Origin of the sequence: Cohnella cellulosilytica (assembly GCF_042431195.1) — a bacterium.
Taxonomy (GTDB): Bacteria; Bacillota; Bacilli; order Paenibacillales; family Paenibacillaceae; genus Cohnella; species Cohnella cellulosilytica.
Genome location: NZ_JBHMDN010000055.1, coordinates 171640 through 286982 on the forward strand (window position 1 = coordinate 171640; position 115343 = coordinate 286982).

General features: G+C 59.4%; 87 protein-coding genes (2 of these 87 only partly in view). 73 read left to right on the forward strand and 14 right to left on the reverse strand.

Annotated features, from left to right (window positions below; genetic code table 11):
- From ACFFT4_RS28940 to ACFFT4_RS28970, 7 genes are all read left to right on the forward strand, one after another.
- A protein-coding gene (locus tag ACFFT4_RS28940; RefSeq protein ID WP_378052596.1) for an extracellular solute-binding protein crosses the window boundary here: on the forward strand, nt 1–824 show its end. Its footprint begins 862 nt before the window's first position; only the last 824 of its 1686 coding nucleotides appear in the window; the start codon falls outside the window, past its left edge; it ends in the stop codon at nt 822–824.
- Between the two features lie 36 nt (nt 825–860).
- A complete protein-coding gene (locus tag ACFFT4_RS28945; protein ID WP_378052597.1) occupies nt 861–2903 on the forward strand; it encodes an endo-alpha-N-acetylgalactosaminidase family protein in 2043 nt (680 codons plus the stop codon).
- 240 nt (nt 2904–3143) lie between these two features.
- Nucleotides 3144–4610, forward strand: coding sequence for a sulfatase family protein (locus tag ACFFT4_RS28950; protein ID WP_378052598.1), 1467 nt, complete (start codon nt 3144–3146; stop codon nt 4608–4610).
- A 116-nt stretch (nt 4611–4726) separates the two neighbouring features.
- Nucleotides 4727–7051, forward strand: coding sequence for a helix-turn-helix domain-containing protein (locus tag ACFFT4_RS28955; RefSeq protein ID WP_378052599.1), 2325 nt, complete (start codon nt 4727–4729; stop codon nt 7049–7051).
- Nucleotides 7052–7283: 232 nt separating this feature from the next.
- Nucleotides 7284–8237 (forward strand): ABC transporter permease, encoded by a 954-nt coding sequence (locus ACFFT4_RS28960; RefSeq protein ID WP_378052600.1) that lies wholly within the window; start codon nt 7284–7286, stop codon nt 8235–8237.
- A 13-nt stretch (nt 8238–8250) separates the two neighbouring features.
- Nucleotides 8251–9144 (forward strand): carbohydrate ABC transporter permease, encoded by an 894-nt coding sequence (locus ACFFT4_RS28965; protein WP_378052602.1) that lies wholly within the window; start codon nt 8251–8253, stop codon nt 9142–9144.
- Nucleotides 9145–9247: 103 nt separating this feature from the next.
- Nucleotides 9248–10858: an extracellular solute-binding protein gene (locus tag ACFFT4_RS28970; RefSeq protein WP_378052603.1), complete on the forward strand. Its 1611-nt coding sequence runs from the start codon at nt 9248–9250 to the stop codon at nt 10856–10858.
- 58 nt (nt 10859–10916) lie between these two features.
- On the opposite strand, the gene ACFFT4_RS28975 is transcribed toward ACFFT4_RS28970, so the two are convergent.
- The gene (locus ACFFT4_RS28975) at nt 10917–11600 is read right to left on the reverse strand and encodes a hypothetical protein (RefSeq protein WP_378052604.1); all 684 of its coding nucleotides are present in this window, start codon (nt 11598–11600) and stop codon (nt 10917–10919) included.
- A 156-nt stretch (nt 11601–11756) separates the two neighbouring features.
- On the opposite strand from ACFFT4_RS28975, the gene iolD reads away from it, so the two are divergent.
- The 19 genes from iolD to ACFFT4_RS29070 all read left to right on the forward strand — a co-directional run bounded on the left by iolD (nt 11757) and on the right by ACFFT4_RS29070 (nt 36820).
- Nucleotides 11757–13622 (forward strand): 3D-(3,5/4)-trihydroxycyclohexane-1,2-dione acylhydrolase (decyclizing), encoded by a 1866-nt coding sequence (gene iolD, locus ACFFT4_RS28980; protein WP_378052605.1) that lies wholly within the window; start codon nt 11757–11759, stop codon nt 13620–13622.
- Between the two features lie 13 nt (nt 13623–13635).
- Nucleotides 13636–14547, forward strand: a complete 912-nt coding sequence (gene iolE / locus ACFFT4_RS28985; protein ID WP_378052607.1) for a myo-inosose-2 dehydratase — start codon at nt 13636–13638, stop codon at nt 14545–14547.
- A gap of 1 nt (nt 14548) precedes the next feature.
- A complete protein-coding gene (gene iolC, locus ACFFT4_RS28990) occupies nt 14549–15559 on the forward strand; it encodes a 5-dehydro-2-deoxygluconokinase (RefSeq protein WP_378052608.1) in 1011 nt (336 codons plus the stop codon).
- A gap of 30 nt (nt 15560–15589) precedes the next feature.
- Nucleotides 15590–17035 carry a CoA-acylating methylmalonate-semialdehyde dehydrogenase gene (locus tag ACFFT4_RS28995; protein WP_378052609.1) on the forward strand — a complete coding sequence of 482 codons (1446 nt, stop codon included), beginning with the start codon at nt 15590–15592 and terminating at the stop codon, nt 17033–17035.
- Between the two features lie 43 nt (nt 17036–17078).
- A complete protein-coding gene (iolG, locus tag ACFFT4_RS29000; RefSeq protein ID WP_378052610.1) occupies nt 17079–18092 on the forward strand; it encodes an inositol 2-dehydrogenase in 1014 nt (337 codons plus the stop codon).
- Between the two features lie 21 nt (nt 18093–18113).
- The gene (gene iolB / locus ACFFT4_RS29005) at nt 18114–18926 is read left to right on the forward strand and encodes a 5-deoxy-glucuronate isomerase (RefSeq protein ID WP_378052611.1); all 813 of its coding nucleotides are present in this window, start codon (nt 18114–18116) and stop codon (nt 18924–18926) included.
- Between the two features lie 157 nt (nt 18927–19083).
- Entirely contained in the window at nt 19084–20106 is a 1023-nt protein-coding gene (locus ACFFT4_RS29010) for a LacI family DNA-binding transcriptional regulator (protein ID WP_378052612.1), read from the forward strand.
- Nucleotides 20107–20605: 499 nt separating this feature from the next.
- Nucleotides 20606–22576 (forward strand): ABC transporter substrate-binding protein, encoded by a 1971-nt coding sequence (locus tag ACFFT4_RS29015; RefSeq protein WP_378052614.1) that lies wholly within the window; start codon nt 20606–20608, stop codon nt 22574–22576.
- Between the two features lie 99 nt (nt 22577–22675).
- On the forward strand, nt 22676–23674 hold the full coding sequence (locus ACFFT4_RS29020) for an ABC transporter permease (protein ID WP_378052616.1): 999 nt from the start codon (nt 22676–22678) through the stop codon (nt 23672–23674).
- Nucleotides 23675–23677: 3 nt separating this feature from the next.
- On the forward strand, nt 23678–24823 hold the full coding sequence (locus ACFFT4_RS29025; RefSeq protein ID WP_378052618.1) for an ABC transporter permease: 1146 nt from the start codon (nt 23678–23680) through the stop codon (nt 24821–24823).
- A gap of 28 nt (nt 24824–24851) precedes the next feature.
- Nucleotides 24852–25910, forward strand: coding sequence for an ABC transporter ATP-binding protein (locus ACFFT4_RS29030; RefSeq protein ID WP_378052620.1), 1059 nt, complete (start codon nt 24852–24854; stop codon nt 25908–25910).
- Nucleotides 25907–26938 carry an ABC transporter ATP-binding protein gene (locus ACFFT4_RS29035; protein WP_378052621.1) on the forward strand — a complete coding sequence of 344 codons (1032 nt, stop codon included), beginning with the start codon at nt 25907–25909 and terminating at the stop codon, nt 26936–26938. The genes ACFFT4_RS29030 and ACFFT4_RS29035 overlap by 4 nt, the downstream gene beginning before the upstream one ends.
- Nucleotides 26916–27479: an HAD family hydrolase gene (locus tag ACFFT4_RS29040; protein WP_378052623.1), complete on the forward strand. Its 564-nt coding sequence runs from the start codon at nt 26916–26918 to the stop codon at nt 27477–27479. Before ACFFT4_RS29035 ends, ACFFT4_RS29040 begins: the two co-directional genes overlap by 23 nt.
- A gap of 18 nt (nt 27480–27497) precedes the next feature.
- Nucleotides 27498–28523: a LacI family DNA-binding transcriptional regulator gene (locus tag ACFFT4_RS29045; RefSeq protein ID WP_378052624.1), complete on the forward strand. Its 1026-nt coding sequence runs from the start codon at nt 27498–27500 to the stop codon at nt 28521–28523.
- A gap of 28 nt (nt 28524–28551) precedes the next feature.
- Nucleotides 28552–29091, forward strand: a complete 540-nt coding sequence (locus ACFFT4_RS29050; RefSeq protein ID WP_378052626.1) for an MgtC/SapB family protein — start codon at nt 28552–28554, stop codon at nt 29089–29091.
- A gap of 258 nt (nt 29092–29349) precedes the next feature.
- Entirely contained in the window at nt 29350–30771 is a 1422-nt protein-coding gene (locus tag ACFFT4_RS29055; protein ID WP_378052628.1) for a SulP family inorganic anion transporter, read from the forward strand.
- A gap of 53 nt (nt 30772–30824) precedes the next feature.
- Nucleotides 30825–32861, forward strand: a complete 2037-nt coding sequence (locus ACFFT4_RS29060; RefSeq protein WP_378052629.1) for a sensor histidine kinase — start codon at nt 30825–30827, stop codon at nt 32859–32861.
- 85 nt (nt 32862–32946) lie between these two features.
- The gene (locus ACFFT4_RS29065) at nt 32947–33672 is read left to right on the forward strand and encodes a response regulator transcription factor (protein ID WP_378052630.1); all 726 of its coding nucleotides are present in this window, start codon (nt 32947–32949) and stop codon (nt 33670–33672) included.
- A 19-nt stretch (nt 33673–33691) separates the two neighbouring features.
- A complete protein-coding gene (locus tag ACFFT4_RS29070) occupies nt 33692–36820 on the forward strand; it encodes an RCC1 domain-containing protein (RefSeq protein ID WP_378052632.1) in 3129 nt (1042 codons plus the stop codon).
- Nucleotides 36821–36871: 51 nt separating this feature from the next.
- Here ACFFT4_RS29070 and ACFFT4_RS29075 read toward each other — a convergent pair whose 3' ends face one another.
- A complete protein-coding gene (locus ACFFT4_RS29075) occupies nt 36872–37705 on the reverse strand; it encodes a helix-turn-helix domain-containing protein (RefSeq protein WP_378052634.1) in 834 nt (277 codons plus the stop codon).
- Nucleotides 37706–38030: 325 nt separating this feature from the next.
- Here ACFFT4_RS29075 and ACFFT4_RS29080 point away from each other — a divergent pair, with 325 nt between their 5' ends.
- The 15 genes from ACFFT4_RS29080 to ACFFT4_RS29150 all read left to right on the forward strand — a co-directional run bounded on the left by ACFFT4_RS29080 (nt 38031) and on the right by ACFFT4_RS29150 (nt 52921).
- A complete protein-coding gene (locus ACFFT4_RS29080; protein WP_378052635.1) occupies nt 38031–39353 on the forward strand; it encodes an alpha-L-fucosidase in 1323 nt (440 codons plus the stop codon).
- Between the two features lie 95 nt (nt 39354–39448).
- The gene (locus ACFFT4_RS29085; RefSeq protein ID WP_378052636.1) at nt 39449–40225 is read left to right on the forward strand and encodes a lipase family protein; all 777 of its coding nucleotides are present in this window, start codon (nt 39449–39451) and stop codon (nt 40223–40225) included.
- Between the two features lie 257 nt (nt 40226–40482).
- Nucleotides 40483–41364, forward strand: a complete 882-nt coding sequence (locus ACFFT4_RS29090) for a LysR family transcriptional regulator (RefSeq protein WP_378052637.1) — start codon at nt 40483–40485, stop codon at nt 41362–41364.
- A 12-nt stretch (nt 41365–41376) separates the two neighbouring features.
- On the forward strand, nt 41377–41928 hold the full coding sequence (ssuE, locus tag ACFFT4_RS29095; RefSeq protein WP_378052638.1) for an NADPH-dependent FMN reductase: 552 nt from the start codon (nt 41377–41379) through the stop codon (nt 41926–41928).
- A gap of 438 nt (nt 41929–42366) precedes the next feature.
- On the forward strand, nt 42367–43245 hold the full coding sequence (locus ACFFT4_RS29100; protein WP_378052639.1) for a transporter substrate-binding domain-containing protein: 879 nt from the start codon (nt 42367–42369) through the stop codon (nt 43243–43245).
- A 42-nt stretch (nt 43246–43287) separates the two neighbouring features.
- Nucleotides 43288–44070, forward strand: a complete 783-nt coding sequence (locus tag ACFFT4_RS29105; protein WP_378052640.1) for an amino acid ABC transporter permease — start codon at nt 43288–43290, stop codon at nt 44068–44070.
- The gene (locus ACFFT4_RS29110) at nt 44067–44777 is read left to right on the forward strand and encodes an amino acid ABC transporter permease (protein ID WP_378052641.1); all 711 of its coding nucleotides are present in this window, start codon (nt 44067–44069) and stop codon (nt 44775–44777) included. The genes ACFFT4_RS29105 and ACFFT4_RS29110 overlap by 4 nt, the downstream gene beginning before the upstream one ends.
- Nucleotides 44774–45526, forward strand: coding sequence for an amino acid ABC transporter ATP-binding protein (locus ACFFT4_RS29115; protein WP_378052642.1), 753 nt, complete (start codon nt 44774–44776; stop codon nt 45524–45526). Before ACFFT4_RS29110 ends, ACFFT4_RS29115 begins: the two co-directional genes overlap by 4 nt.
- Nucleotides 45527–45544: 18 nt before the next feature.
- Complete coding sequence (locus tag ACFFT4_RS29120) at nt 45545–46555, forward strand: LLM class flavin-dependent oxidoreductase (RefSeq protein ID WP_378052643.1); 1011 nt, start codon at nt 45545–45547, stop codon at nt 46553–46555.
- Nucleotides 46556–46767: 212 nt separating this feature from the next.
- Nucleotides 46768–47937 (forward strand): amidohydrolase, encoded by a 1170-nt coding sequence (locus tag ACFFT4_RS29125; RefSeq protein ID WP_378052644.1) that lies wholly within the window; start codon nt 46768–46770, stop codon nt 47935–47937.
- Nucleotides 47938–47951: 14 nt separating this feature from the next.
- Entirely contained in the window at nt 47952–49082 is a 1131-nt protein-coding gene (gene solA, locus ACFFT4_RS29130; protein WP_446681807.1) for an N-methyl-L-tryptophan oxidase, read from the forward strand.
- Nucleotides 49083–49127: 45 nt separating this feature from the next.
- Nucleotides 49128–49622, forward strand: a complete 495-nt coding sequence (locus ACFFT4_RS29135; RefSeq protein ID WP_378052645.1) for a DinB family protein — start codon at nt 49128–49130, stop codon at nt 49620–49622.
- Between the two features lie 79 nt (nt 49623–49701).
- Complete coding sequence (locus ACFFT4_RS29140; RefSeq protein ID WP_378052646.1) at nt 49702–50235, forward strand: GNAT family N-acetyltransferase; 534 nt, start codon at nt 49702–49704, stop codon at nt 50233–50235.
- A 27-nt stretch (nt 50236–50262) separates the two neighbouring features.
- Nucleotides 50263–51591 carry an LLM class flavin-dependent oxidoreductase gene (locus tag ACFFT4_RS29145; protein ID WP_378052647.1) on the forward strand — a complete coding sequence of 443 codons (1329 nt, stop codon included), beginning with the start codon at nt 50263–50265 and terminating at the stop codon, nt 51589–51591.
- A gap of 268 nt (nt 51592–51859) precedes the next feature.
- Nucleotides 51860–52921, forward strand: a complete 1062-nt coding sequence (locus ACFFT4_RS29150; RefSeq protein WP_378052648.1) for an Rpn/YhgA-type helix-turn-helix domain-containing protein — start codon at nt 51860–51862, stop codon at nt 52919–52921.
- Between the two features lie 68 nt (nt 52922–52989).
- On the opposite strand, the gene ACFFT4_RS29155 is transcribed toward ACFFT4_RS29150, so the two are convergent.
- Nucleotides 52990–53361, reverse strand: coding sequence for an iron chaperone (locus ACFFT4_RS29155; protein WP_378052649.1), 372 nt, complete (start codon nt 53359–53361; stop codon nt 52990–52992).
- A 175-nt stretch (nt 53362–53536) separates the two neighbouring features.
- On the opposite strand from ACFFT4_RS29155, the gene ACFFT4_RS29160 reads away from it, so the two are divergent.
- The gene (locus tag ACFFT4_RS29160; protein ID WP_378052826.1) at nt 53537–54487 is read left to right on the forward strand and encodes a DMT family transporter; all 951 of its coding nucleotides are present in this window, start codon (nt 53537–53539) and stop codon (nt 54485–54487) included.
- 158 nt (nt 54488–54645) lie between these two features.
- Here the strand turns inward: ACFFT4_RS29160 and ACFFT4_RS29165 are convergent, their stop codons facing one another.
- Genes ACFFT4_RS29165 through ACFFT4_RS29180 form a run of 4 tightly spaced genes read right to left on the reverse strand, consistent with a single transcriptional unit; the run spans nt 54646 to nt 59450 of the window.
- On the reverse strand, nt 54646–56280 hold the full coding sequence (locus ACFFT4_RS29165) for an extracellular solute-binding protein (RefSeq protein ID WP_378052650.1): 1635 nt from the start codon (nt 56278–56280) through the stop codon (nt 54646–54648).
- A 44-nt stretch (nt 56281–56324) separates the two neighbouring features.
- A complete protein-coding gene (locus ACFFT4_RS29170) occupies nt 56325–57620 on the reverse strand; it encodes an alpha-glucosidase/alpha-galactosidase (protein ID WP_378052651.1) in 1296 nt (431 codons plus the stop codon).
- A 20-nt stretch (nt 57621–57640) separates the two neighbouring features.
- The gene (locus tag ACFFT4_RS29175) at nt 57641–58534 is read right to left on the reverse strand and encodes a carbohydrate ABC transporter permease (RefSeq protein WP_378052652.1); all 894 of its coding nucleotides are present in this window, start codon (nt 58532–58534) and stop codon (nt 57641–57643) included.
- Nucleotides 58535–58547: 13 nt separating this feature from the next.
- Nucleotides 58548–59450, reverse strand: a complete 903-nt coding sequence (locus ACFFT4_RS29180; RefSeq protein WP_378052827.1) for an ABC transporter permease — start codon at nt 59448–59450, stop codon at nt 58548–58550.
- A 237-nt stretch (nt 59451–59687) separates the two neighbouring features.
- On the opposite strand from ACFFT4_RS29180, the gene ACFFT4_RS29185 reads away from it, so the two are divergent.
- A complete protein-coding gene (locus ACFFT4_RS29185; RefSeq protein WP_378052653.1) occupies nt 59688–61274 on the forward strand; it encodes a response regulator transcription factor in 1587 nt (528 codons plus the stop codon).
- Between the two features lie 4 nt (nt 61275–61278).
- The gene (locus tag ACFFT4_RS29190; protein ID WP_378052654.1) at nt 61279–63018 is read left to right on the forward strand and encodes a histidine kinase; all 1740 of its coding nucleotides are present in this window, start codon (nt 61279–61281) and stop codon (nt 63016–63018) included.
- Between the two features lie 64 nt (nt 63019–63082).
- Here ACFFT4_RS29190 and ACFFT4_RS29195 read toward each other — a convergent pair whose 3' ends face one another.
- A complete protein-coding gene (locus ACFFT4_RS29195) occupies nt 63083–63931 on the reverse strand; it encodes an AraC family transcriptional regulator (RefSeq protein ID WP_378052655.1) in 849 nt (282 codons plus the stop codon).
- 177 nt (nt 63932–64108) lie between these two features.
- On the opposite strand from ACFFT4_RS29195, the gene ACFFT4_RS29200 reads away from it, so the two are divergent.
- The 10 genes from ACFFT4_RS29200 (at nt 64109) to ACFFT4_RS29245 (ending at nt 81395) form a co-directional block, all read left to right on the forward strand.
- Nucleotides 64109–65305, forward strand: a complete 1197-nt coding sequence (locus tag ACFFT4_RS29200) for a hypothetical protein (RefSeq protein ID WP_378052656.1) — start codon at nt 64109–64111, stop codon at nt 65303–65305.
- Nucleotides 65306–65352: 47 nt separating this feature from the next.
- The gene (locus ACFFT4_RS29205; RefSeq protein WP_378052657.1) at nt 65353–66297 is read left to right on the forward strand and encodes a sugar phosphate isomerase/epimerase family protein; all 945 of its coding nucleotides are present in this window, start codon (nt 65353–65355) and stop codon (nt 66295–66297) included.
- 41 nt (nt 66298–66338) lie between these two features.
- Entirely contained in the window at nt 66339–68240 is a 1902-nt protein-coding gene (locus ACFFT4_RS29210; protein WP_378052658.1) for a hypothetical protein, read from the forward strand.
- 1422 nt (nt 68241–69662) lie between these two features.
- Nucleotides 69663–73148, forward strand: coding sequence for a hypothetical protein (locus tag ACFFT4_RS29215; RefSeq protein WP_378052659.1), 3486 nt, complete (start codon nt 69663–69665; stop codon nt 73146–73148).
- A gap of 18 nt (nt 73149–73166) precedes the next feature.
- Nucleotides 73167–74774: a response regulator transcription factor gene (locus tag ACFFT4_RS29220; RefSeq protein ID WP_378052660.1), complete on the forward strand. Its 1608-nt coding sequence runs from the start codon at nt 73167–73169 to the stop codon at nt 74772–74774.
- A gap of 28 nt (nt 74775–74802) precedes the next feature.
- Nucleotides 74803–76578, forward strand: a complete 1776-nt coding sequence (locus ACFFT4_RS29225) for a sensor histidine kinase (protein ID WP_378052661.1) — start codon at nt 74803–74805, stop codon at nt 76576–76578.
- A 72-nt stretch (nt 76579–76650) separates the two neighbouring features.
- Entirely contained in the window at nt 76651–78336 is a 1686-nt protein-coding gene (locus tag ACFFT4_RS29230) for an extracellular solute-binding protein (RefSeq protein WP_378052662.1), read from the forward strand.
- A gap of 106 nt (nt 78337–78442) precedes the next feature.
- On the forward strand, nt 78443–79300 hold the full coding sequence (locus ACFFT4_RS29235) for an ABC transporter permease (protein WP_378052828.1): 858 nt from the start codon (nt 78443–78445) through the stop codon (nt 79298–79300).
- A 17-nt stretch (nt 79301–79317) separates the two neighbouring features.
- Nucleotides 79318–80205, forward strand: coding sequence for a carbohydrate ABC transporter permease (locus ACFFT4_RS29240; protein WP_378052663.1), 888 nt, complete (start codon nt 79318–79320; stop codon nt 80203–80205).
- A 56-nt stretch (nt 80206–80261) separates the two neighbouring features.
- Nucleotides 80262–81395 carry a glycosyltransferase WbsX family protein gene (locus ACFFT4_RS29245; RefSeq protein WP_378052664.1) on the forward strand — a complete coding sequence of 378 codons (1134 nt, stop codon included), beginning with the start codon at nt 80262–80264 and terminating at the stop codon, nt 81393–81395.
- 124 nt (nt 81396–81519) lie between these two features.
- On the opposite strand, the gene yyaC is transcribed toward ACFFT4_RS29245, so the two are convergent.
- Nucleotides 81520–82101, reverse strand: a complete 582-nt coding sequence (gene yyaC / locus ACFFT4_RS29250) for a spore protease YyaC (RefSeq protein ID WP_378052665.1) — start codon at nt 82099–82101, stop codon at nt 81520–81522.
- Between the two features lie 221 nt (nt 82102–82322).
- On the opposite strand from yyaC, the gene ACFFT4_RS29255 reads away from it, so the two are divergent.
- From ACFFT4_RS29255 to ACFFT4_RS29280, 6 genes are all read left to right on the forward strand, one after another.
- The gene (locus tag ACFFT4_RS29255) at nt 82323–83222 is read left to right on the forward strand and encodes an SDR family oxidoreductase (protein WP_378052666.1); all 900 of its coding nucleotides are present in this window, start codon (nt 82323–82325) and stop codon (nt 83220–83222) included.
- 199 nt (nt 83223–83421) lie between these two features.
- Nucleotides 83422–85524, forward strand: coding sequence for a sensor histidine kinase (locus ACFFT4_RS29260; RefSeq protein ID WP_378052667.1), 2103 nt, complete (start codon nt 83422–83424; stop codon nt 85522–85524).
- A gap of 5 nt (nt 85525–85529) precedes the next feature.
- Nucleotides 85530–86237 (forward strand): response regulator transcription factor, encoded by a 708-nt coding sequence (locus tag ACFFT4_RS29265; RefSeq protein WP_378052668.1) that lies wholly within the window; start codon nt 85530–85532, stop codon nt 86235–86237.
- Between the two features lie 155 nt (nt 86238–86392).
- Complete coding sequence (locus tag ACFFT4_RS29270) at nt 86393–89059, forward strand: S-layer homology domain-containing protein (protein ID WP_378052669.1); 2667 nt, start codon at nt 86393–86395, stop codon at nt 89057–89059.
- Between the two features lie 382 nt (nt 89060–89441).
- Nucleotides 89442–89966 carry an RNA polymerase sigma factor gene (locus ACFFT4_RS29275; protein WP_378052670.1) on the forward strand — a complete coding sequence of 175 codons (525 nt, stop codon included), beginning with the start codon at nt 89442–89444 and terminating at the stop codon, nt 89964–89966.
- Nucleotides 89950–90720: an anti-sigma factor gene (locus ACFFT4_RS29280; RefSeq protein ID WP_378052671.1), complete on the forward strand. Its 771-nt coding sequence runs from the start codon at nt 89950–89952 to the stop codon at nt 90718–90720. The genes ACFFT4_RS29275 and ACFFT4_RS29280 overlap by 17 nt, the downstream gene beginning before the upstream one ends.
- Nucleotides 90721–90839: 119 nt before the next feature.
- On the opposite strand, the gene ACFFT4_RS29285 is transcribed toward ACFFT4_RS29280, so the two are convergent.
- From ACFFT4_RS29285 to ACFFT4_RS29295, 3 genes are all read right to left on the reverse strand, one after another.
- On the reverse strand, nt 90840–94184 hold the full coding sequence (locus ACFFT4_RS29285) for a collagen binding domain-containing protein (protein ID WP_378052672.1): 3345 nt from the start codon (nt 94182–94184) through the stop codon (nt 90840–90842).
- Between the two features lie 301 nt (nt 94185–94485).
- Nucleotides 94486–95511, reverse strand: coding sequence for a C40 family peptidase (locus ACFFT4_RS29290; RefSeq protein ID WP_378052673.1), 1026 nt, complete (start codon nt 95509–95511; stop codon nt 94486–94488).
- A gap of 172 nt (nt 95512–95683) precedes the next feature.
- On the reverse strand, nt 95684–96187 hold the full coding sequence (locus ACFFT4_RS29295; RefSeq protein WP_378052674.1) for a hypothetical protein: 504 nt from the start codon (nt 96185–96187) through the stop codon (nt 95684–95686).
- 278 nt (nt 96188–96465) lie between these two features.
- Between ACFFT4_RS29295 and ACFFT4_RS29300 the strand changes: the two genes are divergently transcribed.
- From ACFFT4_RS29300 to ACFFT4_RS29310, 3 genes are read left to right on the forward strand one after another with little or no spacing between them, the layout of a single operon-like run.
- Nucleotides 96466–97707, forward strand: coding sequence for an anhydro-N-acetylmuramic acid kinase (locus tag ACFFT4_RS29300; protein WP_378052675.1), 1242 nt, complete (start codon nt 96466–96468; stop codon nt 97705–97707).
- A gap of 12 nt (nt 97708–97719) precedes the next feature.
- Nucleotides 97720–98856, forward strand: coding sequence for an exo-beta-N-acetylmuramidase NamZ family protein (locus tag ACFFT4_RS29305; RefSeq protein ID WP_378052676.1), 1137 nt, complete (start codon nt 97720–97722; stop codon nt 98854–98856).
- A gap of 24 nt (nt 98857–98880) precedes the next feature.
- Nucleotides 98881–99774 carry a BadF/BadG/BcrA/BcrD ATPase family protein gene (locus ACFFT4_RS29310; RefSeq protein WP_378052829.1) on the forward strand — a complete coding sequence of 298 codons (894 nt, stop codon included), beginning with the start codon at nt 98881–98883 and terminating at the stop codon, nt 99772–99774.
- A 58-nt stretch (nt 99775–99832) separates the two neighbouring features.
- On the opposite strand, the gene ACFFT4_RS29315 is transcribed toward ACFFT4_RS29310, so the two are convergent.
- Nucleotides 99833–100561, reverse strand: coding sequence for a FadR/GntR family transcriptional regulator (locus tag ACFFT4_RS29315; protein WP_378052677.1), 729 nt, complete (start codon nt 100559–100561; stop codon nt 99833–99835).
- Between the two features lie 267 nt (nt 100562–100828).
- Between ACFFT4_RS29315 and ACFFT4_RS29320 the strand changes: the two genes are divergently transcribed.
- From ACFFT4_RS29320 to ACFFT4_RS29335, 4 genes are all read left to right on the forward strand, one after another.
- Nucleotides 100829–102244, forward strand: coding sequence for an FAD-binding oxidoreductase (locus ACFFT4_RS29320; protein ID WP_378052678.1), 1416 nt, complete (start codon nt 100829–100831; stop codon nt 102242–102244).
- Between the two features lie 55 nt (nt 102245–102299).
- Nucleotides 102300–103622, forward strand: coding sequence for a (Fe-S)-binding protein (locus ACFFT4_RS29325; protein WP_378052830.1), 1323 nt, complete (start codon nt 102300–102302; stop codon nt 103620–103622).
- A 300-nt stretch (nt 103623–103922) separates the two neighbouring features.
- Nucleotides 103923–104795: an MBL fold metallo-hydrolase gene (locus ACFFT4_RS29330; RefSeq protein WP_378052679.1), complete on the forward strand. Its 873-nt coding sequence runs from the start codon at nt 103923–103925 to the stop codon at nt 104793–104795.
- Between the two features lie 109 nt (nt 104796–104904).
- Nucleotides 104905–105597: a copper homeostasis protein CutC gene (locus ACFFT4_RS29335; RefSeq protein ID WP_378052680.1), complete on the forward strand. Its 693-nt coding sequence runs from the start codon at nt 104905–104907 to the stop codon at nt 105595–105597.
- Between the two features lie 258 nt (nt 105598–105855).
- Here ACFFT4_RS29335 and yhbH read toward each other — a convergent pair whose 3' ends face one another.
- Nucleotides 105856–107001 (reverse strand): sporulation protein YhbH, encoded by a 1146-nt coding sequence (yhbH, locus tag ACFFT4_RS29340; RefSeq protein ID WP_378052681.1) that lies wholly within the window; start codon nt 106999–107001, stop codon nt 105856–105858.
- Between the two features lie 211 nt (nt 107002–107212).
- On the opposite strand from yhbH, the gene ACFFT4_RS29345 reads away from it, so the two are divergent.
- From ACFFT4_RS29345 to ACFFT4_RS29370, 6 genes are all read left to right on the forward strand, one after another.
- Nucleotides 107213–108379: an exonuclease SbcCD subunit D gene (locus ACFFT4_RS29345; protein ID WP_378052682.1), complete on the forward strand. Its 1167-nt coding sequence runs from the start codon at nt 107213–107215 to the stop codon at nt 108377–108379.
- Nucleotides 108376–111468: an AAA family ATPase gene (locus tag ACFFT4_RS29350; protein WP_378052683.1), complete on the forward strand. Its 3093-nt coding sequence runs from the start codon at nt 108376–108378 to the stop codon at nt 111466–111468. Before ACFFT4_RS29345 ends, ACFFT4_RS29350 begins: the two co-directional genes overlap by 4 nt.
- 61 nt (nt 111469–111529) lie before the next feature.
- Complete coding sequence (locus ACFFT4_RS29355; RefSeq protein WP_378052684.1) at nt 111530–111796, forward strand: hypothetical protein; 267 nt, start codon at nt 111530–111532, stop codon at nt 111794–111796.
- Between the two features lie 64 nt (nt 111797–111860).
- Nucleotides 111861–112793, forward strand: a complete 933-nt coding sequence (locus ACFFT4_RS29360; protein WP_378052685.1) for an ABC transporter permease — start codon at nt 111861–111863, stop codon at nt 112791–112793.
- An 18-nt stretch (nt 112794–112811) separates the two neighbouring features.
- Nucleotides 112812–113687, forward strand: coding sequence for a carbohydrate ABC transporter permease (locus ACFFT4_RS29365; protein ID WP_378052686.1), 876 nt, complete (start codon nt 112812–112814; stop codon nt 113685–113687).
- A 46-nt stretch (nt 113688–113733) separates the two neighbouring features.
- On the forward strand, nt 113734–115343 hold the 5' portion of the coding sequence (locus ACFFT4_RS29370; RefSeq protein WP_378052687.1) for an extracellular solute-binding protein. 28 nt of this gene lie beyond the right edge of the window; only the first 1610 of its 1638 coding nucleotides appear in the window; the start codon lies at nt 113734–113736; its stop codon lies beyond the right edge, outside the window.

Consider the following 115343-nt stretch of genomic DNA (forward strand, 5'->3'; position numbering starts at 1 on the left):
TTCAGCTTGCCGGCAAAGGTTTGCTGACCAAGGAATCCTTCGTGAATACGAACGAGGTGACGGGACAAAAGGTCGCGGCCGGCGATTCGATCGTCTGGGCGTACAACTCGACGGCGGTGAACTCCGCGCCTCCGAAGGACAATCCGGACACGCAGTTCGAGGTGCTGACTCCGTTCGCCGATTATATGTATCCGACGATTCCCCGGGGCTGGATGGCGCTCGTCATTCCGAAGAGCAACAAAAATCCGGAGCGCACGATCAAGCTGCTGGAGTACGCGGCATCCAAGGAAGGACAGGCGGATTTCTCGTTCGGCGTGGAAGGAACGGGCGCGGGCGACTTCAAGGATTTGGCCGGCGGCGCGCATTTCTACTATGACGCTTCCGTCCCGAACGACTATTTCCCGCAAGGCAAGCCGACGCTGACGACGGGCTTTAACGACGCGCTGAACAACGATTGGGGCGGCACGTGGAAGCAGGCCGGACTCGGCGAGCCGATCATGCTGGTGACGAACTGGGCGGTGTCCAACACCGTGTTCTGGAATCCTGCGGACGAGGCCAAGGTCGCGTACGACCAGATGATGGCGCCGAAAATGAAGTTTTTCCCCGAGTTCGACTTCAAGATCGACAGCGCCAGCGATTTCGGCATTATCGAAGCCAAGATCAAGACGCTTCGCGCCGATTATATGCCTAAGCTCGTATTCGCGCAGTCCGAGAACGAATTCGAAACGCTGTTCGCCGACATGCTGAAGAAGGCCGAAGGGCTGAGCGTCGACAAGCTGGAAGCGGAATATACGCGGCAATACGCGATGTTGAAAGCGAAATAAAGCAATTCGCAATAGGAACGGAGCGGAGGAAACGGAATGCATACGCTGGAAAACGAATGGCTGGCCGTCGCGCTGTACGGCTGGCCGGGCGTTCGGGAATATGTGTACAAGCCGACGGGAACGCGGATGGCCGGCAGCGGTCCGGACGGCAGGCTCGCCGTTAACGGGATGGAGCTGGAATGGGACGAGTGGGACATCGACGCTCGTCCGTCCCCGGACGGAACGGCGGTCAGCTATCGCATGGGACTGCGGCGTCTGGCGCTGCGGATCGCGGTCGAATATCGGCTGGAGCAGCAGACGCTCGCCGTCAAGGTGACGGTAGAGGACGATCCGCAGGCGGCGCTGAAGAAGCTCGATTGGAGGCGCCTGCCGCTGTTGTCGTGCGACGATCCTTCGTTCTCGTTCGACCGGACCGAGGTGCGGCAGAAAAGCTGGAGGCTGATCCCGGGTGGCGGCAGAGGCTTGTACGATCGGGAGCGGGTTCGGGACCGGATCGGGGACGCCGTTCCCGATCCATCCGAGGTGCCGACGATGCATGCGTGCGCGTTCGACGGAAATCTGTGCGGCTTCGTGCGGACGAATTACCCGGTGCTTCCGCTGCAAACCCGCGTGTCGGAGGATGAACGTTATCCCGGCCGCGGGGGCCGTTTCTCCATCGCGCCCAACACGTATCAATACCGGGTTCGGGAGCGGACGATGGCGCCGCTGGAGCTTGCGGTCGTGTTTCTGGAGGACATCAACGGCGACGGCATAGCGGACGATTGCGACTATCATCTGTGGCTGAACCGGCAGTTCCCGGATGCGGACCCGCTGTACAAGAAGGCGATCTGGTACCAGGTGTTCAACGCGGAAAAGGATCGCGGCGTGCTGACGACGTTTAAGGAGACGCTGGAGATCATCCGGCAAATTCATCACGTGACGGGCGGCGTTCCGCAGATTGCTTATTTGATCGGCTGGCAGTTCGACGGACACGATACGGGTTATCCTTCGCTCAACCGCGTCAATCCGAAGCTTGCCGAAAACCCGGAACGGGCGGAGGAGGAGCTGCGGGAGCTGGTGCGGCGCGCCAAGGAAGAATACGACTGCATCGTCAGCTACCATATTAATCTCGATGACGCGTACGTCGACGCGCCGGACTGGGACCCGGCCATTCTGAGCCGCGACCCGGACGGAGCGGATCGGCTGTGGCTGGATACACCCAAGCAGCGGGCTTATCATATTTGTCACACGAAGGATGTCGAGAGCGGGCAGGTGTTTCGCCGGATCGACGATTTTCTGAAGGCGGTGCCCGTCGAGCGTACCGTTCAGGTCGACGCATTCCGCAACACGAACGCCAGCTGGGAGGCGGACGGCAGCTATATCGGTCCACTGGAGGAGTTCGTCTGCGGGATGCAGCCGATCCTCGCCTATTTCCGCGACAAGGGGATCGACGTGTCGACGGAAGGGCTGAACGGCATGTCGATCGAGGACAGCGGCGTGTTCAGCGCTTATTGGCACTATTCGCCGTCGCTGCTGTACCACGGCAAAATCGTCGGCGGCGGCAGCGTCGACATGAACGCGATCGCCTGGGGCAAGGGCGCGTCGTTCGACTCGGACGTGCTGTACCGCGGCGAGCCGACGAGGCTTCTCGGGGAGCAGTTTCTGGCGAACGATTTCGAATCGAAGTGGGACCAGGTCGTCGATATTATTTACTTGGGCTCGATGCTCTACCAGTTCTACCTGGAGCGGGAAATGGCGGAATGGCGCGAGGACGGGCGGCGCATCTACATTCGCTACTCCGACGGCGTGACGGTGGACATCGACAAGGCGGAGGAACGGCTTGCCGTGCGCTGGGGCCAGGTGACGATCGCCTCGGACGGGGAGCGCTTCGTTCCGCTCGGCGATCGGATCTACGCCTACAGCCAAGGCGGATCGGACCGCGAATGGACGCTGCCCGAGGACTGGCGCGTCGGCGGGTTCGCCGCCTACCGAATGTCCGGCGAGGGCCGGGAGCGGATTGGCGAGTATCCGGCAGGCTTGTCGTCGGTTCGGCTGCGGTTGGAGCCTCGCGTTCCGGTTATTTTGGAGCGGATGGGATAGACAAGGACGATAGGTCGGGACAGGACCAGGACAGGGCATGCTTGGCATGCTGTCCTGGTCCTGTTTTTGTGTTGGACGATAGGGGGAGTTATGCTGAGGGTGGTGTTGCGAGAATATTCCCGTTTCCGGGTACCAATCGCATCTATCGCCCATTCAGAACGAAAATGGCATATCGCCTTCGGCGCGGTTTCGTGCTACGGTAGGCACTAAACAGTCTAACCGAAGAAAGGACGACGCCGATTGAACAAAACCAGCCAGCCGCATCTCCTTTTCATCACAACCGACGAACTGCGCAAGGACGCTCTGTCCTGCTACGGCGGACAGGCGGTGAGTACGCCGCATATCGATTCTATCGCGGACGGGGGCATCCGCTTCGACCGGGCTTACACGAACAGCCCTTGGTGCCTGCCGTCGCGATGCGCCATGCTGACCGGACGGTATCCGCACCGCAGCGGAGCGTACAGCAACTTCCGCAAATGCGAGCTTTCAACCGGCGTGCCCAATCTGCTGCAGGGGCTGCGCGAATCCGGCTACCGAACGAGCCTGTTCGGCAAATGCCACTTCAGTCCGGTTCCTTACGGCGAGACCCGCGCGGACCGCACGCTGCCGTACGAGGCGTTCCGCGATTATTACCTGTCTCTCGGACTCGACCATCTCGACTTGCAGGACGACAAGCAGGTGTCGGTCTGGTTCTACGACGATTACGCGAAGGAGCTGGACGCGGCCGGTTATCTCGAAGCCTATCGCCGCGATACGTGGGACGTCGAAGGCAAACGAAGGAAGGTGTTTCCGTTCCCCGGACCGGCCGAATGGCATCCGGACAGTTGGGTCGGACGCAAGGCGGAGGAATATATCGAGTCGTACGACGACGATCGGCCGCTGTTCGCCTGGGTATCGTTCAGCGGCCCGCATTATCCGTTCGACGCTCCGGCCGAATATTTCGATCGGGTCGATATGTCCAAGGATCGGCGATTTCCCGCGCTGGATGGAGAGTTCGACGATCCGCGCCGCATTCACTACCGCAGCTTCCACGGCCCCGGCAATATCGACGGAGCGAACTCGGCGCCGGAGGGGGCGACCAAGCATTACTCGGAGCCGTATTGGCACGATCTGCGCCGCAGCTACTACGCCAATATGGCGCAAATCGACGATTGGGTCGGACGCATTCTCGATACGGCCCGGCGCAAGCTCGGCGACAATGTGATGGTCGTCTTTACCGCCGACCACGGCGAGATGCTCGGCAATCACAATCTCTGGGGCAAGCACGACTGCGGCTACGAGGACGTGCTGAACGTTCCGCTGCTCGTCCGTTACCCGGCTGCGAATCCGCACTCGAATCCGAATCCGTTCGCCGGCGATTCGATCGTTTCCCGTTCGGTCGTCCAGCTCATCGATCTGGCTCCTACCTTCTTAAGCGCAGCCGGCCAAGCCGAATGGGAGAGCGACGGCCGCGATCTGCGTCTGTCGCTCGAGGATGGCGGCTATCGCTATACGTTCGCGGAAGGGGAAGGCTTCATCGCCGTCAGCGACGGGGCGTACAAGCTCGTCCAGACCCGCAAGCAGGGGAGGGAGTACGACGAGCTGTTCGATCTGGCCGCCGATCCGCGCGAGACGGATAACCGGATCAAGCTTCCCGAATATGTCGGCGAGCTCGCCCGGCTCAGGAACGAAATCGTGAATCATTTTATGGCGAAGGTGCTTGCGTAACGCGCGAAGCCCGAATAGAATTGCCGCCAGCGAGCAATGGCCGCTGGCGGCTTCTTCATCCGGCGGGAGCGGCTGGCCATTCGAGACGGAGCAAAGGGGGGGGGAGTCCGGTGCGCATGCAGATTAAGAGAAGCTTGTTTTATCGGTATTTGCTGTCTTATTTGCTCATTACGGCGGTCCCGCTGCTCATTCTGGGCACGGTGTTCTACCAGAAGTCGATTGCGAGCTTAAGGCATGAGGTGGAGAACGCCAACATCGGCAAGCTGACGCAGGTGAAAAACATCGTGGACCAGCGGATGCAGGAGCTCAGCCATCTCGCGTTCCGCATCAGCCAGGACAATCGGCTCAGCCGCTTCTATCTCGGCAAGGGCGAATACGAAGCGATCGAAGCGGTCGAGGAACTGCGCAAATACAAGGCGAACAGCATGCTGATCGACCATCTCTTCCTGACGTTCCAGGGCGACGACTCGATCTATTCCTCGGCCGGCAAATTTTCGCGCTCGTCCTTCCATTCTTATTTTTATACGAACGAGGAATGGAACCGCGAGCGTTTTTTCGAGGAGGTCAATCGGCTGACCCGCCCTACCGTCAAGGTGCTCATCGACAGTCAGTCCGACGCCTTGGAGCCGCCTCGCGTGCTTGGCTACATGTATCCTTTATCGACGAGTCCGCAGAAAACGTATGGGGCGGTCATTTTCACGATTGAGCAGAAAATGCTGTACGGCCTCATGGGAGACGTGCTTGGCGATTTTCACGGAGAAGCGTACATGCTGGACGAGGAAGGTCGAATGCTGGCGGGCATGCGGCGCGGCGACAAGACGATCTCCGTGCGGGAAGAGGCGCTGTCCGCCGATTATGGCGAACCGAGCGTGTATCGACTGAACTCGGCCGGAGAAAGCTTCTCCGTCGTTACCGTCCGCTCGGAGACGAGCGATTGGCAGTTTATGACGATCATTCCGACCCGCGAATTTCTCGGACGCGTCAGCGAAACCCGCACGCTGATTTTGATCATTATTTGCATCGTCGCTTTGCTGGGAGCGGGGACGGCGGTGTTCTTCGCCTCGAACCATTACCGGCCCTTCAAGAAGTGGATTCGGCTGCTGCAAAGCGAGAGCATCGAACCGCCCGCGCCGCCGGACAACCGCACGGGACGGGAGAACGAGCTTGAGCTGATCGGCCATACGGCCTACAGCGCGCTTGAGAGCTATCGCGCGCTGCGCGAGAAGGTGCTGTCGCAGCGGGACTGGCTGCGGGAGCAGCTGTTTGTCCGGCTGCTGTCAGGCAAAGTGCGCGACGAAACGGAGCACGAGGAGCTGACGCGAGCGGCCGAGCTGCAGTTCGTCGGCCATGCCTACCGGGTGCTGGCTGTCGCCATTGAGCCGCAGGCGGACGGATGGAGCCGACTGGGACGCATCTACTCTGCGTTGAAACCGCTTGCGGTCCCCGGATATAAGCTGTACGTTGTGGAGGCGCCGGATGAGGACGCGCTGGCCGTCATCGTGGAAGAGGAGGAGGGAGACCCTGCCGACGGCAGGGAAAAGCTGCTGCGTATCGGCGAAACCATCCGCGAGACGGCGCGGAAAGCGGCCGAGACGGAGCCTTATGTCGGCATAGGCGAGCCGTGCGCAACGATTGACCGCCTTCATCGCTCCTATGCGGAGGCGTCGGCCGCTCTGGCGTATGTCCGGCTCAAAAAGGAGCTGCGGCTGTGCCGCTTCGAAGAAATCGTAGAAGGGGAGACGAAGGAGTTCTGGTATCCGGTCGACGAGCAGATTTTGTTTACGCAAAGCCTGAAGCAGGGGAACCAGACGCTGGCGCTTGAAAATGCGGAGGCCATCGTCGGACGGATCGCTTCCCAGGCAACCTCCCTGCTGATGCTCCGCTATATTTGCTTCGATATTATCAACAGCACGGCCAAGACGGCGCAGGAAATTCATCGCACGGCGTTCGCCGAGCAGATCAACAGTCTGATGAGCTTCGCTACGATCGATCAGCTCAAGACTCGGCTTGCGGATTTGACGGTGAAGGTGTGCGGCTACGTCGACGGGCTCAAGGCGAGCCGCAACTCGGAGCTGCTGGGCAAAATGCTGAAAATCGTGCACGAGCGAAGCATGGACCCGATGTTTTCCCTAGAAGGGGTAGCCGATCAGGTGCGCGTCACTCCGTCGTACTTGAGCAAATTTTTTAAGGAGCAGATCGGGACGACATTCAGCGAATACGTGACGAACCTGCGCATGACCGAAATCAAGCGCCAGCTGGTGGAGTCGGACAAGCCGATCAAGGAAATCGTCGAGAGCTCCGGCTACGCGGATCTGTCCAGCTTCGTCCGCAAGTTCAAGGCGATCGAGGGCGTCACTCCGGGACAATACCGCAAGCTTTATGCAGAGGCGGAGCAGACGGAGCAGACGAGGCGGGCGGACATGGACGGCAAGCCGCAGTAGTACGATTAAGGGACGACAGTCGACGATGCGCCGGCTGCCGTCCCTTTTATTATGCGGCCTCAAGGGGATAGACCACCTTAACGGCACAGCGCGAAGGCAATGGCATATCGTTGTTTGTAAGCGTTATCACCTAAATCGCACACTCCGTCAAGAACCGCTTCTATACACTGCCCGGGAGCCTGGCGTATAGTCGGACTCACCGAACGAATCCCTCACCGAAAGGAGTCTGCGAATGAACGTTCCGTTAACCGGCGCGAGCAAGTCCCGGCGGATCGGGGCGCAGGGCAGCCGATGGAAGCCGTATACGCGCAACTATCAATTATATTTGCTGCTGCTGCCGCCGCTGGTTTATTACATCGCGTTTCATTACGTCCCGATGTACGGCGTGCAAATCGCCTTTAAGCAGTTTAACGCCACGCTTGGCATTTCCGGGAGTCCGTGGATCGGCTTTACCCATTTTGAGAGGTTTTTCTCGTATTACAATTTCACGACCATTTTGACCAATACGGTCGTCATCAGTCTGTACGCGCTGGCCGTCGGCTTCTTCACGCCGATTCTGCTGGCGATCATGATCAACGAAGTTCGTCACCGGTGGTTCCGCAAGCTCGTTCAGAACGCAACCTATATGCCCCATTTTCTGTCCGTCGTCGTCGTGGTCGGCATGATGGTTTCGTTCACGTCGCTCAACTCCGGCGTCGTCAACCGGCTGATCGAGCTGCTCGGCGGGACGCCGATCGCCTTCATGATGGAGTCGAGCTGGTTCAAAACGCTGTTCGTCATGAGCAACGTCTGGGAGCACATGGGCTGGAACGCGATCATTTATTTGGCGGCGCTGGCCGGTATTAGCCCGGAGCTGTACGAGGCGGCGATCGTCGACGGCGCGGGCAAATGGAAGCGCATTATTCACGTATCCATTCCCGGCATTATGTCTACGGTAATCGTGCTGCTCATTCTTCGCGTCGGCCAACTGCTGAACGTCGGCTTCGAGAAAATATTGCTGATGCAAAACGACGCCAACCTGTCCGCCTCCGACGTGATTTCGACTTATTTATACCGGAGCGGCTTGCTGGAAGGCCAATTCAGCTATGCGGCGGCGGTCGGGCTGTTCAATTCCGTCTGCAATTTTGCCATCCTCATTCTCGCCAATTATTTGGCGCGCAGAATGAGCGAAAACAGTCTGTGGTAAGGAGGGGCTGCGCTTGTCAACGGCCAATCTGCCTCGATCGAGATCCGATCTGGGCTTCGACATCATCAACTACAGCTTGCTGACCGTCATCCTCGTCATCGTCAGCTATCCGCTGCTCTTTGCCGTCAGCGCTTCGTTCAGCGATCCGATGAAGGTGCTCGCCGGGAAAATCACGCTGCTTCCCCAAGGCTTTCGCCTTGACGCCTATGCGAAGGTGCTGGAGCACGGGCAGCTCTGGCGCGGCTACCTGAACTCCATTGTGTACACGGTCATCGGCGTAACCGTCAACCTGATCATGACGACGCTGGCCGCTTATCCGCTGGCTCGCCGCGATCTGAAGGGACGCGGCCCGCTCATGCTGATCTTTGTGTTCACGATGTTCTTCAGCGGCGGGCTCGTGCCGACGTATCTCGTCGTCAAATCGCTGGCGCTCGACAACACGATGTGGGCGCTCATCCTGCCGACGGCGATCAATACGTACAACCTGATCGTGATGCGCACCTTTTTTCAATCGACGATTCCCGGCGAGCTGTACGAGGCGGCCCATGTGGACGGCTGCACCAACATCGGCATGCTCTATCGCATCGTATTGCCCTTGTCGATGCCGATTCTGGCCGTGATGTTTCTGTTTTATACGGTCGAGCACTGGAATTCGTACTTTAACGCCATGATTTACTTGTCCGACCGCGACAAGTTTACGCTGCAGCTTGTGCTGCGCGAAATTTTGATCCAATCGCAGACGGCCGGCATGATGTCCGCCGACGCCGGCGCGACGGAGCGGCTGCTGCAGTCCGAGACGATCAAATACGCGGTCATTATCGCGGCGAGTCTGCCGGTGTTCGTGCTGTACCCGTTCGTGCAGCGGTTTTTCGTCCAGGGCGTGATGATCGGCGCCGTCAAGGGCTAGGCCGAATAAGCCGAGAGGTCCGGCGGACTGCGGGCGAATGGAAGACGGGGATATCCGGAACGATTTCGTTCCTGATATGATAAATTGAAGGAGGTCATGCAAGATGAGTACATGGAAAAGGGCGCGCGACGCGTCGCTTGCGCTTGCGGTGGCAGCCGCGGCGTTAGCCGGCTGCAGCGGCGGCAAGTCGAACGAAGAAGGGGGAGCGGCGAACGCTTCGGGCAGCGCAAGCAAAGCCCCGGTTTCATCCGGGTTCCCGATTGTGGAGGAGCCGATTGCGTTAAAAGTATTTTCCCGGCTGGATCCGCAGCTTAAGCCTTACGAGGAAATGTACTTGTTCAAAGAAATGGAAGCGAAGACAAACATTCGCATACAGTGGGACTCGCCCGCCATTACGGCGGCCGGAGAGCGTCTGAACCTGCTCATGTCCTCGAACGATATGCCCGATGTCATTTTGAAGTCGAATGCCTCCAAGCAGCAAATCTCCAGCTTCGCGGCGCAGGGCCAGCTGCTGCCGCTGGACGAATATTTGGATTACGCGCCCAACGTCACAGCGATTCTGGACGCCAACCCGGAGGTGCGCCAAGCGATCACATCTCCGGATGGGCATATTTACTTCCTGCCGACGGTATACGATTACGACGCCCGCAACGTCGGCCGCTATCCGCTGATCAACGTCAAATGGCTGGACAAGCTGAAGCTGTCGGCTCCGACGACTTCGGACGAGCTGCTCGACGTGCTGCGCGCCTTCAAGAGCGGAGACCCGAACGGCAACGGCCAGCCGGACGAAATTCCGTACAATGCGCATACGATCGATATGGCGATGATCGGCATTCAGGGCATGTTCGGACTCGATCAGGACATTGTCGGCGGGGTCGGCTTCGGGGCGAACGTCGAGGACGGCAAGGTGAACCTGTGGGCCGACGACGACCGATTCCGCGACGCGCTGCACTATTTCAAGCAGCTCTACGACGAAGGTCTCGTAGATCCGGAAATTTTCACGCAGGATGACAAGCTGTACTTCGGCAAGCTGGCCGACGGCCGCATCGGCTACACCCCGCTCTACCAGCCGCGCAATGCGGGCGAATATGCGCAGGATTACGATGCGATTACGCCGATCAAAGGGCCTTCCGGCGACCAGCTGTGGCCGTTTCTGAACTTTAAGGCGTCGACCATCGCGTTCGTGATGACGAAAAACAACAAGTATCCGGAAGCGAGCATGCGGTGGGCGGACTATTTCTATACGGACGAAGGCGCAACGCTGATGTACTTGGGCAAGGAAGGGGAGACGTACGACAAGCAGGCGGACGGCACGATGGCGTACCGCAAAGAGATTCTCGAATCCTCGAACGGCTTCGAGAACGAGATGGGCAAGTGGACGATGTTCCCGGGCGGAGGCGAGCTGGGCTATTATCAGGAGAAGCATATCCGGCCGACGATGGAGGGTACGCCGATGTCGGGCTATATCGAGAAGGTGCGCGACTATCTGCCCGCGAATCGCTACAGCGAGCCGATGATGGACCCGGCCTTATCGGAACGGTACACGCAGATCATGAAGGACCTGGGCACCTATGTGAAAGAGATGCGCGCCAAGTTCGTGCTCGGCAACGAATCGTTCGACAAGTGGGACGAGTACGTGCGCCAGCTCGATCGGATCGGAATCAAGGAAGCGGAGCAGATCCTTACCGAGCAATTGGGGCTGGCGGGTCAATAAGATTGGGGAAAAAAACAAGGAACCGGCGCTGCCGCGTTCCTTGTTTTTCTATCGAGGGCTAGAGATTAGAGTCTAGAGAAGCCAAAAGAGCCCTCATACGCTCCGGAATTTCTCGGCGAAGCGCGCTCCAGGGGACGAAAATGTCGGGCGTCGTCCATTCGTGCGGCACGTAGTCGAAGCTTGGGCGGAAGGCAAAGGTGCGCAGATGGCGTTCGGACAGTTCGTCGTCGCGCTGGCCTCTCTTGAATTCTCCGCGGAACATGTCGGGCTCGAGCAGCCCTTCCTTGCCCGCCTCTTCCATGCAGCACGTTTCCACGTTCGGCAGCAGGCGGAATACTTCCTCCAACGGAGACATGGCGTGTTTGCCCGGCTGGGAGTACAGCTTGACGCGTCCGTCTTCCGTCACGTTGCTGCGGTCCCGCAGCAGGCCGACCAAATATCGGCCGTGGAAGCTGCCTTCGCAGCCGACGATCCGGTCGTCATGGCCGACGTAAATCCACACATGCTCCAGCTCGTACAGGTGCTGAATGTCGTAGTCCCAGTAAATGGCGTACTCGATGGCGAGGCGGACGCGCTGCGGATCGACCCCGACTGTGCGGTCGAACGACGGGGAAGGGGCGGTCGCTTCGAATACGGTGACGCCGACGCGAATCGGCTTGAACGGTTCCAGACGGTCCATGTACAAAATCGGCGCGACGCGCTGCACCGTGTCCCAGTGCGGGAAAAGCTCGGTTTGGCTCATTTTCCGAAACCTCCAGGCAAAATTCAGGATTGATTTGATTCGCACTTCTATGTATCATTACATTAAGCGCTTTACTTAATATTATACAGTACTAAACGAATTTATTAAAGCGTAGCCATTATAAGCGCTTAACTCGACAGATGGGGAGAGAATGCCATGAGTACGATCCGCTTGACGATGGCCCAGGCGCTCGTCAAATTTCTGGATCAGCAGTACGTCTCCGTGGACGGAGCAGAGACGAAGTTCGTTACCGGCATTATGGGCATATTCGGTCACGGCAACGTGACGGGCATCGGCGAGGCGCTGGAACGCAGCCCGGGCAGTCTGACGTACGTGCAGGGCAAGAACGAGCAGGGAATGGCGCATGCGGCCGCTGCATACGCGAGGCAGTCGCTGCGCAGGAAAATTTACGCCTGCACCTCTTCAATCGGGCCGGGCGCATTGAACATGGTGACCGCGGCGGGGACGGCGACGGTTAATCGTATTCCGCTGCTCTTGCTGCCCGGGGACAATTTCGCTTCCCGGCAGCCGGACCCTGTGCTGCAGCAATTGGAGGCGAGCCACGATTATACGGTCTCGGCGACGGACTGCTTTAAGCCGGTCAGCAAATACTGGGACCGGATCGTTCGTCCCGAGCAGTTGATGACCGCAGCGCTGAACGCCATGCGGGTGCTGACCGATCCGGCCGAGACCGGCACGGTGACGCTCGCACTGCCCCAGGACGTGCAGACGGAGGCGTACGATTACCCGCTCTCTTTCTTCGAGAAGCGCGTATACGAGCTGGAGCGGCAGCAGCCGGCCGCGAGCGCGCTGGCCAAAGCCGCCGAGCTCGTTCGTTCGAAGCGCCGGCCGCTGATCGTCGCCGGCGGGGGCGTGCAATATTCCGGCGCGACGGAGCAGCTGGCCGCGTTCGCCGAGAAATTCGGCATCCCGGTCGCGGAGACGCAGGCGGGCAAAGGCTCGCTGCCGTGGAGCCATCCGCTGTCCGTCGGCGGGATCGGCGTAACGGGCGGACTTGCCGCCAACAAGCTGGCCAAGGAAGCGGACCTGATCATCGGTATCGGAACCCGTTATTCCGATTTCACGACCGCGTCCAAGTCGGCCTTCGCCAATCCTGAGGCGAGCTTCCTGAACGTGAACGTCAATCGGATGGACGCCGTCAAGCTGGACGGCGCGGCGCTGATCGGGGACGCGAAGCTGGCGATCCGGCTGCTCGGCGAGGCGCTGGAGGAAACGGGCTACGCGGCCCAATATGCCGACGGAGAGCTGGCGCGGATCAGGGACGAGTGGAACGGCGAAATCGACCGGCTGTACGCGATCGAGCGGGAGGACGGTCTCGCCCAGACGAGGGCGCTCGGCGTCGTCAACGAGACGATCGGCGGCGAGGCCGTCATCGTCTGCGCGGCGGGCAGCTTGCCGGGAGATTTGCAGCGCCTGTGGCGCCCGGGCAGTTCGCGCGGCTACCATATGGAATACGGATTTTCGTGCATGGGGTACGAGGTGAGCGGCGCGTTCGGCGTCGCGCTGGCCGAGCCCAACCGCGACGTATACGCGCTCGTCGGCGACGGCAGCTATCTGATGCTGCATTCCGAGCTGGTGACTAGCCTGCAGGAAGGCCGCAAGCTGACGGTGCTGCTGTTCGACAACCACGGCTTCCAGTGCATTCACAATTTGCAGCGGGGCCACGGCAGCGACGGCTTCGGCAATGAATTCCGCTATCGCGAGCCGTCGACCGGCCGCTATACCGGCGCGCCGATGCCGATCGACTTCGCGGCCCACGCCCGCAGTCTGGGCGCCGCCGCTTACAAAGCCGGCTCCGCCGAGGAGCTTCGCGAGGCGCTGCGGCAGGCAAAGCAGGAGACGAGAACGACGCTGATCGAAATTTCCGTCCTGCCGGGCACGAATACGGACGGCTACGAATCCTGGTGGAACGTCGGCGTTCCGGAGGTGTCCGCAAGCCCGAAGGTCGTGCATGCGCACGAGGAAATGAACAAGCAAAAATCGCGGGCGAGAGCTTACTAGGAGGGTTTGGCGGATGGCTTCATTTCCTTTTCGCTTGGGCATTCATCCGATCAACTGGGTCGGAGAAGACGTAAAAGAGCACGGCGATGCGACGACTTACGAGCAAATTTTAGACGACATTCAGGCGCTCGGCTTGACCGGGACCGAGATGGGCCGCAAGTTCCCGACCGATATCGAATTGTTGAAAAAGGAACTGGCGCAGCGGAACATTCAGCTGGTCTCGCAGTGGAAATCGGTGCTGTTCTCCGATCCGGCTTACCGGGAGAGCGAGCTGGCGGCGTTCCGCGAGCATGCGAAGTTTCTGCAGGAGATGGGCAGCCGGGTGATCAGCACGTGCGAGGTCGGAGGCTCCTTGCATTTCGATCCGCGGCGCACGCCGAATGAGAGCGAGGTCATCCCGCTCGACGATGCCGGCTGGGCTTCGCTCGCCGAAGGGCTGAACGCCGCCGGACGCATCGCCCGGGAATACGGGCTTAAGCTGACGTATCACCATCACGGGGGCACGGCGATCGAGGGGCCGGAGGAGATCGACCGGCTGATGGCGGAGACGGACCCGGAGGCGGTGTTCCTGCTGTACGATACCGGCCATGCGCTGTACGGCGGGTCGGACCCGCTGGCGCTGCTGCGCAAGCATTACGACCGGATCGCTTACGTTCATTTGAAGGACGTGCGCGTATCAAGGCTGGAGCAGGCCAGGGCGGACAAAGTTGACTTTGTCACCTGCATCCGGCGCGGCGTGTTCACCGTTCCCGGAGACGGGAATATCGATTTTCGTCCGATTATCGGCGAACTGGTCGCCCGAGGCTATGACGGCTGGGCGCTGCTCGAGGGCGAGCAGGACCCGGCGGAGCACCCGGCGCGCGAGTATGCGGCCCGGGCAATTGCCTACTTGACCTCTTTGCTTCCGGCGAAGGAGGGCGAATGAGATGACGAGCGTTGTTTTTACCGAAGGCAGGAAGTTCGATTTGACGGCGATCGGCCGGCTGTGCATCGACTTGAACGCCAATGAGATCAACCGTCCGATGGAGCAGACGATGACGTTCACGAAATACGTGGGCGGCTCTCCCGCCAACATCGCGATCGGCGTCAGCCGCTTGGGGCGCAAGACGGCGTTTATCGGCAAAATTGCCGACGACCAGATGGGACGTTTCATTCGCGGCTACCTGGACAAGGAAGGCATCGAGACGCGAAACGTCGTGACCGATACGACGGGCGCGGTGACCGGGCTTGCTTTTACGGAGATCAAGAGCCCGACGGAATGCAGCATCCTGATGTACCGGGATAACGTCGCGGATTTGAAGCTCAGCCCTTCCGAGGTCGACGCGTCGCTGATCGCGGACAGCAAGGCGCTGCTTGTCTCGGGGACGGCGCTGGCGGCCAGCCCGTCGCGCGAGGCGGTGCTGCTCGCCGTCGATTATGCTCGCAGGCACGGCACGAAGGTTGTTTTCGATCTCGATTATCGTCCGTACACGTGGCAGTCGGAGGAAGAAACGGCGGCGTACTACAATCTGGTCGCGGAGAAGAGCGACATTATTGTAGGCACGCGCGAAGAGTTCGACTGCATGGAGAAGTTCGAGGCCAACCCGGGGCATGACGACCGGATTACCGCCTCCAAGTGGTTCGGCTATGCCGCCGGCATCGTCATTATCAAGCACGGCAAGGAAGGCTCGATCGCGTACAGCGTGGACGGGCAGGAGCATCGGGCGCGGTCGTTCCCGGCCAAGGTCATCAAGACGTTCGGCGCGGGCGACTCTTACGCCGCCGGATTCATTCACGGACTTATGTCGGGCTGGACGATCGGCAAAAGCATGGAATTCGGCAGCGCCGCGGCCAGCATTGTCATTTCGAGCCACAGCTGCTCGGACGCGATGCCGACCGCCGCGCAGGTGACGGACTATATCGAACGCTGCGGCCGCGGCGAGATTACGGCGGGCTGAGCGCGCAACTAACGGAAAAGAGGGAACACGATGACCGCAACGCTTAAAAATTGGATCGCAGGACAATGGGTGGAATCGGGTGCCACGAATTACGAAGAAGTATTCAATCCGGCAACGGAGGAGGTGCTGGCCCGCGTTCCGCTGTCCGGAGAAACGGATGTCGACGCGGCGGTGAGCGCCGCCAGGCAGGCATTCGCTACGTGGAGCCGGACGCCGGTGCCGCGCCGGGCGCGGATTTTGTTCAAGTACCAGCAGCTGCTCGTCGCGCATTGGGAGGAGCTGGCACGGCTCATTACGCAGGAGAACGGCAAAAGCTACGCCGAAGCGTACGGGGAAGTGCAGCGCGGCATCGAATGCGTCGAATTCGCCGCGGGCGCCCCGTCGCTGATGATGGGCAAGCAGCTTCCCGACATCGCGTCGAATCTGGAATCCGGCATGTACCGGTATCCGATCGGCGTCGTCGGCGGGATTACGCCGTTTAATTTTCCGATGATGGTCCCTTGCTGGATGTTCCCGCTGGCGATCGCCTGCGGCAACGCGTTCGTGCTGAAGCCGTCGGAGCGCACCCCGCTGCTGGCCAACCGGCTGGCAGAGCTGTTCCATGAAGCCGGCTTGCCGGCGGGCGTGCTGAACGTCGTTCACGGCGGACGCGACGTCGTTAATGGGCTGCTGGCGCATCCGGGCATTCAGGCGATTTCGTTCGTGGGCTCGCAGCCGGTCGCCGAATACGTCTACAAGACCGGCACGGCTCACGGCAAACGCGTCCAGGCGCTGGCCGGCGCTAAAAACCACTCGATCGTCCTGCCCGACGCCAACCTCGACCTGACGGTCAAGGAAATCATCAGCGCGGCGTTCGGCTCGGCGGGCGAGCGGTGCATGGCCTGCGCTGTCGTCATCGCCGTCGGCGGCATCGGCGACGAATTGGTGAAGCGGCTGACCGCGGCCGCCGACGCCCTTAAGATCGGCAACGGCTTGCAGGAAGGCACGTTCCTCGGTCCCGTCATACGCGCCTCCCACAAGGAGCGCACGCTCGGCTACATCGCTTCCGGCGAAGCGGAGGGCGGCGTGCTCGTGCGGGACGGACGCGGCGACGCCGCGGCGCAGGGCGACGGCTATTTTGTCGGACCGACGATTTTCGATCAGGTCGGCAGCGAGATGAAAATTTGGAAGGACGAAATTTTCGCTCCGGTACTGTCGGTGATGCGCGCGGATACGCTGGAGGAAGCGATCGGGATCGCCAACCGTTCGGAATTCGCCAACGGCGCTTGCCTGTTCACGGACAGCGGCAGCAGCGTGCGGCAGTTCCGCGAGACGATCGATGCGGGCATGCTCGGCATCAATCTGGGCGTTCCGGCGCCGATGGCGTTTTTCCCGTTCTCCGGCTGGAAGAAATCGTTTTACGGCGATCTCCACGCCAACGGCACGGACGGAGTCGAATTTTACACCCGCAAAAAAATGGTGACCGCCCGTTGGTAGGTCAGACGAGCCGCGACGCGGACAAGAAGGATGGCAGACGAACATGAAGAAGATCAGAATCGGCATCATCGGAGCGGGCAGAATCGGCAAAATCCATGCCGACAATCTCCTGAGACATCCGCAGGCGGAAATCGCGGCGATCGGCGACCTGTTCGCCGGCGACGAATTGAACGAATGGGCGAAGCAGCGAGGCATTCCCGTCGTTACGCGCAACAGCGACGACATTATCGGCGATCCGAGCATCGACGCCGTCTTCATCTGCTCCTCGACGGATACGCACGTACCGCTGATCAAGCAGGCCGCGGGTCAGGGCAAGCATATTTTCTGCGAGAAGCCGATCAGCATGGACATCCGGCAGACGGAGGAAGCGCTCGAAGCGGTCAAGCTGGCCGGAGTGAAGCTGCAGGTCGGCTTTAACCGCAGATTCGATCATAACTATCGGCGCGTTCGCGAGCATGTGAACGCGGGGGCGATCGGGGACGTGCAGCTCGTCAAAATCACCTCCCGCGATCCCGCGCCGCCGTCGGAGGAGTACATTGGCAGCTCGGGCGGCATGTTCATGGATATGATGATCCACGATTTCGACATGGCCCGCTATTTGTCCGGCCTTGAGGTGGAGGAAGTGTACGCCCAAGGCGGCGTGCTGATTGATCCGGTATTCGGCAAGCACGGCGACGTGGATACGGCGATCGTGACGCTGCGTTTTGCCGGAGGCGCCTTCGGGGTCATCGATTGCAGCCGCAAGGCGTCCTACGGGTACGACCAACGAGCCGAGGTGTTCGGCTCCAAAGGTTCCGCGGCGACGGCGAACGATCACCCGAATACGGCCGTGCTCAGCACGGAGCAGGGGGTTTGGAGCGACAAGCCGCTGTATTTCTTCCTGGAGCGCTACGAAGCGGCGTATCGCGACGAGATCGAACGGTTCGTCGATTGTCTCGTTCGGGGCGACGAGTTGCCGGTAGATGGCCGGGACGGAGCCGCTGCGGAAAAGATCGCGCTGGCCGCGAAGCTGTCCCTGCAGAGAAATCGGCCGGTGAAGCTGTCGGAGATCGAATAGGAGAAAGGTGGAGACGACGCGATGAGTCATCTGATCGTTAGCCCGGCCGTCCCGAGCGCGGGAGACCGGCCGGCGCTGTCCATTACGCCGGAATCGGCCGGCTGGGATTACGTGGGGTTCGAGACGCACCGGCTGCGGGCGGGAGAGAAGCTGGCCCGGCCTACCGGGGACAGCGAAGTCTGCCTTGTGCTGGTGGAAGGCAAAGCGCATGTGGCGACTTCCGCGCAGAGCTGGCGGGACGTCGGTCAGCGCATGAGCGTGTTCGAGCAAATCCCTCCCTATGCGGTCTATGTCCCGAACGACGACCGTTACGAGGTGGAGGCGATCACCGATCTGGAGCTGGCGGTCTGCCTGGCTCCGGGGCGGGGCAATCACGCCGCCCGCCTCATTACGCCCGAGGAGATCGGCGCAGAGGTGCGGGGCGAGGGCGCGACACAGCGGTTTATTCACAATATTTTGCCCGAGGGGCAGCCGGCCGACAGCCTGCTTGTCGTGGAAGTATTCACGCCGCAGGGGCACTGGTCCAGCTTCCCTCCGCACAAGCACGACCGCGACGCGCTGCCGGAGGAATCGCTCCTGGAGGAAACCTACTATTATCGGGTCCAGCCGGAGCAAGGCTTCGCGGTCCAGAGGGTGTACACGGACGACCGGTCGCTCGACGAGACGCTGGCGGTGAAGAACGGGGAAGCGGTGCTGGTGCCTAAAGGCTACCACCCCGTCTCCGCGCCTCCCGGCTACGACGTCTACTATCTGAACGTCATGGCCGGCCCCGTTCGCACGTGGAAGTTCTACAACGATCCGGATCACGCCTGGCTGGCTCAGCCCCGTAAGTAAGGCGTACAAGAGGATCGAGGAAAAAGAAGAAGCATCTATCTCCTGGAGACTGCAAGTAGGCCGCCAGGCTTGCAATAAGCGGGAAATCGTCGGATAATGACCGGGAAGGGGGCGTTTTCGTCAACCCTGATCGAAATTTCCATAAACGAGGTTGACTATGAAAGCGACTACGATCTATGACGTCGCCAAGGAGGCCGGCGTGTCCATCGCGACCGTCTCCAACGCGATCAACGGCAAAGGAAACGTCAGCAAGAAGAAGCGCGACGAAATTTTCAAGGTGATGGAGCGGCTGCAGTATCAGCCCAGCGTGATCGCCTCGGCCCTGATGGGCAAAAAAACGTACACGCTCGGGCTGCTGATTCCCGACGTCTCCAACCCCTTTTTCTCCGAGATCGCCCGTTCCGTCGAGGATTTGGCGCATTCGGCCGGATACAGCGTGATTGTGTGCAGCACCGACAACAAGGACGAGCGCGTGGACAAATATTTGCGCCTGCTCGAGCAGAAAAGCGTGGACGGCATTCTGATCGGAACCGGGACGGAAAACGGAGAGACGCTGACGCAGCTGGCGCAGAAGTCGATTCCGATCGTGATGATCGCCCGGGAAGCGGCGGGCGTGTCCGCCCACAGCGTCCTGACCGATGACTTCAAGGGCGGCGGGCTGGCCGCCGAGCATCTGCTGGCGCTCGGTCATTCCCGGATGGCGATTCTGGCGGAGAAGCTTGAGGTGAGCAGCAGCGTCGAACGGGTGAGGGGCTTTCGCTTCGCGTTGTTCGAGGCGGGCACAGAGCTGGGCAGCGACAGTATCGTCTCCTGCGATTCCAGCATCAAGGCCGGCAAGAAGGCGGCCGCCGCCTTGCTCGCGCGGGAGGAGCGCCCGTCGGCGATCTTCTGCTGCAACGACCTGCTCGCGATCGGGGCGTTGCAGGCGGCCAAGGAAGCGGGAGTGAAGGTGCCGGAACAGCTGTCGATCATCGGCTTCGACGACACGATTCTGTCGACGGTCACGAATCCCGCGCTGACGACGATCGCCCAGCCGATGGACCAGATGGTCAAGCTGGCGTTCGGCCTGCTCGTCGACGGGCAGGAGAACGGCGCGCCCGACGCTTCCATCCGTCAGCGGATCGTCATGCCGCCAAGCCTTATCGTCAGGGAGTCGACGGGCAAGCTCGCAAGCGGCTAACGTCGACTTTCGGCCTGCGGGCCGCCGTGCTCGCGGAGAGGTAAAGCGCTTCGCGAGCACGGCCCCCGGGCACCCGGATTTCACCTCCCGCAGCACCGTCAAGAGCTTCCGAACAACGGACGGAGGTTTATTTCTCCATGGCGGAATTCAGTCTGAAAACCCGCGAAAAATAGCGTTTTTTTTCGCCAAAAATGGTCTTGCATTCCAAGGACGCCCCATGTATGATACTAATCAAACGCTTACATTAAGCGCTTACAAAAAACTTCAAAAGACGAAGACAGCGAAGTGAAACAAAAGCGCGGCGATTTGATTGTTTTTTACACAACTATTAAACCGGTTTAACAAAGAAAGATTAGGCTATTAAGGTCGGGCACGAACCCGAGCGCGAACGCGCGAACATGAATTAAACCGGTTTAATACCCGAGGGGGTGGCCTTGGCGGCCGACGCGGCCGTTATGCAAGGAACTGAACTGCCGAATTCATTCATGGAGGGGTTACCTTGAAAAGAAGTCGTTCTTTATTGGTTCTGCTCTTAAGCACGGTCGTTCTGGCGGCGGGCTGCACGAGCAACAATTCGGCTCAGCCGAGCGAAACGAAGAAAGCGGTGGAGACGGCGGAGACGAATCCGACTCCCGTACTCGTCGAAGGCACGGACGGCTTGAAGGAGGCGCCGATGCTGGCGGATCTCGTGGCGGGCGGCAAGCTGCCTCCGGTCGAAGAGCGCATGCCGGTTACGGCCGACATCATGATCGAGCCGGTCGTCGAGGAAGTCGGGCAGTACGGCGGCGATTGGAATATGGCGTGGACCGGCCCGGGCGACAAGTGGGGCGTCGGGATGATTACGGAGGAGGCGCTCTTCCGCTTCAACAAGGAAGGGAACAAAGTCGAGCCGAACGTGGCCAAGGGCTTCGAGGTCAACGACGATTCCACCGTGTTCACGATCCATCTGCGCGAAGGGATGAGATGGTCGGATGGCGAGCCGTTCACGGCCGACGACGTGCTGTTCTACTGGGAGCACATGCTGACGAAGGAAACGTTCGGCAAGAAGATCTACGACGCGTATTACTCCGTGGATCCGGTCAGCGGCGAGAAGGCGCTGGCCGAGGTGAAGAAGGTCGACGATTATACGTTTACCGTGACGCACAAGTATCCGAGCGTGCAGTTCCTGGAACGCGTCGCGATCGACAACAAATGGTTTTTCGCTCCGGCTCACTTCCAAAAGACGATTCTGCCGGAATTCGTGGGCGACGACAAGACGCTTGAAATTACGAAGCAATGGGGCTACGAGGATCCGAAGCAATTCCTCGTCGAAACCGGCTACTACTACTGGCTCTATCCGCAAATTCCGACGCTGCGGCCGTGGGTCGCCAAGACGGACGCGAACAGCGACCAGTTCATTATGGAGCGCAACCCGTATTATTGGAAAACGGACGAAGCCGGGCAGCAGCTTCCGTACATGGACCGCATCGTCGAGAACAAAATCCAGGACCCGAGCCAGAAGCTGCTCGGCACGCTGTCGGGCGAGTACAACTTCGGCACGTTCGACGCCGGCGACTTCACGGTGCTGAAGGAGAACGAGAAGAAGGGCAGCTTCCGCGTCATTCCGTGGACGCAGCCGACGTGGTCGAGCAACGGCATTCAGCTGAACCAGACGACGAAGGACCCGAACCTGCGCAAGCTGTTCCAGGACATTCGTTTCCGCGAAGCGATCTCCATCGGGGTCAACCGCATGGAGGTGTCCGACATCGTCACGAACGGTCTGGCCGACCCGATCCAGGCTTCGGTGCCGGAAGGCGTCGTCGGCTACCAGGAAGGCTGGGCGCAGCAGTGGGCCGAATTCGATCCGGATCGCGCCAACCAGCTGCTGGACGAGATCGGCCTGACGAAGCGGGACAAAAACAACTTCCGCATGTTCGAGGACGGCTCCGACCTGACGCTGACCGTCTACGAATCCGATCCGAACAAAAACGCGTTCCTCGAGCTGCTCAAGAAATATTTTGAGGACCTCGGTCTGAAAACGAACATCAAGCTCGTGGACAATGGCGCGCTCTTCGATCTGAAATACGCGAACGAGGTTCCGATCCATACGGAGAACATTTCCGTCGCCAGCGTGGCGCTTCGTCCGGATACGCTCGTGCCTCTGCGCATCATTACGCCATGGTTCGGCCATTACGGCCTGTATTCGCAGTCGGGCGGCACGGAAGGCGTGAAGCCGGAAGGCGACGTGGCCGAGATTCTGAACATCTGGAACAAAATCAAGGCCAGCAAGAGCATCGACGAGATCAACGAGCTCGCCAACGAAATTTACAAGATTCATATGAAAAATCAATGGGTGATCGGTTACTCCGGCCCGACTCCAACGCTGCTGGTAGCCGCGAACACCATGCACAACATCCCGGGCGACCTCGTCTGGGTGGACGAATACCGGACGCTGGGACACGCTCATCCGGCCCAGTTCTTCATCAAATAACGAAGAGCTTGTCGACATCGCAAGCGGCGGCGGGGAACGCGAGTTCCCCGCTGCCGTATTCCCGCGGTTCCAAGCAGCAAGGGAGAGGATGGGGTACGGATGCTGCAATATTCCATTAAACGAATTCTGATGGCGATCCCTGTCGTCGTGTTCATCTCCTTCATCGTCTTCAATATCATCCAGCTTCCTCCCGGCGACTACGTGTCCAGCTATTCGGCGCAGATGACCGCCGCGGGCGAGGTGATGACCCAGGAGGACATGGATCAGATGAGGGCGAACCTGGGGCTGGACCGGCCGGTCTACGAGCAATACGCGATCTGGATCAAGAAAATCGTGCTGCACGGCGACTTCGGCTTCTCCTTCAACTATAACAAGCCGGTGCTGGACGTCGTGAAGCAGTATATGGGGCTTACCCTGGTCGTCTCGCTGGTCACGATGGCGTTCCAATACCTGGTGGCGATTCCGATCGGCATCTACACCGCGGTTAAGCAGTATTCCGCCGGGGATTATTTTTTTTCGGGCATCAGCTTCCTGGGGATGGCGACGCCCAACTTCCTGCTGGCGATCATTCTGATGTACTTGTCGTACACGTGGTTCGGAGATCCTCTGCTCGGCCTGTTCTCCAACGAGTACGTTAACGCGCCCTGGTCGATGGACAAACTGATGGACCTGCTCAAGCATCTCGTCATTCCGGTCATCGTCATCGGACTGGCCAGCACGGCGGACCTGATCCGCGTCATGAGAGGCCAGATGCTCGACGAGCTGAACAAGCCGAACGTCGTCACGGCAAGGTCCAAAGGACTGTCCGAGACGAAAATTCTGTTCAAGTATCCGACGCGGGCCGCGCTTAATCCGATCGTCAGCACGTTCGGCTGGTCGCTGTCCTCGATTTTCACGGGCTCGACGATTACCGCGATTGTCTTGAACCTGCCGATCCAGGGTCCGGTCATGTATAAGGCGCTGCTCGGCCAAGACATGTATCTGGCCGGCTCGTGGCTGCTGTTCATGGCGCTGCTGACCGTTCTGGGAACGCTGATCTCGGACATTCTGCTGGCCTGGCTCGATCCAAAAATCCGCACAGAGTTCAGAGGTAACTAGCCGATGAGAACAATACCGGTATTCAGGAGAACAAGAACGGAGACGGCTAAGCCGCCCGCGGCCAAGGATATTCAATACAGCTCGCAGTGGCGTCTGATCTACCTCAAGTTCAAGAGGCACAAGCTGGCGCGAATCAGCATGTACGCGCTGGGCCTCCTGTACCTCGTCGCGTTGTTCGCCCAGTTCATCGCGCCGTACGGCCTGCAGAGCTACGACAGCAAATACGTGAACGCGTCGCCGATGTCGCTGCGCTTCGTCGATTCGGAGGGCAAGTTCCACCTGCAGCCGTTCGTCTACGAACTGAAGTCGGCGCGCGATCCGGAGACGATGCGCAAAATTTTCGTCGCCGACACGGAGAAGCGGTACTCGCTGCGATTTTTCGTCAAAGGCGAGGAGTACAAGTTCCTCGGCTTGATCCCGACGACGAGGCATCTGTTCGGCGTCGAAGAGCCGGGCCGTCTGTTCCTGCTCGGTACGGACGCCATGGGCCGGGATTTGTTTTCCCGAGTCGTGCTCGGCAGCCAAATCTCGCTCAGCATCCCGCTGGTCGGGGTCGGCATCAGCTTTGTGCTGGGGCTCATTATCGGCGGCATATCCGGCTATTTCGGAGGCTGGATCGATTCGATCATTCAACGGATTATCGAGATTATCCGCTCGTTCCCGACGCTGCCGCTCTGGATGGCCTTGTCCGCCGCCATTCCGCCGCGGATTCCGATCGTTACGATGTATTTGTATATCGTCATTATTTTCGCTTTTATCGGCTGGACCGATCTGGCCCGTGTCGTGCGCGGGAAATTTATCTCGCTCAAGAACGAAGATTACGTCGTCGCCGCGAAGATCGCCGGGGTAGGCAACACGAAGATTATCGTCAAGCATCTGCTGCCGGGCTTTCTCAGCTACTTGGTCGTGGCCACGACGCTCGCGATTCCGAACATGATTCTCGGGGAGACGGCAATGAGCTTCCTCGGGCTTGGCATACGCTCGCCCGCGACGAGCTGGGGCGTGCTGCTGCAGGAGGCGCAGAAGATCGAGAACGTCGCTTTGTATCCGTGGAAGCTCATTCCGCTGGGCTTCGTCATTCTTACGGTGCTGGCGTACAACTTCCTGGGCGACGGACTGAGGGATGCCGCCGACCCGTACAAAAAATAACCGATTCCGGGGCAAGCGAGGGGATAGCATGACGACGCAAACGCAAGCGGCGCAAGCCGCGCAGACGGACAAGGACGGCCAACCGCTGCTGTCCGTGCAGGATCTGAAAATCCGCATCCAGATGGACAACGGGGTCATGCACGCGGTGGACGGCGTGGATTTCGCGATCAAGCGGGGCCAGACGCTGGGGCTCGTCGGGGAATCCGGCTGCGGCAAAAGCTTGACGAGCCGCGCGATTATCGGCATCAATCCGAAGGAATGCGAGACGACGGGGAAAGTCGTGTACGACGATGAATCCGACTCCAATCTGGACCTGCTGGCGCTCGATCCGAAGGGCAAGCGCATCCGCTCGATCCGCGGACGCAAGATCGCGATGATCTTCCAGGAGCCGATGACCGCGTTCTCGCCAATGTATACGATCGGCAATCAGATTATGGAAGCGATCCGGACGCATCGCACGAAGAACAAGAAGGAAGCGAAGAAGATCGCGCTGGAAATGCTGGGCAAGGTCGGTATCTCGGATCAGGAGAAACGCTTCGACCAGTACCCGCACGAATTTTCCGGCGGGATGCGCCAGCGGGCGATGATCTCGATGGCGCTGTCGTGCAATCCCGAGCTGCTGATCGCCGACGAGCCGACGACGGCGCTCGACGTCACGATTCAGGCGCAGGTGCTGGAGCTGATGCAGTCGCTGCAGCGCGAATTCGGCATGGCGATTCTGCTCGTGACGCACGACCTGGGCATTATCGCCGAGATGTGCGACGAGGTGGCGGTCATGTATTTGGGCAAAATCGTCGAGCAGGCGCCGGTGAAGGAGCTGTTCTACAACCCGAAGCATCCGTACACGAAAGGCTTGATGAAGTCGATGCCGCGGCTGGGCGGAGAGAAGAGCGTCCGGCTCGAATCGATCGAGGGCTCGGTTCCGATGCCGATCGATATGCCGCCGATGTGCGGCTTCTACGACCGCTGCAAGGACCGGATCGAAGGCGTGTGCAACGCCAAGGCCGTACCGAAAACCTATATCTCCGATCAGCATACGGTCAGGTGTTTCCTGTACGCGGATCGGCCGGAAGGAGAGCTGTCATGACCCCATCCATTCTCGACGTCGTCCGCCTGGGCAAAAGCTTCGAGGTGAAGTCCAGGAAGTCGCTGTGGGCCAAGCCGACCCGGGTGCAGGTGCTGCACGAGATTTCGTTCCGGCTGTACGAGGGCGAGACGCTGAGCATCGTCGGCGAGTCCGGCTGCGGCAAAACAACGCTCGGACGCTGCATCGTAAGAGGAATGCCGGCCTCCTCCGGCGAAGTGAATTATCATGCCGAGGGCGGCGAAACGATCGATTACTTGAAGCTGAAGGGCGACAGCGCGAAAAAATACCGCAAAGACATTCAGATGATTTTCCAGGACCCGTATTCCTCCCTGAGCCCGAGGATGAGCGTATACGACATTATCGCCGAGCCGCTGATCGCCAACTTCAAACTGAAAAAATCGGAAATCGAGGACAAGGTGACGGAAATCGCCGGCAAGACCGGACTTAACGTCAGCTATTTGCAGCGGTATCCGCATGCCTTCTCCGGAGGGCAGAGACAGCGCATCGCCATCGCCCGCGCGCTCATCATGCAGCCGCGGATGATCGTCTGCGACGAGGCGGTGTCCGCTCTGGACGTCTCGATCCAGGCGCAGATCATCAACCTGCTCAAGGATTTGCAGGAGCAGTACCGGATCACGTATATTTTCATCTCGCACGACCTGTCCATCGTTCAGAACATTTCCGACCGGGTAGCGGTCATGCACCTGGGGCGAATCGTCGAGCTGGCCTCGGCCGAGTCGATGTTCGCGCAGCCGAAGCATCCGTACACGGAAGCGCTGATGTCGGCCGTGCCGCAGCCCGATCCCGAGCGGAAGAAGGACCGGATCATCCTGGAAGGGGAAGTGCCGAATCCGGCGAACCCGCCGAGCGGCTGCCATTTCCATCCGAGATGCGCGTATCGAACGGACAAGTGCGCGCGGGAGGCGCCCGAGCTTCGCGAAGTCGGAGACGGGCATTACGCGGCGTGCCACTACGCCGAGGAACTGAATTTGAGAGGGGTACGACATGAGGAAGCCAGACAAGCATGACGCGGAGCAAAAAAAATTGATTGTTTTCATGGATTGCGGGGATACGATTATCGACGAAGGAACGGAGATTCGGGACGAGGAAGGGACCGTTATCAGCGGCCATGTCATTCCCGGAGCGGACGTGGCGGTCAAGACGCTGGCGGAGCGCGGATACCGGCTGGCGATCGTCGCCGACGGCACCGCGCAATCGTTCAAAAACCTGCTGACCGCAAACGGTCTCTACGACTGCTTCGAAACGCTGATTTATTCGGAGCCGATCAAAGCGGTCAAACCGAGCCCGCGCATGTTCAAGGCGGCGATCGGGGCGATGGACCTGACCGAGGAGGATCGCTCGCGAATCATTATGGTTGGCAACAATTTGAGCAGGGACGTCAAGGGCGCGAACCGGATGGGCATCACCAGCGTCTTCCTGAGCTGGACGTCGAGGTATCCGAAGGAGCCGGCCGACGAATGGGAAGTGCCGAATTATACGATCGCAAATCCGCTGGAGCTGATCGAGCTCGTGGAATCGCTGAACGAACGAATTGCCGATGCGGGTTGAGGGGATGTAAGAGGAACGATGGCCAAGATCGACGATGTCGCCCGCCGGGCGGGCGTGTCCAAAGGAACGGTCTCCAACGTGTTCAGCCAGAAGAGGCCGACCAGCAAGAAGGTGACGGAAAGAGTGCTGAAGGCGTCCCGGGAGTTGAACTACGTGCCGAATCATATCGCGCGCAGCCTGGTCACGAAACAGACGATGGCGATCGGCCTGACGCTGCCCCACGGCAATTTTTTCTTCAGCTCCTTCCACACCCAGTTTATTAACGGGGTCGTCCTGGAAGCGTCCGCCTTGGGATACCGGGTGCTGCTGGACACGATCTCGGCCAAAGAGGTCAAGACGCCGACGCTCGCCAGCTATCCGATCGACGGGGCGATCGTGCTCGGTCCGACGGAGGAGGACGAGCGGATACGGATGCTGCATCGTAGCCGGATTCCTTTCGTCACGGTCGGCAAAATCGCGAACGCGGACGTCTCCGATACGCTGACGGTCAACAACGACAACGAGCGGATTATTCGTGACATCGTGGATTATTTGACCGGATTGGGCCATCGCGAGATTTTGTTTCTGAATGCCGGCAAGCGCATGACGGTCGCCGCCGAACGCACGGAAGCGTTCGTGGATGCGCTCGCCGAGCGGGGGATCGAGACGCTGCCGCATATGATCCGTTACAAGCCGCCGATCGATTCGGACGAATATATGAAGTACGGTTATGACGAAACCGCGCACGCCCTTGGCAGCCTTGACAGGAAGGTGACGGCGATTATCGCGGACGACGACCGCACCGCGCTCAGCGCGATGAACGCGATCAAGGACGCGGGGCTGAGCGTGCCGGAGGATATTTCGATGTTCGTCATTTGCGGCGATCAGTCGATGATGCACCAGACGACGCCGGCTTTGACGGGGATGGATCTGCAGCCCTCGGAATTGGGGGTCCGGGCGGTCCGGCTGCTGATGCACCGGCTGGGCGTTCTGAAGGGCGAGTACGAACGCGACTGGATCGTCGACAGCTCGATCATCGTTCGCCATTCGTGCTCCCCGCTCTGAGCCGCGGCCGTAGAAAGGACAAGTTGAAATGGAACAAATAGGGGAATGGGTGTCCGCTTTCTTCCGGGATTACGAGCTGTATTTTCGCATTCTGATCAGCGCCGTGCTCGGACTGCTCATCGGCTTCGATAGAACGCATAAAAACAAGCCGGCAGGGGTCAAGACGTTTACGTTCGTGACGGCGGCGTGCGCTTTGATTACCATCGTGTCGATCGAAAGCGTGGAGATGTACAGCCATCTGCACGAGCGGACGATGATGGACCCGATGCGGCTTACCGCCCAGATTGTGACGGGGCTGGGCTTCCTCGGCGCGGGCCTGATCATGAAATCGGGCTTTGAGGTGAAGGGGTTGACGTCCGCGGCCATGATTTTGTTCGCCGGCGGCGTGGGCATCGGCATCGGTGCGGGCTTCTACGGGATCGTGCTGTTCACGATCGCGACGCTGTTCGTGCTCGTCCGGATCGGCGGCTGGATCGAGAAGCGGGAGCACGATAAGTCGCAGGCCAAATCCCAGGCCAAAGCGTCCGCCCGATTGCAAGGCAAATCGAAAATCGACCTGCCGGATTAGGACGAGTATGCAAACTCGCTCAGGGGCATCTTTCACCGCTTTTTCGCCCCCTGCTTCGCCCCTTTGACGTACCCCCGGTACGCCTTCCCAAAAGTTCCTTGCATGAAACGAAAATTCAGCCAAATCTGCTATCCTCGGAGGATGCAGACACGCCCTAAGGGAGCTGCCAAGCTCCTTTTATTTTTTTCCGTCTGGACGACCGGGATCATGAGGTGTATCATCGAAACGTATGTTTTAGCAGCCAAGAAGGAGCAGACTATGCTACACCAATTAAAAACGACATGGTTTTCCAACGTGAGGGCGGACGTATTGGCGGGAATCACGACGGTGCTGGCGCTTATTCCGGATTCGCTGGCGTTCGCGTTTATTGCCGGCGTCAACCCGATGATCAGCATCTATTCCACCATTTGCATTCTTGTTCTCATTTCGATTTTCGGCGGCCGTCCGGCGATGGTTTCGTCCACGGCGGGCTCCATGGCCGTGCTGATGACGGCGCTCGTGGCCCGGCACGGCGTGGAGTACCTGTTCGCGGCCACCATTTTGACGGGGGTTATTCAGCTCGCGATGGGCGCGCTGAAGATGGGACGATGGATGAGCTTCGTTCCCCATTCCGTCATTACCGGCTTTATCAATTCGCTGGCGATTCTGATTTTCATCTCCCAGCTGCGATATTTTAACGGGCAATCCTGGCCGATGTACGCGATGGTCGCGGCGACGCTGGCCGTCATCTACTTGTTCCCCAAGCTGACGAAAGCCGTGCCGTCCCCGCTCGTCGCCGTCGGCGTGATGACGATCGTCGTCTTTGCCGGACAACTGGGACTGAGCACGGTAGGCGACGTGGCGACGATCGAGCCGACGATTCCGTTCCTGCATCTCCCGAACATTCCTTTTACGTGGGAGACGTTGTGGATTTTGCTGCCGACCGCGTTTTCGCTGGCGGTTGTCGGCTACTCGGAGACGCTGCTGACGCAGACGATCATCGACGAGATGACCGAGGAGAAGACGAGCAAGGACAAGGAGCTGAAAGGCCAGGGCATCGCCAACACGGTGACGGGCTTCTTCGGAGGCATGGCCGGCTGCGCGCTGATCGCGGAATCGGCGATCAACGTCAAGGTCGGCGGGCGCGGCCGTCTGTCCACGCTTGTCGCGGCGTTGGCGCTGCTGGCGCTCGTATTCGCGCTGCGCGACGTGCTGAACGCGATTCCGATTGCCGCGCTGGTCGGCGTTATGTTTATGGTGTGCATCGAGGTTTTCGATTGGGGCTATTTGCGCGATATCAGGCGCAAGCCGTTTGCCCATACATTTATTATGGTCGTCACGGTTGCCATCGTCGTCGTTACCCACGACCTGGCGATCGGCGTCATCGTCGGCGTGCTGCTAAGCGCGCTTCTCTATGCGTACCGCTCGGCGACCAAGCTGGACATCCGCGACGAATTGGACGGCGACGAACGGATCTATCGCGTGAGGGGCCAGCTGTTTTTCGTATCCAGCGACAAGCTGATGGACCGGATCGATTTTAACGACGGGATGCCGAATGTGTGCCTGGATTTGACCGCCAGCCAGGTGTGGGATCACTCCGCGGCGAAAACGCTGGAGAAAATTGTCGTTCGGCTGGAAGGCAAGGGGAAAAAGGTGCGGGTGCTGCGGCAAGATTCCGGCACCCGTGCGGAATCGGCCTAGCCGGAGCGGAGCCGCGGGCTGCATGGAATAAATGATCGGAGAGCGGGATAGCCATGAGTAGATCCGGGAGTTTGCAGCGGGTATGGATGGCAATGGCGATGCTGATCATTAGCCCGCTTCTGTTTGCGGCCGCGGCGCATGCGGGCATGTCTGAGAGCGGAACCGGGGCGGCGAGAGTGATATGGGACTCCTATTATTACGGAGACGTTCCGGATGGACGAAGCCCCGGCGAGTGGCGGCCGTTTGCGGCGATCGACTCCGATCGCGCGGGGGCGCAATCGGGCAAGGAGCTGTGGCTGAAGGCGAAGCTGCCTTACCTTGGCGGCTCTGCCAACCAACTGCTGGTTTATTCTTACGTCGTCAAACCTTATCAGATCACCTTGCTGATGGATGGCCAACCGCTTTTCTCATCGAACAGCTCCCTGCCTCCGGGATTTATTTCGTGGAAGATGGTCGCGTACGAGGCCGGAGCAAGCGATAAGGTTTTGCTGGCGCGCATTTCTCCGCACCGCAATTTGGATAAAGGCTTTGAGGTATGGGCGGGAAGTTCGTCCGAACTGTCCCTTAAGCTGCTGCGGACGGAGGCGCCGATATGGGCCGGGGCGATCGTGCTGGCACTGCTGTGCGCGATCTCGTTTATTTTCTATTTATTGAATCGCAGTCAGATGTTATTCGTTTATTTTGCCGTATTTTTCGCCAGTATTGCGATCGATTTGGCCGTTCTGTGGGGGAGCTGGCAATACGCTTTACCTCCGGCGTCGCTCATGACTTGGGGATCCCTAATCCACTTGAATTGGTATATCGGTCATGCCAGCGGAATTCTGGTTACGCATACGATCGTCGCCGCCAAAGGAAGCAAGTGGATACGGAATACGGGTTACGCGGTTATGCTTTACGGAATTGCCGCGATTGCGGGATGGCTGGCGTTCGGGGAGCGGGCGCAGCTGCTGTTTTATCAGCTTTTCTACGATTATCTATCGCCGGGGCTGCTGCTGATTCTAATCGTCGTGTTGATCCGTGCGCTTAGGCGGCGCAGGGATGCGGAGATCCGAATATTCGCGGTCGGCAACGTGCTGTTTGTGGGCGGGCTTGCGCTCGGTCGCGCGCTGAGCGGGCAGTTGGGGTTGTTCCCGTCGAAGCAAACGCTGCTGACCTCGCATCAGGCGTTCGCCCAAATCGGCTGGACCTTTATCGGCTTCGGCGGAGCGCTGTGCTGTCTCGGGATCCTTATTATGATGCGCCTGCTGCACATGACCCGGCTCCGTTCCACGAATGCGGCGCTCCAGAAGGTCAACGGAGAACTGCAGAATGCCAACGAGAAGCTGTCCCGCATCGACGATATTCGCAGCAACATGTACTCCGAGGTGAGTCATGAGTTAAATACGCCGATCACGGCGATCAAAGGGTATGTCCAGCTTATGCTGAACGGCACGATCCCGCCCGGAGAACCTCGCTATCTGCAGGTGATTCACGATAAAACGGTCGTGATGGAGAGAATGGTCGACGATATGCTGGAAATCGCCAGACTGGAAAACAAGCATATTAAATTCGACTTCGAGCTGCTTCCCTTTTCCGATTTCTTCGAACGCCTGTGCGCGAAGGTGCAGCTGGATATGCTGGAGCAGGGGTTTGTTTTCCAATGGACGTCTCTTCCGGACCGGGCGGAGCGCGCGGGCCGAATCGCGGCGATATACGCCGATCGCATGCGCGTGGAGCAGGTCGTAATCAACGTGCTGTCGAACGCCCGGAAGTTTACGCCGCCCGGCGGCGTTATCCGGATGGAGGCGACGATTGACGATGCGGAACCGATGCGGGAGAAATTAGTCATTCGGATCAGCGACAGCGGCGGCGGAATCGGCAAGGAGGAGCGGGAGCATATTTTCGAGCGATATTACCGGGGGCGGTCGGCCAAAACCGGCGAGGCCGCGGGAACCGGGCTGGGACTGACGATCTGTCGGGAGATCATGAGCGCGCACGACGGGGAGATCGGGCTTGAAAGCTCGTCCGAGCGCGGGAGTACGTTTTATATCTGGTTTCCGCTGCGATTGACGGATGGGCGGGAGCGGGAGGAGACTGAAGAGACTGGGTAAGGGCAGTCTCTTTTTTTGTACGACAAAAATATACATCGGATCGAATCTCTTAATCTACTCTTAAACTAACGAGACTACGCTATATATGATCAGGGAGAGGACGGTGCTGGGCATGTCGGACACGCACGTTATGATCGTTGAAGACGAACGCGATATTCGCGAGCTGCTCCGCTTATGCGTGGAGAGCTGCGGCTATCGCGTGACGACCGCCGGAAGCGTCGGAGAAGCGCGTGAACTGCTCGATCGGGAAATGCCGGATCTGGCTTTGCTGGACATTAATCTCCCCGATGGAGACGGGATGGAACTGTGCGGCGATATCCGGCTCCGCTCGGATATTCCCGTTATTCTGGTCACCTGCCGCAAGGAAGGCGGCGACATCGTGGCCGGGCTCGAAGGAGGCGCGAACGATTATATCGTGAAGCCCTTCGACGTCGAGGTTGTAAAGGCTCGCGTTCGGACGCAGCTGCGCAGTTACGCCTATTGGAAGCAGTCGAACGACAAGAACGGCTTGCGCAACCGGGAGCTGGCAATCGATTTGCAGGGCTGCGACGTCACGGTCGGGGGGAAGGCGGTCGGATTATCCGCCAAAGAACGTCAGCTGCTGCTTTTTCTGGCGAATCATCCTAACCAGGTATTCAGCGCAAGCTTGCTGTACGACCGCATCTGGGGGCTGGACGGGACGGGCGAGGAAAACACGGTGAGCGTTCATATTCGTTATTTGCGCAAGAAACTGGAAAGCAACCCTTCCGAGCCCAAGTATATTCAAACGGTTCGCGGCTTCGGGTACAAGTTCTGCTGGACGGAAGATTAACATCGCTGGAGGCTACGAAATGAAGAAGCTTGCCTATATTTTGTTATTCGTGTTGTTTGTCGGGCAGCTCACGGGTTATGAACGGATCGCCAGCGCGGACAGCGCGCAGCCTCCGCTTACGGTGCGCGCCATTGCCGCGGGCAACTATGTCATGCTGGCTCTGATGAGCAACGGAACGGTCATGTCTTGGGGAAGGAACGTCGAAGGGCAGTTGGGCGTAGGCACGACCGGCAATCGCGGATACGCTTCGATTGTCAAAGACGGGACCGGTCAGCCTTTATCGGACGTTATTGCCATATCCGCAGGTGCAGGCCATTGTATCGCCCTGACAAGCGACGGGACGGTTTATTCCTGGGGCACCAATTCCTCGGGACAGCTTGGACGGAGCGGCGCCACGAGCTTGGCTATGAAGATTACCGGATTCGGCAGCAAGAAAATCACCCAAATCTCGGCGGGCGAATCGCACTCTCTCGCGCTCGACGAAGATGGCCATGCGTGGGCGTGGGGAAGCAACATCTACGGTCAGATCGGCATAGGAACCGAGACCAATAAGGTGACAGCGCCGGTTCAAGTCATGTCGTCCGCATCCGTAGCGCTTGACGGCGTTCAAGCCGTTGCGGGCGGACAGCTTCATTCGCTGGCGTTAACCGAATCCGGCGAAGTGCTGGCCTGGGGAATGAACACCAACGGCCAGTTGGGAGACGGGACGCAAACGAATAGAGCATATCCGGTGTCGGTCATTGACGGAACCGGCGCCCCTCTGTCGGGAGTGAAGCTGCTGTCGGCGAAGGGATATAACTCCCGGGCGCTGAAGACGGACAACACGCTCTGGGCATGGGGAGACAACTACAGAGGGCAGCTTGGAACGGGCGATTACAATATGTCTACCCGAGCCCTTCCCGTTCTCGGACCGGACGGCCACCCCTTCGGCGACGTGAAGGATATGGCTGCGGGATTTCTGCATACCGTTGCGGTAAAGAACGACGGAACGTTATGGACGTGGGGCGCCAATAACAATTCGGGCTCGGCGACCTATCAGTTGGGCAGAAGCTGGAGTGAAATTGCGGATCCGCTGCCCGGTCAAGTGACCGCAAGCGAAAGCGGCGCTCCGGTGGCCGATGTGGCGGCGGTCGCAGCCGGCAACGCGCATACGAGCATTCTCAAGACCGACGGCTCCATCTGGAGCGTAGGCGGCAATCTGGCCGGCGTACTCGGCGGCAACCGTCCCGAGACCTCTTATATTCAGGAGCTGGCGCAAATTACGTTGAGCACAAGCTCGAAAACAAAGTGGTCTGCGGATTCGGCGGCGTCCGCAAGGGCGGGGGAAGCGGTTCCGGTTACGCTGCAGTTATTCGATAACGAGGGCAACGCTCTGCCCATCGGCACCGACAATGTGCAGATGACAGCAAGTATGGGCTTCATTGGACCGGCAACCTATACGGAATCGGGGAAGTACACCGCGATGTTCCACTCCGAAGCCGTTGGAACAAGTCAGATTACAGCTGCGGTTAACGGAATGACATTCGCCACGAAGCTTAGCGTGCAGGTAACGCCCGGGGTGCCAAGCGCGAGCCAATCCACTCTGACGGCAACGCCGAGCCAGGAAATTACCGCCGATGGGACAAGCAGCTTTAAGCTGACATTGGAGCTTAAGGATGCCTGGGGCAACGCCATGACCTCAAGCGTGCCGAATGTGTCGTTAAGCGCAACCCGGGGAACGATCGGGGCGGTGACCGAGCTTGGGTTCGGTCTCTACGAGGCGCAGTTGACTTCTACGGAAGCGGGAGCGTCCACGGTCGGCGTCGAGCTCGATGGCGTTTCTTTCGGGTTGACGACGAATGTGGTTTTTCGGTCCGGCGACCCCAGTGCGGGCAATTCCGTGCTGACAGCAGACTCCGGACGGCTTCCGGCCAATGGAGTGGATAAGGCAACAATCGAATTAACGCTCCGCGATTCGTTCGGCAACGCTTTGACGCAAAGCGGCGGCGAAGTGACATTCGTAACGGACTTAGGGGAAATCGACAGCGTAACCGAAGCGACTTATGGCCGATATTCCGGGCAAATCTCGTCGCATACTGCCGGTAAAGCGACAATCCGGGCCATGAGAGAGGCGGAACAGTTGGGCAATGCGGTGGAGGTCGAATTTGTTCCCGTCGTAACGCGAATCGCGTTTGAATCGGAAGCGTACGAGACGTTGACAGGGAATACCGTTGCGACCGCGGTAACCGCTTATTATTGGAACGGGGATACGGAGGATGTAACTGCTCAGAGCCAGTATAACGTCTCCAATCCGGCCGTCGCCTCCGTTGACGCCGGCGGTATCGTGACCGGACTGAGTCCGGGCAATCTAACGCTGACCGCGCAGTTTGGCGGCAGGGAAACGACCGTTCCCGTAGCTGTCGTGCGGAGAAGCGTTCCCAACCCCGGAAACGGAGGCGGGAACACGCCCGGAACGGATCCGAAGCCGCACGATCCCGGCGGGAGCGTCTCTAATCCGCCGCAGCCCGACACAGGAACGAAAGAGCCCGACGCAGGGGAGAAAGAGCCCAATACAGGGACGAAAGAACCGGGGACGAAGCAGCCTGTATCTTTTACCGACATATCCGGTCACTGGGCGCGTTCGGCCATTGCTCTGGCCGTGGATAAAGGGATTGCGGCCGGCTACCCGGACGGAACCTTCCGTCCTCAGGCGCTCGTAACGAGAGCCGAGCTCGCAGTCATGCTTGCAAGGGAACTTGGGTTAAGCGGCGGGAAGTCCGGGGAGCAGGTCCGAACCGGCCAAGAAGCTTGGCCGGCCTGGGCGGGCGATGCGATCGGGAAGTTGATGGAGATCGGAGTTTTGCAGGGGTATCCGGATGGCACTTTCGCTCCGAACCGCAAAATGACCCGAGCGGAAATGACCGTTGTCCTCTACCGAGCCCTGAAATTTGCGAATCCGACGCTTAAGGGGGATGGCCGCGCATCGCTTCAATCCTTCGACGATGCCGACAGCGTTCCGCCATGGGGCATGGAAGCGTACGAAGCGATGATTCACGCGCAGATCGTCGCAGGCGACAATCGCAACAGGCTGCGTCCGAACGACTTCGTTAGTCGAGCCGAAGCCGTTACGCTGCTCGTCCGGTTGCTGCAAAAGGGACAGGGGGGATAGGGCGACAGCGATTTACAAGACCGGGTCCCGATATCTGGCGATCGGGCAAGCTCAGGAATTTCTTAGCCGGTACTCCGTCGGGCTGCAGCTGTTTTCCCGGCGGAACGCTTTGGCGAAGTGGTTCGTGTCGGCGTAACCGACGCGCTCGGCCACTTCTTTGACGGACAGCGAGGTCGAGCTTAACAGCTCCCTCGCTTTTTGCATTCTTCTGCGGTTTAAATATTTCAGCGGGGATACCCCGAACTGTTTGTTGAAGTAGCGCACGAGATAGTTCGGATGCAGATGAACGTGCCTGGCGACCTGCTCCAGCGATACGGGCTCCGCCAGATGCTCCTCGATATACCGTTCGATCAGGTCGAGCCGCTGCACGTCGGACGATCGGCCCGGAAGCACGCGGATTTCCGTTCCCGCCTCCGCCAGCAGCAGCGCGACGAGCTCGAGCAGGACGGCTTTCTCCCGGATTCGCGAGAGGAAGGCGCCGTCCGCATGCAGGGAGGCCAATTCTTCGAACAGCGTCTTCCACCGTTTGTGCTGCCCAACGTTCATGCAGTGGGGCACGTCGAACCATTGAAACAAGTCCAATTCTCCGATCGTAGCCGTAAAATGACACCAGTATTTTTCATAGGTATTGCCGCTGACGACGGAATAGGACTGCTTCACGTTCGCGGGCATAAAGACGATCTGACCCGGCTTGGGATAATATTCGGCGTCCTCGATTTTGACCCAGCCTTCGCCGTCGCAAATATAATACAGCTTATTGTAATCGGGAACGTAATCCAGCTCCCGCCAGTGGGATGTACAGCGCGTATAATAAGCGTCTATCGGCTGAACCTTCAGATTGCGAAGCAGCTCGGACAAATAGGCGGAGCGCTCGTTAAGCGGCATTCGTCGGTCACCTCGAAGTAGTTAATCCTATCCCCATAAAGGCTAATTGCCAACCTTGTTGATTATATCATTTGGTTGCTAATCTGTATTAAGTTGAACCAAAGATAGATCGAAGAGCAGACCCAATGGAATGGAGAAAGGGAATGGTTTTGCCGCGAGTTTTGGCTTTGAGTTGCTGACCTATGAAGATCTTGTCAATCCAAGCAACTCAAAACAACCTGTCTGAAGTCGGCAAAGCCATCCCTTTCGGAATGAAATGGGCCTCCTATTTATGGGTTCAACCGATGCAGGGATATCCGATAACCAGGATGGAGGCGCTATTGAGATGTCAACCTACGGTGAGCAGATCAAAGAACGAACGAAATGGTTTCTGAACGACCGCTTCGGCATGTTTATCCACTGGGGCTTATATGCGATTCCGGCCCGCGGAGAATGGGTCAGAAGCGTGGAGAAAATCAGCAGCGAGGACTATCGTCCCTATTTCGAAGAGTTTAACCCCGACAAGTACGATCCGAGGGCATGGGCGAAAGCGGCCAAAGCGGCCGGCATGAAGTACGCCGTGCTGACGGCCAAGCACCATGACGGCTTCTGTCTGTTCGACAGCAAGCTGACCGATTATAAATCCACGAACACGAAGGCGGGCCGCGATCTCGTGCGCGAATTTCTGGTCGCTTTCCGCGCCGAGGGCTTGAAGGCCGGGCTCTACTACTCGTTGATCGATTGGCACCATCCCGACTATCCGGCTTACGGAGACCGCATCCATCCGATGCGCGAAAATGAGGCGTATAAGCGCGATCCGGCGACGTTCGACCGGTATTTGGACTATATGCACGGACAGGTGCGCGAGCTGCTTACCGATTACGGCAAGCTGGACGTCATGTGGTTCGATTTCTCCTATGAAGAGATGAAGGGGGAAAAATGGCGCGCGACCGAGCTGATGGAGATGATCCGTTCGCTGCAGCCGCACATCGTCGTCGACAACCGGCTGGAGGCCAGCGGCGAGGAGGGCGGCTCCATCTATACGAGCGAGCCAAGCTTCTATTCCGGAGATTTCGCTTCTCCGGAGCAGATTATTCCTCCCAGCGGCGTCGTGAACGAGAGCGGAGATTCCATCCCCTGGGAGGCGTGCATTACGCTGAACAACAACTGGGGCTACGCGGCGGCGGACAGAACCTACAAGTCGGCGAAAACGGTTATCCGCAAGCTGGTCGAATGCGTCAGCAAAAACGGCAACCTGCTGCTGAACGTCGGGCCGGACGCGAGAGGAGAAATTCCGGCGGATTCGCTGCGCATTTTGGACGAGATCGGGCAGTGGATGGAGCGCAACGCGGACAGCATCTACGGATGCGGTCAAGCGGGGCTGCCGAAGCCGGATTGGGGCCGGTATACGAGAAAAGGAAACAAGCTCTACGCGCATCTGTTCGAGGAAAGCATCGGACCGGTCAATTTGGCGGGACTTGCCGGGAAGATCAAGCGGGCGCGGCTGCTGTCCGACGGTTCGGAGCTGTTCGTCTCCCGTCCGTGGAACGCCGTCATGTACCCGGACGATGCGTTCTTCAACTTCGCTCAGCCCGAGCATTTCACTTATCCTTTGCCGGACGATCGCGATACCGTCGTGGAAATCCTTCTGGAAGACGACAACGGCTAATCTGAACCGTTTGTCGGCGCGGCCGTTTGGATAGGCACCAATAGGCGCCCCCGTTAATAGGCTATCGAAAAGAGGCTTAGACGGGGGCGTTGCCAATGGGCGAATTCAACGATCGTACGGCGATTTTTCTGGCGGCGGTATGCAGCCAGACCTATGCGCAGTGGAACGACCCGGACGGAGCGTTCGCGATTCCCCGTTCGTATGAGCCGGTCGGCGAGATTCGCGCCAGGTCTCTCCTCGGCGATACGGAGAAGTTCGGCTTCGTGCTGCAATCGGATACGCATGCGATCGTCGCTTTCCGCGGCACGAGCTCGACGTCGGACTGGCTGTCCGACGCGCTTGCGGTCCAGGTCGAATTCGCCCCCGGCTCGGGGTTGACCCACCGCGGATTCACGGGCATTTACAGCTCGGCCAGGAAGGGAATCCACGCCTGCCTCGAACGGATTTCACCCGACAAGACGCTGTACGTGACGGGTCATAGTCTTGGAGGGGCGCTGGCGACCTTGTGCGCGTTCGACGCCGCATCCGGGACGGAGTTTCGCCATCCCGTCGTTTACACGTTCGCGGCTCCGCGGGTCGGAGATCCGGATTTCGTCGCAGCCTACGGCGGCCAAGTCGCGCGCAGCTTCAGAGTGTACAACGAGTTCGACGTCGTCTCCCATCTGCCGCCTCCGACGCTGACGCTGCCCAAGAGCGGCAGAACGTTTGATTACAAACACGTTGGCCAAGGGGAGCAGCTCGTTTTCCATAGCGGCTCGGTGCCGGGCAATCACGCTATCGGCAGCTATTACCGGGATCTGGCGGCGAGGGACCCTCTGTTCGCCCGGCGGCTGAGCGCGTTAAATCCCGGCTTCTGCCCGGATTTAACCTGAGCAATCGTCCGGGAAGCGGCAAAGGGAACGGGAGAAGATACGGAAGAGGGAGCGAAAAAGGAAGGGCGTCACGGCGCAGAAGAGACTCGCAGCTTAACCGCTTGCGGGTTTTTTGGCGTTGCCGGACGGCGATACGTTGAAGTGCAGGTCTTTACAATCCGATAATTCCGATTTATTATATTGGATATAAATGCGGATCACCATTATTCGCCGTATGACGGTTGGAAGAGGAAAGAGTACGGTTCGGAGGGATGACGATGAATATCGAAAATGTCGAGGCGTTCGTCTACGTCATCCATTGCGGGAGTTTCAATAAAGCGGCGGAAGCGTTATACTTATCCCAACCGTCGGTTACGGCCCGCATTCAATCGCTTGAACGCGATCTCGATTGCAGACTGTTCGACCGCCAAGGCAAAACCGTGCAAATCACGGAGGAAGGCAAGCGATTTCTCCCCTATGCCCAGCAGCTCCTGATGACCTATCGGAAGGGCAAGCTGCACGTTAACCGGAAGAAGTCGCTTCCCGAAGAGATCAAGATCGGCTGCACGGTAACCGTATCGAATTATGTCGTCCCCGAGCTGATCCCGCGGCTGACGCTGCTTTTTCCGAATACCCACTTCAAGTTCGTGACGGGCGTTACGGATGAGATTGTGGGAAAGGTGCTGAACAAGGAGATTGACATCGGGTTCGTTCGCGGCGTGAGCCACCCCAACCTGCATTCCGTGAAGTTTTACGTGGACCCGATTTCCTTATATGTTTACAAGGAGCATCCGTTTGTCGGTCTGGAACGAATATCCGCGGCGGAGGTCGCGGAGCAGCCGATCGTTTTCTTCGAGTGCGGGGCGCTGGATTGGCTGAGGGTGCACCGCATCTTCGAGAATCTCGATCGTTCGCCGAACATCCGGATTCAGACGGACAATTCGGAAATGGCGAAGAAGCTTGTCCTGGGCAGGGCCGGCATTTGTTTCCTGCCGGGTCTAAGCGTAAGGCAGGAAGTCGCGGCGGGCAGTCTGGTTCCGATCCGGGTGCCCGGGACGGACGGCATCGCCTTGCAGACGAACGTCATCTCCAGTCCGGGGGAGCACGGGCAATTTCTAAGCGAGATCATCGCGATCGGCAAGCAATTAAACGTCCATTAGGAGGAACAGCGCATGAGTCAAATCGTCATTATTTCCGGCAGTCCGACGCCGGGTTCCCGTTTGAACGGTCTTATTGAGCGAGTGGAGGGGAACTGGAAGGAAAGAGGCATCGAAGTCGGCCATATCCGCGTTGCGGATCTTCCCGCAGAAGCGCTGCTTCACGCCAACTTCAAGGACGAAGCCATTCTGGCCGCGCTCGGGCAAGTGGAAGCCGCCAGCGCCGTCGTCATCGCCAGCCCCGTCTACAAAGCTTCGTACACCGGTATTCTCAAAGCATTCCTCGACCTGCTTCCGCAAACGGGACTGAAGGGGAAAATCACGCTGCCGCTGTTTATCGGGGGCACGATCGCGCACCTGCTCAGCCTCGATTACGCGCTGAAGCCGGTGCTGTCGGTGCTCGGCAGCCGCAATATTCTAGGGGGCGTGTTCGCGATCGATCAATGGGTGCAGCGTCTGGAGAGCGGCGGCTTCGAGCTGACCGGGGAGCTAAGCGAACGCCTCGATCGCGCTTCGGAGGAGCTGGCCGAAGAGCTTGCATGGCTGTCCGCCCGCTCCAACGCATAATTTGCTTCCGAGGCTGATCTATAAGCAAAAGAGTCGTACCGAACAATTATTGATGGAATGGTTGGAAGACATCTATCTCCTTCCGCTGCAACGAGGCAGTCTCCCGGAGGTAGATGCTCTTCTTTTTTTATCGATAATCTTGTACGACCCTGCTTACTAGATCAGCCTCTTTCGCGTTTCCAAGGCCGAGCGCCAAAGCGCCTTCACAGCCGTTTTCTCCGCAGCCTCGTCCCCCGTGCAAACCTCCCGCTATCTTCGAAATAAACGCCGCAAACGGTCGTATCGGATTTTTGAATCGATCGATAGAAGAACTCTATTACCGAATCCATTGACGATGAAACCGGCAAGATGCTATTGTTATTCCCAACACCAAATCTTACTTAACAGGTAGGAATTATAAGGTTAAGTTCAAAGAGAAAAGCGGAGGGATTCATCGTCATGAAAAAAACCAGCCTTGCCATCGTCATTCTTTCACTCTCGCTCACGTTAGCCGCCTGCGGCGCAAAAAACAACGAGACCGCCAATTCGTCTTCCCCGGACGCTCCGGCCTCAAGCCCCGCGGCCGTGGAAAGCGAATCGGCCGGCGCCGAAGCCGATCCCGCGCAAGTCACGAAGATTATCGTCGGCACCGGCACGCAGTTCCCGCAGGTGTGCTTCATCGACGAGAACGGCAACCTGACCGGCTTTGACGTCGAGCTTGTGCGCGAGATCGACAATCGTCTGCCGCAGTACGAGTTCGAATTCCAGACGCAGGAATTCAAGAGCCTGCTGCTCAGTCTCGAGACGAAAAAAATCGACTTCGTCGCTCACGAGATGGAGAAGAATCCCGAGCGCGAAGAGAAATACCTGTTCAACAAGGAGCCGTACGCGCACTGGAGAAACAAAATCGTCGTCGCCAAGGACAACGATTCCGTGCAATCGCTCGACGACCTGAAAGGCAAGAAGGTGCTGGTCGGCGCGACGAGCGCCCAAGCGCAAATCATCGAAAACTACAACAAAGAAAACGATAACGCGATTAAAGTCGTGTACAGCGGCGGCGGAGCGAACGACACCGTCGAGCAGATCGTGACCGGCCGGGTTGACGCCACGCTGGCCGCCGACTTTACGCTGTCGCTCATCGATCCGGAGACGAAGCTCAAAACGACCGGTTCGGCGCTCTCCGAAGCCGACGTCCTGTTCATGTTCCGCAAGAACGACGAGGATGCGCAGAAGCTGTCCGACGCCATCGACGGCGCGATCAAGGAGCTGAAGGCGGACGGCACCCTGGGCAAGCTGAGCACGGAATGGCTGGGCGGAGACTTTACCTCGGAAGAGTAAGCCCGCAAGCAGAAAATCAAAGGCGAGAGGTGAAACCGCGGCATGGGCGCCAAATTCGACCTGTCGTACCTGTTCGAGTATTTCGTGAAGCTGCTGCCTTACGTTCAAATATCGCTGTTCATCGTAGCCTCGTCGATCGCGCTGGGCCTGCTGTTCGGCCTGCTCGCCGCGCTTCCCCGGCTGTACCGCGTTCCGGTGCTGCAGAGGCTGTCCCAGGTTTACGCGTCCTTTTTCCGCGGCACGCCGATTTTGATCCAGCTGTTCCTGTTCTATTACGGGCTTCCGGAAGTGCTGAAGCTGGTCCATGTCGACGTTACGAGGCTTCCGGTGCTGGCATTCGTCGTTCTCGTCTACGGTTTGCATAGCGGCGCTTACGTGTCCGAAGGCATTCGGGCGGCGGTGAGCGCGGTGGACCGGGGCCAGGTCGAAGCCGCGTACGCGGTCGGAATGGGCGGCTTCAAGGCGTTCACCCGGATCGTGTTCCCGCAGGCGTTCGCGGTTGCGGTGCCGATTCTGGCCAATCTCGTCATCGCCACGCTGAAGGACACGTCGCTGGCGTTCACGCTCGGCGTCATGGAGCTGACGGGGAAGGCGCAGACGCTGCCGACGATGTCCCGGCATTTTATCGAATCGTATGTCGCTTTGGCCGCGATCTATTTTATCATCAGCATCGTTCTGGAAAGGCTGTTCGTGCTGGCGGAGCGCCGCATGCTGAGGCATGAGCGCGAAACCGGGCCTGCGGAGAAAGTTCCGCTCGGGAAAAAATGGCTGAAAAAACGCACCAACGCCGCAATCGCGCTGAGCAAAGGGGGCACCCGGGCATGAAGCTGGATTTCTCGTTCATCTGGACGGCGTTCGTCGGCTTGCTGCCCGCCCTGCCGACGACGCTCAAAATTACCGCCGTCTCGGTGCTGTGCGGCTTTGCGATCGGTACTTTCGTCGCGCTGTGCCGCATATACCGGGTGCCGGTACTGCACCAGATCACCTCGGCCTACGTGACGATCATCCGCGGCACGCCGATGCTGACGCATCTGCTGATTTTGTACTTCGCGATCCCGCTTATCGTGGACGGATTGGCGGACCGTTTCGACTGGTCGTTCCGGTCGGGACAGATTCCGATGATCGGCTTCGCGTACTTTTCCTTCTCGATTACCGCCGGAGCTTATTTGTCGGAAGTCGTCCGCTCCGGCCTGCTGGCGGTCAGCAAAGGGCAGATGGAGGCCGCCCACGCGGTCGGCATGACAACCGTTCAGGCGCTGCGCCGGATCGTGTTCCCGCAGGCGTTCGCCGCCGCGCTGCCGAACCTCACGAACAGCGCGATCGGCATGCTGCACGGCTCCACCCTCGCCTTCACCGTATCGGTCGTCGACATCAACGCCCAGGCCGAAATTCTGGCGACGACGAACTGGAAGTTTTTCGAAGCGTATTTGGCGGCCGCGCTCTTATTCTGGGGGATGACGATTCTGATCGAGAGGCTGTCGGCGCTGCTTGAGCGCAAGGTTACCCGTTACAATCGCGGAGGTGTCGCATGATCAAGCTGAGAGGAATCCGCAAAGCGTTCGGCAAAAACGAAGTGCTCAAAGGCATCGATCTGACCGTGGACAAAGGCGAGGTCGTGGCGATCCTCGGTCCGAGCGGCTCGGGCAAGACGACGCTGCTTCGCTGCATCAACTATTTGGAAAGGCCGGGCGACGGGGAAATTTCGATCGACGATTTCTCCGTCAACTGCCGCAAGCCCGCGAAGAAGGACATTCACGCGCTGCGGCGCAAAACCGCGATGGTGTTCCAGCAGTACAATCTGTTCCGGCACAAAACCGCGCTGGAGAACGTGATGGAAGGGCTTATCGTCGTCAAAAGGCTGCCGAAGGCGGAGGCGCGCCTCAGAAGCGTCGAGCTGCTCGAGAAGGTCGGGCTCGGCGACAAGCTGGACGCTTATCCGAGCCAGCTGTCCGGAGGCCAGCAGCAGCGCGTCGGTATTGCCCGTGCGCTTGCGCTGAACCCCGAGGTTATTTTGTTCGACGAGCCGACCTCGGCGCTGGATCCCGAGCTGGTCGGCGAGGTGCTGGCCGTCATTCGCCGAATCGCCAAGGAAGGCATTACGATGATTATCGTCACCCACGAGATGAGCTTCGCCCAGGAGGTGGCGAACCATATCGTGTTCATGGAAGGGGGAGCCGTCGTCGAGGAAGGGCCCCCGAAGACGATCTTCCAGTCGCCGAAGGAGGAGCGAACCCGGCAATTTCTGACGAGGTTCACTTCGGAAAGCTCGTACTCGATCTAATGGAATGGAGAGAAACAGATGACGCTTAAACTCGGTATTTTGGATCAGAGTATCGTTTTCCCCGGGCAGACGCCCTCCGAAGCGCTGCGCAATACGATCCGCTTGGCGCAGATCGCGGAAGAGCTTGGCTTCGAACGCTTCTGGGTGTCCGAGCACCACGACTCCTCGCAGATGGCGGGAGCTTCCCCGGAAGTGCTCATCTCCCATCTGCTGGCCCGCACGGACAAAATCCGCATCGGCTCCGGCGGCGTGATGCTGCAGCATTACAGCCCCTACAAGGTGGCGGAAAACTTCAACGTGCTTGCCTCGCTCGCGCCGGGAAGGGTCGATCTCGGCATCGGACGCGCACCCGGAGGGCTGCCGCGTTCGACGAAGGCGCTGCAGAAGGGCGTCGCCGAACCGGAGTCGCTGGAGGAGAAGCTGTCCCAGCTTGAACAATATTTGCACGGCTCTGTCGCCGAAGGCGAGCCGCTGGCCGGACTGCAGGCAAATCCGCTGCCCGCGCAACCCGCCGACGTGTATCTGCTCGGCACGAGCGTATCCAGCGCCAGGCTGGCCGCTGAGCGAGGCTATCCCTACGCGTTCGCCCTGTTCATTAACAACGATCCGGAAGCGGCGCGCGAAGCGTTCGATGCGTATCGCGAGAGCTTTAACCGGGAGAAGGGCGGCCAGCCCCGCACGCTGCTCGGCTTGTCCGTTATCGCGGCGGACACGGAAGAGGAAGCGGCCGAGCTCGCCGGCCATTTCAAGAGCGTCCGCGTGACGCTGGAGAGCGGCAAAACCGTTAACGTAGGCTCGCTGGAGCAGGCCGAAGAATTCGCGCGGCAGGCGGGCGAGACCTACACGGCGGAAGTCCGGGACGCCGATATTACGAAAGGCACGAAGGAAACGGTGCGCCGGAGACTGCTCGAGCTGCAGCAAACCTACGGCGTGGACGAACTGATTTTTACGACGATCATTCCCGATTTCGAGAAGCGGGTGCGTTCGTTCCGACTGTTGAAGGAAGCGTTCGAGGAGCAGCCGGTTTAAGGGTCGCGGCCCGACCGCGTGCCGGCAAGGGCGTGTATGCATACTCCGAGGAAAGCAGATGTTGCCGAATTTTCGTTCCATGCAAGGAACTTTTGTGAAGGCGTACCGGGGGTACGTCAAGCAAAAGTGACGCAGCAGGGGGCGAAAAGGCGGTGATAGATGCCTCTGAGCGGGTTTGCATACACGCCCATGGAAGAAAGGAGGCGCTATTCATGAACATACTCGCACTCGCGGCCGAACCGATATTCGAACGATTGGTCGCCATAAGGCGTCAATTGCACGCCAATCCGGAACTGTCCCATGAGGAATTCGAGACCACCGAGGCGATCCGGGGCTGGCTGCGCGAAGCGGACATTCGCCTCGCGGACTATCCGCTGAAAACCGGAGTAATCGCCGAAGTCGGCGGAAAAAGCAGAGGACCGATCGTCGCCATTCGGGCCGATATCGACGCGCTCCCGGTGCAGGAGGAGACCGGGCTGCCGTTCGCTTCCCGGGTTCCGGGCAAAATGCACGCCTGCGGACACGACTTCCATACGGCCGCCGTCCTGGGCGCCGCTCTGCTGCTGAAGGAGCGGGAGTCCGAGCTGCAGGGGACGGTCCGCTTCCTGTTCCAGCCGGCCGAGGAGAAGGCGAAGGGCGCTTCGCAGGTCATCGCGAGCGGAGCGCTGGAAGGGGTGGGCGCGATTTTCGGGCTGCATAACAAGCCCGATCTGCCGGTCGGCGCGATCGGCATCAAGGCCGGGCCGCTGATGGCCGCCGCCGACGGTTTTATCGTCGAGGTGAGCGGGCGCGGGACGCACGCCGCCGTGCCGGAGGCGGGCATCGATCCGATCGTCGCCTCCGCGCACATCATTACCGCGCTGCAGTCGATCGTCAGCCGCAACGTCGGCGCGCTGGACGGCGCGGTCGTCAGCGTGACGCGGCTGAACAGCGGCACCGCCTGGAACATCATCGCCGATCAGGCCGTATTCGACGGCACCTTGCGCACGTTCGACGAGAAGGTGCGGACGAAGGTGCGCGAGCGCTTCGAGCAGATCGTCACCGGCGTCGGCGCGGCGCTGGGCGCGGAGGCGACGGTTCGCTGGCTGGACGGCCCGCCGGCCGTCGTCAACGATCCGGTGTGGGCCGAACAGGCGGCGCGGACGGCCAAGGCGCTCGGCTTGCAGGTGGTGGAGCCGACGCCTTCGCCCGCTGGAGAGGATTTCTCCTTCTATTTGCGTCAAGTGCCGGGCAGCTTCTTTTTTCTCGGTACCTCGGGTCCGCAGGAATGGCACCATCCGGCCTTCGATGTCGACGAGCGCGCGCTGCCGATCGGGGCGTCCTTTTTCGCCGCTCTGGCCGTCGACGCCCTTGTCCGGCTGTCCGACTCGCCGTCGGAATAAAGGAGGGAGCCGCCATTCGCAAACTTTACGACGTCATTATCGCGGGCGCCGGGGCGATGGGCATGAGCGCGGGCTACGAGCTGTCGCGCCGGGGACTCAAGACGCTGCTCATCGACGCTTTCGACCCGCCGCACGCGCACGGCAGCCATCACGGCGACACCCGGCTGATTCGCCACGTGTACAGCGGAGGCGCGGATTACGTGAAGCTTGCCCTGCGGGCCGACGAGCTGTGGCGAGAGCTGGAGGATGCTTCCGGGGAGAAGCTGCTGGAGAGAACGGGCGTGCTGAACCTGTTCGATTCTTCCGCTTATTCCTACGAGGACAGATTCCAATATTCGGCCGAGCTGGGCGTTCCGTTCGAGGAGCTGAGCGCGGCACAGGTTCAAGAGCGTTGGCCGGCCGTGCGGCTGCCCGATTCCTATCGGGCGATGTACGAGCCGGAAGCGGGGCTGCTGTACAGCGACAAATGCGTGGCCGCTTTCCGGAAGCTTGCGCTGCAGGCCGGAGCCAAGCTGCTGACGGATACGTTCGTGACGCGGATCGAACCGGCCTCGTCGATCGTGGCGGTGCATACGGACAAAGGCGAATATGTCGCCGGCAGTGTGATCGTCAGCGCGGGGGCGTGGTTTCGGACGCTGGAGCCGTTCGTGCGGCTGCCGATCCGGGCCGTACGCAAAGTCGTCGGCTGGTTCGAGCCGGAGACAAACGCGTACGATGCCGACCGTTTTCCCGGATTTACGTTCGGCGACGGGACAGGAGGCTATTACGGCTTTCCGAGCGTCGGAGGAGCCGGAGTCAAAATCGGACGCCATGACGGCGGACGCGACTGGAAGCCCGGCGAGGAGCTTGCGCCGTTCGGAGCGTATCCGGAGGACGAGGCGGATTTGCGACAGGCGCTGAACGCGTTTTTGCCGGGAGCGGCGGGCAAGCTGCTGCGCGGCTCCGTCTGCAAATACGAGCATACCCCGGACGAACATTTCATTATCGACAAACATCCCGGACACCCGAACGTTTTGCTGGCGGGCGGCTTTTCCGGTCACGGGTTCAAATTTTCCAGCGTCGTCGGCGAGCTTCTGGCCAACCAAATCGAGCTGGGCAGATGGGGGCAGGACATCGGACGCTTTTCCGCAGCGCGGTTTTCTTAGTCCGTCCGTACCTGATCCTTTATTCCTAAGGAGGCGTAACGATTCATGAGTCAAACTCCAATATCCATCGATCAATATATTCGGACTTACGATCAGCTGCAGGAGGCTATAGCGGGCCTGTCCGAAGAGCAGCTCGTCTGGAAGGCGTCGGAGAAGTCGTGGAGCGTGACGGAGGTGCTGACCCATCTGACGGACCACAATCTCGTCGTTTCCTTCCGCATTCGCGAAGTGCTGGCCGGCTCGGAAGTCCGATTGCCGGCGTTCGCCCAGGACGAATGGGTGGCCGGACAGCGGGCGAACGGGGCGCAAGCCGCCGACGTGCTGGAAGCTTTCCGGGCACTGCTTCTATACAACAGCTTGCTATTCCGGAGATTGTCCCCGGAGGACTGGAACAAATCGGGCGTGAACTTCAAGGGCCAGACGGTGACGGTGGAGGCTATCGCGCAATCGTTCATTAATCACGTTCATCATCATCTCGGCCAGATCGAACGCGTTAAGCAAGCGGAGAAAAGCTCCCGGGAGTCGAGCGGCGCGGTCTAAGCCAAGAAGCCGGGAGACAGGAAGACGCGGAAATGAGGCGACAAGTCAATCTCACGAAGACGAAAGCGGGTGGAGAGTTATGCCGAGCGGCCAAGCGATCGTTCGACATGCGGAGGAGCGGGACCGCGACGCGGTTTTGAATGTGCTTCTCGGGGCGTACAGTCAGTATGAAACCACGCTGGAGCCCGACAGGTGGACGCAATACAAGGAAAGCATCGTGGAAGCCGTCGACGCGGCCACGACGAAAGCAAGGCTCGTGGCCGAGCTGGACGGGAGGCTTGTCGGCAGCGTATTTATTTACGATTCGTCGGAAGCGGCCTACGGCGCGCCGCAGTTGGAAATCCACAACCCGATCATTCGACTGCTGGGCGTTCTGCCGAGCGCTCGCGGCAGCGGAATTGCCACGGCGTTGATTCGCGAGAGCGTCCGGGTCATTAAGGAATGGGGAGCGGACACGCTGCATCTGCATACGTCGGACATGATGGATTCCGCGGTCCGGCTGTACGAACGGCTCGGTTTCGAGCGGGCGTACGACAAGGAATTCCACAACGGCGCCGTGCTGGTCAAAAGCTATCGCCTGAAGCTGTCGGACACGGCGCTTCTCAACGTATAAGAAGTCAAATCGAGGGAGGAATCGGATATGGCGCAACGCCAAAAAATCAAATTCGGAGCGATCATTCACGGAGTCGGGGGCAACATCGCCGGGTGGAGGCATCCCGAAGTGCCCGCGGACGCCAGCGTCAGCTTTTCGTTCTACAAGCAGCAAGCGCAGGTTGCCGAGGCCGGCAAATTCGATCTTGTCTTTATCGCGGACGGTCTCTACATTACGGAGAAATCGATCCCGCATTTCCTGAACCGTTTCGAGCCGCTGACGCTGCTCTCCTCGCTGGCTTCGGTCACGAGCCGGATCGGTCTTGTCGGCACCTTGTCGACCTCGTACAGTGAGCCGTTCACCGTGGCCCGCCAGTTCGCCTCCCTCGATCATCTGAGCGGCGGCCGCGCGGGCTGGAATTTGGTCACTTCGCCGCTCGAGGGCTCGGCCCGCAACTTCGGGAAGCCGGAGCATCCGACGCACGACGAACGGTACAAAATCGCGAAGGAGCATCTGGAGGTCACGAGGGGATTGTGGGATTCCTGGGAAGACGACGCCTTCGTCCGCGACAAGGAAACGGGCGTTTTCTTCGACCCTTCGAAGCTGCACCGGCTGAATCACAAGGGGCCGCATTTCAGCGTGGAAGGGCCGCTTAACATCGCGCGCTCCAGGCAGGGACAGCCGGTCGTGTTCCAGGCGGGCTCCTCGGAGAGCGGCAAAAACCTCGCGGCCAAAGGAGCCGACGCCGTCTTCACCGGACACGAGACGTTGGAGGAGGCGAAGATCTTCTACAAGGACGTGAAAACGCGGGCGGTCGCTTATGGCCGCGAAGCGGGCGATATCGTCATCCTGCCGGGCATCTCGCCGATTATCGGCCGGACGCAGGAGGAGGCCGACCGCAAATACGAGGAAATCGCGAGCCTCGTCAGCATCGAGAAGGCGCTCGACTATCTTGGCCGTTTCTTCGAGCATCACGATTTCTCGCAATACCCGCTTGACGAGCCGTTCCCGGACATCGGCGATCTGGGCAGCAACAGCTTTCGCAGCGGCACGGACAAAATCAAGAAGCAGGCCCGCGAGCAGGGGCTGACGCTGCGCCAGGTGGCGCTTCGCTCGGCGACGCCGCGCGGACAGTTCGTCGGCACGCCGGAGCATATCGCTAATCTGATCCAACAGTGGCACGAGGAGGAAGGCGCGGACGGCTTTATCATCCATTCCCAGCTTCCGAGCGGCCTGCGCGACTTCGTCGAGCTCGTCATCCCGCTCCTTCAGGAGCGCGGCGTCTACCGCACCGAATACGAGGCGGATACGCTTCGCGGCAACCTGGGGCTGAAAATCCCCGCCAACCGCTATGCGGCCGCCAAAGTGAACAGCTGAGCGCTTTTCGGCGCGGTTCCTCGCCTTCTCCCGGCAAGGACCGCGCCGTTCTGCGTGCTGAACTGTGAACCGGAATCGAAGGACATCTCTCGAGAAACGTCCGGAGGGCCGAGAGACTTTTAAAAATTGTGCTTTACCTGAGGCAACATGTCTGCTAAAATAAGCTGCACATAAAGGAATTCGGTGAGGTGAAGCACACCCCGACGAGCGCATTGAGCGTTCCGGGGTGTGCTTTTTTGTCATGAAACCGGGAAGGAAGTGTAGTATAATGAAGCTGCCGAATCGCAGCGCCAAGGAGAAGCTTAAGCTCGACCAAATGATGCGCGTTCTGTTCCGCTTGTCGAAGCGGTTGACGATTCAACTCATCAACGGGTTGTTTGACGAGCATTTTTCGAACGAAGAAGTCGTATCGATTTATTACGGCAACTCGGAGTTTGTTATGGACAAGTACGACCGCATCGTCGGCGATCTGTTTTTGAAGCTGGTTACCGCTCGCGGCACCTTCCAGTACCATTTCGAGATTCAGACGCTAAACGATCAGTCGATGGCTATCCGCATGTTCCGTTACGGGTTTGAAAAAGCGGTGGAGCTGGCATTGGGGACAGAGGACGGTAAACGAAGCAAAGGAACGCCGCTGCTCGCTTTTCCCCGTCAGATCGTCATTTTTCTGGAAGAGAACGAAGAGATCGGTGACGAATTGACTTTTCGCCTGCTTTTGCCGGACGGCCTGGAGACGGTTTATACGGTTCCGGTACTCCGCTATTGGACGCTCTCTCCCCGCGATTTGCAGGAACGGCGGTTGTTCGCCCTGCTCCCCTTGCAGGTATTTCGTTCGCGGAAAAGCATGCGCAGTATCGCGAAAAGCCGCCGGGCGGACGACGAGAAAAGACGCTTGTTCGCCCAAGAATTCGAACGGCTCAAGATTACGATCGAGCAGACGCTGGACGTCATCCGGGATTTACACCATCAACGGCTGCTGCGGCTGGGGGACATCGACCGGCTGCTGCAGGTACTCGATAACATATTGAAATACTTATATAAAAACTACGGAGATCATCAACAAACGGAGGAGGTAAGCCAAATGATCAAGACGTTCATCGACCCCGAGGTGTTGAAGAGAGGAAGAGAGCAGGGACAAAAGGAAGGCATGCAGAAGGGGATGCAGCAAGGGATGCAAAAAGGGATGAAACAGGGAATGCAACAAGGGATGCAGCAAGAAAAAAACGCAGTAGCCCGCAAGCTGTTGAAGCTGGGAGTCGATATCGGAACAATCGTGGAGGCTACGGGGCTGAGCGAGGAAGAAGTGCTGAAGCTCGGCAAGAAAAAATGAACAGGCTCTGCTCCGCGTCGCGGCCTGCAACGAACAGGAGCTGTCCGGAGCAGGCCGCGCGGTTCCCATTATTTCCGCCAAAAAGTCGAACAGTCCGCTTTGTCCTCTATGTTGAATTCGATCATTTTCTCGAGCAAGGAGAAATCGACGGGACGATCCCATTTGAAGCGTACTAGCTCCTTGGTATGATCGTGGCCGGCCTGTGCGATTTCATCGGCAAAATGGATCATCCCCGCTCTTTCGGGAGCGGCGGCCCAATGCTGCTTGGAGACGCTAAAGCCGATAATAAACGTATCGTGATCGGTAAACATAGGTTGATTCCATGCGATTTTAGGGGCCAAATTCGGAAAACTCTCCGCCACCCACGTCAAAACCTCCTCCATTTGGGACCGATGCTGCGGATGATCGATCCGCGCTAAATAATCCGCGAAAACTTCCATTCCGTTCCCTCCTTACGTTCAATACAGCAAGAATAGCAGATGCAGACCAGGGATATCAATGGACGCGCAATGATGGGCGTATAGTATAATGAAGCTATCGACGGCCGATGGGGAAGACCGGAAGCCGGACAAGCAGTCGGCGACGACATCACGGGGAGACCAAAAAAGAATGAAGCTGGCAACGGAGAAAATATTTACGCACCCGCTCGGCATATTGGCCGCGGCGACGGGTGCCGCTTTTTTGTGGGGAAGCGCGTTTCCGGTCATCAAGCTGAGCTACGCCGAGCTGGAGATCGGAAGAGATCAAGTTTTTGCGCAAATTTTGTTTGCGGGGCTCCGGTTTACGCTGGCGGCGCTGCTGATTTTGGCGTTCATGAAGCTGGTGGGGAGGAGCGTCGGGTACCAACGCGGCTCGTGGCGAGGCGTGGCTAAGATCGGTCTGACGCAGACGCTGCTGCAGTATGTGCTGTTCTACTACGGCTTGAGCGGCTCGACCGGCGTGCAGGGCTCGATTCTGGCCGGAACGACGTCCTTCTTTCAAATCCTGATCGCCCACAGAATGTATGCGGACGATCGCATTACGCCGCGCAAGCTGGCCGGACTGGTCGTCGGCTTTGCGGGAGTCGTTGTCGTAGGGGTATCCGGGGGCACGACCGGCGTTCATTTCGGTCTGGCCGAAATCTGCCTGCTGGCGGCGATGTTCTTCGGAGGCTTGGGCAACGTATGGTCGAAAAAAGAGTCGGAGCGTCTCGATATTCTGTATATGACCTCCTACCAGATGCTGCTGGGGGGCATTGTGCTTAGCGCGATCGGCGCGGCCGGAGCGGGGGTCATGCCTTTCGAGTGGACCTGGAACGCCGCCGGCATGCTATTGTATTTGGCGGGATTATCGGCGGTCGGATTCGTATTGTGGAATACGGTCATGAAATACAATCAGGTTGGCAGCATCTCCATGTATTTGTTCCTCATTCCCGTATTCGGCGTATTCCTGTCCGCGCTGCTGCTGTCCGAGCCGCTGCACGCGGCCGTCTGGCTGGCTCTTGGGCTGGTGGCGGGCGGGATCGTGATCGTCAACCGCAAACCTGCCGTTCCGGCCGCGGCTGCGGACAACGGGCGCCCAGCCTAGAACCTTCGCAATCCCCATCCGAGCGGATGCATTTTCAACTTTTTTTTGTGAGGCGGGCGTGCAGTAGACCGCCGAACGCAGATCAGGGTACCGCTCCCCTTCCCGAGGATCGGTACCCTGTCCCTTAAACCTAATCTACCTGCGCAACCCAGCCGCGATTATTTCCACAGCGCGACTCGTTCCGCATAATTTTTCGAATAGATTTCCTCGATTTTCTCCGCTTTGTTGGCTTGGAGGTTGGCGATCGTTTTGTTGTACGCGTTCTCCGCTTCCGCAGCCGATTCGGCGTAAACCATCGACGTAAAGCCCTTGTCCGTAATATCCTTCACCTTCTGTTCGACAAGAGCGTCGGGCGTTCCGCCGAGCGGGCCCAGATTGTCGTAGATCGAAGCGTCCCATGTCGAATCCTTCATGGAAATCACGGCGTGGGCGCTGATCGGATCTCTGTCGTACTTGGCCGCGAGATCGTAAGGCGTTCCGTCCGTGCCGTTGCCGTTCTTGATGAACCAGGTCCATTTCCGGATGCCGGTCGCCTTCGAATATTCGTTCCAGTTGTCCTTAAAGCCTTGAAGCACTTCGGGCCGAGGCGTGTGCTTGCCGTCCTTCATATCCCAATGCGTGCCTTCGATTCCCCATTGCAGCAAATATTGTCCTTCTTCGCTCACCAGGAAATCCATCATCTTGATCGTTTCGACGGGATGCTTGTTGGAGACGGTTATGCCGATCGCGTCCCAACCGAGCGAGCTTCTCGGACCGAACGTGGTCTGCGAAGGGTCCACGCCGTCGGCGACGACCTTGAACGCATAGAACTGCTTGTCCGTATCCTCGCCGAATTGCTCCCGCAGCAGACGGTTCGCCTCCGTCGGGAGTCCGCCTCCCGTTGCGAATACTCTGCCGCTCGTCGTCTTCTGATCGTAGATTTGCGTTTTGTTAACCGCCCATTCCTTGTCCAGAAGTCCCTCGGTTTGCAGCCCGTTGATGAATTTGATCATTTCCAGATAACGGGGGTGGCGTACGTCCAGCTCCAGCTTGCCGTCGACCTCGTAATAGCTTTTCATGCCGTACATCCCTTTGAACGTACCGATAATGGTCGGCATATGATCCGCGTTAAGCGTGAAAGGGATCGAATCTTTGCCGTTTACCGCCGGATATTTCTCTTTGAATTTGCGCAGCAGGTCGACGAATTCCTCCTGGGTGAAGCTCTCGCCCTTCTCCGCCTTCTCGCCGTAGCCAAATTCTTTCAACACGTCCATCCGCATGTTGATGCTCCAGTTCGGATCGGGATCCATGCCGTACCAGTTGTTCAGGTAATAGTTTTTGCCGTCCATGTAGCGGCTCTTGTTCAGCACGTCCCCATACATCGCGGTGATGTTGGAGCCGTACTCCTGGATCAGATCGTCGAGCGGAATCAGCGCTCCGGCGGCAATATATTTGTTGACGATGTCGCTGCGGCGGTCCATCAGCACGATGTCCGGCAGGTCGTTGCTCGTCAGCATCAGGTTCAGCTTCTCCTCGGGATTGCCCGTCGGCTGCTGAATCTGAAAAGTTATCCCGGTCCGCTTCGTAATCTCCTGAGCGACGGGATTATTGAACTGGTCGCCCGTGTTTTTGTCGAAGAACGTCAGCGTGATCGGCTCCTTCGGCTTCTCCGCTCCCGAGTCGGAAGGCTGAACGGAACCCGAATCCGAACCCGACGCGGCCGGCTCGTTCTTGCCCCCGCCCGAGCAGGCCGTCATCACAAGCAGCAGCGCGGCCAGCGCAACCAGCGATACTTTTTTGTACTTTCGATTCATGGAATTGCCCCCTCATAATATAGGATGAAAATGGTGGCTTGCCCTTACTTCAGCCAGGGAAGAAAATCCCGGTTCGCCTCCAGCATCTCGTCGCACATCGCCACGATATCGTCCAGCGACAGCTCGGCGGAGGTGTGCGGGTCCAGCATCGCGGCATGGTAGACGTGCTCGCGCTTGCCGGTCAGCGCGGCTTCGATTGTCAGCAGCTGCATGTTGATGTTCGTGCGGTTAAGCGCGGCGCATTGCGGCGGCAGCTCGCCGAAGTAGGTCGGCAGAATCCCGTTCGCGTTCACCAGACACGGCACCTCGACGCACGCCTTCTCCGGCAGGTTGGAGATCAGCCCACCCGTATTGCGCACGTTGCCGGCAATTTCGAACGGCTTGTTCGTCTCCATCGCCTCCATAATATAAGAGGCGTACTCGTGAGAGCGCTCATGCGTCAAGCCGTCGTTTTCGATCAGCTCGTTCACTTCCTGCCAGTAGGCCGCTTTGCCTTTGCCCCAATTTTTGTACATCTGCGTGGAAATGCCGAATTGCTCCGCCAAACCCGGATAACGCTGCTTGTGATAGTAGGGCACGTATTCGGAAGCGTGGGTGCTCGACTCGGTGACGTAGTAGCCGAACAGTCTCATGAAATCGTAACGTACACCATCTTCGTGCGGATACGGCCGCTCAGCCGCGCGTTTGCGAATTTCCGGGTACAGGTCGACGCCGTTGCGCGTCACTTCGAGCAGCCAGGCCTGATGGTTGATGCCGCCGATCCGCCAGCGCACGTCGGTTGCGTCCATGCCCAGACCCTCCAGCAGCTCCTTCGCGCACGTCTGCACGCTGTGGCAGAGGCCGACCGTCTTGACGCCGGTCGCCTGCTGGACGGCGCCGGTGATGATCGCCATCGGATTCGTATAATTGAGCAGCCAGGCGTCGGGACATACCTCTTCAATGTCTCTGGCCATATCCAGCATGACCGGAATCGTGCGCAATCCCCGGAACATGCCGCCCATCCCTAGCGTATCCGCAAACGTCTGGTACAAGCCGTATTTTTCCGGAATCTCGAAGTCCGACATGATCGACGGGACCAGCTCGCCGACCGTAATCGCATTGATGATGTAGTCCGCGCCCCTCAGCGCCTCCTTCCGGTCGGAATAGGCCGTAAGGGTCGCCTTGCTGCCGAGATTGGCGTTGAGCGTCGTCAGCATGCGCAGAGACTGGTTCATCCGCGCCTCGTCGATGTCGTACAGCGCGAGATGGGAGTCGGCCAGCGACGGCGTTCTCATGCAGTCTCCCAAAATATTTTTGGCGAATATCGAGCTTCCCGCTCCGATGAATGTAATTTTCGGCATATCGAATGTCTCCTTGAGGGTTAGTTTTTGACGGCTCCCAGCAGCATGCCTTTAAGGAAAAACCGCTGCACGAAAGGATAAACAAGAATAATGGGCAAGGTGGCGACCATCGTTACCGTCATCCGAATGCTCTCGCCCGTAACCGGAATTTTCTTGGCTTCGTTGGCGAGCTGCTGCGCATCGTTAAGCATATCCCCGGTTTGGTATTGGTTAAGAATTTTCACCAGCACAGCTTGCAGCGTCTTGAGGTCCGGATTGTACGTATAGATGTACGAATCGTACCAGGCATTCCAGTGATAGATGGCCGAAAACAATGCTACGGTGGCCAGCACGGGAACGCATACCGGCAAAATGACTTTCACGAAGATCCGCACGTCGTTGGCGCCGTCGATCTGGGCCGATTCCTCCAGCTCCCTCGGCAGCTCCTCCATGAAGGTGCGGATCAGAATCATCCAGAAAATATTGATCAGTCCCGGAAAAAGAAAGACCAGGAAGTTATCGATCAGGCCCAGCGATTTCACGATCATATAAGTGGGGATCAGCCCGCCGCTGAAATACATCGTGAAGACGAAAAATAAATTGACGAAACGGCTCCCGACCAGATCCTTCTTGCTTAACACGTAGGCGAGCAGGGCGATGCAGAAAACCGATAGCGGCACCCCAAGCACCGTACGGAGCAACGTCACTTTAACCGACGTTATGATCTCCGGATTCGAGAATACGGCGGCATAGCTTTCCAGGCTAATGTCGCGCGGCCAGAGCAGGAATCCGCCCCTTAAGGAATCGGTTCCGTCGTTGATCGACAGGACGAAGATTTGCCAAAAGGGGAAAAAGGTCACGATGAACAGCATACTCAGAAATCCGTACAACAAAATGCGGCCCGACCAGCTCATCAGCGTATCCCGGCTTATCATGTTTCCCTCCTCCTTAGAACAGCGAATTATTGTTCATGCGTCGGGCCAGAGAGTTAACGCCGAGCACCATGATGAAAGCGACGACCGACTTGAACAAGCCGACGGCCGAGGCGTAGGAGAACATCCCGTTCTGGATGCCGTAGCGGAAGGAATACGTATCGATGACGTCGGAATAATCGCGATTAAGCGAATTGCCCAGCAGGAAATATTGGTCGAAGCCCGTATTGACGATATTCCCTACGGCAAGAATAAGCAAAATGACGATCGTCGGCTTCAGCAGCGGAAGCGTGATATGGACGATTTGCTTCACTCTCGTTGCCCCGTCCACTTTGGCGGCCTCATACAGCTCGGGGTTGATCGAGGCGATGGCGGCCAAATAGATGATCGAGCTATAGCCCATTTCCTTCCACGTGTTGGCTCCGGCGACGATTCCCCAAAAATATTTCCCTTCCTGCAGGAACAGCACGCTTTCCTTGGTCAGTCCAAACAGCTTCAGCAATTCGTTCACGACGCCGTCCGCGGACAGCAGGGTGACGAAAATATTCGCCGCGATGACCCATGAAATAAAGTACGGCATATAGGACGCCGTCTGGACGATGCGCTTGAAGGCTGCGCTTCCGACTTCGTTCAGCGCGACGGCGATCAGGATCGGAACCAGAAAGCCGATGCCGATCGTCAGCAGGCTCGAGACCAGGGTGTTCCTCATGATCAGGAAAAAGTCGTCTCCCGCGAAAAAAAGCGTAAACCACTGAAAACCGACGAACTCGCTGCTCAGGAAAGACGACCAGAAATTTCCGAGGGTCGGCTTGTAGTCCACGAAGGCCATGTACAAGCCCAGCATCGGCCCGTAGGAGAACAGAATCGCCCAGATGAATCCGGGCACGAGCATGAGGTAGAGGTAGCGCTGCTTGAACATTTTTTTGCGCCATTTGGATGGTGTCGTCTGGTGGATCGCATTGATAGGAATCACCTCGTTTCGTAAGCGCCGGCCGCTTGTCTCTATTATTGAGCCGCCGGATCGCGATATCCATAACGAGTTCCACTGATTTATACCGCAAACGAACGAACCTGCTTCGGAGCGAATTGACAGGCGTTTTGCGCGAGTGGGATACTTAGAATCATTCAAATCGCGGCGACAAGGGGCGAAATCGGGATGTATACGATTCTTCTGGTGGATGACGAGCGTCTGGAGCTGGACACCTTGCAGAATTTCGTTCCGTGGTCGGAAATGGGCTTCGAGATCGCGGGAACGGCCAAGAACGGGAAGGAAGCTTTGGCCAAAATCGGCGATTTGCTTCCGGACGTCGTCATTACCGACGTCAAAATGCCCATCATGGACGGGATCGAATTCGCGGCGATCGCCCGCGGGCTGCTTCCCCACCTTAAAATCGTTTTTCTAAGCGGCCACGATGACTTCCTCTTCGTGAAATCCGCGCTTCATGTGGAAGCGATGGGATATTTGCTTAAGCCGCTCGACAGGGGAGAGCTCCGGGATTTGATGGAGAAGGTCAAGCTGAAATGCGCGGAAGAGCAGCGGGTCAAGCTTTCCTCCCGCGCTCTGGCGATCCAATATATTAAAGACCTGCTGAGCGAGAAGGACGAGCGGATCCAGAAATCGAAGACCGAAGAAATTTTAAGCTTGAATCTCGAGCCGCTCGCTTCGAAAACCGGAAAATTCATTTTTTCTCTAATTACAATCGACGAATACGCGGCTTTGTCGAGATATGTGCCCGACGGGCCTTCCCTTATTACGCGCATTGAGAGTGAGATCGAACGTCTGGCGAGCGGCCATGGCGCGCTGATCGTTTCCTTAAGCGAGCGCCAGCATCTCGCGATCAGCGCCAACGAGCCGACGGAGGACGTACTCCCTTGGTATCGGGAGCTGGGCGCCTTGTCCCAATGGGTCACGCTGTGCTCCAGGCCGCGGCCGGAGAAGCTGGAACGGCTTTCCGATCTGTTCCGGAGCTTGACGGAGCTGCGCGATCGTCATGTTTTCCTGTATGGGGCCGGTCATTTGATCGTCGCGGACGAGGAGTCGGCGGAACGGATTGCCTTACCGTCCTCTCCCGCCGCCGGGCAGGAGACGATCCTCTCCGTCGATGCCTTGCACGCGAATATCCGGCAGGGGAAGCCGCAGGAGGCCGCGGCCTGGATTCGGGATTATTTCTCGTCCCTGGCGGTCGAAGATGCAGGCGCGTCTATCGAATCGGTCGAGCAGGCCAGCTTAAGGCTGCTGGACCGCATCTACGGGGCGCATGTCACGGCCCATCTCGGCATACAAGAAAAAATGGAGGACAAGGCGGCGCTGATCGGCAAGCTTTCCATCATCGAAAGCGTGCCCTATATGGAGCAGACGATCCGCAAAACCGTGCTGAAGCTGATCGAGTGCATCGCGGAGCAGGAAACGGACAAGCATGCGGTCACGGTCGGTCAGCTTAAGAAGCTGATCGCGGAACAATACGCTCAACCTCTTACGATCGAATATTTGGCGGAGCGGGTGTTCATGTCTCCGAATTATTTGCGCACCATTTTCAAAGAGCATACGGGCAGCACCGTTCTCGAATATTTGACGCAGGTCAGAATGGAGCGGGCTTCGGAGATGCTGCGGAGCAGCGCGCTTAAAATCCATGAGATTTCGGCCAAAGTCGGTTACGAGAACACGTCCCATTTCTGCGCGATTTTCCTGAAGAGAACGGGAGTTACGCCCAACCAATACCGCAAACAAACGTTAAGGCTGTGAGATTATGCTGCGGAAAATCAAAACCTTTTTCATGAATTTGCCGCTCCGGGGGAAGCTGCTCGTCCTCTTCCTGTTCGCGTCGGTCATTCCCCTGCTCTCCGTCTCCTTCTATTCCTATTCCGTCACCGAACGCCAGTTGGTCAGACAGACGCACGAAAACATGCACTCGATGAACTCCCAAATCAACAACAACATCGAGAACCGCCTGGAAACGTACAAGCAAATTTCGAGTCTGCTCTATATGGATACGACATTAAAGGAATATCTCTCCCAGACGTACGACAAGAGCATCGAGTTCGTGGAAGCTTATGATTACATCAACGACCTGTTATACGGAGTGATGGCCGCCAATGCCGATATTCACGCCATTACCCTGTATCCGTACAACGAGACGATTCCGAGCGACGGGTTATTCGTCAAGCACGTCGACGAGCGGCTGAGGTCCCAGAGCTGGTACGAAAAGCTGTCGAAATCGTACGGAGACGCGATCTACAGCATCGTGAACAGCGACGAAGCGATCTTCACCTTGGCCAGATTGCTGAACAATCACAGACTGCAATACCCTTACGGAATTCTCACGATCGACATTAAAGAAAACGTGCTCTATTCGCTTTATGAGAAGGAAACGTTAAACAAGGATATTTATATCGTAAACGCCGACGGAATCGTTCTCTCGGCCAAAAACAAGGAGCAAATCTCCAAACCGCTATCCTCCATCATCGGACCGGGCTCATGGGAGAACGGGAACGTCGGCACCTTCGAGACGAACATCGACGGAGAGCAATCCCTGATCGTCTTCAACAGCATGAAGTTCGGGTGGAAGACGGTGTCCGTCGTACCGCTCGGCCTCGTCTTGTCCGACGTCCGGAAGGAAACCAATCGGATGCTGCTCATCTCCGGCTTAAGCGTCGTGCTGGCGGTCGTGCTCATTTTCCTGATCTCGCGCTACTTCTCGAATCGTTTCCAGACGCTTTACCGTTACATTCGCAAAGTGGAGAACGAGGATTTTATTTTCGATATCCAAGGCTGGGGAAGGGACGAGGTCGGACAGCTGGCCGAAGCTTTTCATGCCATGAGGCGCCGGTTAAACGAGTTGATCAACGAAGTGTACAAAAAGGAAATTTTGAAGAAGGAAGCCGAGCTGTACGCACTGCAAAGCCAGATCAACCCGCATTTTCTGTACAATACGCTGTCGATCATCTCGTCTCTCGCTATCCGCAATCACGATCCCGAGGTCGGGAGCGTCGTGTCCCATCTCTCCAATTTCTACAAGACGTCTCTCAATAAGGGGAAAAAGAACATTCTCGTGCAGAAGGAACTGGATATTACCCGCCATTATATCGCGATTCAGCAGACGAGGTTCGAGAACTTATTTCGCGTGCATTGGCAGATCGACGAATCGTTATATCCTTATTCGACCTTAAAGCTGATGCTCCAGCCTTTCGTGGAGAATGCCATTCTTCACGCCGTATGGGACGACAATCACCCTTTGAACATCGTGATCCGCCTGTTTCGCGAAGCCGACGGGATGATCTTCGAAGTCGTCGACGATGGCGCCGGAATGACCGCGGAGCAAGCGAACAACGCCCTGCAATCCCATATGGACGCAGGCTACGGCATACGCAACGTCCACGAGCGGATTCAGCTGGCTTACGGGCCCGGCTACGGCGTCGAACTGTTCAGCAGAAGGGGCATCGGGACTCAGGTTAGAATAAAGCTCCCCTTGCATGGGGGCGCGGGATAAAAACAAAGTTTTCTCTTCGGACAAAAACACGATTGCGTCAAGAGGACGCCGATCGTGTTTTTGCTTATTTGGTCGTTTTACGGAACTCGCTGGGCGTAAGCCCCGTCATCCTCTTAAAGGCCATGCTGAAGTAGTTCGCGTTCTCGTATCCGATCCGGCCGGCGATTTCCTGTACGGTCAGAGACGTGGTCAGCAGCAGTGTCTTGGCCTCGCCGATTCTTCGCTGGATCAAGTAATTGATCGGGGAGTTGCCGGTCTCTTCTTTGAAAACGTGGGCTAAATAATGGGGGCTGAGATAGAGCCGGCTCGCGATTTCGGATAAGGGCAGATCGCGCGTATAGTTCAGGTCGATGAAGGCTTTGGCCTTCGCCCCGATCGTATGCGAGGAGCTGCCGACGCTCGCGGAGCCATGGCCGTCCGCGATTCTCAGAATCAGGATCAGAATGCAGTTAAGCATATGCTGGCAGATCATTTCGTGTCCCCACGTCTGGGAGCGCAGCTCGTTCAGGAGCGCGGAGAAGCAATGCTCGATTTGAGGCCCGCAGCTTTCGGTCCGGATAACGGGGTCCGCTTGCTCGGAGAGCAGCCATCCCGGCTTCGCGCCGGCGAGATTTAGCCCGCTTACGGCGCAGAAATAAGTGCGCAGCGGACAGGCGGGATCGGACCTCTCCTCGTGCAGCACGCCCGGATGATAGATCAGCAGATCTCCCTTGCGCGCGCGGTACGGCCGGTCGTTGATCCGAAAATCCCCTTCGCCGTCGCAGATGTAGATGATTTCGGCGAAGTGGTCGTGCTTGTGGCTTTCGAACGCCCAGTCCGGTTCGTCGCCGATTTGTCCGGCGTACACAAGAAGCGGCCGCGCGTCGTCGGCAAAGAGAGGGTATTCCTGGTGCTCGAACGGAATCTGAAACATCTCGGAACCTCCTGGCTCGCATCGCTTGTTTTGTTCACAGTATACCTTCCGTTAAGCCAAATCGACAAGAAAGCTGAGACGAATCGCAAGATATGGAATTCCTCCAAGCGGCATGCCGGTGTAGATTGGACGAAGAGGGATTCGTCCGTCTACACGACTCAAGGAGGGAACGACAACGTGACCGACCGCTCGATCATTCAAGAAGCTTACGACCGCGGGCAAGGGATTCTGCGTATGAAGCCGGTGTTCGTGCCGCGGCGTTTCTCGCAAGCCGGCCGGAGATTGCGGCTTCACCCCGACGACTATTACGCGCTCGGAACCGAACGGGGCTCCATTAAGGAAAGATGGTTCTCTTCGGTCATCCCGGCCATGAACGGACCGCTGGCGCCTCCCGACGAAGGGATGAGCTACGTTGCCGCCGACGAGGACGGCTCCGTCGTCTTTTTGTTCAAGGATGCGGTAGTACAATTGGGAAGCCGTCTGATCGGCGAGACGCTCTACGAACGTTACGGCACTTGGCCGATGTACGCCAAGTTTTTCGATTACGAGACGCCGCTGTTCCACCATCTCCATCTGGACGACGCGGCCGCGAGTCTGGTGGGGCGGATCGGCAAGCCGGAGGCCTATTATTTTCCGCCGCAGCTGAACAATCATCTGGGAGTATTCCCCGTCACCTATTTCGGCTATGATCCGGATACGACCCTGGACGAGGTCAGGGAGAGATTGCTGCGGTACGAAGAAGCGGATAACCGCATCACCGAGCTGTCGCGGGCTTATCGCATCCAGTTGGGGACGGGCTGGTATACGCCTCCGGGCGTGGTGCATGCCCCGGGATCGGCGCTTACCTACGAGCCTCAGTGGAACAGCGACGTGAACTCCGTGCACGAGAATGTCGTAAGCGGCGAAACGTATCCGTACGAGTTTTTGGCGGAAAATTGCCCGGAGGACCGGAAGCGCGATATCGCCTATATTTTGAGCCTGATGGACTGGGAGAAAAATACGGACCCGCACTACAAGCGGCATTATTATCGTCCGCCCCTTCTTTGCGGGCATTCCGACGAACGGCATGCGGAGAAGTGGATTACTTACGGCAATCCGTACATCGGCGCCAAGGAGCTGACCGTAAATCCCGGACAGAGCGTAATCGTCCGCGATTCCGCGGCGTACGGCACGGTGCTCGTTCAGGGGCACGGCCGGTTCGGTCCCCATCAAGCCGAGGCCGCAAGCATGCTGCGGTTCGGTCAAATGAGCGGAGACGAGTTTTTCGTCGGCGAGACGGCCGCCCGGGAGGGCGTGCACGTCGTCAACGACAGCAAGTGGGAGCCCATGGTGTTCCTCAAGCATTTCGGACCTAATCATCCGGAGATGCCTTAACGAGGCTGCCTCAAAAAGGAATCGGAGAAAAAAGGAGACTGAGCGAAATGACCAAGCAGCGGTACGAAGAGAAGAACGAGCGGATCAGGAGCGCCTTCCTTGCGCTCAAAAAGGAACGGCCGGAAAGGCTGCGCGACAGGCTGAACTTATCGTGGAGCAACTGGGGCTTCGGAATGGAAAACCTGGAGACGTCCGCGGAGAGACTGCAGCGCGCGGGTATCGCCTACATCGAGCTTCACGGCAACCATTACGGGCCCGATCTGGGCTACCGCGCGAAGGAAACGATCGCTATACTTGAAGCGCATGGCATCAAGACATCGGGAGTATGCGGCATGTTCTCGGCCGACAACGATTTGTCGAGCAGCCGGGCGCCGCACCGGCAAGCGGCTATCGATTATCTGAAGCGGGAAATCGAATTTACCGCCGAGACGGGAGGCTCTTACCTGCTGGTCGTGCCCGGAGCGGTAGGCAGACCGAAGGCTTACGACGATATGGAGTTTCAGCGCAGCGCGGATACTCTGGGCATCGTTGCGGACCGATTCGTGGCGTACGGAGTGAAGGCCGCCATCGAGCCGATCCGCGCGGCGGAAGTCAGCCTGGTCCGCACGGTTGCCGATGCCAAGGCCTACATCGCGGCGGTCGGTCATCCGGGAGTTCAACATATCAACGCGGACGTATACCACATGCAATCGGAGGAGACTCACATCGGCGAAGCGCTGCTGGAGGCGGGAGAACGGCTCGTCAACCTGCACATGGCCGACAGCAACCGGGGGGCGCTCGGAGACGGCTTCATGGATTTGGATACGATCATTATGGCTCTTTATCTGCTCGGATTTAACCGGGAAGGCCGGTTTGTGACCCCGGAGCCGCTGGGCCCGGGAGGCGACCCTTATCCCGCGATGTACGGCAAGCCGGATGCGGCCAAGCTGGACGGCTTGGTTGCGAGAACTGCGGCTTACTTCCGGGAAAGAGAAGCCTTTTTGATCGGGTGACGGTTTCCCCGGATCGAAGAATGATTAAAGGAGCGAGGCAGATGTGGAAAAAGAACGACGACGGCGCGATTCATGCGCTGGGCAACGGGCGGTTTCTTGTCTATGGGCGGGGGAACGACATCGCCGAGGTTTACGGGCCTCCTTATAGCTCGCCCTCCATGGTGCAGGGAAAATGGACGCTTGCCGAGGGCACGGAGCCCCGCTACGAATCGCGCCGGGACAAGGGCACGAATCGTTGGCGGCATAAGTACCTGAACGAAGCGGGCCGTGAAGTCGCCTTGGCCGAAGCTTTCGTCGCAAGCGAGCTGCCGGCCTACCTATGCCGACTGCATGCCGACGAACCTTTGCGTCTCGAGCTGACGCTCGGGGAAGATTACGAATGCTATCCGGGCCGCGAGGACTTGGCCTCCGCGGAGGCGGCCGTCAAGTCGATCCTCGTGAAGGCGCCTGACACGGCCCGCATCTACCGTTATCCGATGGGCGAGGAGACGTTCCTGGCCGCAGTCTTCTGGGGACAGGAAGCGCGGATCGAGTTCGCATCGGACACGGGGAAAGTCGGCATTGCGGTGCCCGCGGGAGAATCGTATTTCGCGCTGGTCGGAGGCCCCTTCTATCCGGACGCCGAGGGGCATGCCCGCGCGATGCTGGAGATGGGCTACGAGCGGCTTAGGGCGCAAGCCGAGGAAGCGGATCTCCGATTTTCTTCGCGTATCGCTCCGCTGGAATACGGCGAGCGGATTGGAGAAGGAATGAGAAAGCGCATCGATGAACTGTCCGAGAGCGTCGCTTTCCTGATTGCCGCGCAGCAGTCGCGGGACGGCGGCATCATGGCCGGCCACAACTACGCGTTGGCCTACGTGCGGGATCAGTACGGCGCGGCGAGGGGGTTGCTCTCGCTTGGCCTGTACGAGGAAGCGAGAAGGAATCTGGCTTTCCGCTTCGGGAAATGGACAAGGCTCGGCGGGATACGCAACGCGGAAAGCATGGGGCACGACCGCGCCCGCCATGTGCACGAGAACGACGACGTAGAGATTACCGCTTATATGATCGTGCAGGCTTTCGATTACGGGCAGGCGACGGGAGACTGGGATTACGTCGCCTCTTTGTTTCCGATGCTAGACGACTGCTGGCAGGTCCAATTGCCGCATTTGCACGACGGCATGCTGCCATTTAACGGAGACGAGACCTACGTTGCGGGAGGCTTCCTGCCTCGCACGTCCCTGAACGACGGCTCCATGGAGGCGACGCTGCTGTTTCTGGAAGCGGGCAGAAGGCTGCTTGCGTTCGCGGTCGATCGCGGCCTATGGAGCGAAGAGCGCGCCGCAGCTTGCGAAAACTTGCTGGAGCGAACGGAGGCGGTGTTCCGAACGCGCTTCCGGAAGGACGGACGCTTCTATGCCAATGCGCCCGAAAGGGCGGCGACGGCGGAGCTGCCGGCTTACCGCCACGGCGTCTGCGAGAGCTGTCACCCGCGCGGCGTTCATGCGCTGAAGTGGACGCGAAGAACGGCCGCGGGCCGCTACGTTTGCCCGGCCTGCCTGGTGAACGAGCCGCCGCTCGAGGCTGTCGCGTCCCAAGCGGTAGCGGTTCAATCCGCGGGGCTGCTCCCTTCCTTCGTGCATGCCGAGCTGCTGACGGACGAGGAGCAGGCGGCGGAGCTTCGCAGAGCTTACGATATATTCGAACGGCACGGCTATCTGCCTACGGTTCCGGGGTCCTCTTATTTCGTCGGTTACGACGAAAGCTTGCTGCTGTACGGGCTGACCCGTTTGCGTCATCCCGGAGCCGAAGCCGTTCTGGCGCATGTCGTGAGCATCGCCGATTCGACGGACGCATGGGTGGAATATTACGACGCGGGGCGGCCCTTCAATACAAGGTGCAGACCGTGGGAAAGCGGCATGAACATCGCGGCCGTACGCCACTATGCCGAATATCGTTCTTAGAAGTCTGCGGCAAGATTCGTCGAAACCGTTCGCGTTTCAAGCACAGGCTGATCTGTAAGCTAACCTAGTTGCCTTGGGCGATCATTTGCTTCCGAGCAGGCGTAAATTCATAGCCCGTCTGGGGGAGATAAGCCCTCCGTACGTGCTTATTGGCCGGGTCGGAGCCCGTCTGAGGGAGATAAGCCCTCGGTACGTGCTTATTGGCCTGGTCGGAGCTCGACTGGGGGAAATAAGCCCTCCGTACGTGCTTATTGGTCTGGTCGGAGCTCGACTGGGGGAAATAAGCCCTCCGTACGTGCTTATTGGTCTGGTCGGAGTCCGTCTGGGGGAGATAAGCCCATGGTGCGTGCTTATTGGCCGGGTCGGAGCTCGACTGGGGGAGATAAGCCCTCCGTACGTGCTTATTGGCCGGGTCGGAGTCCGTCTGGGGGAGATAAGCCCTCTGTACGTGCTTATTGGCTTGGTCAGAGCCCGTCTGAGGGAGATAAGCCCTCGGTACGTGCTTATTGGCCTGGTCGGAGCTCGACTGGGGGAGATAAGCCCTCTGTATGTGCTTATTGGCTTGGTCGGAGCCCGACTGGGGGAGATAAGCCCTCCGTACGTGCTTATTGGCCGGGTCGGAGTCCGTCTGGGGGAGATAAGCCCTCTGTGCGTGCTTATTGGCCGGGTCGGAGCCCGTCTGGAGGAGATAAGCCCTCTGTGCGTGCTTATTGGCCGGGTCGGAACCCGTCTGGGGAGATAAGCCCATGGTGCGTGCTTATTGGCCGGGTCGGAGCCCGTCTGGGGGAGATAAGCCCTCTGTGCGGGCTTATTGGCCTGGATGGATACAGATCTAGGAGAGATACCCCTTCCAAAGCAAACAAACTCCCTAAAAGCACGCTGCTGAACAACTGGTTAACCCGTTAATCGGTGATTTCAGGAATGGAAGTCTTTCAGAAGCAACTAGGTTCGACTATGGGATAGTCCCGCCCTCCGTCTATCGGTACTAAATCGACTCAGTGGACTCCCTCCTGGTCCCTCCGCTTTCCCGCTCCAGCGGCCCAGTCGGCCTGCTGCACCACGCGCCCCCGTTCCCCCGCTCCAGCGGCCCAGTCGGATTGCAGCACCACGCCCCTCCGTTCCCCGCTCCAGCAGCCCAATCGGGTTTCAGCACCACGCCCCTCCGTTCCCCGCTCCAGCGGCCCAGTCGGGTTGCAGCACCACGCGCCCCCGTTCCCCCACTCGAGCACGAGCCAGTCGGCCGCTGCGCACAGGAAGTAGAAATCGGAACAGAAAGTAGAAGTTTTAGCCTATCTCGCGCATATAGGCCAAGCTACAATGAAGGGAGGAAACCGGAAAACGCGCCAAGCGAGATGTAAGCGCATTCCGGATGAGGGCGGGCAACAGGATCGGTTCGCTCGGACAATCAGGGAGGAATGCCGAATGGTGGGAAGAAAATGGACCGCGCTCGCTTTGGCGTTGGCGCTCATACTCGGAACGTGGACGGTTGCAGGAGGCGCGCTATCAGCCTCTGCCGCATCGGCGCCGGTCAGGCATTACGACGGCATCCATTACGCGTCGGTGACGATCGGGTCAGGGGACGAGGCCGGCCAGAAGTTCGCGGCGAGCGGCCCGTTCTATAGCGTCGCCGTACGGGCTCCGAGCTACGGAGACAGCGACGGAAGCTTAACGATGAAGCTGTATGCCTGGAATACGGATTACGCGACGACGGTTGCGGCCGGTCCGGTTGCGAGCCGGACGTTCGTCGATTTCGGCGACAACGAATGGCTGCGCCTGAACTTTCCCGAGCAGTCGGCCGGCCAATACGTCTGGACGTTGTCCGGAGCGGTTGGCTGGGTCGGCGTCTGGAAGCTGACGGACAGCGCGGCTCCGGCGGAGGCGTTCTGGAACGGGGCTCCGACGTCCGGCGATTATGAGGGTCGGATTTACTACGCGGATGCGGACCCTTATTTGTACGACGGGAACGCTTATCAGGACGTGACGATCGGCGCGTCCGATACGGCGGGCTCGCGCTTTACGGCTCACGACCGATTTTACAGTCTGGCGGTTCGAACGCCGAGCTACTCGGACAACGACGGCAGCCTGACGCTGAAGCTGTACGCCTGGAATACCGACTACGCGACCTCGGTCGGAGGAACGCCGCTCGTCAGCAAAACGTTTTCGGATTTCGCCGACAACGCCTGGCTTCGCATTCAATTTCCAGAGAAGGCTGCCGGTCAATACGTATGGACGCTATCCGGCGCTTTGGGATGGGTCGGCGTCTGGAAGCTGACGGATAGCGGGTATCCGGCGAACGCATACTTCAACGGGAGCGAAACGTCCGGAGACTACCAGGCTCGCCTGTACTACGGAGAATACGGCACGGAGCCGCAGGAAATGTACAGCCACGTCGATACGACGGTCCGCGACGTGCCGATTTCGGGAGCGGGCTCCGCCGGAGAGAGATTCCAGGCCGTGTGGCCGTTTACGAGAATCGAGACGAATACGCCGAGCTACGGCGACGACCAAGGCAGTCTGAAGCTTTCCCTGTACGCTTGGAACACCGACTACGCGACGACGGTTGCGAGCGCTCCGATCGCCGAGAAGACGTTCGTCGATTTTGCGGACAATGCGTGGCTCGCCTTGGACGTTCCCGAACAGCCGGCAGGCGATTATTTGTGGGTGCTGAGCGCCGGAACGAACGGGGTCGGCGTCTGGCAGACGTCGGGCAACAACTTTTTCCCCGGCACACCGTACATCGACGGAGCGGTCGCTTCCGCCTACGGAGACTTCAAGTCGCGGATCACGTATACGCCGAGCAAGGTGCTTCCCGAACTTCCGGTCTTCTCTTCGTCCGATGCGGCGACCGCGGAGACGGTCAACCGGATGTTCAAAACGCTGTACACGCTGAAATTCGGCCCGAGTCCCGTCGACGGCAATCCGCAGACGAACTGGATGCAGTGGGACGCCATGACGACGGCCTGGATGAATACCGGGCTCAACAAGGGAAAATACGGCGCGGACTATAACGAGGTGCTTCGGGAGCATCTGCTCAACGACGTGCGAATGACGGACGATGGCTACGTCTACGTCCTGAACTCGACCAACTGGTGGGGAGAAGGGACAAGTCTCGTCGGATGGCCGTTTCCTTCGACGTCGAGTCCGGACGATCCCGCGGTGCGCAAGTATGCGTTCGGGACAAGCGTCTCGGGATGGACGACAAGCGTGGCCTCCCATGCGATTTCCGGCGGCAGATGGGTGCTGGAGACGACGGGCGCCGATCCGTTCGTCGTGTCGCCTGTGCAGAACACCCCGGCTTCCCGTATGCCGTATCTTTACGTGCAGATGAGCAGTACGAACGCCGACTCGTCAGGCAAAATTTATTTTACGACGGATGCCGACCCAACCTGGAACGAAGCGAAAAGCGTCGCCTTTTCCGTCGATACGACGGGAGCGAGCAAGGGCTACCAAATTCCGATGTACAAAAATCCGCACTGGACCGGCACGATCAAGCAGTATCGGATCGATCCGGCGGACAGCGGGCAGCCAGGCGGCCAGGTCGCGCTCGAGAGAGTGGCGGGAGAATACGATACCCGGCACGTTCAGACGAACACCGCTTTCGTGCTCGGAAGCGCCGAGCTGTTCCTGTGGAATCCGAGCGATGTCGCGTTCCTGCAAGGCAACATCGGCCGCATGCGCGCCGCCCTGCGCTTTCTGCAGACGGAGTTCGATTCCGGCTCGAATCATTATTTGACGATTCCGTGGGTCGGACACGAAGGAACGAGCGGCGTGGACATGACGAAGCCGAACGTTGCCGACCGCTACGTTCACGGGAAGGGCGTCGGTTCGAATTACTGGGACATTTTGCCGATCGGATACAAGGATTTCTATGATACCATTTACTACTATGAAGCGCTGAAAACGATGGCGCAGATCGAGAAGCTGATCGAGGATAATGCCGGCTGGTCGATCGCGGCAAATCCGTACGGCGACGATTCGGCGTCTCTGAGCGCGAAGGCGGCGAACGTGGCGGCGGCGATGACCGGAAGCTCCTCCCCGTTCTGGAATGCGGCGACCGGCAGATACGTGCCGAGCGTCGATACGAACGGAGCGATGCACGATTACGGGTATACGTTCGTCAATCTCGAGGCGCTGGCCCAGGGATTGGCCGACCCGACCCGGGCGGCGAGCATTTTCTCGTGGCTGGACGGCACGCGTACGGTCGCCGGGGATACGTCGACGGGCGCGGACATCTATGCGCCCAAATTCGCGGCAAGAGCTTCGACGAAGCGCAACACCGAATGGTACAACATCATCTGGACGCAGTCCGACAGCCATCCTTTCAGCACGCAGGTTCAGGACGGCGGAGCCATTATGTACGTCAGCTATTACGACGTGATGGCCAGGCTGAAATACAAGTCCGCGGACGACGCGTGGAATCGCTTCGCGGCGATCTTGGAGCATTACGAGGAAGCGCAGGAGGAAGGCGGCTATCGGTCCTACTATGGCATCAGAGGCATCGGAATGCAGGGAGACGGTTCGGCGGGAGGCATCGGCATCGATGCCGAGTTTACCGAATCGGCGCTGGTTCCGCTCGCGTTCCTCTACGGGTTCCTCGGCATCGATACGGAGAAGGACGGACTTTCCGTCGCGCCGCGCCGGCCTTCCGCGCTTGGCTGGATGAAGGTCGAGAAGCTGGTGTACGACGGGGCGGAAGCGTCCGTATATGCGTCCGCGACCGAGACGGCCATAACGATCGATTCGTCGTCCGGAGCGAAGAAGCTCAAAATCGGAAACCTGACACCAGGGACGGCGTATCAGGTAAAGCGGGACGGCGCGGCATGGGACACGTTCACCGCCGACGCCGACGGATTTATCCGCTTCTCGGCTGCGGGAGCGGGAGCTCACGTCTACCGGGTGGAGCTGTAACAAAGGAGGAAACGCAACTTGATCAACCTGCTCATCGTCGACGACGAGGCGATTATACTGGACGGTCTGACGGAGCTGTTCCATACGGCCGGCATTCCGGACTTGGAAGTTCACCGCGCCAACTCGGGCATCCAAGCGCTTAAAATCATGGAACGAAGCCGCATCGACATCGTTCTGACCGATATCCGCATGCCCGAGATGACGGGGCTGGAGCTGTTCGACCGGGTTCGCGAGCGCTGGAAGCGCTGCAAGGTCGTGTTCCTGACCGGCTACAGCGACTTCGGGTACGTTCAGGAGGTGCTGCGCAAGGGCGGTGCGGACTATGTGCTGAAAATGGAGGGAGACGAGGACATCGTAGCGGCCGTCCGCAAGGCGATCGCCGACCTTCATGAGGAGTTGGACGTCGAGCGATTCGTCGCGGAGGCCAAGTTGAAAATGAAGCAGCTGCAGCCGCTGGCGCAGCGGGAGTACATCGGAAGTCTGCTGCTGGGAGAACCGTTCGCCTCGGCGGGCCTGAAGGCCCGCTTCGAGGAGCTGGACATTCCTTTCTCGGAAGCGGCGCCGATATACATGCTGCTCGGCAAGGCGGATTCGTGGGAAGGCATCGACCGCCCTTCCGACCGTACCTTGCTGCTCTATGCGCTCCAAAATATCGCGGGGGAGCTTCTTCCCCCCTCTTGCGCCACTCTGTCGCTTTCCCTGGACGGAGCGGCGCTTCTCTGGCTCATTCAGCCTAGGGGCGAAGACGAAGTCGACGCCGAACTGCAGCTTAGCCTCGACCGGATTCAGCAGGCCGCTGTCCGATTTCTGAGCTTGCGCTTCTCCTTTGCCTGCAGCGGCCTGTTCGAATGGACGGACATCGGCCGGGTGTACGACCGGCTTCGCGATCTGCTGCATCAGGGAGCGGGCATCGGCGAGGAAATCTCCTATCTGGGCAGCGGAGGCGGGACCGGCATGGACGAGCGCCGGACGGACGAGCTGCGTGCCGAACTGAAGCGGTTCGTGTTTCTGGAGGCGCATCTGGAGAACGGCAAGGCGGAAGAGTTCGATCGCGACCTCGTTCGGCTTCTGAACGCCGCTGACCGCAATCGTGTGCCGTTGGCGCTGTCGCTAGAAGCCTTTAACCGAATTTCGAGTCTTCTTCTGTCCCAGCTTAACCGCAGCGGCCTACAGGAAATTTCGGAAGACCCGGATCGGCTGCACAGACTGACGAGATACGATGCGTTTCCGTCGTGGGTGGATACGATCGCTTTTTTCCGGGAGACGGCAGCCGCCTTGTTCGCCCATCGGAGAAAAATGCAGGCCGACCGAGGCCTGGAAATCGTCGGCAAGGTCGAGGACTTCGTCGCCCGGCACTTGAGCGAGGATTTGTCGCTGAACCGGCTCGGGCAGGCCGTTTATTTGAATCCCGCCTATCTGTCCCGGCTGTACAAGCAGCTTACGGGAGTCGGACTGTCGGATTACGTAACGGACCTGAGAATCCGAAAGGCCAAGGAGCTGCTGCGCTCCACAGACATGAAGATTCAGGAGATTACCGTCGCCGTCGGGCTGGAATCTCCCTCGTATTTCGCCCGCCTGTTCAAAAGACTGACAGGCAAGTCCCCTCAAGAATACAGAGAAAGCTGAAGGACATCACCAGAAAGGGGAAATTCGCTTGCCTCTCGGCTCCCTCTTCCAATCCATCTACACGAAAATGGTCGTCACCCTGCTCGTGGCGGTCCTTCCGTTTTATTTGATCGTGCTGCAGATCAACCGCTCCGACGCGACGGGCGTGCGGGACGGCGTCGCCGAATCCGTGCGCTCGCAGGCGCATTATTATTTGAGCAGCCTCGAGACCGAGCTGTCGCAGGTCATCAAGTTCCAGCAGCAGCTGTCGGCTTCGCCGGAGCTGGACACGCTCTCCAACGCCTCGGAAATCATGACCAACGAAGAGAAGCGGCAAGCCGTGCTGGCGATTCAACGCCAGCTCATTCAGCTCAAATCGATGAGCCAATATATTGCCGATACGACCGCTTACCTGCCCGACCTGGGCACGATGATTACGGCCAACCAGACGTACGGCGATATCTCGGACTCCGAGCGGGAATCGCTGCAGCGGTTCGTCCGGCCGTCCGCAGCGGCGCTGATCGAGGAGAAGGGCCGCCTTTATATTTGTTATTCCAATTCGTATCTGTTCGGCGTGGCGATTCCGTCCTTCGTGCTGACGATCGAGCTCGACCGGGAGCGTCTGGCGGCGGCCATGGACCGATTCAAGTACAACGGCGTCGGCATCGCCGCGCTGTTTGGCTCCGAGGACGGCTGGCGAATTGCTTCGGACGGAAGCGGGGAGGAGCGCGAGAGCCTGCTGCGGGCGGCGGATGCCGCGGGGGGCGTCGGGCAGACCACAGTCGAGACGCTGCACACCGAACAGGGAGACTATCTTCATTACAGCGAACGCTCGGCGTTTCTGGGCGCGACGTTCGCCGTGTTCGTCCCGGAGAAGGAAGTGCTGGGCAAGCTCAAGGCGAACCGGGACCGCATCCGCTACGTTTCCCTCGTCTCCCTGCTGATTATCGCCGTCGTATCCTATGTCGTTTACCGGCTTATCCATCATCCCCTGCGCAAAATGATCGTCGCGTTCCGCCAGGTCGGCAACGGCAACTTCGATGTATCGATCGAACGGAGCAGCAAGGACGAATTTGCTTATTTGTACCGCCATTTCAATCAGACGATCCGCAAGCTGCAGGAGCTTGTATACGAAGTGTACGAGCAGAAATACCGGACCCAGACCGCGGAGCTGAAGCAGCTGCAGTCGCAGATCAACCCGCACTTTCTTTACAACAGCTTTTTTACGATCTACCGGATGGCGAAATTCGGGGAGAACGACAACGTCGCTCAATTCTCGAAGTATTTGGGCGAATATTATCGCTTCATTACGCGCGACGGCGCGGAGGAGGTGACCGTGCAGGATGAGGTCGTTCATGCGCGGACGTATACGGACATCCAATTATTCCGGTTCCACGACCGGATTTCCGTGCGTTTCGGAGACGTGCCGGAGTCCCTCGCGCGAATGTCCGTTCCGCGGCTGACCCTTCAGCCGGTCATCGAGAATGCGTTCGTGCATGCCTTGGAAAAACGGGCCGAAGGCGGGCTGCTGGAAGTGTCGTTCTTCCTGACGGAGAAGGAGGCGGTCGTCGCAGTCGAGGACAACGGAACGGGACTGGACGATGCCGCTCTGGAGGCGCTGCGGCGCAAGCTGCAGACGGCCGGTCAAAGCGGGGAGACGACGGGTCTCGGCAACGTGCATCGCCGCTTGCGGCTTCGCTTCGGCGAGAAAGCCGGGCTTCGGCTCTCGCGCGGCGCTCTGGGAGGCCTGCGAGCGGAGATCGTATTCCCGCCGCCCCCCGAACAGGTAGAGATCGGAACAGAAAGTAGAAAGATTACGATTTAACGGCGTCCGCCGCGATTCTACAATAGAAACAGATGATCATCTAGACCATAACACAATCGAGGGGGACGCACTATGAAACGCAAAATGGGATACGGCCTGATCGCCGTCATGCTGCTGCTGAGCGCCTGCAGCTCTAACGGCGGCGGAGGGGAGGCGACGGGAAGCGCAGCGCCGTCCGGTTCTCAAGCTTCGGCTCCGAGCGAGTCCGGCTCGCCGGCAGCGACGGGAGAAGCCCAAGACCCGCTGGGCAAGTACGAAACGCCGATCGAAGTGACGACGGCCCGTAGTCTGGGGAGTACCGTAACGTTCGCCGAAGGCGAGTCGCTGGACAACAACGTATGGTATCGGGGCTATCAGGAAGATCTCGGCATCGTGCTGAAAAACGAGTGGACCGTGCCGGAAGGCCAGTACGGGCAGAAAATGAACGTCTCCATCGCATCGGGCAACATTCCCGACATCGTGACGGTCGATCTGACCCAACTGCAGAAGCTGATCGAGTCGGACATGATCATGGATTTGACCGACGTCTTCGAGCAGTACGCATCCGAGCTGACGAAGACGACGCTGTCGATGGACGGCGGCGTCGGCTGGACGGCCGCCACGTTCGGCGGCAAGAAGATGGCGCTGCCCTCCACCGCTTCCGTCATCGACGGCACCCAGATGATCTGGATTCGCGAGGATTGGCTGAAGAAGGTCGGCATGGACGCGCCGAAAACGATCGACGACGTATGGAACATTGCCGACGCGTTCGTCAAGCAAAAGCCGGGCGGCCAGGCGAAAACGTACGGTCTCGGACTGGGCAAGGACATTTATTCCGGGTATGGCGGCATCGGCGGATTGGCGTACGGCTTCAAGGCGTATCCGAAGGCATGGGTGGCCGGAGCGGACGGCAAGCTGGCGTACGGCTCCGTCCAGCCGGAGATGAAGGCGGCGCTGGCCAAGCTGCAGGAGATGTTCAAGGCCGGGCTGATCGATCCCGAGTTCGGCGTCTACGACGCCAACAAGGTGAACGAGTTGATTACTTCCGGACAGATCGGCCTGTTCTACGGACAGCACTGGAACGCGTTCTGGCCGCTGCCGGACGGCTTCAAGAACGACCCGGAAGCGAACTGGATGCCTTATCCGATCGCCTCGGCCGACGGCTCGCCGGCCAGCTCGCTCGCGGGCAACGGCGCCGTCTTCTTCTACGCGGTGAAGAAAGGGGCCAAAAACCCCGAAGCGCTTGTCAAACTGCTGAACTACAGCCTGGAGAAGCAGTACGGCCCGAACGGACGCGACAAGCGGTTCTTCAATAACGAGGACACGAATATGAACTTGTACGCTTACGCTGCGGTTACGGCCCAGGACCCGCTGCAGAACATCAACATCTACCGCGGGGTCAAGCAGGCGCTGGAAAGCAAGAGCGATGCCGGTCTTTCGTTCGACGCCAAAGACAACTACGAGAGCATCAACAAGTACTTGGCCGGGGACGAAGCGTTCTGGGGCAGCTACAAATGGTCGGGCCCGGAAGGGGCGCTCAGCGTGGAGGACGCATACGACAACAACGGGCAGGTGACGTTGAACGGCTTCCTCGGAGCGCCTACGGAGACGATGCTGAAGAAGGGCTCCACGCTCGATACGCTCGAGCTGGAGACATTCACCAAAATCATTTTGAACGCCGCATCGATCGATACGTTCGATACGTTCGTCGCCAACTGGAACAAGCTCGGCGGGGAAGAGATCACCAACGAAGTGAACGAGTGGGCGGCATCCAAATAAGCCGAAGGGAGGGGGCGATCCCCTCCTTTTCTTTCCCGCGCAACGATAGGAGGTACGGAATTTGAAGATCCGCGAAAAGCAAGGCGGCGAAGCTTCGCTGCACCTGATGCTGCTGCCCGGCGTCCTGTTCGTGCTCGCGTTCTGCTATTACCCGATGACGGGCATTGCGATTGCCTTCGAGCATTTTATTCCGACCAAGGGCTTCTTCCGTTCGGAATGGGTCGGTCTGGAGCATTTCCGCTATTTGTTTCAACTGCCGAACTTCGGGTCGGTGCTGCGCAACACCGTCTGGATCGCGACGATGAAAATCGTCCTGGGGCTGGTCGTGCCGATTCTGTTCGCGCTGCTGCTGAACGAAGTGCGCCGGACGGCGTTTAAGCGTTCGGTCCAAACGATGGTCTATTTGCCCCATTTCCTATCGTGGGTCATTCTGGGCGGCGTGCTGATCGATATTTTGTCGCCGTCCTCGGGCATCGTCAATTCCTTTCTCGGGTATTTCGGCCTTGGGCCCGTTTTTTTCCTGGGGGATGAGAAATGGTTCCCTTACGTGCTGGTCGTCTCCGACATTTGGAAGGAGTTCGGCTTCTCGACGATCGTGTTTCTCGCCGCCATCACCTCGATCAATCCGACCTTGTACGAAGCCGCGGTCATGGACGGAGCGGGCCGGATCAAGCAGACGATCCACGTCACGCTGCCGGGAATGATGCCGATCATCGTGCTGATGCTGACGCTTAGCCTCGGCAACGTTCTGAACGCGGGCTTCGACCAGGTGTTCAATTTGTACAGTCCTCAAGTGTACAGCACGGGGGATATTATCGATACGCTCGTCTATCGAATCGGGCTCGTCGACGCGCAGTACAGCCTGGCAACCGCAGTCGGTCTGTTCAAATCGGTCATTTCGTTAATCCTGATTACGATTTCCTACACGCTTGCCTACCGGCTGGCGAACTACCGAATTTTCTAAACGAAGAAGGGATACGGATGATCTACAAAAACGCATTCGGAAGACGAGCCTTCGATTGGACGAACTACGTCTTCCTTGGCGGAGCCGCGCTGCTGTGCTTGCTGCCGCTCATCCACGTGCTCGCGGTCTCGTTCAGCGCCAGCTCCGCCGCCACGGCCGGCTTCGTGAAGCTGTGGCCCGTCGATTTTACGTTGGCCTCGTACAAGTACGCCCTGAACAAGCCGCAATTCATCGACAGCTTCCTCGTGTCGCTGGAGAGGGTCGCGCTGGGGGCCTTCATTAACATGACGCTGACGGTGCTTATCGCTTACCCGCTGTCCAAGGAAAGGCGTCAGTTCCGATGGCGTTCGGTATACGCCTGGTTTTTCGTCGTGACGATTCTGTTCTCCGGCGGTCTGATCCCCGTGTTCATGGTCGTCAAGCAGCTCGGCTTGCTCGATTCGATCTGGGCGCTTGTTCTGCCGGGAGCCGTTCCCGTCTTTAACGTCATTTTGCTGCTTAACTTTATGCGCTCGCAGCCAAAGGAACTGTACGAGGCGGCCTTCGTGGACGGAGCCGGACATTGGTCGGTGCTATGGCGGATCGCCGTTCCGCTGGCGAAGCCCGCGCTCGCCACGCTGCTGCTGTTTATCTGCGTCGGCCATTGGAATTCCTGGTTCGACGGGTTGATCTATATGAACAAGCCGGAGCATTTTCCGCTGCAGACGTATTTGCAGTCGGTTGTCATTAACCGCGATCCAAGCCTGATGACGACGACCGAGGAACTGAAGACGCTGTCGCAAATTTCCGACCAGACGACGAAGGCGGCGCAGATTTTCCTGGCCGCGCTGCCGATTCTGCTGCTGTATCCGTTTCTTCAGAAGCATTTTATTCAGGGGATCACGCTGGGCAGCGTGAAGGAGTAAGGCTGGACGGCAATAGGGACGGCGAGAAATAGCTGGATTAGAAAGGGGAATCCCGAGTGAAAACGAAAACGGAAGTGGCCGTATATTATTTTCCGAACTATCATCCCGATGCGCGCAACGACAAGTGGCATGGCCGGGGGTGGACCGAATGGGAGCTGGTGAAGCGGGCGGAGCCCCGATTCGAGGGCCATGCGCAGCCTAAGGTGCCGCTCTGGGGGTATGAGGACGAATCCGATCCGCAGGCGATGGCGCGAAAAATCGACGCTGCGGCGGACCACGGCATCGATTGCTTTATTTTCGACTGGTATTGGTACGAAGACGGTCCGTACCTGCAGCGGGGGCTGGAGGAAGGATTTCTGCAGGCGGGCAACATGGACCGGCTGAAATTTTCGCTTATGTGGGCGAATCACGACTGGATCGACATTCACCCGCTGACCCGGGCGCTGCAGCCGGCGACGCTCGCCTCCGGCAAGGTGTCTGAGCAGGCGTTCGTCGCGGCGACCGAGCATATGATCGAGCGTTATTTTCGCCATCCGTCCTACTGGAGAGTCGGGGGCGGGTTGTACTTCTCGATCTACGAGCTAATGAACCTTGTCGAAGGTTTGGGCGGCTTGGACGAGACGAAGCGGATTCTCGGCGAATTCCGCGAACGCGTGCGCCAAGCGGACTTGGGCGAGCTGCATCTGAACGCGGTCGTCTGGGGCGTGCAGATTTTGCCGGGGGAGAAGCGCATCGACAATCCGAACGAGCTGCTCGACCTGCTCGGCTTCGATTCGGTCACCTCGTACGTATGGCTTCATCACGTCGGCCTTCCGGAGTTTCCGCAATCGGACTATGGAGCATGGCGGGACGAAGCCGTCGCCAAAATGTCCGATCTGGCGGACGAGTTTCAGCTGCCTTATTTTCCGAACGTCACGATGGGCTGGGACACGAGTCCGCGCACGGTGCAGTCGGACAAGTACGAGCCGATCGGCTACCAGTACATGGCCACGGTCGGGGGCAATACGCCCGCGGAATTTGAAACGGCGCTCCGACAGACCAAGGCGCTGGCGGAACAGAAAAGCGGCGGCTTGAACATCGTCACGATCAATGCCTGGAACGAATGGACGGAGGGCAGCTATCTGGAGCCGGACACGGTTAATGGCTTTGGTTATTTGGAGGCGATCAGGTCGGTTTTTGGGCGGAAGTAGGTTCGGGTTGCGCGGGCTTGAAGTCGTCGCCGGTCTGAGGGGCCAAGGGCGGCAATGCCCTCCTCTTCGAATTCGATTGACTGATCAAGAGCCGTCGGGGGAGCCCCCGGCGGCTCTTGGGCGATTAAGGAGCGGCCGGCTTGATCGCGCGTTCGGCCGACATGCGTACGCCGACAAGCAGGCTGCGGGAGATGAGGCCGGCCATGTTCATGACCAGATTCAGGCGGGTGCTCTGCAGAGCCTGATAGCCGAGCAGCCCTCCGATGTTGACGATGCCGGACACGTGAATATCGCCGACCGGAGGCAGCTGCTTATTGACGCCCGCGCCCGGACGAAGCGGGCCGTCTCCGACCAGGACGGCTCCGATGCTGGCGGCCTGTCCGAGACAAGCGTCGACGCCGATGACGAACGGGTCTTCGAACCGCCCGTAGAGCTGGTCCATCGTAGACGCCAGATTCATCGCGTGAACGGGATTTTCCAGCGTGCCGAAAATCTCGAACTCGGGAGAGCGGTACTTGCCGAGCAGCGTGCCCGTCAGAGGACCGAGCGAATCGCCCGTGCAGCGGTCGGTTCCGATGCAGACGACAACGATCCGCCTGCACGGCGGAAGGAGATTGAAATACGAGCCGAAGCGGCTGGCAAGCCGCATGGAGGCGGCCGGATCGGTGTGGGTGACGTAGTGGCGGGTCATGGGCAGAATGGACATTCCTTCACCTCGTTAAGCGGGCATGATGATTATCGTAACGGTCAATGATCTAAATGATACATTATGTATCATAAAAAGGTTGTCGCTTTATCGCCCGGTTACGACGCAAGTTGCGCGATCGTTCGACAAGGCCCGTCCGCCGAAGAAAAACGGCGTTCCCGGAACGTCCGCTTCCTTGGGCGAATACCCTGCTATCAGTTCGAATGATGGAGGGTGGCTTAATGATTCCCGGATATGCCTATTTCGGGCAGGAGACGAAGTGCAAGCAGGTGCCGATTACGTTCCCGCCCCAGCACCAGGAACGTCAGCCCGGCCTCGAGTACAAAATGGTGCCCGCGCCGATCTCCGACAATCCCGCTTATCGGGGAAGCGGCAAATTGGCCGGCAAGGTCGCAATCATTACCGGCGGAGACAGCGGTATCGGGAGAGCCGTGGCGATCGCGTTCGCCAAGGAAGGCGCGGATGTGGCGATCGCCTACCTGTACGAGCGGGAGGATGCGGCGGCCACGCAGCGCATGGTCGCCCAATACGGCGGAAGATGCCTGCTGCTGGAGGGGGACCTGCGCCGGCCGGAGTTTTGCCGCGAAGTCGTGCGTCGAACGGTCGAATGCTACGGCAGGCTCGATATTTTGATCAACAATCAGGGCGTGCAGTTTCCGCAGACCAGCATTGCGGACATTTCCGATGCCCAGCTTGAGGATACGTTCCGGACGAACATTTTCCCGATGTTTTACCTGACGAAAGCCGCGCTTCCTCATCTATGCCCGGGAAGCGCCATCGTGAACACCGCTTCCGTCACCGCTTACGCGGGAGCGCCGCTGCTGGTGGACTATTCGGCGACGAAAGGGGCGATCGTATCCTTTACCCGCTCGCTTTCCCTGCAGCTGGTCAAATCGGGCATTCGCGTCAACGCGGTTGCCCCCGGACCGATCTGGACGCCGCTGATCGTCTCAAGCTATTCGGCCGAATACGTGAAGACGTTCGGACTCGAGACGCCGATGAAACGCGCCGGGCAGCCGTTCGAGCTGGCTCCGACCTACGTCTACCTGGCTTCTCACGACTCTTCCTACGTCACCGGCCAAGTGCTTCATGTCAACGGCGGAGTGATGACGGAGACGTAACAGCGCACCGCCCGCCGAGCCCTGCAATTCCCGAATCGTTCTATTGTGCCGTATTCATGAGCAAGCCGCGCCTGCTTCGCGGCTTTTCGGCGTGTCGCGGAGCAGGCGGTCGGCGGGCCGGCGATGAAGCGAACGGATTCACAGGCCATGGTTAATGCTGTAAACTAGGGGTGAAATGAAGCTGTGCGGGAGGGTGCCGATGAAATGGACGCTGAGGCTGGCGGCCGCTCTGTGGCTGGTTTTGCTCGTTGGCGAAGGAGTCGCGGGAGCGGCGGCCGAAAAGCCGGAAGCGGTGAACGGAGTGCTCGATCTGGAGGGCTACTCGTTCGAACGGGACGGCGCGCTCGCCTTAAATGGCGAATGGGAGCTTTACTGGCAGCGCTTGCTGGAGCCCGGAGCGTTCGCCGATGCGGCGCCGACGGGGTATGTCCGGGTGCCGGGCAGCTGGAAGGATCAGAAGCTGGACGGAGTTTCCCTGACCAATCAAAGCTTCGCGACCTACAGGCTTGTCGTGAGGCTGGATCCGGAAGAGGCGGCGGCTCCCGCAGACCGCCCGATCCTGTCGATGCGCATTCCCGGGGCCGCCTCGGCGTACAAGCTGTGGATTAACGGCAGGCAGGTCGCTTCGGTCGGCAAGGTCGGCGTCGATGCCGCGGAGATGAAGCCCGGCAACAATCCGACGATCGTCGCCTTTCCTCTCGAAGGACGCGAATTGGAGCTCGTATTGCAGGCGTCCAACTTCGTTCAGAGGAAGGGAGGGCTGTGGATTGCGCCGGTTCTGGGCGAGTATGAGCCGCTGCTGCAGGACGGCCGGGTTCGGATCGGCTACGAGCTTGCGATCTGCGGCGCCCTGCTCGTCATGGCCGTCTATCACGTCGGGTTTTATCTGTCCAGACGTAAGGAGCCGTCCGCGCTCTATTTTGCAGGAGTATGCCTAATGATCCTGCTTCGTACCCTGTCGGTAGGAGAAAGCTTGATCTACCGTCTGCTGCCGTGGCAGCTCGGCGTGAAGACGGAGTATGCTTCCGTCATTCTCGCCGCCCTGTTCTTCCTGCTGTTCGTGCGCCGGCTGTACCCGCGGGAGACGAGGGCCGGAATCGTTCGCCCGGCCGTGTGGACAAGCGTGGCGCTGACGGGACTGATCGCCGCTGCGCCGGCCTTGGTGTTCACGAAGGCGATGCTGTCGATCCAGCTGTTCGTCTTGGCGCTTCTGCTATACTGCGCATGGCTGCTCGTTCTGGCCGCCATGCGCGGCAGGGCCGGAACGGCGGCGAACTTGGCCGGGCTGCTCGTGCTCATCCTCTGCGTCGTTAACGACGTCGTCTATTACAATCGGCTCTTCGAGTCCCGCGACCTGTCCCCGCTGGGCATCGTGATGTTTTTGTTCGTGCAGGCTTTGAACCTGTCCCGCAGCTTCTCGGAAGCTTTCGCGAGCGCGGAACGCCTGTCCGAGGAATTGACCGGCGTCAACGCGCGGCTTGAGCGGCAGGTCGAGGAGCGTACCTCCGAGCTGCGCGAGGCCAACGGCAATCTCGTCGCCTCGAACCGGGAGCTGCTGCAGCTTCAGGAGTCGCGCAGACAGCTGCTGACGGACATCTCGCACGAGCTGGGGCATCCGCTCACGACGATCCAAGGCTACGTTCGGGCGATGATCGACGGCATCGAGCCCCGGAGAAGGGACGAGCATCTGCGCATCGTACAGGACAATACGCAGCTGTTGAACCGAATGTTCAAGGATTTGCTGGAGCTCGCCAAGATGGAGACGCACCAGATCGAATTCCGCTTTGCCGTAGTTCCCCTTGACGAGTATGTGGACCGGCTTTATCGGAAGTACGAGAGGGAGGTCGCGGAAGCGGGAATAAGGTTCGAGCGACGCCGGTTGCCCGTCGGCCCGGGAAGCGAAGCGTCCGAGCCGGCCGTCCGATTGGATATGTACAGGATGGAGCAGGCCTTCGTCAATCTGCTGTCCAACGCGAAGAAGCATACGCCCCCGGGAGGGACGATCCGGGTAACGACGGGCCGGGCCGAACCGTCCGGCGATTCCTGTCGGGCAGTCGTCCGGGTCGAGGATACCGGTTCGGGAATCGAGCCGGAGCATCATCGCCATTTGTTCGAACGGTTCTATAAGGCGAGGCGTGCCCATGGGGAGGCGGACAATTCCGGGACCGGCTTGGGGCTGGCCATCGTCAAGGGAATCGTGGAGGCGCACGGGGGGACAATCGAGGCGAGCAGCGTGCCGGGAGAAGGCAGCGCGTTCACGATCACGCTGCCGACGGCGGCTTATTCGGAGGACGGGGAGTGAAGGGCATGACCAAGGTCGTTCAGCGGGTGCTTGTCGTGGAGGATGCGCCGGAGGTTCGCCGCTTGCTGCGTTTGTATTTGGAAAACGACGGGTTCGAAGTGGCCGAAGCGGAGGACGGTGAGCAGGCGATCCGGCAGATGCGGGAGCAGGGCGCGGATTTGATTTTGCTGGACATTTTGCTGCCGGGAACGAGCGGAATCGACGTATGCCGGAGCATTCGCAGACTGTCGGCGGTGCCGATTATTTTCGTCAGCAGCATGAACGAGTCTCGCCACGTTATCGAAGGGCTGGAGAGCGGTGCGGACGATTATATTACGAAACCGTTCGATCCCCCTGTCGTGATCGCGAGAGTAAAGGCCGGACTCCGGCGGGCCGGGCCGTCCGCCGGAGCCGACGGCGGACGAACGCCCGGGGGCTTGTGGGAGCACGGCCGGATTCGGTTGGATCTGGACAGCTACGAACTTCGCGTAGACGGGCGGGTGGTCGAGCTGTACACGAAAGAACTGCAGCTGCTGCTGTTTTTTATCCACAACCCCAACCGCGTATTCCATGTCGAAGAGCTGTACAACAAAATCTGGGGCTGGGACAGCACCGGGGAATTGACGACCGTTATGGTCTATATCAGCAATTTGCGGAAAAAGATCGAGGAAAATCCGGCGAAGCCGCAATATATTCGGACGCTCCGCGGCTTCGGCTATAAATTTTGCGTGTAATCGGCATATTGGACGGATCCTGGGCTCCCGGGGAGGGGGCCTTTTCGTCATGCGGGCGGGCGCGTTTCCCGTTTTAAGTCGTTTTAAAGTTCGCGTGTTAGGATGGAGCGGGACGGCGAGAAAGCTGTCGAACTATGCGAACGGAGGAATGGACGGTGCATCGAAAACGGATTGCGCGCAGAGGGATCGCTGTGCTGATCGCGCTCTGTCTGTTGATCGCCCATGCGGAGACGACGGCCGCGGCATCGGCTGCGGGGCTTACCCAGGTTGCGGGCGGGCATTGGGCGGAACGTCAATTGGACGATTGGCTGCAGAAAGGACTGCTGCAAGGATACGGGGACGAATCGCTTAAACCGGACCAGCCGGTTACCCGCGCGGAGTTTATCGCGCTGACGAACCGGGCTTTCGGATTTGTCGAGGCATCGGACGCGCCATTTGCGGATCTTGCGGCGTCTCATTGGGCGTACGAGGAAATTCGCCGGGCCGTTAAAGCGGGATACATACGGGGAAATCCGGACAATACGGTCGGCGCCGATCGCGCCGTTACCCGCGCGGAAGCGGCCGTAGTCGCGTCGAGGCTGCTCGCATGGCCCGAACGAGACGGGGACGCGGCCGGCGAATACGCGGACCGCGAGGTTTGGCCTTCTTGGGCAAGGGGCGCGATCAACGCGGCGGTAGCCGAGGGGGTTATGCGGGGATATGCGGACAAGCGGTTTCGGCCTTATTGGCCGATTACCCGGGCGGAGGCGGTTGTTGTCTTAAGCCGGGCGTTGAATCTGAAGGAAAGCGTCCAGGAGGAAACGGGCGTTGTCGATCCCGGTGCCGAGCTTTCCGGAGGAGCGGGGGCGGGAGATTCGGACAGCGGCGGCGCCGGTCATGCCGGAGAAGGCGGAGGAGGAACCGGGAATACCGGCGAAGGGTCCGGCGGTGCCGGTCCGTCCAAAAGCCCGGAGCAGCTTGCGGATGAAGCCTTGTCCGCTTTGTCCATTGCGTATTCCCCCGGCGACAGCGCTTCTTCCGTGACCGGACCGCTGGGGCTGCCGACGGCGGGCGCCGCGGGCACGACGGTCTCCTGGACGTCCAGCCATCCGGCTGTCGTCGCAGCGGACGGCTCCGTCATTCGCCCGTCTCCGTCGTCGGGCAATCAGGCCGTAGAGCTGATCGCGTCCGTGACCTCGGGCTCCGTCACGAAGACGAGGACGTTTGCGGTGACGGTCCTGGCGCTTCCGGATACGACCGCGCCGCAGTGGGCCGTAACGCCGTATCTGGCCGAGACCGGAGCCGATACGATCGGAATCGGCTTCGAGACGGACGAAGACGCCGTCGTCCATTATTTGGCTCTGGACGCTTCCGAGGCGGAGCCGGATGCGGAACGGATTACCGGCGACGGCGCGGCGGCCTCGCTCCCCGCCCTTGCGGGACAAGCTCAGCTCGCGCGGATATCCGATCTGCTAACGAACAAAGAGTATCGCGTTTCATTGATCGCCGTCGATCAGGCCGGCAACCGCTCCGAGGTCCGCCATGTTGTCGGCCGTACGCGCGCGCTGCCGGAAAAGACGGCCGTGGACGATACGTCGATCACGATCCGTTGGATTCCCGAGCCCGGCGCGGATACGAAGATTTACATTCAAGAAAGTGCATCGGCAAGCGAGCGAATCGCCGATTACACGGAAACGGCCGTCGGAGGGTATGTAGAAGCGGTCGTTACGGGAGAAGCGGGCGTTCCGCTGCAGTTTGGCGTCAAATATGCGCTCAGAATCGAGACGGAGAAGGACGGCGTCGTCGTTCAATCGACGACGCTTACGGCAGCGCCGGGTTTCTGGGACGGAAGCGGGACGGCGGACGATCCTTATTTGCTGACGACGGCCGCTCATCTGAACAATGTGCGCAGCAAGCTTGACAGTAGCTTTAAGCTTGCCGGCGACATCGATCTTGACGTATTCCCGTACAATGCCGGCGAAGGCTGGATGCCGATTGGGGCGTTCGATCTATTCGGGGATACGGCGGCGACGAGCTTTACCGGCACGTTCGACGGAGCCGGATTCGCCGTCTCAAATCTGTATATGAACCGCACGAAATCCATTTCCGCGCTGTTCGCGCAAATACAAGGCTCCGCCGAGCTGAAGAACGTACGGCTGGAAAACGTCGATATTACGGGCGATACGTATGTCGGGGCGTTGGTGGCGATCCAGAGGCAGGGAACGATTCGCGGCGTTCACGCGACGGGCGCCGTCCGGGCGGCAAGAGCCGACGATACGAATTCCGCCGGCGGGCTGGTCGGATCGCAGTGGGCCGGGCTTATCGCGGACAGCTCGTTCGCCGGCGAGGTCGTCGGCAGCGGCTATTATGTCGGCGGACTGGTCGGATATCGCGACGGGGGCACGATTTCCGGCAGCTACTCGACCGCGGAGACGAGCGGAGCGGCGGCTGTCGGCGGACTCGTCGGCTACGGCGAAGGCGGGACGCTCATCGACAGCTATGCGACCGGGAGCGTCCATGGCGCGATGTATTCCGGCGGACTGGTCGGGTACAACGACGGGCAGACCGTCTCGACCAGCTATGCCGTCGGCGAAGCGGACGCGCTGCCCGACAACGGCGGGCTGATCGGTTATTATGTGGCCGGAACGATTGTTTCCAGCTATTACAACAACGGCAATGCGCAGCCGCAACCGGCGGGAGCGTTCGGCCATGCGCCAGCGGAGCTGCGGCTTTCGGATACGTTTGCCGGGTGGCTCTTCGGCCCGGGCGGGGCCTGGTCCATCGATCCGGCGAATCCGTCCCATCCGTATCCTTACTTGAATAACAATCCTCCGCGAGAGTAACGTATCGAACCAGAGGGGCGCCGGCGACGAAGTCGCCAAGGCGCCCGTTTTATTTTGCGCCGGCCTCGAAATTTTTTTCCCCCGACAGCAAACTTTCCGCTTTTTCGCCGGGTAATACTTGTAGTGAGCGTTCAAAAAATTCGGTTTTCAGCACCGAGGCTGGTCGTTCGCCTTACGGCGAACTGCTCGCCCATGCATCCTGGAAGGTTGGATGAAGACCGTTGATGAGGAACGTAGTAAAGCGTAGTGGAAGCTACGTGAGCACCGGAAGAGACGGCTGAATTCAAGATTCGATGTCGAGTATGCATCCTGGGATGCTTCGTGATCAAAATCGGATTTTTTGAACAACCGCTTATAGAACAGCAGGAAAGAGGGGATTCGAGTGGACATTCGGTTGATCGAACGCATTCTCCAGGGAGACCGCAACGCGTTTCGGTCGCTGTACGACGAATATTTCGATTATGCGATGCGCACCGCCAAGCTCGTGACGAAAAACGGGGAGTGGGCGAAGGACGCGGTGCAGGAAACGTTCCTCCGGGTATACCGGAACGTCTGGCAGTACGACTGGAGCAAACCGTTTAAGCCATGGTTCTATTGTATTTTGCTCCGCGAATGCTACCGGGTGATGGAACGGGAGAAGAAGGTCGTGCCGTTCGGCGAGCAGCTTGAGAAAGTCGCCGTGGAGCAGAAGCTGCCCGAAGCCGCGGTGGACGTATACGAGGTGCTGCAGACGCTGGACGACCTGTACCGCATTCCGCTCATTTTGAAATATTTGCACGACTACAGCGAGAAGGAAATCGCCGATATGCTGGACGTGAACGTGAATACGCTGAAATCGCGCTTGCTCAAGGGACGGGAAAAGATGAAGAAAGGGCTGGGAGGCGAACGCTATGGAACGGAATCTTAAAGACAAGCTGCTGGAAAAAAGCCGTTACGCCGAGGGGACGAAAGAGGAGCTGTGGAGCCGGATCGAAACGATGCTGGACGAAGAGCCGGCGGCGCCGACGAGAATGGGGTCGCGGACGGCGAGAAAACGGACGAAGAGGAGCGATCGAACGATGAGAGCGCTGAAAATAACGATGGCAGTCGCCGTCGCTGTTATGGCATTCGGGGTATTTTTGGCGATGCCGGCGGGCACGGCTTTTATGAAGGATGTCAGAGAATGGTTTGCGCCGGAAAAGAAAGTCGAGGTCGAAGTGGAGGGCCAGAAGGAAGAGACGGACCAGAAGCTGCATCAGAACAAAGAGAGCAAATACGTCATCTATTATGACCAGGAGCGCTACAAGCTCGTTCAGGAGGACGGCAAGGACGTCATTACGACGAAGGAGCCGCTGCCCGAGCGTTATCCCGAAGTGTCGATGACGATCGAGCAAGTGAAAGACGAGAAGCCGGAGGAGCTGATCAAGCGGTTGAACGGGGAGCTGGCCGGCAAGTACGAGGACGTGCGCGAAGTCGAACAGGTGTCGGAGCCGGTGCAAGGCTACATGGTCCGGGCGCTGGCCGGGAAGGAATGGGACAGCGAGGTCGTCGTCATCTATGCCGTCGACAACGGGAAGCAGGGCAGCTTTGCGATTACGGAAAAATACTTTTTCGAAGCGTCCGAAGGGCACGGCGCCCGGTTCCACCAGATGCTGAAGGAGTTTAAGGTGCTGGACGAATAAACGGAGGAGGCGTAAAAGACTTCAGACAGTCGGGTTGAAAATAAAGAAACGGCGGTACGGGTCATCCGACCCGATACTGCCGTTTCTTTAGTTGGATATGCGATTTTGAAAAATGGGCCTTAGCTCGATTTGCGGCGGACGCTGCGGTTAAAGCCGAACCACAGCCCCATCGCGACAAGAGCGGCTCCCGACGCGTAATACGGAAGCGGGCTCGATTCGCCGGTCTTGGGCAGAACCCCGGGACCTCCGGGATGGGACGATCCCGGCTCCGGCTCGGGGTCCGCGCCGCCGAGCGGGATTTCTTCGCCCGGAATTTCCACCAGCTCTTCGCCCGGCTCCTCGGGCTCCGTCGACTGCCCAGGTTCTACGGGCTCCCCGGGTTCGGCCGGATGTCCGGGGATTTCCTCCGTCGGTTCGCCGGGATCGACCGGGGTTTCAGGATCTGCAGGGGCGGTCGGATCGACAGGCTCGCCTGGATTGCCTGGATTCCCGGGATTGCCCGGGATCGACGTTTTATTGTTCGCGATCGTCAGGACGAACGTTTTCGTCCCGTCAACGGTCGAGCTGTCGATGGTCACATCGTACAGCGCCCGATCGATCGTATACCCTTCCGGCGCTTTCGTCTCTTCCAACACATAGTCGCCGAACAGCAGATTGCCGAAGCGCAGCTCGCCCTTCTCGTCGGTCGTTCCGGCGCGCGGAGCGCGATTGCCCGATTTGTCGATCAGCGTAAACTCCGCTCCCGCCAGCGCTTTGGCCGGGTCGGCCGAGTCGACCTTGACGACCTGCAGCGCCCCGGTCTCGCCGCTTCCCGAGCCCGAGCCGGAGGAGGTGCGCACGACGATTTCCTCCATTTTTTCCCGCAGCTCCGTCGTCAGTCCGTCGCCTTCCAGATAGACGGTATTGCCGACTTTATCTTTATCGTTCGCTTGAATCAAAGAGCTGTACTTCAAAATGTACGGCTTGCTGATCGCTGCCTGGAACGCCAGCTCGAACGATTGCGCGCCGTCCGCGTCCGTCCGGATCTGCAGCGTGAAATCCTCGTCCTTCGTCAGCTCCCCGGCTTCGGCGATCGAGCCGTCGGACTTGACGGAGGTCGCGTACAGACGGAAGGAATCCGCCACCAGCTCCTGGTTCGGCGTCGGCTTGTCGACGATCTTCACGTTGGTCAAGTAGGACTGGCCCTCGTTGATCCGAATCGTCCAGTCGATCGATTTGCCGTTCTGGACGCCGAATTTGCCGACGTATTGCCCGCCGTTCGGCACGGTTATTTTGGCGTCCCACGTCGTCTTCTTGACGCCGCCGATCAGCAGGTCCGCATAGTTGTAAATTTCGCGTTCGATCAGCGAGCCTTCCAGCGTCGTCTTGAACGTCAGCCAGTATGCGGAGGATATTTCTCCGTTAAACAGAACGGTCAGGACGTTGTCGTTGTCCGCGGTCGGCAGCTCGACCGCATATTCGTCCGCGGGCACTTCGTCCGTCCCTTGCTGCACGCCTCCGTCGGGCTTCACCGTCACCGGGTACAGCTTCACGGTGCCGGGCGCCAGCTTCTGCCCCTGCAGCAGCTTGTCGGAGACGCTCGCCCCGGCAAGCTTGTCGCGATTGTAGTTGATCAGTACGGTCCATGTGATTTCCTTGGTCTGCGCGTTATAGGTGCCGGATTTGCCGCCGTTGTTTTTCGTGTTGCGGTTCAGGTCGAAATCGACTTCCGCGGTCGCTTCCTGCTCGCTGCCGTTCTCGTCCGTCCAGGTGACGACGGCTTTGTTGTTGATTCGTTTGCTCGCATCTTTTAACCACTGTACATCGAACTTCGTCTCGTAGCCGATCGTATACGCGTCCGCGACGTCGTGAGCGAATACGATAACGAAGCCTGCTTTCAGATCCGTATATACAAGCGTGTAATCCGTCCCGGCCGCCAGCTCTTGGCCCAGCGAATCTGTAATCTTCAGGCTGTCCGGGATCAGCTCGAGACCGCCGTTCGTGAACGAGTCCGCGATCTCGACGTTTTTCATCACGTAATGGCTGCCGTCCGGCTTCGTATCGGTATTGATTTTGATTTCCCATTTCGCCGTTTTTTCTTTGTAATTCGCCGACTTGTGAGATTTGACGATCGCGCCCTGCTTATGCCGCTGGCTGGCTTCGGCTTTGCCGCCGAGTCCGTCCGTCACGACGTTTTTGATCGTGTCTCCGACGGTAGGACGCGAAGAGGGCTGCGTCTGGTACTCAATCCTATACGACGAAGTCACGTCGCTCAGGAACTGCAGTTCGAAGCCGTCGGCGGTTTCCGCGAGCACGTACAAGCCCGGATCGGCCGCATCTCCGGTATCGCCCTGGAACACTTTGAACGAACCGGGCACCAGCTTCTGCGCGCTGCCGAACACGTCCTTCAGCCAGGCCAGGACTTGAGGGATCGAATCGCCGCTGAAGTTGTAGCGGATTGTCCAATCGATGATGCCCGAAGACGAATCGTAGCGTCCGACCGCTTTGTCCAGCCGTTTGCCGCGTTCAATCGTGACTGTGGCCGTCGCTTGCGCGTTCTCGATATCCGTTCCCGACAGCGTGGCCGTGTTGACGAACTTGCTCTGGCCGCCTGCGACGTCCGTGGAATATTCGATCCGGTACGCCCGATCGATCGGATGGGCGAACTTCAGCTCGAAGCGGTCATCGAACGCTTCCAGCGCGTAATCTTCCGGGCCCACTGGCGCGCCCTTAACCGTCGAGCCGTCCGCATTCACCTGCAGCCGGTACACGTTGACCGAATCGGCGATCAGCTTCAGCCCTTCCGGCATCGGGTCGGATACGGTCGCCTGTTCGATTTCCTCCAGCTTCTTGTTGATATCGATCGTCCAATCGATCCGGCTGTTGTCGGCCGCCGCGCGGCCCGTCTTGTCGATCGTCGCATCGACGTTCGGCTTTAAGACGACTACGACGGTCTGCAGGCCGTCCCGCACCGGTATGGGGATGACGACTTCCTCGCTGCCTTTGACGATTTCCACGCTGAACTCGGTCACGATCTTTAATCCGCCTTTAACGTTGGAGTGGTTCTCCACGTAATCGTTAAAGGTCATGACGACCCGCCCGCCGCGGTCGACCGTGAAGGAGCCGACCGTCTCGTCGCCGTTGGCCAGCGGCCCGTCAATCTCCGTATAGATGGCGAATTCCGAAGGCAGGTCGAACGCGAACGTATCTCCCGCCTTGTACCCGTGGCCGTTCGGCAGCTCCCATTCGAATTCCAGATGAACCGCGGAGCCGATCTCGAACCGGTAATCCGGATTGTACACCGCATCGATGACCGAGCCGTGCGCATCCTTCAGGGTCACCTTGGTCAGTATGTTGTCCTCGATGGCCGTCGCGGGCGCGGCGACGGTCTCTTCTCCCTCCGCGGCGTATAAAGCCGAGCCGCCGGCAAACACGTTAAAGATCAACAGAAATAAAATTCCCAATGCGTATATTCGCTTTTTCATTTCGGTACCGTGCTCCTTTTCTCTCTCTTTCTCTTCCAGCGGTTCTTGCACGGGCGTCGTCGCCATGGCGGCGACCGCTGCCGGTACATACGGAATGCGCCCGCCCTCCCTTCTTCGCACTCGAACGATTGTAATCCCGGTCACTGGTGTGCTGGTCGTTGTGCCCCAAGCTCCGCTGCTTGAGCCATTATAATGAATCGATCTGAATAAAAAATGAACAGCATCCAAATTTTGAGCATATTAGGCTCAAGTGGATGCCGTTCCTGTTGTAGGGTAAAGCCGAAATCATCTGCTCACGGAGCTAAAACAGCCTGCGCGCCGAGACGAATCTTTTTTTCCAGTTTTCGTCGAACTCGTCGAAGTGGACGCCTTTGTCTTTGGAAAAGGTGTGCAAAATCCGGTTGTCACCCGCGTAGATGCCGACGTGGCCGATGTCCAGCCCCCGCGCTCCGAAAAACAGCAGATCGCCGACGCGCAGCTCGTTCAGGCCGACCTCGCGGCCTTCCTTCGCCTGGTTGTACGAGACGCGGGGCAGATCGATGGACAGCACCTCCTCGAAGACGCGATGCACGAAGGAGGAGCAGTCGAACGTGTCGGTCTGTCCCAGCGCCGCGCCGAATTCGTAAGGCGTGCCCAGATACTGCCGGCCGAAGGCAATCAGCTCCTCGCCCTGAAGCTTGGCGAGCGTCGGGCTCTCGTAGTCGGTATACAGCGGTTTGGCCGAGACGAAGCCGATCCGATCGTCCTGCGTGCGCACTTCCAGCCATTTCGCGTCGATCTCGCGAAGTACCTGGATTTTCTCCCCCTTGGCCAACATGCCGCGGATCGGAGTGTCGGGGCCGCTGTCCGGCGCGGCCCGCAAATTGACGCCGTAGGCGACGGTATTGCCGTACTCCCGGACGGTGGAGATCGCGATGTCGTTGGCGTAGGCATGCCACTGCACGACGCTGCCGAGCGCCTCGCCGACGAAGCGGAGCGGCAGCATCGCCGTCCCGTTCACGACGATTCCGGGCCGGGGCAGCGGAAGCGTCTCTCCGTTCACCTCCGCCGTGGTATCCCCGATCCGGTAACGGAAGCGAAAGCCGTCCTTCTCGGCACTCACCGTCTGCGCGGCGTTCGACCAGCTCACCTTGGCGCGCTGCGCCTCGAAGATCGCGCGCATCGGCACGAGCGTCGAACCTCCGACAACGATCGGGTCGGCGGCCAGCGCCAGTTTTTTTCCGTCTATGTATATATCCGGCGCGCCTCCCGGGGCCGCATGCGCGGGCAGCGCTTGTCCGAGCAGCAGGCCCAGCAGGGCGGCTGCCGCCGCGATTCTGGTTCTCATATTGCCGTCCTTCTCCTTTCGTCGCAACCTCTAACAGTTGGACGCGGGAGAAGGCGGCTGGTTGTGTGGAAAATGATGGAGACGGTCGTCTTGAACGCCCTTGCCTAGCGTCGGCTCCGTTTAGGACAGCGGGATCGGGAAGGCGCATCCCGCCGCTCGTCGCCGCTGCGCATCATACGGCGCTCGTCAGAGAAAAGGCGCTGCAGGGCAGGCGGCGCTCCAGAGATTGCGCGAGCACCTGCGCGAATACCGGCTCGCCGGTTGTGGGGATGACCCAGACCGTCATTTCGGATACGCTGGAACCGGGAAGACGATATTCGCCGGACAGCGGCAGCGGCGCGCGGATTAGAGTCTCCTGCTCATGGGCGATCTCCAGGCGGATTTGCCCGTGTACCTGGAACAGATGGCTGAATTCGGTCGATTCGGCGGCGGTCCAGCGGATCGACTCGATCCGTTCCACCGAGAACCGGCGCTCCTCGCCTTGCGCGTCGGCCAACCGGATGCGGTCCAGGCACAAGTTTCTTTCGCCCAGCTGGCACATGGCGAGCTCGAAGGCTTTTGTTTTGCTGGCGGCTCTGATCCGCAGGGCGAACGCGACGGTTAAGACGGCATGATTCGGGTGGGTGTTTCTCATCATGTTTACGGCTTCTTGCTCCTTCTGCAAGTGAATTTTCATACGGTTTTCATCATACCGGGTACGGGGAAAAAACGGTGTTGGATCTTCGGGGGCGAATCGGATTATTTTGCTCGAACGGAGTCGGTTGAGATCGATTGAAGGAAAAAGTGGATTTGAATTTAAATAATCATATATAATTAAATATATTGAAATTTTATTTCTAGATAAATTGAATCCGAATGGCAACAAAGAGAGACCCCGTGAACGGGAAAAAGAGCAGGGCTTTGCCGCGAGTTTAGGCTTGGGGCAGCACACCGAATGAGCGCAGGGGGCTGGCGATGAGGATGAACGAAAAGGGGAACGTATACGGCAGGCGCTGCCAAGAGGACGGAGCGCGCGAAGGCGCGGAGGATGTCCGTTACGCGGTAGGATTAATGTCGGGCACGTCGGTGGACGGCATCGATGCGGCGGCGATCGAAATTCGGGAAGGGGAGGCCGGGGAACGGCCGCGGATTCGGCTGCTGAGCTTCGGGAACACCCCGTATCCGGCGGACGTGAGGGAAGAAATTTTCGCGCTGTTCGAGCCGTCTGCCGCGACGGTCGACCGGGTCGGGCGCTTAAACGTGCTGCTGGGCGAGCTCTACGCGGAGGCGGCGTTGTCGGCAATCCGGCAGGCCGGCTTGGCGCCGGAGGAGGTTGAGGTCGTCGGCTCGCACGGCCAGACGATTTACCATGCGCCTCAACCGTTCACGAGCCATGGCTGCGATTTGCGCTATACGGTGCAGATCGGAGAGGGAGCGGTCATCGCCGCCCGAACGGGAATTCCTTGCGTATCGGACTTCCGCGTCGCGGATATGGCCTGGGGCGGACAGGGCGCGCCGCTGGTTCCTTTTACGGAATATTTGCTGTATCGGGAGCCGCGGCGGACGCTGCTGCTGCAAAATATCGGCGGCATCGGGAACGTAACAGTGCTGCCGGCGGCTTGTACGCCCGAAGAGGTGTACGCCTTCGACACCGGGCCGGGCAATATGCTGATCGACGGCGTCGTCGCGCGGCTGTTTCCGGGCATGTCGATGGACGTCGGCGGCGCGATCGCCCGGGAAGGACGCGTCGACGCGGAGCTGCTCGAGCGGCTGCGAGGGGAGCCGTATTACGGGCTGCCGCTGCCGAAATCGACCGGACGCGAGCTGTTCGGCGCGGCGTACGTCGACAAGCTGCTTGCCTGGCGGGAGGAACGCGGCATATCGGCGGGCGATCTTGCCGCCACGGTGACGCGGCTGACGGCCTGGTCGATCGGGGATGCTTATCGGCGTTTCATCCGGCCGAAGCATACGGCGGACGCGATGATCGTCGGCGGGGGCGGAAGCTACAATCGGACGCTGATCGGCATGCTGAAGGAAGAGCTGGAGCCGATGGGCGTCGAGGTGCTGACCCAGGAGGACATCGGCCTGAGCAGCGACGCCAAGGAGGCGGTCGCCTTCGCCCTGCTCGCGGACTACGCCTTGGCCGGCAGGCCGAACAGCTTGCCGGGAGTGACGGGAGCGAAGAGAGCCGCGGTGCTTGGCAAAATCTCTTACTAGAGGTGGACGAAAATGATACGCAATGGAATCGATTGCATCGACGATTACGCTCATTTGCTGGCGGGCAAGAGGCTGGGGCTGATTACGTCGCCGACCGGCCTGACCGCCGGGCTGGAATCCACGATCCGCGTGCTGCACGAGAAGTTCGAGCTGGCCGCGCTGTTCTCGCCCGAGCACGGCGTGCGCGGCGACCGCCACGCGGGCGCGTTGGTAGACGATTATGAAGACCCGCTTACCGGCGTTCCGGTCTACAGCTTGTACCGCGGCGATTCCAAGCGGCTGACTCCGGAGATGCTGGATAAGGTGGACGCGGTCGTGTACGATATTCAGGACGTCGGCGTGCGCTATTATACGTTTATCTATACGATGCTCTACGCGATGGAGGACTGCGCCAAAGCGAACAAACCGTTTGTCGTGCTGGACCGGATCAATCCGCTGGACGGCGTGACGGTGGAGGGCAACGCGCTGCGGCCCGAATATCGCTCGTTCGTCGGCAACTATTCGCTGTGCGTGCGCTACGGTTTGACGGCCGGAGAGGTGGCGGCGATGGTTAGCGCCGAGACGGGCTTGAACGCGCGGCTGAGCGTCGTGCGCTGCGAGGGCTGGGAGAGGGAGATGCTGTTCCCGGACACCGGCCGCGTCTGGGTTCCGCCTTCGCTTGGCGTGCCTCGTTTCGAGACGGCGCTGCTCTATTCCGGCACGTGCCTGTTCGAGGGAACGAACCTGTCGGAAGGCCGTGGCACAACCTCTCCGTTCGAGATCGTCGGCGCGCCGTTCGTTCGCGCGGAGGAGCTGGCCGAGGAGATGAACCGCAAGGCGCTGCCGGGCGTTCGCTTCCGTCCGGTCTATTTCAAGCCGACGTTCTCCAAGCATACCGGAGAGCTGTGCGCGGGCGTGCAGCTTCACGTAACGGACTTCCGGGCGCTGCGGCCGCTGGAGACCGGGGTTCGCTTGATGTACGAGCTGAGACGCCGGTACGGGCAATTTGAGTTTTTGCCTCCCGTGCGGGAGAACGGCAGGCCGTTCATCGATCTTCTCGGCGGCGATCGCTCGTATCGGGAAGAGATGGACGAGGAAGCGCTGCTGGAGCGGTTCCGCGAGGAGAGCCGCGCGTTCTCGAAGCGCAAGCAGGCGTATCATCTTTATTAAGAGGAGTGGCTGTGATTGAGATACGTGGCGGGAATGGACGGCGGCGGGACGAAAACGGCGCTGACGATCGCGAATGAACGGGGCGAAGCCGTTCATCGCTTCGTCTCCGGCCCGATCAACTTCAACGGTCAGGACGAGGCGAGCGTCCGCGGCAGCTTCGCGGAAATGTTCGCCGAGATCGGACGCGCATGCGGCGGGCTGGCGAACTGCGCGCGAATCTGCATCGGCGCGGCCGGCGTCAGCCATCCGACGGTTGTCGCGCGGATGACGGAGCTCGCCCGTTCGTGCGGCTACGAGGGCGAGCTGATCATCGTCGGAGACCATGAGACCGCGCTGCGCGGCGCGCACGAGAGCCCGCACGGCATGATCCTGATCGCGGGCACCGGCTCGATCTGCTTCGGCCGGAACGAAGCGGGAGCGGAGCATCGCGCCGGCGGCTGCGGCCACCTGATCGACGACGAAGGAAGCGGCTACAGCATCGGACGCGAGCTGCTGTCCGCCGTTGTCCGGGCCAACGACGGCCGCCTGCCGCCGACGGCGATTACGGCTCTGGTCTACGGGCGGCTGGGCATCGCTTCGGTTCGCCAGGCGATCGGATTCGCGCACGACAAGACGACGAACAAGAAGGACATCGCCGCTCTTGCCCCGCTGCTGTCGGAAGCATGCGCGCTGGGAGACGCGGCGGCTCTGGCGATCGTCCGCAAGAGCGCCGAAGCCTTGCGCGAGCTGGTCGCTCCCGTGGCGGAGAAGCTGGAGCTGCGCCGCGGCAATCTGGCTTTGGCCGGCGGCGTGCTGCTGTGCAGCGCCGAAGTGCGAACGGAGCTGACAGGGCTGCTGCAGCGGGATTATCCCGGGATGCAGGCGTACCCGGCCAAGCGGGATGCTGCCTGGGGAGCCGTGCTGACGGCGCTCGAATAATGCGCCAAACCCCTTCGTTCCCGCGGCAGTCGTCGCATCGGGCGAAGGGGTTTGGTTGTTAACGATCGCCGGATGGGGCCAGCGCTTCCCGGAGAACCTGCTCGACTTTGCTCAGATGCTCGGAGACGAGCTCGGTCGCGCGCTGCCTGTCGCCTTGTTCGATCGCTTCGAAGATCGTGCGATGCTCGTCCAGCAGGCGCGAGGCGGTCGCCTTCTCCCGGTAAAACCACAGCTCGCGCGTCTGGCGGATCGTGCCGGCGAAGCGGTCGGACAGCGATTCCATCAGCTGCACGAACAAAGAGTTGCCGGACGCCGCCGCGATCGCCATATGAAATTCCGCGTCGGCGCGCTCGCCCTCGGATGTGTCGTGGCGTTCGAGGCAGCTTTCCATCGTCTCGATCAGCTTGCGAAGCTTGGCCACGTCCTCGGGCTTTCGCCGCTCCGCGGCCAGCGACGCGGCCCCGATCTCCAGCGTCCGGCGCACCTCCAGCAGCTCGATCAGCGAGTCGGCTCCTTGGAACAGCCGTTCCGCGCCGTTTTTCGCTTCGTGCGGCAGCTCCTCTTTAACGAACGTACCGCCTCCGTGCCGCACGTCCAGCCAGCCCATCGCCTTAAGCGCGCTGGCCGCTTCCCGTATCGTGGACCGTCCGACGCCGTAAGCCTCCGCCAGCTCGACGACCGAGGGGAGGCGCTGTCCCGGCAGCCACTCTCCCTCGCGAATTCTTCGTAAAATATTTTCCGCAACGAGTTCATGCCCCTTGGGCGTTTCTATTTTCATCTGCCGCATATGCGAGCCTCCCGATCCGTCTCTATGTGAGCTACAGTTCCGTTTCTTCGCACTACCGCCCGGCTGTTTTGCCCCAAGGCACATTTTGTGCCTCCGAGCTTCGCGTCTCCGCTTAACCCGTCCACCCCGCCCATCCGTCCACCAATTTGCGGCATTAAAGCCGTCAACGCAACGTATTGTCTATACAATACTACAAAATTGAAATATAATGAACACAAAGTCATCAGATGACCTGACTAATTTTATCGATTCGAGGGGGATTCCCGAATGTTGGATGCCGCCATTGCCCGACGTCTGAGGCAGATCGTGGGGGACGACCATTTCAAGGACGACCGGCAGTCGCTCGTCGCTCATTCCTATGACGGAACGCCGATGCTGCAGAGCTTGCCCGACGGCGTAATTTATCCCGGGAGCACGCAGCAGGTTTCCGAGATTATGAAGGTGCTGGCCGAGTTTCGCGTTCCCATCGTTGCCCGGGGCTCCGGCTCCAACCTGTGCGGGGGCACCGTCCCCGTTCAAGGGGGGATCGTTATGGTGATGCACCGGATGAACGAAATCGTGGAGGTTGACCTGGAAAATTTGACGGCAACGGTGCAGACGGGCATCATTACCGCGGAATTTACCGCGCGCATCGAATCGCTCGGCCTGTTCTATCCGCCCGATCCGAGCAGCATGAAAATTTCGACGATCGGCGGCAATATCGCCGAGTGCTCGGGTGGGCTGCGCGGGCTGAAATACGGGACGACCAAGGATTACGTCATCGGGCTGGAAGCGGTGCTGGCCAATGGCGAGATCATCCGCACCGGAGGCAAGCTGATGAAGGACGTCGCCGGCTACGACTTGACGAAGCTGCTTGTCGGCTCGGAAGGCACGCTGGCGATTGTGACGGAGGCGACGCTGAAGCTCGTGCCGCCGCCCAAGAGCAAGAAGACGATGCTGGCGATGTACAAGGATCTGTACGGCGCGGCGCGGACGGTGTCCCGGATCATCGAGGCGAAAATCATTCCCGCGACGCTGGAGTTTATGGACAATCCGACGATCCGCGTCGTCGACGATTTCGCCAATCTGGGGCTGCCGAGGGATATGGAGGCGATTCTGCTGATCGAGCAGGACGGCGATCCCGAGGCGGTCGAGCGGGACATCGGGCTGATCCGGGAAATTTGCGAGGCCGAGCTGGCCGACCGGATCGACGTGGCGGAAAACCGGGAGCAGGCGGAGAAGCTGCTGACGGCGCGCCGCAGCGCCTTCACCGCGCTCGCCCGGCTGCGCCCGACGACGATACTGGAGGACGCGACCGTTCCGCGTTCGCGAATCGCCGACATGGTGCTGCGAATCAACGAAATCGCCCGCAAGCACGGCGTCTCGATCGCCACGTTCGGCCATGCCGGTGACGGCAACCTGCACCCTACGGCGACGACGGACGCGAGGGACCAGGAAGAGGTGCACCGGGTGGAGCGGGCGTTCGAGGAAATTTTCGAGGCGGCGATCGAGCTGGGCGGCACGATTACCGGCGAGCACGGCGTCGGCCTCGTGAAGGCGCCGTTTCTGGAATGGAAGGTCGGCAGCGCCGGAATCGGGCTGATGAAGGGGATCAAGCAGGCGTTCGATCCGAACAATCTGCTGAATCCGGGCAAAGTTTTCGCCAAAGAAACGAGAAAAAGGGTGGTCATCAACCGTGGCTAACGAGAACGCTCCTGCGACAACCCAGAAGAAGCCGGATATCCGGCACGCCAACCCGATGGCGAAGACGCTGCTGGCCAAGCTGGATTACGACCAACTGACGAACTGCATGCGCTGCGGCTTCTGCCTGCCCGCCTGTCCGACGTTTCGGGAGACCGGGCTGGAGCCGGAATCGCCGCGCGGCCGCATCGCGCTCATGAAGGCGGTGGCCGACGGACTGATGGACCCCGATCAGGCGTTCCAGGACCAGATGAACCATTGTCTCGGCTGCCGGGCCTGCGAGCCGGCGTGCCCCGCAGACGTGAAATACGGCCAACTGATCGAGCAGGCCCGCGACGCGATCGAGGACCACGCTGGACATAGCGTGCCAATCAAAGGCATTCGCAAACTGATGTTCAAGGGCGTATTCCCGCATCGCAGCCGGCTCAAGTGGGTCGGACGATCGCTTGCGCTCTATCAGAAGTCCGGTCTGCGCACGATCGCCAGAGGCACAGGCATCATGAAGCTGTTTCCGAAGCATCTGCGCGAGATGGAGCAAATTTTGCCGGACGCCACCGGCAAAGGCGTCGTCGAGCGGCTCGGCACGGTGTACCCGGCCAAGGGCGAGAAGATCGCCCGCGTCGCGCTGTTCCGCGGCTGCATCATGGACGTCATGTTCGCGGACACGAACGTCAACACGGTGAAGCTGCTGTCCGAAGCGGGCTTCGAGGTCGTCATCCCCGAGGCTCAGGTGTGCTGCGGCGCGCTGCACGCCCATAGCGGGGAGATGGATCAGGCGCGGGATTTGGCCCGCGTTAACGTCAAGGCGTTTCGCGAGGCGGGTGTCGAGTACATCGTCTCCAATGCCGGCGGCTGCGGAGCTCTGCTCGTCGAATACGATCATCTGCTAAGCGGAGATCCGGAATACCGCGAGCTTGGCGAATGGTTCGCTCCGCGTGTCATCGACGTCAGCAAGCTGCTTGTCGAGAAGGGCCGCATTCCCGAATTCGTCGAAGCGGATGCCGCCGCAGCCGCCGCTCCGGTGACGATCACCTACCAGGACTCTTGTCATCTGCGCAACGTCATGAAGAGCTCGACCGCGCCGAGAGAGCTGATGAACCAAGTGACGGGCGCCCATTTCTGCGAGATGAAGGATTCGGACCGCTGCTGCGGCTCGGCGGGCATCTACAACGTTACCCAGCCCGAAATGGCGGGGCAAATTCTCGAGCACAAGATGGAGCACGCCAACGCGACGAACGCCCGCTATCTGCTGACGAGCAATCCGGGCTGCCTGCTGCAGATGAAGCACGGCATCGAGAAGCACGGCGCGAAGGATCGGATGGAAGCGATGCACATCGTGGACTATTTGTACGAGAGAATCGGAGAAAAGGACGGCCGTTAGGCGGCATGCGCCTGAAAGGGGAAGGGTAAATTCGTTACAACGTGATTTCAAGAGCGCATGAGCAGTCTCCAGGAGAAACATCCCCTACTTTGTCTATCGATTATCTTAATTAGCTATGCTTATGGGACAGTCCCCGTTCGTCGTTCTTTCGCCTCTTCCGTCTTCGGACGCGGTGCGGCGCCGCAGCTGTCGGCGAGATCGCAAAATACGATTGCAAGGATTTTGCGGACGTGCCATACTGCAATCAGTTGCCGTGCCGAACGAGGAGCGGGAAGAGACAAACGACGAGGTGAACCAACGATGAGCAACGCGATTCGAAAGACCGTTCACGAGGACAAACAGCTGATCGAGGAAATCGAAGACACGAAGGTTCCTTACGGCATGCTGGCTGTATGGAGTCTCGGACAGGCGAGCTTTATCGTCAAGGGCGGAGCGACGGTCGTCTACGTGGACCCGTTCGCGCTGGCCGACGATGAGGTGGAACGCCGATACGGCTTAAAGCGGCTGTTTCCGTCGCCGATGCGGCCGGAGCAGATTACGAACGCGGATTACTGCCTGATTACGCACGAGCACGACGATCATCTGGACCCGGACACGATTCGGGCCATGGCCGCCGCCAATTCGCGGACACGGTTCGCTGCCCCCAACTGCTGTCTGGAGGAGATGCGGCAATGCGGCGTATCCGAAGCGCGGCTGTACCGCGCGGAAACGGACAAGATCATCTTCGAGGACGACGGTTTCTTCGTCAAGCCGATTCCGGCGGCGCACGAGCAGTTGGACAAAGACGGCGAAGGCTTTTTCAAATATGCGGGCTACGTCGTCCGTCTCAACGGAGTGACTTGGTACCATGCGGGCGATACGGTGATTTACGACGGATTGACAGAAAGGGTGGCCGCCGAACGGATCGATCTGGCGCTGCTGCCCATTAACGGACGCGACGCTTTCCGGACGGGAAGAGGTATTATAGGCAACATGGATTATCGCGAAGCGGCCGAGCTGGCCCATCGGGCGGGCTTCGGACTGACCATACCGATGCATTACGACCTGTTTGCCGGAAATACCGAACGGCCGGGTTATTTCGTGGATTACGTCTACGACAATTTTCCGCGCCTGCGCACGCATGTGATGGCGAGAGGAGAAAGATTCGTGTTCGTGTCCGACGCCGCGCTGTGAATGGCCCAAAGCGGCCGGACTGCCGCGATTATCGCCGACGGAACCGTGGTGCGTGCTTAAAATGTGCCGACCAAACTAACTTGATTTGAAATGATAGGGAGGCCTCCGCGTGATTTTGGAAGTGATTGCAACCAGCGTACTGGACGCCAAGCTGGCTCAGGAATACGGCGCCAATCGGATTGAGCTGATTTCGGGCATCGTCGAAGGAGGCGTGACTCCCAGCATCGGCTTGATCGAGCAAGTCGTGAAGGCGGTCGACATTCCCGTAAACGTCATGCTGCGGCCTCATGCGAACGGGTTTTGCTACGACGAGGACGACTTGGCGGTTATGGCGCGCGACGCCGGAATCATACGCGAGAGCGGGGCGGCGGGCATCGTCATGGGCATGCTGAGCGCGGAGGGCAAAATCGATACGTCCGCCTTGGAGAGGCTGTTGGACGACACGGGAGCGCTGGCGGTCACCTTTCACCGCGCTTTCGACGAGCTGGAAGACCGTCGCGCCGCGTTGGAGCTGCTTAGTCGTTATCCGGCGATTCGCAAAATTTTGACCTCCGGCGGCAAGTCCAGCGCGCTGGACGCCAAGGAGGAGATTGCGGAGCTGGCGAAGCTCAGCGAGGGACGTTCCTTGGATATTCTTGCCGGCAGCGGACTTGGCGTAGAGTCGCTGGACGAGTTTATCCGACAGACAAAGGTCAGGGAAGTGCATATGGGTACCGGCGTAAGGAGGAACGGCCGGGCGCTCGAACCGATCGATCCGGACAAAATGCGGGCGGCGGCGGACATTGTGGGCAGGCACGAATAAACCCGTTGCCTAATGGTATGACCCCCGCTTCCTTCACAGGGATGGCGGGGGTCACTTATACGGAGGGATGAAGCGGGAGAAGTAAAGTCAATATATGGCTACGCGGAGAGCGATCAAGATGTTGATTAAGCCGTCGGCCGGCATCCCGATTTCATGTCCATATCAGCAGCGGAAGGAGATAGATCGCCATGTTAATACATGGATCATTTAGGGTTGCCCCTCTATGGCTTATGGGACAGGCCCTTTTTCAGGCTGCGCTCACCCCACCGCTTCCCGTTTCCGGAAAAATGTCTTCAGAGCGTTGTAGATTTCGCCTTTTTCCTTGATGACGTAGTAGAGGAATTGCTGGTGCTCCAGATGCTTGTAAGCCGACATCAGCGTGCTGCTCCGGTTGTACTGGTTCACTTCCCCGTACCCGAAAATGTTCGACCGCTCCAGCAGTTCCTTGATCAGCCGCACGCACCGCTCGTTGTCGCTCGTCAGATTATCCCCGTCCGAGAAATGGAACGGATAAATGTTGTACAGCGACGGAGGATAGCGGCTGTCGATAATCTCCAGCGCCTTGACGTAGGCCGACGAGCAGATCGTGCCCCCGCTCTCGCCGCGCGTAAAGAACTCCTCTTCGGTGACTTCCTTGGCCTCCGTATGATGGGCGATGAAGACGATGTCCACTTTTTCATATTGCCGCCTTAAAAACCTGCTCATCCAGAAGAAGAACGATCTGGCGCAATATTTCTCGAACGAGCCCATCGAGCCCGAGGTGTCCATCATCGCCAGAATGACCGCGTTGTTTTGCGGCTTGACGATTTCCTCCCACGTCTTGAACCGCAGATCGTCGGGAGAGATCCCCCCGATCTCGGCGCGGCCTTCCCGCGAGTTGCGGCGCAGGTTTTCGAGAATCGTCCGCTTCTTGTCGATGTTGGACATGATGCCTTTGCGCCTGACGTCGGTAAACCGCACGTCCTTGACCTCGATCTGCTGTTTGTCTTTTTTCTTCAAATAAGGAAGCTCCAGCTCCTCGAACAGCATCGACTCCAGCTCGGCGATGGAAATCTCCGCTTCGACGACATCGTCGCCCGGCTCGGAGCCCGCGCCCTCCCCTTTGCCTCCGGCCGGCGTCGGATCGACGCCCAGCACGTCTCCGACCTGACTGTCTCCGTTTCCTTGTCCGACATGCTTCTTCTTGTTCGTGTTGAAGACGAAGCGGTATTCATCCAGGCTGCGGATCGGAATTTTAATAATTTGGCGCCCATCGGACATGACGATGTTTTCTTCGGAGACGAGATCGGGCAGGTTCTGCTTGATCGCCTCCCGGACCTTCTGCTGGTGGCGCGCCTGATCCTGATAGCCTTTGCGGTGCAGCGACCAGTCTTCCCGGGATAAAATAAACGAGGGATGATTCATGGGCAACCCCCTATCGCTTCAAATTTGGAAAGGAACGTATTACTCAATATATTCAAGTTCGGCCAAACGATGTGTATGCATGTCTCGGACAAGTCGGTTTGGGACGGAAGCGCATTTTACCAACTGCAATCGGGCCGGCGATAGATTACAATAATAGTAGGTTCGCGCGATCGGTCGCGACATTACGGGGACATGGGAGGGACAACGCCTCATGAAGTTCATACATACCGCCGACTGGCATCTGGGCAAGCTTGTGCAGGGCGTCTATATGACGGACGACCAGCGCTGCGTGCTGGAGCAGCTCATAGCAACGATAGAGCAGGAGCGGCCCGACGCGGTGATCGTCGCCGGAGATTTATACGATCGGGCCATTCCGCCGACGGAAGCCGTCGAGCTGCTGGACGAGCTGTTCGAGCGCATCGTCGTCGGGCTGAACACGCCGCTGCTGGCGATCTCGGGCAATCACGACAGCCCGGACAGGCTGTCGTTCGGCACGGCCATCATGGAGGCGAGGGGGCTGCACCTGGTCGGCCAGCTCAAGGCCGAGCCCAAGCCGGTTGTGCTGAAGGACGATTACGGGGAAGTCCATTTCCATCTCGTGCCTTACGCCGACCCGGCTCAAGTTCGTTACATACTCGGGGATGAAAATATTCGCACGCACGACGACGCGATGAAGGCGATCGTCGACCGCATCGATGCGGGGAAGGACGGCGCGGCGCGCCACGTGTTCGTCGGGCACGCGTTCGTGACGCCGGGCGCAAGGCCGGAGGAAAATACGAGCCAATCGGAGCGCCCGCTGGCGATCGGGGGAGCGGAGCATGTGCATGCCGAATATTTCGGCGGCTTTCATTATACGGCGCTGGGTCATCTGCACCAGGCGCATCACGTCGGCGACGAGCGGATCCGCTACGCCGGCTCTCCGCTGAAATATTCGATTTCCGAGGAGAATCATCGCAAAGGCTTCTTCGTCGTTGAGCTGGATGGGGCAGGGAACGTATCGGCGGAGAAAAGGGAGCTGAAGCCCCGCCGCGACATGCGCCGCATCGCCGCGCCGATCGAGGAGCTCGAGCGGCATCCGGTATGCGACGATTACGTGTTCGTGACGCTGCTGAACGACAATCCGGTGCTGTTCCCGATGGAGAAGGTTCGCGCCGTGTATCCGAACGCGCTGCACGTCGAACGCAGAACGACGGCCGCAGCCGGGGCGGAAGGCGCGGACGAGGCGGCGGGCAGATCGGCCAGGAGGGAAGCCGATCCGGTCGCGCTGTTCGCGGCATTCTATCAGGAAGTGAAAGGCTTGCCGCTGACTTCGGACAAGCGGGAGCTGTTCGCGGAAGCGTACGCGGCCGTCCTGCGCGAGGAAGGGGGAGCGGAATGAAGCCGATTCGAATCTGCATGACGGCGTTCGGCCCTTACCGGGACGCGGAGACGATCGATTTCGCGGCGCTCGGGGAGCGGCGGCTGTTCGTCATCTCCGGCAACACCGGAGCGGGCAAGACGACGATCTTCGATGCGGTCTGCTTCGCGCTGTACGGCAGCGCCAGCGGGGAGGACCGCGCGGAGCCGCGGATGCTGCGGAGCCATTTCGCGGATGACGAAGTACATACGTCGGTGGATTATGATTTTGCGGTCGGCGCGCGGACGTATCGCGTATTCCGGCAGATGCCCCATCGCCGGGGCGCGAACAAAAGCGAGACCGGAGGCAAGGCGGAGCTGTACGAGACAACCGGAGGGGAAGAGGTCCCCTGCCTCGACCGCTTCACCGTCTCGGACGTGAACGCCAGGATCGAAGCGCTGCTCGGCTTGACCCGGGAGCAGTTCGGACAGATCGTCATGCTGCCGCAGGGAGAATTTCGCAAGCTGCTTACGTCCGATACGGAAAATAAGGAAGAGATTTTGCGGCGCATTTTCCGAACGGGACTGTATCAGAAGATCGAGGACCGGTTCCAGCGGCAAAACCGCGAGCTGCAGGAGGCGCTGAGGCAGGCGAAGGCGATGCAGGACGTATACGCCAAGCAGGCGCAGCAATCGCTGCCACAGCGGGAGGGGAGCGCGCTTGCGGCGACGCTGCTTCAGGAATACAGCAGCATGGCGCAGGTATCGGACGGGTTGACGCAGGAAATCGCCTATTACGAAACGCTGTCCGAGGAAATCGGCCGAGACAAGGCGGCGCTCGAAGCGCGGCTGCAGGACAGCGAGCGGTCGCTGCGGGAGGCGCTGGCGCTGGAGGCGAGGTTCGCGCAGCTTGCGGAGAAGCGCGGGCAGCTCGCTCGGCTGGAGGAGCGCAAAGCCGAGGCGGACGAGAGCGAGCGGCGGCTGAAGCTGGCCGAGCAGGCGGCGCGGCTGCTGCCGTACGAGGAGCAGGCGGCGGAGGCGGCGCGGCAGGCCGAGCAGAAGCGCGGCGAGCTCGAACGCAAGCTGCGCGACGCCGCCGAAGCCGAGCGCGCGCATGCGGAAGCGGAGCAGCGCTATCGGAGCGAGGAGGCGCGGGACGAGGAGCGCAAGGAGGCGGAGCGCGGGCTGACGCGCTTGGCCGAGCTGCAGCCGATCGTGCGGACGCTCGACGAGCGCCGGCTCGAGGTCGAGCGCTTGGCTGCGCAGGAGCAGGCGGTAACCGCGCGGCGAGCGGAGGCGGAGCTGCAGCTTGAACGGCTTCGCGAGGAGCGGCGAGTCGTTGCCGAAGGCTTGAAGCTGGCGGAATCGGAGGCCGCCAAGCTGCCGGAAGCGTTGGAGCGCTACGAGCGGTTAAGGAGCAAGTATAAGCTGTTGAAGGAATTGGACGAGCTGGACAAACGGCTGGAGAGCTGGTCCAAGCTTGAAGAGGAGCTGCAGCGCGCGGCGGCCAAGCTGAAGGAAGAGCACGACCGCGCGGAGACGCTGTGGCTGGAGGGGCAGGCGGGGCTGCTGGCCGGGCATCTGCACGACGGCAAGCCGTGTCCGGTCTGCGGCAGCGAGTCGCACCCGGCCAAAGCCGTTCCGGCTTCGAGCGTCCCGACGCGCGAGCAGCTTCAGGAGGCGAAGGAGAAGCTTCGCGCCGCCGAAGGCGAGCTGGGCGAAGCGAGGGCGCAGGCGGCCGCGGCCGGCGACAGCCGTACCGGCCGGGCGGAGCTGGCCGCTGAGTACGGCATTACGGGCGAGCCGCTGAGCGCGCAGCTGGCCCAAGCTGAGGCCGAGGGCAAGAGCGTCCGGCAGGAGACCGATCGCTGCAAGCGGCAGGCCGAGGCCGTTCAAAGCCGCCGGCTCGAAGCCGAGAAGCTGGAGACGCAGCTTGAACGTCTGCAAGCCGAGCGCGAGCGGCTGCTGGCCGAACAGCATCGCCTGTCGGTCGAGCGAAGCGCGAAGCAGTCCGTGCTCGAGAGCGAGCTGAGGCGCGTTCCCGAGCCGCTGCGTTCCCCGGACCGGCTCGCCGCCCGTCATCGCGAGCAGTCCGCGCTTGTCGAGCGCTTGAACGCCTCTTGGCTGGAGGCGCAGCGTCGGCTGCAGAGCACGCAGGCCAAGCACGTGGAGGAGAAGACGAACGCCGCTCAAGCGACCAGCCGGCGGGACGAGGCCGAACAGCTGCGCCGGCGAACGGAAGAGAGATTCGCCGAGGAGCTGGCGAAAGCCGGCTTCGGCGCGGCCGACGCTTATCGCGCGGCCAAGATGGACGAAGCCGACCGCGCCCGCCTTGCTTCGCTCATCGAGCAGTTCAGCTTGCAGGTGACGACCTTGAGCCGGCAGATCGCCGAGCTGGAGGGCGACTTGAGCGGCCAGGTCCGACCGGATACGGCTGCCCTGCAAGCGGCGCTCGACGAATGGAAAGGCCGCCTGGAGCAGGTCGTTGCCGAGCTGCACGCGGCCGCAGGATACGAGCGCGAAGCCCGCCGGCTGCTGGCCGCGATCGCCGAGGCCGAGGCGCAATTCCGCGAACTGGAGCAGCGCCAGCAGCGGGTCGCGGATATTTATCAAATGCTCAAAGGCGACAATCCGCTGAAAATTTCGTTCGAGCGCTACATTTTGATCGAGTTTCTCGAGCAGATTTTGCATGCGGCCAACGTTCGGCTGACGGACTTGTCGAACGGGCAGTTCAGATTGGAGCGAAGCGACCGGCTGGAATCGCGCGGCAAGCAGAGCGGGCTCGGTCTCGACGTATACGACGCCTACACCGGACAGAATCGCGACGTCAAGTCGATGTCCGGCGGGGAGAAGTTTAACGCCTCGCTCTGCCTCGCTCTCGGCATGGCCGACGTCATCCAAGCGTACCAGGGCGGCGTGACGATCGAGATGATGTTCATCGACGAAGGCTTCGGCTCGTTGGACGAGGACTCGCTGAACAAGGCGATCGCCGCGCTTGTCGATCTTCAGCGGTCCGGCCGCATGATCGGCGTCATCTCGCACGTGCAGGAATTGAAGCTGGCGTTCCCGGCCGTCCTGGAAGTCAGCAAGACGAAGGAAGGCCACAGCCGCACGAAGTTTATCGTGAAGTAGCCTAGGGCGTGTATGCATACACACCCTCGCTGCCGTCAGATGGCTCATCCGAAGGCGGACTATGAATGTGCGGGTGGATATCCGTAGGCAGGAGCCGAAAATAAGCGTTGGCGCCATTTTCCGGATTTTTTCCGGGAGCTGGCGCTTTTTGCTATTTCACGGCTGGGCCGGCGGGCATGCGGCTCATTTTTTGAATCGCGCACAATATTTGACTTTCGCGCTCGCCGCAAAGGTCTTCAGCCGGAAACGCCCGGGCAGCCCGGCGGAATTTTCAAATCGATCAAAAAGTGTGTCTCCCGAAAAAAAGTGCTGCTTGCAGGAAAAATGAGGAGTGCCTAACATGGGAACTGGTTGCAACCATCTCTAACGACATTCACAAAGGGAGGGACTGCATGGACATGGACGGCATGGAACGGACGCGCCGGCGCTTCGACATCGCGCGATTAAAGATGAACGTTCCGCTGTTCATCATGTTTACGCCAATTATCGCGTACTTTCTCGTGTTCCGGTACTTCCCGATGGCGGGGCTCGCGATCGCGTTCAAAAATTACAACTTCACCGACGGCATCTGGGGCAGCCCGTGGGTCGGGCTCGACCATTTCGAGATGCTGTTTACGTATCCGTTAACGCTGAATATTTTACGCAACACCTTCGTCCTCAGCGCTTTGCAGATCGTCGTCGGCTTTCCTTTTCCGATCCTGATCGCCCTGATGATCCATGAGGTGCGGGCGCGTTGGTTCAAGAAGACGGTGCAGACGGCGGTATTTTTGCCTCATTTTCTGAACTGGGTCATCGTAGGGGGAATCGTGGTCACGATCTTCTCGCAGGAAACCGGCGCGGTGAACTATATCGTGCAGCGCTTGTTCGGCGAGCCTTATGCTTTCCTCTATCATACGGGTTCCTGGATGTCGATCTTCGTCGGCGCGGGCATCTGGAAAGGGGCGGGCTGGGGCTCGATCATTTACCTGGCCGCGTTATCGGGGGTCGACCAAGCGCTGTACGAAGCCGCCGGCCTGGACGGGGCGAACAAATGGAGACAGCTGTGGCACATCTCGCTGCCCGCAATCCGTCCGGTCATCTTCATCTTGATGATTCTTTCGATCGGCAACATTATGGAGGTCGGCTTCGACCAAGTGTACGTTTTGCAAAATTCCGTCGTCTCCAGCGTCTCCGAGGTGATCTCGACGTGGAGCTACAAATCGGGAATCAACGGCGGCCAATTCAGTCTGGCGACGGCGCTCGGATTGTTCGAATCGCTCCTCGGTCTCATCCTCGTCCTGACCGCGAACAGCATTGCTCGTCGATTCGGTCACGGACTTTGGTAGAAACGGGAGGAGAACGAAATGAGAGATTCCATCGGAGATAAAGTGTTTTTCGGGATCAATGCCGCGCTGCTGTCCCTCTTTGCCCTAAGCTGCATCCTGCCGCTCGTTCACCTGCTCGCGCTTTCCTTGAGCGATCAGTCGGCCATCGCGTCGGGGGCCGTAAGCTTCTGGCCGAGCGGACTGACGGCCATGGCTTACGAGAAGCTGGCGAGCGGCACGAACATCGTCCGCGCAACGTTGAACAGCTTCGAGATTATGGCGGTCGGTACGGCGCTGAACCTGTTGTTCACCCTGCTGTGCGCTTACCCTTTGTCCAGAAATTTGATGTACGGCCGGCGTTTTTTTACGCTTGCGATCGTGTTCACGATGCTGTTCTCGGGCGGCATGATTCCGGGCTTCCTGCTCGTCAAGTCGCTCGGTCTGGTCAATACGTACGGCGCGCTGTGGTTTCCCGGTCTGGTCAGCGTGTATAACATGCTCGTGCTTCGCACGTTCTTCGTCGGGATTCCCGACGAGCTGGTGGAAGCGGCCAGAATCGACGGCTGCGGGGAGTGGCGGATGCTGCTGCGGATTTTCCTGCCGCTGTCCCTTCCGGTCTTCGTGGCGCTCGGACTGTTCTACGGGGTCGGACATTGGAACGCGTTCTTTAACGTCATGCTGTTCATCCATTCGCCGGACAAACACAATCTGGCGGTGCTGGTCCAGCAGATGATTCAAAGCCAGCAGCTGATGCAGGAGATCGGCAATCTGTCGCCCGAGGATTTCACTAGCCTGACCCCGGTATCGATCCGGTCGGCCGGCGTTATTGTCATGGTTTTGCCGATGCTTGTCGTCTATCCTTTCCTGCAGAAGTATTTCTTGAAAGGCATCCTGATCGGCGCGATTAAAGGGTAGCCCTGAGCGGGCGCCGTCATTTACAATTAAACGAGGAGGTTATTTCTTGAAAAGTACCCGGGTATTGAAAAAAGCGGGAATGCTCGCCGCGACGGCCGCGCTCGCTTCCAGTGTCGCGCTCGCGGGCTGTTCGAAGAATGAAGGCAACGGGGGCGTTGGCGGAAGCGCCAAACCAAGCGGCAGCGAGGGACAGCCGGCCGTCCCCGCGATCACCGTCTCGATGTACGACCGCGGGAATGTGCCGCCGGAGGCGGGCACGATCGTCGATAACCTGTGGACCCGGTGGGTGAACGAAGAGTCCGGCGTGAAGGTTACGTATTCGCCGGTGCCGCGTTGGGAGTCGGTGGTGAAGTATAACGCGCTGCTGGCGGCGGGCGACGCGCCGGATTTGATTCTCGAATACGACGCCGATTTCCGGAACCAGCTCTACTTGCAGAAGCAGATTATCCCGCTCGACGATATGATCGAGAAGAGCGGCGAATATAAAGCGCTCATGGAGAAGTTCCCGCTTCTTCGCACGCTCGGCACGAAATCCGACGGCAAGATTTACGAATTCGGGCGCGTGCTGGGCTATATCCCCGGGACCTTCCTGTTCATTCGCGAGGATTGGCTGGAGAAGCTGAACCTGAAGGCACCGGAAACGACGGACGAAGCGTTCGAGGTCATGAAGGCGTTTGCAAAGGACGACCCGGACAACAACGGCAAGCCGGATACGTACGGCACGAATTTGAGCGGCGCCGGCTGGATCAGCACGGCCTTCCAGGATACCGGCTGGGTTATCGAGGACGGCGTCATGGTCAAGGATTGGGAACGGGTGAAAGCCGCGACCGCCTACAAGAAGCGCCTGTTCGACGAAGGGCTCGTGGACAAGGACTACTTGACGGACAAGAACGGAGAGAAATCGCTGCAGGATTTCGTATCCGGCAAAGTCGGCTTGTTCGCGTATTCGGGCAATGTCGTGCAAGTCTATAACAATTACGAAACCTTGAAGAAGAACGTGCCGGACGCCAAGCTTGCGATCCTTGCGTTCCCGCGCAGCGAATACGGCCGGTTCAGTCCGGAGTTTAATCCGCCGATCCAGATGAGCGGCGTGGTGAACGTCAAGGCGAAGTCGCCGGAAGGGGTCATGAGATACGTAGATTTCATGAGCGCCGAATCGACGATTCATACGTTCAAATACGGCTTGCCGGATGTCCATTACAAGATGGAGGACGGGACGGAGGTCATCCTCGACCAGGACAAGTACGACAAGGAAGTCAGTTGGCTCGGAGATTTCCGGATGCTGGGCGGTCAATATCTGATTAACGAGTACGACAAGTATTTGACGGACCTGGATCAGTCGAAGCCGCTCGACAAAGAAGTGTACGACATGATGACGAAGGCGCGCGAATTGTACATTTCCAAGGAGCGTCCGGTTCCAAGCATCACGCACGGTCAGTATATGCCGGGTCTTCCGAACGACTTGCAGTTCATCGCCAACAATACGAATACGCCGATTTCAGACCTGCTGGGCAAGGCGATCGTGAGCGGCGGCGGCTATACGACGGAGCAGGCGTTGACCGAGGCGCAGGATCTGTGGACGAAGTCGGGCGGGGCGAAGCTTGAACAATGGTATGCCCAGTGGTATCAAGAGAATAAAGACACCTGGGTGTTCGC

What these genes read in the sequence shown, in the direction of transcription:
- ACFFT4_RS28945 (WP_378052597.1), top strand. Translation starts at nt 861, where the DNA reads ATGCATACGCTGGAAAACGAATGGCTGGCCGTCGCGCTGTACGGCTGG.
- ACFFT4_RS28955 (WP_378052599.1), top strand. Translation starts at nt 4,727, where the DNA reads ATGCAGATTAAGAGAAGCTTGTTTTATCGGTATTTGCTGTCTTATTTG.
- ACFFT4_RS28960 (WP_378052600.1), top strand. Translation starts at nt 7,284, where the DNA reads ATGAACGTTCCGTTAACCGGCGCGAGCAAGTCCCGGCGGATCGGGGCG.
- ACFFT4_RS28970 (WP_378052603.1), top strand. Translation starts at nt 9,248, where the DNA reads ATGAGTACATGGAAAAGGGCGCGCGACGCGTCGCTTGCGCTTGCGGTG.
- ACFFT4_RS28975 (WP_378052604.1), bottom strand. Translation starts at nt 11,600, where the DNA reads ATGAGCCAAACCGAGCTTTTCCCGCACTGGGACACGGTGCAGCGCGTC.
- iolD (WP_378052605.1), top strand. Translation starts at nt 11,757, where the DNA reads ATGAGTACGATCCGCTTGACGATGGCCCAGGCGCTCGTCAAATTTCTG.
- iolE (WP_378052607.1), top strand. Translation starts at nt 13,636, where the DNA reads ATGGCTTCATTTCCTTTTCGCTTGGGCATTCATCCGATCAACTGGGTC.
- iolC (WP_378052608.1), top strand. Translation starts at nt 14,549, where the DNA reads ATGACGAGCGTTGTTTTTACCGAAGGCAGGAAGTTCGATTTGACGGCG.
- ACFFT4_RS28995 (WP_378052609.1), top strand. Translation starts at nt 15,590, where the DNA reads ATGACCGCAACGCTTAAAAATTGGATCGCAGGACAATGGGTGGAATCG.
- iolG (WP_378052610.1), top strand. Translation starts at nt 17,079, where the DNA reads ATGAAGAAGATCAGAATCGGCATCATCGGAGCGGGCAGAATCGGCAAA.
- iolB (WP_378052611.1), top strand. Translation starts at nt 18,114, where the DNA reads ATGAGTCATCTGATCGTTAGCCCGGCCGTCCCGAGCGCGGGAGACCGG.
- ACFFT4_RS29010 (WP_378052612.1), top strand. Translation starts at nt 19,084, where the DNA reads ATGAAAGCGACTACGATCTATGACGTCGCCAAGGAGGCCGGCGTGTCC.
- ACFFT4_RS29020 (WP_378052616.1), top strand. Translation starts at nt 22,676, where the DNA reads ATGCTGCAATATTCCATTAAACGAATTCTGATGGCGATCCCTGTCGTC.
- ACFFT4_RS29025 (WP_378052618.1), top strand. Translation starts at nt 23,678, where the DNA reads ATGAGAACAATACCGGTATTCAGGAGAACAAGAACGGAGACGGCTAAG.
- ACFFT4_RS29030 (WP_378052620.1), top strand. Translation starts at nt 24,852, where the DNA reads ATGACGACGCAAACGCAAGCGGCGCAAGCCGCGCAGACGGACAAGGAC.
- ACFFT4_RS29035 (WP_378052621.1), top strand. Translation starts at nt 25,907, where the DNA reads ATGACCCCATCCATTCTCGACGTCGTCCGCCTGGGCAAAAGCTTCGAG.
- ACFFT4_RS29040 (WP_378052623.1), top strand. Translation starts at nt 26,916, where the DNA reads ATGAGGAAGCCAGACAAGCATGACGCGGAGCAAAAAAAATTGATTGTT.
- ACFFT4_RS29045 (WP_378052624.1), top strand. Translation starts at nt 27,498, where the DNA reads ATGGCCAAGATCGACGATGTCGCCCGCCGGGCGGGCGTGTCCAAAGGA.
- ACFFT4_RS29050 (WP_378052626.1), top strand. Translation starts at nt 28,552, where the DNA reads ATGGAACAAATAGGGGAATGGGTGTCCGCTTTCTTCCGGGATTACGAG.
- ACFFT4_RS29055 (WP_378052628.1), top strand. Translation starts at nt 29,350, where the DNA reads ATGCTACACCAATTAAAAACGACATGGTTTTCCAACGTGAGGGCGGAC.
- ACFFT4_RS29060 (WP_378052629.1), top strand. Translation starts at nt 30,825, where the DNA reads ATGAGTAGATCCGGGAGTTTGCAGCGGGTATGGATGGCAATGGCGATG.
- ACFFT4_RS29065 (WP_378052630.1), top strand. Translation starts at nt 32,947, where the DNA reads ATGATCAGGGAGAGGACGGTGCTGGGCATGTCGGACACGCACGTTATG.
- ACFFT4_RS29070 (WP_378052632.1), top strand. Translation starts at nt 33,692, where the DNA reads ATGAAGAAGCTTGCCTATATTTTGTTATTCGTGTTGTTTGTCGGGCAG.
- ACFFT4_RS29075 (WP_378052634.1), bottom strand. Translation starts at nt 37,705, where the DNA reads ATGCCGCTTAACGAGCGCTCCGCCTATTTGTCCGAGCTGCTTCGCAAT.
- ACFFT4_RS29080 (WP_378052635.1), top strand. Translation starts at nt 38,031, where the DNA reads ATGTCAACCTACGGTGAGCAGATCAAAGAACGAACGAAATGGTTTCTG.
- ACFFT4_RS29085 (WP_378052636.1), top strand. Translation starts at nt 39,449, where the DNA reads ATGGGCGAATTCAACGATCGTACGGCGATTTTTCTGGCGGCGGTATGC.
- ACFFT4_RS29090 (WP_378052637.1), top strand. Translation starts at nt 40,483, where the DNA reads ATGAATATCGAAAATGTCGAGGCGTTCGTCTACGTCATCCATTGCGGG.
- ssuE (WP_378052638.1), top strand. Translation starts at nt 41,377, where the DNA reads ATGAGTCAAATCGTCATTATTTCCGGCAGTCCGACGCCGGGTTCCCGT.
- ACFFT4_RS29100 (WP_378052639.1), top strand. Translation starts at nt 42,367, where the DNA reads ATGAAAAAAACCAGCCTTGCCATCGTCATTCTTTCACTCTCGCTCACG.
- ACFFT4_RS29105 (WP_378052640.1), top strand. Translation starts at nt 43,288, where the DNA reads ATGGGCGCCAAATTCGACCTGTCGTACCTGTTCGAGTATTTCGTGAAG.
- ACFFT4_RS29110 (WP_378052641.1), top strand. Translation starts at nt 44,067, where the DNA reads ATGAAGCTGGATTTCTCGTTCATCTGGACGGCGTTCGTCGGCTTGCTG.
- ACFFT4_RS29115 (WP_378052642.1), top strand. Translation starts at nt 44,774, where the DNA reads ATGATCAAGCTGAGAGGAATCCGCAAAGCGTTCGGCAAAAACGAAGTG.
- ACFFT4_RS29120 (WP_378052643.1), top strand. Translation starts at nt 45,545, where the DNA reads ATGACGCTTAAACTCGGTATTTTGGATCAGAGTATCGTTTTCCCCGGG.
- ACFFT4_RS29125 (WP_378052644.1), top strand. Translation starts at nt 46,768, where the DNA reads ATGAACATACTCGCACTCGCGGCCGAACCGATATTCGAACGATTGGTC.
- ACFFT4_RS29135 (WP_378052645.1), top strand. Translation starts at nt 49,128, where the DNA reads ATGAGTCAAACTCCAATATCCATCGATCAATATATTCGGACTTACGAT.
- ACFFT4_RS29140 (WP_378052646.1), top strand. Translation starts at nt 49,702, where the DNA reads ATGCCGAGCGGCCAAGCGATCGTTCGACATGCGGAGGAGCGGGACCGC.
- ACFFT4_RS29145 (WP_378052647.1), top strand. Translation starts at nt 50,263, where the DNA reads ATGGCGCAACGCCAAAAAATCAAATTCGGAGCGATCATTCACGGAGTC.
- ACFFT4_RS29150 (WP_378052648.1), top strand. Translation starts at nt 51,860, where the DNA reads ATGAAGCTGCCGAATCGCAGCGCCAAGGAGAAGCTTAAGCTCGACCAA.
- ACFFT4_RS29155 (WP_378052649.1), bottom strand. Translation starts at nt 53,361, where the DNA reads ATGGAAGTTTTCGCGGATTATTTAGCGCGGATCGATCATCCGCAGCAT.
- ACFFT4_RS29165 (WP_378052650.1), bottom strand. Translation starts at nt 56,280, where the DNA reads ATGAATCGAAAGTACAAAAAAGTATCGCTGGTTGCGCTGGCCGCGCTG.
- ACFFT4_RS29170 (WP_378052651.1), bottom strand. Translation starts at nt 57,620, where the DNA reads ATGCCGAAAATTACATTCATCGGAGCGGGAAGCTCGATATTCGCCAAA.
- ACFFT4_RS29175 (WP_378052652.1), bottom strand. Translation starts at nt 58,534, where the DNA reads ATGATAAGCCGGGATACGCTGATGAGCTGGTCGGGCCGCATTTTGTTG.
- ACFFT4_RS29180 (WP_378052827.1), bottom strand. Translation starts at nt 59,450, where the DNA reads ATGTTCAAGCAGCGCTACCTCTACCTCATGCTCGTGCCCGGATTCATC.
- ACFFT4_RS29185 (WP_378052653.1), top strand. Translation starts at nt 59,688, where the DNA reads ATGTATACGATTCTTCTGGTGGATGACGAGCGTCTGGAGCTGGACACC.
- ACFFT4_RS29190 (WP_378052654.1), top strand. Translation starts at nt 61,279, where the DNA reads ATGCTGCGGAAAATCAAAACCTTTTTCATGAATTTGCCGCTCCGGGGG.
- ACFFT4_RS29195 (WP_378052655.1), bottom strand. Translation starts at nt 63,931, where the DNA reads ATGTTTCAGATTCCGTTCGAGCACCAGGAATACCCTCTCTTTGCCGAC.
- ACFFT4_RS29205 (WP_378052657.1), top strand. Translation starts at nt 65,353, where the DNA reads ATGACCAAGCAGCGGTACGAAGAGAAGAACGAGCGGATCAGGAGCGCC.
- ACFFT4_RS29210 (WP_378052658.1), top strand. Translation starts at nt 66,339, where the DNA reads ATGTGGAAAAAGAACGACGACGGCGCGATTCATGCGCTGGGCAACGGG.
- ACFFT4_RS29215 (WP_378052659.1), top strand. Translation starts at nt 69,663, where the DNA reads ATGGTGGGAAGAAAATGGACCGCGCTCGCTTTGGCGTTGGCGCTCATA.
- ACFFT4_RS29230 (WP_378052662.1), top strand. Translation starts at nt 76,651, where the DNA reads ATGAAACGCAAAATGGGATACGGCCTGATCGCCGTCATGCTGCTGCTG.
- ACFFT4_RS29235 (WP_378052828.1), top strand. Translation starts at nt 78,443, where the DNA reads ATGCTGCTGCCCGGCGTCCTGTTCGTGCTCGCGTTCTGCTATTACCCG.
- ACFFT4_RS29240 (WP_378052663.1), top strand. Translation starts at nt 79,318, where the DNA reads ATGATCTACAAAAACGCATTCGGAAGACGAGCCTTCGATTGGACGAAC.
- yyaC (WP_378052665.1), bottom strand. Translation starts at nt 82,101, where the DNA reads ATGTCCATTCTGCCCATGACCCGCCACTACGTCACCCACACCGATCCG.
- ACFFT4_RS29255 (WP_378052666.1), top strand. Translation starts at nt 82,323, where the DNA reads ATGATTCCCGGATATGCCTATTTCGGGCAGGAGACGAAGTGCAAGCAG.
- ACFFT4_RS29260 (WP_378052667.1), top strand. Translation starts at nt 83,422, where the DNA reads ATGAAATGGACGCTGAGGCTGGCGGCCGCTCTGTGGCTGGTTTTGCTC.
- ACFFT4_RS29265 (WP_378052668.1), top strand. Translation starts at nt 85,530, where the DNA reads ATGACCAAGGTCGTTCAGCGGGTGCTTGTCGTGGAGGATGCGCCGGAG.
- ACFFT4_RS29280 (WP_378052671.1), top strand. Translation starts at nt 89,950, where the DNA reads ATGGAACGGAATCTTAAAGACAAGCTGCTGGAAAAAAGCCGTTACGCC.
- ACFFT4_RS29285 (WP_378052672.1), bottom strand. Translation starts at nt 94,184, where the DNA reads ATGAAAAAGCGAATATACGCATTGGGAATTTTATTTCTGTTGATCTTT.
- ACFFT4_RS29290 (WP_378052673.1), bottom strand. Translation starts at nt 95,511, where the DNA reads ATGAGAACCAGAATCGCGGCGGCAGCCGCCCTGCTGGGCCTGCTGCTC.
- ACFFT4_RS29295 (WP_378052674.1), bottom strand. Translation starts at nt 96,187, where the DNA reads ATGAAAATTCACTTGCAGAAGGAGCAAGAAGCCGTAAACATGATGAGA.
- ACFFT4_RS29300 (WP_378052675.1), top strand. Translation starts at nt 96,466, where the DNA reads ATGAGGATGAACGAAAAGGGGAACGTATACGGCAGGCGCTGCCAAGAG.
- ACFFT4_RS29305 (WP_378052676.1), top strand. Translation starts at nt 97,720, where the DNA reads ATGATACGCAATGGAATCGATTGCATCGACGATTACGCTCATTTGCTG.
- ACFFT4_RS29315 (WP_378052677.1), bottom strand. Translation starts at nt 100,561, where the DNA reads ATGCGGCAGATGAAAATAGAAACGCCCAAGGGGCATGAACTCGTTGCG.
- ACFFT4_RS29320 (WP_378052678.1), top strand. Translation starts at nt 100,829, where the DNA reads ATGTTGGATGCCGCCATTGCCCGACGTCTGAGGCAGATCGTGGGGGAC.
- ACFFT4_RS29325 (WP_378052830.1), top strand. Translation starts at nt 102,300, where the DNA reads ATGGCGAAGACGCTGCTGGCCAAGCTGGATTACGACCAACTGACGAAC.
- ACFFT4_RS29330 (WP_378052679.1), top strand. Translation starts at nt 103,923, where the DNA reads ATGAGCAACGCGATTCGAAAGACCGTTCACGAGGACAAACAGCTGATC.
- yhbH (WP_378052681.1), bottom strand. Translation starts at nt 107,001, where the DNA reads ATGAATCATCCCTCGTTTATTTTATCCCGGGAAGACTGGTCGCTGCAC.
- ACFFT4_RS29345 (WP_378052682.1), top strand. Translation starts at nt 107,213, where the DNA reads ATGAAGTTCATACATACCGCCGACTGGCATCTGGGCAAGCTTGTGCAG.
- ACFFT4_RS29350 (WP_378052683.1), top strand. Translation starts at nt 108,376, where the DNA reads ATGAAGCCGATTCGAATCTGCATGACGGCGTTCGGCCCTTACCGGGAC.
- ACFFT4_RS29355 (WP_378052684.1), top strand. Translation starts at nt 111,530, where the DNA reads ATGAATGTGCGGGTGGATATCCGTAGGCAGGAGCCGAAAATAAGCGTT.
- ACFFT4_RS29360 (WP_378052685.1), top strand. Translation starts at nt 111,861, where the DNA reads ATGGACATGGACGGCATGGAACGGACGCGCCGGCGCTTCGACATCGCG.
- ACFFT4_RS29365 (WP_378052686.1), top strand. Translation starts at nt 112,812, where the DNA reads ATGAGAGATTCCATCGGAGATAAAGTGTTTTTCGGGATCAATGCCGCG.